The organism is Sphingomonas sp. PvP018, assembly GCF_017876865.1.
In the GTDB taxonomy this organism is placed as follows: Bacteria; Pseudomonadota; Alphaproteobacteria; order Sphingomonadales; family Sphingomonadaceae; genus Sphingomonas; species Sphingomonas aerolata.
On sequence record NZ_JAGIOU010000001.1, the window covers coordinates 3,692,415 to 3,805,188 of the forward strand.

The window sequence follows — 112,774 nt, forward strand, 5'->3', positions numbered from 1 at the left end:
CCGGATGCTGCCGGGGCTGGACGGCCTCGCCATGGTCAGCGCGGTCCGCGCGGCCGGCATCGTCACCCCGGTTCTCATCCTCTCCGCGCTCGCGGCGGTCGACCACCGCGTCGACGGGCTGAAGGCCGGGGCCGACGACTATCTGTGCAAACCCTTCTCGTTCGCGGAACTGTCGGCGCGCGTCGAGGCACTGGTGCGCCGGTCGGACCGCCTCGCGAGCGATCCGCAAAAAACCAAGCTGTCGGTCGGCGATCTCGAGATCGACCTGCTTTCACGCGTCGTGTCGCGCGGTGGGCACACGATCCCGCTGGGCGCGCGTGAATTCAACCTGCTCGAATTCCTCGCCCGGCATGCGGGGCAGGTCGTGACGCGGACGATGATGCTCGAGAAGATCTGGAACTATCACTTCGATCCGGGATCGAACGTCGTCGACGTCCATATCGGGCGGTTGCGGCGCAAGCTCGAGGACGGGTTCCCGACGCCGATCCTCCATACGGTACGCGGGGCAGGATACCGGCTCGCCGTGGAGGGCTGAACCGCGATGCGCCTGTCGGTCACCGCGCGGATCGCGCTGCTCGCGATCATGCTGTCGCTGGTGTCCAACCTCGCGCTGATCGGCTTCGTCTGGAAACAGACCAGCGCCGATGCAATCGATGCGATCCGGCGCGAGACCACCGAACAGTCCGATGCGCTGCGCACCGTCTGGCAAGTTGGCGGTATTCCCGAACTGCGCCAGGCGATCGGCGAGGCGGTGAGCCCCGGCGACGTCTCGCTGGTACTCGCGCTCGTCGACGCGGACGGACGAACCGTCCAGGGAGTCGCGCCTGCGAGGCTGACCGTGCCGCTGCGGATGACCCGCTTCAGGATCGCCCGGCTTGGCGACGACGCGTTGTGGAACGCGCGCGAGACGGGGTACGCCCTGTACCCGATCGGCCGGCAATGGCTGCTGACCGGCCGCAACCTCGATCTGATCGCGGCGGAGGAACGTGCGATGGAGCGCGCGCTGGCCTTCGCCATCACCCTCTCGCTCGCGCTCGGCATCGTCGGGGGACTCGTTCTCGCGCGTTATGTCGGTCGGCGTCTCGACGGGATAGCGAGCGTCGTCGAGGCTGCGGGCGAGGGTGACCTGTCACGCCGTGTGGCCGTGGTCGCGGGTGGCGGTGACGCGTTCGACCGGCTGGCCGCGCGGCTGAACGTCATGCTCAGCAAGCTCGAGGGGGTGATGGCCGAGCTGCGCGTCGTGACCGACAGCCTGGCGCACGACCTGCGCTCGCCGTTGGCGCGCCTGCGGACCAAGACCGAGCAGGCGGTGCTGATCGCGGACCCCGACGCGCGTGAAGTGGCATTGGGCGGGCTGCTGACCGAGACCGATCTCGTCATGCGGATGTTGACGATGGTGATCGAGATCAGCCGGTCGGGCTCGGTATCGCGCGACCGGTTCATCCAGGTGTCGCCTGCGAACCTGCTCGAGGAGATCGGTGAGCTCTATGCCCCGGTCGCCGAGGATGCCGGCCTGAGCTTCGTCGTGGCGATCGACGATCGGCCACCGGCCATGGCGTTGCACCGCGAACTGCTAAGCCAGGCGATCACCAACATGATCGACAACGCGCTGCGGCACGGGGCCAGCGGCGGCACGGTGACGCTTCGCCTGCTCGAGCGCGGTGACGGCGTCGCGATCCAGGTCGAGGATCGCGGGCCCGGAATCGCGGTGGCGGACCGCGCGCAGGCGCTCAAGCGGTTCGGGCGGCTCGACAGCGCACGCACGACCCCGGGGGCGGGGCTGGGCATGGCGCTGGTCGAGGCGGTCGCGCGGCTGCATGACGGGCGGTTCGAACTGGGGGACAATGCACCCGGCCTCGTTGCGCGGATCGTCCTGCCAGTCTGACTGCGAGCGGGGATGGCTTTGTGCGGCCGGACGCGCCAAGGGATTGGCGATGGACGCACTTTCGCTTTTCGGGCTTGCCGCGGTTTCCTTCACGCTGCTGTGCTATGCCAGGGAATCGGGATCGCACTGGTGGACGTTCGGCTTCGCCGTTGGATGCCTGTTCGGATCGGCCTATGGCTTCCTGCAGGGGGCATGGCCGTTCGGGCTGGTCGAGCTGATCTGGTTCGTCGTCGCCCTGAGGCGCTGGATCGTGATGCGACGGGTGGCCGAGCCCCGGCGATGACGGGGTCGCACTTCACGCATCGCAGGGGCGCATCACGCGGGCGGCGGAACCCGCGGCTTGACAGTTCGTTAGCGCGCGCCTAATTCGGCCTCCCCGATACGACGGTTCCCGGCGGCGCTCTTTTGCGTTCGCCGTTATCGTGCGTTTCGGATCATCGCTAGGAGATGAGGGCCGTGCAGCCATGCCGGACCTCGTGGAGCAGGAGAACCAAGTTCATGGCACGTATCGCGGGTGTTAATATCCCGACCAACAAGCGCGTGGTGATCGCGCTGACCTATATTCACGGCATCGGTTCGACCAAGGCCAAGGAAATCGTCGCGAAGCTCGGCATCGCCGACACCGCACGTGTCCAGGACCTGACCGACCAGGAAGTGCTGCACATCCGTGAGGCGATCGACGCCGACTACACCGTCGAAGGCGATCTGCGTCGCCAGGTGTCGATGAACATCAAGCGCCTGATGGATCTCGCCTGCTATCGTGGTCTTCGTCACCGCAAGGGCCTGCCGGTCCGCGGCCAGCGCACGCACACCAATGCGCGCACCCGCAAGGGCAAGGCTAAGCCGATCGCCGGCAAGAAGAAGTAATCCGGCTCAACACCGGATTACTCCGCCGGCGCTGGTCCCGAGGGACCGCCCGGCGTCACGCAGATACAGGTCAGGAAATACACCATGGCACGCGAACCTCAGCGCATTAAGCGGCGCGAGCGCAAGAACATCACCTCTGGCGTCGCACACGTGAATGCCAGCTTCAACAACACCATGATCACGATCACCGATGCCCAGGGCAACGCGATCTCGTGGTCGTCGGCCGGCGCAATGGGCTTCAAGGGCTCGCGCAAGTCGACCCCGTACGCGGCGCAGGTCGCAGCGGAAGACGCGGGCAAGAAGGCCGCCGAGCACGGCGTCCGGACGATCGAAGTCGAAGTGAAGGGCCCCGGTTCGGGCCGCGAGTCGGCACTGCGCGCGCTGCAGGCAGTCGGTTTCCAGATCACGTCGATCCGCGACGTGACCTCGATCCCGCACAACGGCGTTCGTCCTTCGAAGCGTCGTCGCGTCTGATTTCTCCGACGTTGCCCGTGCGCGGTTGATCGCGCGGCACGGGTGCATATTCATGGCCGGTGGACGTCCTGTCCGCCGGCCCCCAAATTAGGGGAAGCAAGTGTCTGTCAACGCAAAGAACTGGCAGGAACTCAAGAAGCCCAGCGGCCTGGAGAAAAAGGCCGGTGGCGACACCAAGCGCAAGGCGACCTTCATCGCCGAGCCGCTCGAGCGTGGCTTCGGCCTGACGCTCGGCAACGCGCTGCGTCGCGTGTTGCTTTCGTCGCTGCAGGGCGCGGCCGTGACCTCGATCAAGATCGAGAACGTGCTGCATGAGTTCTCGTCTCTGGCCGGCGTCCGCGAGGACGTGACCGACATCGTCCTCAACGTGAAGCAGATCGCGATCCGCATGCAGGGCGAGGGGCCCAAGCGCCTCCAGCTCTCGGCAACGGGTCCGGGTGAAGTCAAGGCCGGCGACATCGCCGTCTCGGGCGACATCGAGATCATGAACAAGGATCTCGTGATCTGCCACCTCGATGAGGGTGCGACGCTCAACATGGAGCTGACCGCCGACATCGGTAAGGGTTACGTGCCCGCGACCGCAAACCGCCCGGCCGACGCGCCGATCGGTCTGATCCCGGTCGATGCGCTCTACTCGCCGGTACGTCAGGTGTCGTACAAGGTCGACCCGACCCGCGTCGGTCAGGACCTGGATTACGACAAGCTGACGCTGACGATCGAAACCGACGGCACGATCACTCCGGAAGACGCAGTCGGCTATGCCGGTCGCATTCTCCAGGACCAGCTCGCGCTGTTCGTGCACTTCGACGATTCGTCGGTCACGCGTTCGTCGGCCCCGATCGGCCAGGCAGCACCCGCTGCCGGTGGTGCGGAGCCCGCAGGCGACACGCAGCAGATCAACCGTTACCTTCTCAAGAAGGTCGACGAGCTCGAGCTGTCGGTGCGTTCGGCGAACTGCCTCAAGAACGACAACATCATCTATATCGGCGATCTGGTCGGCAAGACCGAAGCCGAGATGCTGCGCACGCCTAACTTCGGCCGCAAGTCCTTGAACGAGATCAAGGAAGTGCTGTCGTCGATGGGTCTTCGCCTGGGCATGGAAATCCCAGGCTGGCCGCCTGAGAACATCGAAGAGATGGCCAAGAAGCTCGAGCAGGAAATCATGGGCTGAATGCGAAGCCGTCCGTTATCCTAACTCAAGGCAGGATAACGAACGGCACCGTATTTTACCCTGGATCCCAGCCTTCGCCGGGATGACGGATAATCGGGTGGGCCGCCGTCCCCACCAGCTCCCGGGTACCTCATACGGCCCCTGAACGAACGAAAAGGTATTAAACATGCGCCATCGCGTAGGCGGCCGTAAGCTTCAGCGGACCTCGGCCCACCGTCTTGCTCTGTTCCGCAACATGAGCGCCGCGCTCATCAAGCACGAGCAGATCACCACCACCGTCGCCAAGGCGAAGGAACTGCGTCCTTACATCGAGAAGCTGATCACGCTCGCGAAGAAGGGTGGCCTGTCCAACCGTCGCCTCGCGCACGGCAAGCTGCTCGACGACGCCCAGCTGGTGAAGCTGTTCGACGTTCTGGCGACCCGCTATGCGGATCGCAACGGCGGCTACACTCGCGTCATCAAGGCTGGCATCCGCATGTCGGACGCCTCGCCGATGGCCGTCATCGAGTTCGTCGACCGCGACGTCTCGGCGAAGGGCCAGGATTCGGGTCCGGTGATGTCGGACGAGGATTACAACGAAGCGGCATAATCCCCGCCTCTCGTTAGTCGAATTGCAGGCCGCGTTTCCCATCCGGGAGGCGCGGCCTCTTTCGTTACGGGTCCCATCCGGCTATGCGCCCGACATGGAGCACCCAGACAGCATTCTCATCGTCGATTTCGGCAGCCAGGTAACCCAGCTGATCGCCCGCCGCGTGCGCGAGGCGGGCGTCTATAGCGAGATCGCCCCCTTCCAGTCCGCCGCGGCCGCGTTCGAACGGATGCAGCCAAAGGGGATCATCCTGTCGGGTGGCCCCGCCTCGGTCACGACCGAGAACAGCCCCCGCGTGCCGCAGCATTTCTTCGAGGCGGGGATCCCGATCCTCGGCATCTGCTACGGCCAGCAGGTCATGTCCGCGCAGCTCGGCGGCAACGTGATCGTCTCGGGTGATGGTGGCGAATTCGGCAGCGCATTCGTCGAGGTAAAGTCGCCTTGCGCGCTGTTCGACGGGCTGTGGGCCGAGGGCGAGCGGCACCAGGTCTGGATGAGCCATGGCGACAAGGTCGACGCGATCCCGCCGGGCTTCACCCCCGTCGCGGTGTCGACCGGCGCCCCCTATGCGATCGTCGCCGACGAGGCGCGGCGCTTCTATGGCGTGCAGTTCCACCCCGAAGTCGTCCACACGCCTGATGGCGGGAAGCTGATCGCCAATTTCGCGCGGCACGTCTGCGGTCTCAGCGGCGACTGGACGATGGCCGAGTTCCGCGAGACCAAGATCGCCGAGATCCGCGCGCAGGTCGGTAGCGGCCGGGTTATCTGCGGCCTGTCGGGCGGCGTCGATTCGGCGGTGGCGGCAGTTCTGATCCATGAGGCGATCGGCGAGCAGCTCACCTGCGTCTATGTCGACCACGGGCTGATGCGCGCAGGCGAGAGCGAGCAGGTCGTCAGCCTGTTCCGCGGCGCGTACAACATCCCGCTGATCCATGTGAACGTCGAGGAGCTGTTCCTCAGCGGTCTCGCGGGCATCACCGACCCCGAGCTGAAGCGCAAGTTCATCGGCAAGACCTTCATCGACGTGTTCGATGCCGAGGCGAAGAAACTGGGCGGGGCGGAGTTCCTGGCTCAGGGTACGCTCTATCCCGACGTGATCGAGAGCGTCAGCTTCACCGGCGGTCCGTCGGTGACGATCAAGAGCCACCACAATGTCGGCGGTCTGCCCGAGCGGATGAACATGAAGCTCGTCGAGCCCTTGCGCGAACTGTTCAAGGACGAGGTCCGCGCGCTTGGTCGCGAATTGGGTCTGCCCGAGATCTTCGTCGGGCGTCACCCGTTCCCCGGACCCGGCCTCGCGATCCGCATCCCCGGCGAAGTCACCAAGGAACGCTGCGACATCCTGCGCAAGGCGGATGCGATCTATCTCGAGGAGATCCGCGCGGCGGGGCTCTACGACACGATCTGGCAGGCGTTCGCGGTGCTGCTGCCCGTGCGCAGTGTCGGCGTGATGGGCGACGGCCGCACCTACGACAACGTCCTCGCCCTGCGCGCGGTGACGTCGACCGACGGGATGACCGCGCAGGCGTTCCAGTTCCCCGGCGACTTCCTGCCGCGCGTGGCGACCCGGATCATCAACGAGGTCAAGGGCATCAACCGCGTCACCTACGACTATACGTCGAAGCCGCCCGGCACGATCGAGTGGGAGTGAGCCCCATGGGCGGCGTGCGCCTCTTCGCCTGAGCGGTTTCCCCGATTGCGGGATGGGCGCGGGTGTTCCATTCCTTCGTAGACAAGCAGGACCGGGGGAGAGCGGTGATGAGCATGCAGAGGGCGTCGAAGGCGCTGGCGATCGCGATGATGTGTGTTGCCGCGATGGTCCCGGGCACAGGCGCGGCGCAGGGCGTGACGCCCCCGGTCAAGGTCGAGGGGGGGTCGGTGACCGGCACGACGGGCGCAGGCGTTGCGGTCTTCAAGGGCATACCCTTTGCAGCGCCGCCGGTCGGCCCCTTGCGCTGGCGGGCGCCGCAGCCGGTGCAGAAATGGTCGGGCGTGCGCGCCGCGGACCGTTTCGGGCATGACTGCATGCAACTGCCCTTTCCGAGCGATGCGGCGCCGCTCGGCACGACGCCGGCGGAGGATTGTCTCGTTCTCAACGTCTGGCGTCCGGTGGCGTCACCGGCGCCGAAACCCGTGCTGGTCTGGATCTATGGCGGCGGGTTCGTGAATGGCGGATCGTCACCTGCGGTATATGACGGGTCGGCGTTCGCACGGCAGGACGTCGTGTTCGTCAGCTTCAACTACCGGCTCGGACGGTTCGGCTTTTTCGCGCACCCCGCGCTGAGCGCGGCGAACGAGGGACCGCTCGGCAACTATGCACTGCTCGACCAGATCGCGGCGTTGCAATGGGTGCGGGCGAACATCGCGAAATTTGGGGGCGATCCGGCGCAGGTCACGCTGATGGGTGAATCGGCAGGGGGCGCTTCGGTGTTGAACCTGATGGCATCGCCGAGGGCAAAAGGCTTGTTCGCGCGGGCGATCGTGATGTCGGGCGGCGGGCGCACGCTGATCGGTGGCGTGCCGCTTCGCGGTGAGGCGGGCGGCAGGCCTTCGGCCGAGACGATCGGCGTCAACTTTGCGACAACCCAGGGCATTGCGGGACAGTCTGCGGCGGAAACGCTCGCGGCGCTTCGCGCCTTGCCCGCCGATCAGGTGCGCGGCGAGTTGAACCTTGCCTATCGGGGCCCGGTGGATGTGCCGACCTATGCCGGCGGACCGATCGTCGATGGCCGCGTCGTGGTCGGCACGACCGACGGGGCGATGCGGCGGGGGACCGCGATGGCGGTACCGATGATGGTCGGGACCACCGATGCGGATATCGCGGGCTTTGGCGAGACGTCCAAGGAGGGGCTGTTCGCCAGCTTCGGTGCGCAGGCCGACGCCGCCCGCGCCGCCTATGATCCCGCGGGCACGCAGGAGCTTGCCGCGATCGGTCCCGAGGTGGGACGCGACCGCCTGATGCACGAACCCGCGCGGCTCGTCGCGCAGCAGACGCAGCGCGTGGGCCAGCCCGCCTATCTCTATCGCTTCGGCTATGTCGCGCAGTCGATGCGCAAGGACTGGTCGGGCGCACCGCATGCCACGGACATCCCGTATTTCTTCGACACGGTTGCCGCGAAATACGGCGCGGCGCTGACCCCGCAGGATGCCCGCGCCGCGCAGCTCGCCAACCGCTATGTCGTCAATTTCGTGCGGAAGGGCGATCCCAACGCGCCCGGACTACCGCGCTGGCCGGCCTTCGACGCCCGCCGGGGCGCACTGCAGCTGCTGCAGGCCGATGCGAGTGCGATCAACGGCGTGGATCCGCTCAAGGCCCGGCTGGACGCGGTACAGGGGGCCGCCGACGCCGTGGCAGCAGGCCCCGAACGGCGCTGAGGCACGCCGCGCAGCCGCTTGCGCACATAGTTCGAGCGTCTGGCGTCCGCGTCTTCTGTCGATTTCAGTAGGAATCGGCCCGCTCGAGAAAAGGGGATAACTCGTGCGGGCCGCAGTCCAGCGCCGACGCTGCTGTCTTGGGGAAGCGCGTCGGACTGATCGGATATGGGCGGAATGCCGCGATGTATCAAGACTTTTGAAAGGAAGTTGTGCTGACCGATCGCGGGGCCGACCTGGAGATCGAGATGCGAGTCGGCGATCCCGATTGCGCTGTGTGTGGTCTGCACCGAACGATGCCGACAAAGCGGGGAGGGATGGTGCTGCGCGCCCCGCCGGCCCGTGTGACTGAAAACTGGCGGGGCGCTGAAGGTTACGCGATACTCGGCAACGCCTCTGCCCATGGCTTATGCCAAGCAGTCGTGAATTGAAAATGAACGGGGCGCCCCGCCCGTCCGTGCGACACTCTCGTATCCGGGCGGGGCGCCGAGGACGCGATGCCGTATCGGCACTGCGTCGCTGACAACAAGCTAGCACCGGCGGCAAAAAGTGACAGCACCGCTCGTCACGCCGCTGCCTCGTTTCGCCCGAAAATCTGCGCTAGGCGGGGGACGCGGCCGTTCGGACGGGCCGGTGGTATCGGAGCGAAGGCATGCGGAGGATCGGGGTGACACTTGGGCTGATGCTCGTCGGCGCATGCCAGCAGACGGGCGATGGCCGGGATGCCGCCGCCGTGGAACGCCGCGTGGCGGTCGGGACGCTGACGGGTGACCCCGTGGCTGGTGCGCGCGTGTTCGTTCAGTGCAAGGCCTGCCACACGATCGGTGCGGACGCTCCCGATACCGACGGTCCTAATCTCTACGACGTGGTCGACGGCCCGGTCGCGCAACGCCGGCCGCGATTTGCCTATACCGCGGCGTTGCAGGCGATGGGCGGGCGCTGGGATGCAGCGCGGCTCGATGCGTGGCTTCGGGCACCGCAGGGCCTGGTGCCGGGGACGACGATGCGCTTTGCCGGTCTGTCCGATGCGCAGCAGCGCGCCGACGTGATCGCCTATCTCGCGACCTATCGCCGAGACCGTTAGGAAAGTTGGCGCGCCCGGAGGGAGTCGAACCCCCGACCGAGGAGGTAGAAGCTCCTTGCTCTATCCAACTGAGCTACGGGCGCGCACGCGTTCCGATTAGCGTGCATTGCACGAGCTTGGAACCGTCATCATAACGACGCGATGAATATCGTGGATCCCGACGCGCCCGAGCCGGTGGCGGCCACTGCCATGCGCAGCGAACAGTTCCGCTATTTCGATTTCGTGATGGCGGCATTCGTCACGATCCTGCTGCTGTCCAACGTCATCGGCGCGGGCAAGCGGGCGGTGATCGACCTGCCGTTCATCGGTGCCTGGCCGTTCGGCGCGGGGATCCTGTTCTTCCCGGTCAGCTATGTGATCGGCGACGTGCTGACCGAAGTCTACGGCTATGCGCGCGCGCGCCGCTGTATCTGGGCCGGGTTTGGCGCGATGCTCTTCATGGTGTTCATGTCGAGCGTCGTCGTCGCGCTGCCGCCGGATGCGGGATGGACGGGGCAGGCGGCGTATGAGTCGGTGTTCGGACAGGTGCCGCGTATCGTGCTCGCCTCGATCTGCGCGTTCTGGGTGGGCGAGTTCGCCAACAGCTTCGTGCTCGCGCGGATGAAGATCTGGACCAAGGGGCGCATGCTGTGGACGCGGACGATCGGCAGCACGGTGGTGGGGCAGGCGTTCGACAGCCTGATCTTCTATCCACTGGCCTTTTACGGCGCGCCCGACTGGCCGGTCGAGGCGATGCTGATGGTGATGGTCAGCCAGTTCGCGCTGAAGGTGTCGTGGGAGGTGCTGCTGACGCCGCTAACCTATGTCGCGGTGGGGTGGCTCAAGCGGCGCGAGGGGGTGGATGTGTATGACGAGGGGACGGACTTCTCGCCGTTCCGGACACACGTGTGACACACATCGTCCCCCGTTCGTGCTGAGCGAAGTCGAAGCACCTGGGTCTCAGGCCCTTCGACTTCGCTCAGGGCGAACGGATGGGGTGGGGTGGGTGACGAACCCGATTAAGCGCTGACGGCTTCCATCAGGCCTTCGAACAGGCGCCGGCCATCCGTGCCGCCATGCGCCGCTTCGATCCGGCGTTCGGGGTGTGGCATCATGCCAAGTACGTTGCCCTTGTCGTTGAGCAGACCCGCGATGTTGCGCGCCGATCCGTTAACGCTCTCGGCATAGCGGAACGCGACGCGGCCTTCGCCTTCGAGGCGGTCGAGCGTCTCGGTGTCGGCGAAGTAATTGCCGTCGTGATGCGCGACCGGGAAGGAGACGCGTTCGCCAGCGCTATAGCCAGACGTGAAGCGGCTCGAGGACGTCTCGACGGTCAGCGCGACGTCACGGCAGACGAAGTTCAGCCCCTGGTTGCGCATCAGTGCGCCGGGCAGGAGCCCTGCCTCGGTCAGGACCTGGAAGCCGTTGCAGATGCCGAGCACGGGCAGGCCCTTGCCAGCCTGCTCGACGACCGCGCGCATGATCGGCGAGCGTGCGGCGATCGCGCCCGAGCGCAGGTAATCGCCGTAGGAGAAGCCGCCGGGCACCGCGACCAGCCCGACATCGCCCGGCAGGTCGGCGTCGCCGTGCCAGACCATGGTCGGCTTGACGCCGGTCACCGTTTCCAGCGCGACGGCGATGTCGCGGTCGCAGTTGGAGCCGGGAAAGACGATGACCGCAGTCTTCATGATTTTACCACCTTCATGCCTTCTCGACCCGGTAATTCTCGATCACCGTATTGGCGAGCAGCTTGCGGCACATGCCGTCGATCGTCGCGTCGTCGGTATCGTCGGCGACCTCCAGTTCGATCAGCTTGCCTTGGCGAACGTCCTGCACGCCGTCGAAGCCGAGGCTGCCGAGCGCGTGGTGGATGGCGCGGCCCTGCGGGTCGAGCACGCCGGGCTTGAGTGTCACGAAAACCTTGAGTTTCATTTACTTGCCCCGGTTCTTGCGATGCTTTTCGAGGTCGAGGACCGAATTGTCGCCGCCTTCGGGCAACAGGCCAAGACGGCGTGCAACCTCCTGATAGGCCTCGACTTCGCCGCCGAGATCGCGGCGGAAGCGGTCCTTGTCCATCTTCTCGTTGGTTTCCATGTCCCACAGACGGCAGCCATCGGGGCTGATCTCGTCCGCGAGGATGATGCGGCCATAGTCGTTGTCGAAGATGCGGCCGAATTCGAGCTTGAAGTCGACGAGGCGGATGCCGACGCCGGCGAACAGCCCACACAGGAAATCGTTCACGCGGATCGCGAGGTCGGCGATGTCATGCATCTCCTCCTGGCTCGCCCAGCCGAACGCGGCGATATGCTCGTCGGAGATCATCGGATCGCCGAGCGCATCGTCCTTGTAGTAATATTCGATGATCGTGCGGGGCAGCTTGGTGCCCTCCTCGATCCCGAGACGCTTCGAGATCGAACCCGCGGCGACGTTGCGCACGACGACTTCGATCGGGACGATCTCGACCTGGCGGATCAGCTGCTCGCGCATGTTGAGCCGGCGGATGAAGTGCGTCGGCACGCCGATATGATCGAGCAGCGTGAAGATGTGCTCGGAAATCCGGTTGTTCAGCACGCCCTTGCCGTTGATCGTGCCCTTTTTCTGGGCATTGAACGCGGTCGCGTCGTCCTTGAAATACTGGATCAGCGTGCCGGGTTCGGGACCCTCGTAGAGGATCTTGGCCTTGCCTTCGTAGATCTGGCGGCGGCGAGCCATGCGCGGTCCCCTGAAAATTGAGCGGCCCCGACCCCAACGATAATCTTCGCGGAGCCGAGGCCGGAATAGGCCGCGCCTATAGGCGAAGGGCGCGGGCGGTGCAATCGGATCGGCGTGCCGGTGTGAACGGAATGCAGGGCTGTCGATGCTATCCGGCGACTTCAGGAAGCGGCTGGTCCACCGGCGCCGCCCGGGCGGGACGGGCCGGGGTCAGTCGGCGAACGAGACCGAGCAGCGGTTTCTCTACCAGCAGATGGGCGAGCAGGCCGATGATAATCGCGATGATGACGATCAGGACCACGACGGGTTGCTGCGGCAGTCGGCTGACCGCGGGAATTTTCACCAGCCATCCATAGCCCATCATCACGAAGGCATGGGTGAGATACAGCGCATAGGAGGCATCACCGAGCAGGACGAGGAACCGCGCAACCGCGGTGCGTGGTGCACCGATCGTCAAGACGCTGGCGACGACGACGACTGCGGGAAGGCCCCAGGCCGCGATGCGCGGCAGTTCGGGCAGGCTGGTGGTGGCGTCGTGCGCGACGAACAGCGGCACGACGGCCATGACCGCCATCGCGACAAGTGCCATGACGGGCGGCACGGGCCAGGCCCGGTCGCGGCGCATCCACGCGGCATAGCCATATCCCAGGACGAGGCCGAAGCAGAATTCGAGCGATAGCGGGCTCGCCAGAAACCTGGCGGTGGCGGTCGCAGGCATCAGCGAGCCCGCGACCTGCAGGCACAGGATCGCCGCGATCGTCGCGATCACTGATAGCGTTGCCGAGCGCGCCCAGAGCGTGGCCGCGAAGAGAAGGTAGAAATACATTTCAAAGACGAGCGTCCACGCGGTTCCGAGCAGCGCATTGCCCGGCAGCAGGATCAGCGCGCCGGCGATCGTCCGTGCGGGATAATGGTTGGAAGCAAGGAATCCCATCGCCGAGATCGTCAGGACGGCGAGGCAGCACAACCAGTAGAAGGGGTAGATGCGGGTTGCGCGGCGGAACAGGAAGGTCCCGGGTGTCGGCCGGCCGCGGCGATCCCTGAACGTGACGTGGAACATGATGAAGCCGCTGATGACGAAGAATATGTCGACGCCGGACGCGCCCGATGTCGTCAGCCAATCGGGACTGAACTTCCCGATCGCACCCCCCGATTCCTCCAGCGTGTGATGGACGACGACGGCCAGCGCCGCGATCGCACGCAGCATCTGTATGCCGTATAATTCGACATGATCCGACTGTTTGATTGTCACTGTTACGCCCCCGCGGCGCGACGCTCCCCATGCGTCGCGCCTATCGGCTAACAGATCGTACAGTGAAAGTCAGGGTTGGTTCGTCGGATGCAAAGTGGCGCTATTTTACAACTCTTGGCCGTCAGCGAAGGCTACTATTCTCAGGTAACGGCAAGTCGTTCCGAATACTGTGGATTCTGCCACTCTCCGGTTTCGACGATCTTTTTCAGCATCTCGCCCGCGCACCAGACGTCTTCATGACTGAGATAGAGCGGGGTCAGGCCGAGGCGGAGGATGTCGGGGTCGCGGAAGTCGCCGATGACGCCGTGCGCGATGAGCGCCTGCGTGATCGCATGCGCGTGGGGGTGGCGGAAGCTGATATGGCTGCCGCGCTGGGCGGGATCGCGCGGAGTGACGCAGTCGAGGCCGAGCGCGTCGCCGGCGGCGGCGAGGATGTCGAACAGACGCGCGCTTTTGGCGGCGACAGCGTGCTGGTCGATGTCGGCCCAGAGATCGAGCGCGGTTTCGAGCGCGGTGGTCGACAGCATCGCGGGGGTGCCTGCGAGCCAGCGCTTCATCCCCGGCGCGGGGCGATAAGCGTCCTCGAACGCGAAGGGAGCGGCGTGGCCCATCCAGCCGGAAAGCGGGCTGGCGAGCCTGTCCTGCCAGCGCTTGGCGACGTAGATAAAGGCGGGCGCGCCGGGGCCGCCGTTGAGATATTTATACGTGCAGCCGACCGCCAGATCGGCGTCGGCGCAGTTCAGGTCGATCGGCACCGCGCCGACGCTGTGGCTGAGGTCCCAGAGCATCAGCGCGCCGGCATCGTGGGCGCGGGCGGTCCACGCGGTCATGTCGAAGCGCTCGCCGGTCTTGTAGTGGACATGGGTGAGCAGCAGCACCGCGGTGCCCTCGTCCAGCGCCTCTGCGAGATCCGCACGCGCGACCACCTTCAGCCGGGCGCCGGGGACGCAGGCGACCGCGCCCTCGGCGATGTGGAGGTCGGTCGGGAAATTGCCGGCCTCGCTCAGCACCGTGTGGCGGTCGGGGTTGGCGCGCAACGCCGCGACCAGCGCCTTGAACAGATGCGTCGAGGTCGTGTCGCCGATGATGACCTCGTCCGCGGCGGCGCCGATCAGCGGGGCGATCTTCGCGCCGATCCGCTGCGGTGCGTCGATCCAGCCCTCGTTCCAGCTGCGGATCAGCCGGTCGCCCCATTGCCGGGTCGCGACGTCGGCGAGCGCGGCGGGCGTCGCCTTGGGAAGCGCGCCGAGCGAATTGCCGTCGAGATAGATCACGCCTTCCGGCAGCGCGAACTGCTCCCGGTACGCCGCCAGAGGATCGGCGGCGTCAAGCGCGCGGACTTCGTCGAGGGTCATGGTCGGGCCTTTGTAGATACGGGCGGGTTCAGGGTCATTTCAGGGCAGCCGCGATCAGCCGTTTCGCTTCCGCCCAAGCGGGAGTCTCGGGTGCGACGAGTTCGACATGGCCGGTTGCCGGGATGGTGTGGAGGACGGCGGTGTCGCCTGCGGTTTTTGCCCTGGCGACATAATCGGTGGCGAAGGGGAAGGGGATGATCCGGTCCTCGCGGCCGTTGACGAGGTCCTGCGCTATGCCGAGAGGAAGAAGGCGCAGCACCGAGGTGTCGGCGTACACATCCGCGCGGGCCGCGCTGGGTGTACCGACGAGCTTGGCAACGACCTCCGTGCCGCAGCCATTGGCGGGGGTGGCCGCCGTCGCCTCAAGATCGGGCAGGCCGCCGAGGCTGATGACATGGTCGATGCGGAGCGGCGCGCTGCTGTGGAGCGGGCTGGCAGCAGGAATCTTTGCGCGGGCGGCGAGCCAGAGCGCGAGATGGCCACCGGCGGAATGGCCGATCGCGACGATGCGGCGCGTGTCGAGACTGAAGGTCGCCGCGTTCGCAGTGAGCGCGTCGGTCGCCTTCGCCGCGTCCTCGAAGGTCCCCGGATAACCCCCGCCGGCGCGGTCGACGCCGCGATAATCGATGTTCCAGACGGCGATGCCGTCCTTGCGCAGATCGTCCGCGACCCAGTTCATCAGGCTGCGATCGGCGATGCTCGTCGTCCAGCAGCCGCCATGGACCATCACCACGACCGGGAAGGGGCCTTTGCCCTTCGGGCGCCAGACATCGACCTTCTGCATCTGGTCGGGACCATAGGCGATGGTCGCGTCGGGGCTCGGCTTCGGCCGTTTGACGAGGTCGGGCCAGGTCAGGAGCTTGGATGCGGGCGGTTCGGCGATCACTGGTGTGGAGATGGCGGCGAGTGCGAGAAAGGCAAGGCGGATCATGGGGTTGCGTGGCCTTTCGGGGAGCAGGTGACGAACGCAGCAGCGGTCATGCTCTGACGGTGGCGGACGTTGCGGGTGGACGCAATATCGGTGGGAGGCTTGGCTCGTGGGTCCTGATGTTCGTCAGGGTGACGGGCAGGGGATGAGGACAGGGCGGCCTGGTCGGGGTGTTGAGAACAACAGTGGAACCTTTGGGCCGCGCTTGCTATCCACAAGGCAACTATGGTCACCGATTTCAAAGATCCCTTCGATTCCATCGTCGACGCTCCGTTCGACAGCGCGCTGAGCGAGCGGTACCTCGTCTATGCGCTCTCGACGATCACCGCGCGGTCGTTGCCCGATGTGCGCGACGGGATGAAGCCGGTGCACCGGCGGCTGCTCTGGGCGATGCGGCTGCTGAAGCTCGATCCGAGCCAGGGCTACAAAAAATGCGCGCGCGTCGTCGGCGACGTGATCGGCAAATATCATCCGCATGGCGACCAGTCGGTCTATGACGCGATGGTCCGGCTCGCGCAGACCTTCTCGCTGCGCTATCCCCTCGTCGACGGGCAGGGCAATTTCGGCAATATCGACGGGGATAACGCCGCTGCCTACCGCTATACCGAGGCGCGGCTGACGCAGGTTGCGGTCGACCTGATGGACGGTCTCGACGAGGATGCGGCCAATCTTCGCCCGACCTACAATGGCGAGGACGAGGAGCCCGAGCTGTTCCCCGGCATGTTTCCCAACCTACTCGCCAATGGCGCGAGCGGGATCGCGGTCGGGATGGCTACCAGCATCCCGCCGCACAACGCCGCCGAGCTGATCGAGGCGGCGATCCTGCTGGTCGATCAGCCCGATGCCGACAATGACGCGATCCTGGCGCATGTGACGGGGCCGGACTTTCCGACCGGCGGGCTGGTCGTCGATCCGCCCGCGGTGATCCGCGAATCCTATGCCACCGGGCGCGGCGGGTTCCGGGTGCGCGCGCGCTGGGAGATCGAGCGCGAAAAGGGCGGGATGTGGACGCTGATCGTGTCCGAGATCCCGTATGGCGTCCAGAAGGGCAAGCTGATCGAACAGATCGCCGACCTGATCAACGCCAAGCGGCTGCCGATCCTGGCGGACGTGCGCGACGAATCGGATGCCGAGATCCGCATCGTGCTGGAGCCGCGGAGCCGGACGGTCGATCCGCAGGTGCTGATGGACGGGCTGTTCCGGCTGACCGATCTCGAGACGCGGGTGAGCCTCAACCTCAACGTGCTCGACAAGGACCGCACGCCGCGCGTGATGTCGCTGCGCGAGGCGCTGGCGGCCTGGGTCGAACATCAGTTCGTCGTGCTGACCCGGCGGACGCAGCACCGGCTGGAGAAGATCGCGGACCGGATCGAGCTGCTCGACGGCTATCTGATCGCCTATCTCAACCTCGACCGCGTGATCGAGATCATCCGCACCGAGGACGAGCCGAAAAAGGTGATGATCGCCGAGTTCAACCTGACCGATCGTCAGGCGGAGGCGATCCTGAACATGCGGCTGCGGTCGCTTCGCCGGCTCGAAGAGTTCGAGATCAAGACCGAGCGCGACAAGCTCGACAAGGAACAGGCGACGCTGACCGCGTTGCTCGCCGATCCCAAGCTGCAGAAGAAGCGGATGAAGGCGGACCTGCGCAAGATCCGCGACCGCTATGGCGCCGAGACGCTGCTCGGCAAACGGCGCACGACGATCGAGGAGGCCGCGCCGACCCGCGACATTCCGCTCGAGGCGATGATCGAGCGTGAGCCGATCACCGTCATCCTGTCGCAGCGCGGCTGGATCCGCGCGATGCGCGGGCACAACGACCTCGCGAGCCCCGAGGCGTTGAAGTTCAAGGAGGGCGACGGCCCGGCCTTCGCCTTCCATGCGCAGACGACCGACAAGCTGCTGCTCGCGGCCGAGAATGGGCGGTTCTTCACGCTGGCGGCGGACAAGCTGCCGGGCGGGCGCGGCTTTGGCGAGCCGGTGCGCGCGATGATCGACCTGGACGGCAGCGTCGGGATCGTCGCGCTCTTGCCCGCGGCGCGGCAAGCCAAGCTGATGGTCGCGGCGACCGATGGCCGCGCGTTCATCGCGACCGCGGCGGACGTGATCGCGGAGACGCGCAAGGGCAAGACGGTGATGACGCCGCGGATCGGCGAGAAGGTGAAGCTGGTCCGTCCGGTCGACCCCGCGGATGATTATGTCGCGGCGATCGGCGACAACCGCAAGCTGCTGGTGTTCCCGATCAACGAGCTGGTCGAGATGAATCGCGGGCAGGGGGTGCAGCTCCAGCGTTACCGCGACGGCGGGCTGGCGGATGCAATCACCTTCGTCTTCGCCAACGGCTTGAGCTGGGCGATGGGCGGCGAAACCAAACGCACGCGGACCGAGGCGGATCTGGGGCCGTGGCGTACGGCGCGCGGCGCGGCCGGGCGGATGCCCCCCACAGGTTTTCCCCGCGACAACCGATTCGGCTGAAATTCGTCTATGCTAAGGCGATGCGTGCTGACCATCGCGATCTGACTCCAAGGTAAATCGGGGGCCAGCGGCCGGGTCGTTGCGGACTGGGGCCGGGCTGTCTGAACCGGCGTTGAAATAATCGTACTCGTTTTGGGTCTTTTGTAAATTTCACGCGGTCTTAACGAAGCCGGGTTAGGCAGGACTATGGAATGGGTTCTTCACGAGGCCGAACAACCGGCAACCGTCTCGGCTGAACTCGTCGCGCGCGGCCTCGAGCTGAGCCCGATTCCGATGGTCCACCTGACGCTCGAGAACGGTGGGCTCGAGCTGTTCGCGATGAACCGGGCCTATCGCCTGGCCGGGCTGGGCGTCGTCGCGACGCGGTCGCCCATGATCGCCGATCTGGGCGATCGGATCATCGCCTTTCTGCTGACGTCGCAGACCCGACTCGACTTCGACTGGGCCTTTGGTGACACGATCGATTGCCGGCATTACCGCGTGACGATCGCGCGGAGCAGCGCAGCGATCCACGACCGGTGCACGCTAAGCTTCGTCGACCGGACCTCGCAGATCCATACCGAACGCAGCATGCGACGCGAGATGACGACCGACAGCCTGACCGGGCTGCTCAACCGCGAAGGGTTCGAGGATCTGGTCGAGGCGGTCGAGGATCACGCCGCGCGCGCGGTCCTGGCGATCGATATCGACCGGTTCGGGCGGCTGAACGCGTGCCTGGGATCGCTGGTCGGCGACGAGATGCTGATCACCGTCGCGCGGCGGATCAAGGGCGCGCTGCGGGTGCGCGATACGCTGGCGCGGGTCGGCGGCGGGCAGTTTGCAGTGCTGATGACGATCGACGAGGATCCCGCAGAGGCACTGCGTCTCGCCGACCGGATCCAGCGCGCGCTGATCGCGCCGTTCCGCCTGACCGATTACGAGATCCGGGTCGAATGCTCGATCGGCATCGCCTATGGCCGGGACGAGACCGGCGACACCGCCGAGATGATCCGCCACGCGCAGTTCGCGGTAAAGCGCGGCAAGGCGACGGGGCGGACCGAATGCTATCAGCGCCAGGAATTCGTGATCGCGCGCGAACAGTTCGGCATGGAGACCGCGCTGCGTCGCGCGATCGAGAATGACCGGCTGCGGCTCGCCTATCAGCCGATCTGCGATCTTGCGACCGGGCGTATCGTCGCGTTCGAGGCGCTGGCGCGGTGGACCGACGAGGATGGTCGCGAGATCCCGCCGACACAGTTCATTCCGGTTGCCGAGGAATCGGGGCTGATCGTTCCACTGGGGCGCTGGGCGATCGATGCGGCGGCGCGGACGCTGGCGGCGTGGGACGTACGTGCCGGCGGGCATTGCGGCGTTCGCGTCGCGGTGAACCTGTCCGCGATCCAGCTGCAGCGCGACGCGATCGCGCCGGTGGTCGAGTCGGCGCTGTCTCGCTCGCGGCTCGGCGGCGATCGGTTCACACTCGAATTGACCGAAAGCGCGATCGTGTCCGACCCGGACCGGATCGCGCAGGCGATGCATGCGCTGAAGGATCTCGGCACGACACTCGCCATGGACGATTTCGGGACCGGCTATTCCAATCTCGCCTATCTCCAGAAACTGCCGATCGATGTGCTGAAGATCGACCGGAGCTTCGTGACGGGGATGCTGGCGGACCGCGACAAGGTGTCGATCGTCCGCGCGATCCTCAGTCTCGCACAGGCGCTCAACATGCAGACGACCGCGGAGGGGATCGAGACGGGCGACTTGGCCCAGACGCTCGCGGCGCTCGGATGCACCTATGGCCAGGGCTATGTCTTCGCTCGGCCGCTCGAGGCGGCTCAGGCGTTCGAGTCGATCTTCAACCGGGTCCCGATCCTGGCCTGAAGGCTTAGGCGAGCGTTTCGGTGACCGCCTTGTCCGCGATCGCATCGACCCGGGCCTGATCTGGGAAACCCTCCGCGATCCACTGAGTCTCGATCCGCCGGCGCATCGCCGCGACGTCGGGTCCCTTGCGCAGGCCGCGTTCGACCAGCGCGCCGCCGCTGATCGGTAAGGCGGGCGGCGACCAGTCGGCAATCGGCGCGACGTCCGCACCTGCGATCAGCAACCGGTCGATCGCGCCAGCAAGGCCGTGGCGATAGGCGAGTGCGCGCGGGCCTTCGTCGCCAATCCCCTGCGTCGCCGCGACGACGCGTTTGCGATTGGTGTTCGACAGTTTCAGCCGTGCAGCGACCACATCGCCGTCGCGGGCGGGGATCAGTGCGGCCAGACGCCGGATCGGATCGGGCGCAATGCCGGCGGCATGTTCGTGATCGACCAGCGCGGCCAGCCGCGCGACCCCGTCGGCGTCGATCTCGGGCAGCACCGCACGCCAGATGCCGCGCTCGACCATCAGTGCGATCACCGCAACGGCGCGCGCCGCGACGAGCAGCTTGAGCAGTTCGGCGGCGATCCGTTCGCGGGACAGCGCCATCAGGTCGTTCGCGCGGGCGGCGCACGCCTCCAGCCCGGCGGCGTCGATCTGGGTCCCGAACCGCGCGTGAAAGCGGAAGAAGCGCAGGATCCGCAGATGATCCTCCGCAATCCGCTGCAGGGGATCACCGATGAAGCGCACGCGCCCTGCGGACAGATCGTCAAGGCCACCGAAATAGTCGAAGATCTCGCCGCTGACGGGATCGGCATAGAGCGCGTTGATCGTGAAATCGCGGCGCGCCGCATCCTCGCGCCAGTCATCGGTATAGGCGATCGTCGCATGCCGCCCGTCGGTCGCGACGTCGCGGCGCAGCGTCGTAATCTCGACGGTTCCCCCCTCGGTCACCGCGGTGATCGTGCCATGCGCGAGCCCGGTCGGCACCGCGCGGATCCGCGCATCCTCGAGCCGTTCCAGGACCTCCTGCGGGGGCAGGCTCGTCGCGATGTCGATGTCGATCGCGCCGGTATCGGCCGGTGCCAGGCCGAGCAGCGTGTCGCGCACCGCCCCGCCGACGAAGCGCGACTGCGCCGACGCCCCGCCCAGCACGGCGGTCAGCGCAGCGAGGCCGGGGCGCGTCCGCCAGGCGGCATCGGGAAGGCTCATGCCCATTGCAGTCGTCGCCTCAGATTGACGATCATCGCCGCGGTCGCGCCCCAGATGCGGCGGTCGTTCCAGATGATCTCGTAATAATGCCGCTCATGACCCTGCCACTCGACGCTGGCTTCGACATGATTGCCCGAATCGAGCAGGAATTCGAGCGGAACCTCGAACACGTTTGCAACCTCGGCCTCGCTCGGGTGAAGCACGAGGTCCGGGGGGATGACGCCGATCACCGGCGTCACCTGGAAGCCGGTGACGGTGCGATAGGTATCGGCCTGGCCGATGACGGTCACGCGGTCGCGCGGCAACGCGATCTCTTCCTCGGCCTCGCGCAGCGCGGCGGTGACGATATCCTCGCCGGGATCGATCCGGCCGCCGGGAAACGCGATCTGGCCCGCATGCTTGCGCATCGTCTCGGTACGCTGGGTCAGGATCACCCCGGGTTCGGCACGATCGGTCACCGCGATCAGCACTGCCGCGGGCAGCAGCGTATCGCCGGGCGGCAGATCGATATCGTCACGGTCGCCCGTCAGCAGGATCATGCCCGGCTCGACACCCCGCGACAGCGCGCTGCGCAGCCGATCGGCGAGCGTCACGCGGCGATGTCTTCGGGCGACGGCATGGCAGGTTCGAGCGGGAAGAACTGGCCGTCGCTCCATAGTCCGACCGGCGATTCGCCGCCGGCAATCGCGCGGTCGGCGAGCTCGTAATAGACCGGGCGTGCCACCACCGCCTCCATCCCGCCACGGACCATCAGATAGGGTCGCGGGCCGTCTTCATCCTCAACGAAGCGGATCGGGTGCGCGGCACCCGCGGTGACGAGGTCACCGGTGTTGAGCCGGAAGGTCAGCCTGGTCGCTGGACCCTCGCCATCGATCTTCACCTCGACCGCGACGAACGGCACGTCCTCGACGACGATGTCGAGCTTCTCGACCGGGGTAACCAGGACATAGCCGCCCGATGGCTCGCGCCTGAGGATCGTCGAGAAGAGCCGGACCATCGCCTCGCGACCGATCGGCGTGCCCTGATGATACCAGGTCCCGTCGCGCGCGATCCGCATTTCGCTGTCGCCACAATGCGACGGATTCCATTTGTCGACCGGCGGCAGTTTCTGCTCGTCGGCGAGCCGGGCGATTTCGGCGAGGCTCAGCGAGGCAAGATCGGGGAGGGGGTCCATAGGCATGAGCGCGAGGTAGGGTGCGCATGGCCTCTCGTAAAGTCTCGCGGCAGGCGAAGCGCCAGGCCGCGCTGCGGCGTCGTCAGCCGGCTGCGCCTGGGCGCGGGCCGAGCATTCCAGCGTCGTCGGGTACGGCCCCCCCTAGTGCAAGAAGCCGGTGACGTTCGACCGGACCCGGTGCCTCCCACGCGGCTGTGCGCTCGGCGGAAAAGCCGAAGAACCGGCCATAATAGTCCGGATCGCCGATCAGCATCAGCGCGTCGCCCAGATCGCTCGCCGCAGCGACCTCGAGTGCGCGCGCCACCAACGCCCGGCCGATGCCGTCGCCCTGATGGCCCGGCGCGACCGCGACCGGGCCGACCATCACCAGCGGCAACGCCGCATTTGCGGTCATGAGCGCGATCGGCCAGCACTGGATCGAGCCCAGCAGCATGTCGCCCGACACTGCGGCAAAGCTGAGCGTCGGGATCGCGGTTCCATCGCCGCGGATCATATAGGCGGTCCGGCCATGACGATCCTGCCCGAACGCGCGGTCGAGCAGCGCCTCGACCTCGGCATCCGGGACGGCGTTCAAGGGGACGAGTTCGAACACCGGCTTCTCCAGCGCCGGCGCAGGAACGTCCGGGGCCGCGCGCTTTACGCAGCACGTCGCCGAACGCAAGCGGAACCGGCGTAGCGCCGCGTCCGCCCCGGGCCTTCCCTACGGTCGCGGCTCTGCTAGAGCGCGGCGATGCAAGACAGTCTTCAGCTCGAAGTGCACGACATGGAAGTGCAGGTGCTCACCGGAATCTATTCGGAGGAGACGCATCTGCCCCAGCCGCTGCGGATTTCGCTCACCGTCGATCTCACCTGCCCGAGCCGGTTCGATCCCGACACGCCCTTGTCGGCGTCGAAAAACTATCTCGATCTGAAACATGCCGCGACCACGGCCCTGCCGGCGGGCGTGCATTTCACGCTGATCGAGGCCGTTGCCGACCATATCTGCGAGACGCTGTTCCTGCAGGACGCGCGTGTTCAGCGGGTTGCGGTGAAGATCGTCAAGCTGGCGATCGCCGAAGCGGGCGAGGCGATCGGCGTGACGCTCGTGCGACATCGGCGGTGAGATCATGCGGCTGATCGTGGGCGAGCGTGACGACATCGCGGCGTGCGTGCGCGACGCGCGCGCGCGACTGGGCACCGACGACAGCCTGGTCGTGGTGATTCGCGAAAGCAGCGATTCGCTTTTTGCCGCCCAGGCCCGCGCCGCGATCGCGCCGCTCGCGATCGAGGCGGCGCCGGTGACGCGAATCAACGCCGTCCTGTCCCATAATGGGGCGCGGGCCATCGATGTCGAAGCGGCGATCAGCTACCTCGAGACCGCCCTGTCGACGACCGGGCAGATCATTGAGATCCGCTGAGCGGACCCTCGCTCGGCGGTCCGGTCAGCGCCGCGGGCTGCGTCCACATGGGCCGAGCGCACGAAGAACGAACTGATAATCCTCACGCGCGATCACCGCGTCGGTGGCTGCCATTGACGCGACGCTGCGATCCGGCATCGCGGCGGGAAGCGCGCAGGCTAGCCGGTACCACAACAGCGAACCACGCGGCGGAGGGGCCGCGGCCTCGTCGACGATCTCGCTCAGCGCGACCGCCCAGCGGGGTTGCTCGCCGGGCCGCCGCAGGATCGACAGCGAGACGGGACGCTGATCCGAAGTGGTCAGGAAGATCTGCGTTTCGCCTTCGCCGGGCAGGGCGCCCGGCACGTGAAAGGCGTTGCCGATCCCGGTGATGACGGGCGGCGCGTCGGCGGCGAGCACCTCGCGGGCGATGCGGCGGACCTGCGCGTCGAGGGCCGGCGTCCAGTCGCGTTGCGCGTCGCGCGCGACGAGTTGGATCTGGGCGGTCGATGTTCCGGCGGTACGTGCAAACAGCAGCACGCGCGCCTTTTTCAGCTTTGGCAGTCGACCGTTGGAATCCGGTGCAACATCAAGCAGATAGCCGAGTCTTGGGGCCACGCCACCACTGCCGCGAATCAGCGCGGTCACGTCGGCCTCGACATAGAACCGGACGAGCCCGGGTGCGACATCCGCCGCCTCTGCGCCCTTGATCCGCGCGGTCGAGCGAATCGTCGCGTCGGCGATCACCGGCGCGGCGAGAACGAGATCCGCGAGGTCCGCATAGCCCGCGCCCTGGTCGGGCGCCGCGGGCTGCGCCGGACCCGTGCCAGCCGCTCCAGCGGGCTCTGCATCGCGCGCGCCTTCCCATTGCCGATCAAGCTGTTCGGGGGTCAGCGTCGTCGAGTCGCCGGCGCTGTTTTGCTGCGGCGCGGTCGGCACGGATTGCGGCGGGGGGGCCGTCTGCGCAACGATCGGGGCTGCCGCGATGACGGCGAACAGGGTCATGAGCGGTGGGATGGAACGTGGGGATATCATCGCCATGGGCTACGCGATGGCGCATGAACGTTACAGAAATAAAATTGCCATCATACGCTTGTACGTTTGTTGCGTCCGACAAAGCGTTTGCGTGTCGCATGGCGTGGCGATAGACATTGCGCACTGCCGCGTGGAATTTTTGCTTCACGGCACACGTTTGCGTTGCGCCTGCCCCCATGCGCGACTGCGTGAAGGCAGACAGAATAAGGGAGTGTCGTTGCTGAATGGCCTATGTTGACCAGAAGATGTCCTCAGGCAAAATCGTCGCGATCGTCATCGTCGCGCTGATTCATGCTGCCTTGGGCTATGCTTTCGTCACCGGCCTCGCGTTTCAATACGTGAAAAAGGCCACCGAAAAGTTAAACACGTTCGACGTGGAGCCGCCGCCACCGCCGCCTCCGCCCGACGAGCCCCCGCCGCCGCCGCCTGACCAGCCCAACCTGCCGCCGCCGCCGACCACCGTCGTCGTGCCGCCGCCGGTCGTTGTTACGCCGTCGCCCGCTCCGGCGATCACGACGTCGAACATCATCCCGCTGAGCCAGCCAACGGCACCGCCGGCGCCTCCCGCGCCGCCAGCGCCGCCGGCCCCGCCAGCAGCACCGACGGTCAGCAAGGCCGCGGGCGCCAAGGGTAATCCGGCGACGTGGGTGAGCCAGGACGACTATCCGCCGAGCGCGATCCGTGCCGGCGAACAGGGTGCGGTCGCGATGCGCTGGGACATTAATGCCCAGGGTCGTGTCGAGAACTGCACCGTGACGTCGTCGAGCGGTTCGCCTGCTCTCGATCGGGCAGCCTGTGCTGCGATGACGCGACGTGGTCGCTACTCGCCAGCGCTCGATCAGGCCGGGAACCCGATGCGTTCGAGTGCGACGCAGCGTATCCGGTGGACGTTGCCGGAAAATTAATCTGCGTCTCGGCGCACTTAGACCAACGAATCTTAAGAGGATCATCCGACCATGTTCACCACTATCCTTGCCGCGGCGGCGCCCGCAGCAGCCGAAGCCAACCCGTACGGCCTCGAAGCGGCACTTCGCGAAGGCGGTCTCATCTCCCAGACCGTGTTCGGCATTCTGGTGCTGATGTCGGTGGTTTCGTTCTACATCCTGTTCTCCAAGCTGTTCGAGCAGCAGAAGATCATCGGCCAGGGCAAGCGCGTCCGTCAGGCCTTCTGGTCGTCGAACAGCCTTCGCGAAGGTTCGGCCAAGCTCGAGAAGAACTCGGCCTACAAGCAGATCGTCGACGACGGCCTGGCCGCTCAGGAGCAGCATTCGAAGCTGACCGATCCGGTCGAGGCGCATGACTGGCTGCACGGTTCGCTCGCGCGTTCGGAAGCTGCGATCAACTCGAAGCTGGGTGGCGGTCTCGCCTTCCTCGCAACGGTCGGTTCGGTTTCGCCGTTCATCGGTCTGTTCGGTACGGTTATCGGCATCTACCGCGCACTCGTGAAGATCGGTGCATCGGGTCAGGCATCGATCGACAAGGTCGCAGGGCCGGTCGGTGAAGCACTGATCATGACCGCACTGGGTCTCGTCGTCGCAGTTCCCGCCGTGCTGTCGTACAACTGGCTGCAGCGTCGCAACAAGTCGATCGCAGAGGACCTGTCGGCCTTCTCGAACGACGTGCTCGGCTTCCTGGCATCGAACGGTGCCGTGCGTCCGATCACCGCTTCGGGCGTCAAGCCGGTTGTGGCCAAGCCTGCCACGGCGACCACGACTGCCGGTCAGACCGGTGGCGTGCCGCGCGCTAACTAAGACGCGAGAAAGGCGGGGCTGGTGTTCGCAGCAGCCCCGCTTCCTTCCCGCCGGCGGTGCCGGTGGCGATAAAAGAATAGGATAGTTCGCACATGGCGATGAGTGTTGGTGGCGATTCCACCGAGAAATCGATATCGGACATCAATACGACGCCGCTGGTCGACGTCATGCTCGTGCTCCTGATCATCTTTCTGGTGACGACGACCGTCGCGGTCCAGGCGGTGCAGCTGAAGCTCCCCGAGGTCAAATTTGATCCGACCACGACCAAGCCCGAAAATGTCTCGCTGTCGGTGACGACAAATGGCGATGGCAGCTGTGCTGTGTATTGGAACATGACCCCGGTCACCTCGACCGAGCTGCTCGATCGCGCGGTCGCCAAGCTGAAGACCGAGATCGACCGTCAGGGTGGCGTGAATGCCGCAGGTCTTGAGCTGCCCGAGGCGCATATTCGCGGCGACGTGAACACGCCGTACAAGTGCATCGGCGGCACGATCTACACGATGCAGCGCGCCGGCTTCGCCCGCGTCGGCTTCATCTCCGAGCCGCCCCCCGGCGGCACCACCGAACGCTGACGATCGCTCGGACGTATTTAGGAGTAGTATAGAATGGCAATGGGCGGCGGCAAAGAAGATGACGGGCCGATGATGGAAATGAACATGACGCCGTTGATCGACGTCCTGCTCGTTCTCCTCATCATGTTCATCATCACGATCCCGATCCAGACGCACGCGGTCAAGGTCGACCTTCCGGTCAACAGCAAGAACCCGCCGCAGAACCCGATCGACCCCGAGAAGAACAAGATCTCGATCGACGCATCGGGCACGGTGGCCTGGAACGGGTCGCCGGTCGACGAGGTGACGCTGCGCCAGTATCTGGACCAGACCGCGGGCATGAACCCCGAGCCGGAACTTCACTTCCAGCCGGACCCGCAGGCGCGGTACGAAGTCGTCGATCGCACGCTGGCCGTCGTGAAGCGGTCTTCGATCACGAAGCTCGGCTTCATTGGTAACGAGCAGTATCGCAACGACTTCTAAGTCACGCGACACGATCGATACGATGCCAGGGGCGGTCCGCAAGGGCCGCCCCTTTTGCATGTCCGACGTCCATGACACCGGGGGCGGAAAGAGCGCCGGCATGCCGCGCGCGCACCTCACGGCCTTACCAGGGCGATATCCGTAAAAATGCCATATTGCGCTCCAGTCATCGAAGTGACACAACAGTGTCACAAAAGTGAAACCTTTCGACTCAGAAGGGCGATGGAGACGGGATGATGCGCAAATTCGGCTTTGTAGTTCTTGCCCTTGTCGGCGCGGCAGCACCGGCGCTCGCGGCGGATCAGAATGGCTATCAGGCGATCGTGTCGGGTGATCTGGCCGCGGCCGAACGCCATATCCTGGCGGAACAGGCGGTCTATCCGGGTCGCCCCGAACTGATGCTCAACCTTGCCGCGGTTTACCGGCGGACCGGCCGCGAGGCGGACGCACGGGCGCTGTACAAGCGCGTGCTTGAACGCCGCGACATCGCGATGGACCTGCCGTCGGGTGCGGTGGCCTCGTCGCATGATCTGGCACGGCGCGCGCTCGGCGTGGCCCCGGTGCAGATCGCCACGCGCTAAGCTAAGGCCGTCGCGCTCGCCCGGCGCCGGTCCTGTGGTTCCGGTAGTGAGGCAGAGGCGTCGACCTCGCGCGGTCGACGCCTGAGGCGGTCAGAGCCGGGGCAGGGTGACCCCGCGCTGGCCCATATATTTGCCCGCGCGGTCGGCATAGCTGATCTCGCACGGCTCGTTGCCGCGCAGGAACAGGAACTGGCAGGCGCCCTCGTTCGCGTAGATCTTCGCGGGCAGCGGCGTGGTGTTGGAGAATTCGAGCGTCACATGGCCCTCCCATTCGGGTTCGAGCGGGGTGACGTTGACGATGATTCCGCAGCGCGCATAGGTCGATTTGCCCAGACAGATCACCAGCGTGTCGCGCGGGATGCGGAAATATTCGACCGTCCGCGCCAGCGCAAAGCTGTTCGGCGGGATGATGCACACATCGGTCTTGCGGTCGACGAAGCTGTTCGCATCGAAATTCTTCGGATCGACGATCGCACTGTCGACATTGGTGAAGATCTTGAACTCGTCGGCGACGCGCGCGTCATAGCCATAGGAGGACAGCCCGTAGCTGATACAGCCATCGCGGCGCTGCGCCTCGTGAAATGGCTCGATCATCGCATCGCCCAGCGCGCGTTCGCGGATCCAGCGGTCGGACATGACGGACATGAGACATTCCCCTTTTCGCCGCTGCTTTCGCGCGGATGGTCGATGGCGGCAAGAGCGCGTGCACGCGGAGAGCGTTTTTGCCGTTGCAGCCGGCGTGTCGGGCGGTCATGGGGCGCGGCATGAACCAGATTCGGCAGCCTTTTCCGCGCGGTACGTCCGTCGAGCCACAGCTTCCGGACCATGATGACGAGCGGGACCGCGCCGCGATCCGCGCGCGCCGCGCCAGCCGCCATGCGCGGATTGCGCTGGTAGGATCGATCGCGCTGTCGGGTACGGCGGCGCAGGCGCAGTCGGTGCAGGACCTGCAACGCCAGATCGACGAACTGAAGGCGACGATCGCCGAGCTCAAAGCCGCGCAGAACGGACCGATTGCCCAAACGGCGCCAGTCCCTGCGCCCGTTACCGCGCCGGTCGCGGTTGCAGCAACGCCCGCGCCCGCTCCGAAGCCGGCAACCGCGGTCGCGCCATCGACGCAATTGGCCGCGGCAACGCCCGAGCCGAAGCGCGCCTGGTATGATCGCATCGCGATCCGCGGCTATACGCAGATGCGGTTCAACGAGATCGTGTCGGGCGATCGCACCGCGCCCGACGGCCAGTCGCGGTTGCGGTCGGTGCATGACGGCAGCATCGGCGACAATACCGGCTTTTCGCTCCGCCGCGTCCGGCTGGTCCTGCAGGGCGATCTGACCGACCGGGTGTCCTTCTATCTCCAGCCCGACTTCGCGGTGAACGTCAGCAACCAGTCGGGCGGCGAGCGACGCGAGGGCTTTGCCCAGCTGCGCGACGCCTATGTCGACACGTTCCTCGACGCGGATCGCCGCTTCCGGCTGCGGTTCGGGCAGTCGAAGGTGCCATTCGGCTGGGAGAATATGCAGTCCTCGTCGAATCGCATCACGATCGATCGCAGCGACGGGATCAACAGCGCGGTCCCCGGTGAGCGCGATCTGGGCATCGTCGCCTATTACACGCCCACCGGCGTGCAACGGATCTGGGATCGCCTCGAGGAGGACGGCCAGAAACTGTTCGGCAATTACGGTGCGTTCGCTCTTGGCGTCTATAACGGCCAGGGGATCAGCCGTGCCGAGACCAATGACGGCATGATGACCGTGGCGATGGCGACGTGGCCGTTCGCGCTCGACGGGCTTGGCGGGGCGTTCAGCGGACAGGTGTTGGAGGTCGGCGCGGCGGCCATCCGTAATCGCGTCCAGCCCGAACTGCGCAGCGGCGGGGTCAGCGACACGAGCTTTGCCGATGAGCGGTTCGGGGTCCACGCGATCCTTTATCCGCAGCCCTTCGGGTTTCAGGCGGAGTGGAACTGGGGGCGCGGCCCCGAATATGACGACGTGTCGCAGTCGATTACGACCAAGCGGCTCAACGGCGGCTATGTCCAGGCGATGGCGCGCGTGCGGTCGTCGCCGCTCGGCCCGTTCATGCCCTATGCGCGCCGGCAATATTATCGCGGCGGGTGGAAGGCGCTGCCCAACGCGCCGCGGCTCGAGACCGACGAGTTCGAGCTGGGGATCGAATTCCAGCCGACCCCGCCGATCGAGCTGACCGTCGCCTATGCGCGGATGACGCGGCGCGAGGCCGACGAACGCCGCGAGGGCCGGGCGGAAGGCGATCTGATCCGCACGCAGTTGCAGTTCAACTACTGACCGGGGATCAGCTGATCCCGAGGTCCGCCGGGCCGAACGCATCGGGGAGAAGGTCCGACAGGCGGTAGCTGCGGACCGCGTCGCCCTGCGCCGCGCCGCAATGCACGGGGAGATCGCGCCCGCCCATCTGCGCCGCCTCGTTGATCACCTGGCGGCAGCGGCCGCACGGGCTCACGGGAGCGTTGCCGGTCGCGCGACCTTCTGAGTCCATAGCGCCGCCGATCACGCCGATCGCAACGACGTCACGCAGGCGGCCCCGCGCGCTTGCGGTCGCCAGCGCGACGGTTTCCGCACAGAGCGACAGGCCATAGCTCGCATTCTCGAAATTGGCGCCGGTGATCACGCTGCCGTCGTCGAGCAGCACCGCGGCGCCGACCGCGAATCGCGAATAGGGCGCATGCGCGTGACGCGCGGCGTCGCGCGCCGCGGCGATCAGGCGGGTTGCCTGATCGGTATCGAAACCATCGCTCATCCTGCCACCACGTCCCAATTCACCGGTCCCTCGATTCCCTCGACGCGCCGAAAATTGCTCGCGCGCCACATTCGCCAAGGCCGTGCCGCATAATCGGGCTTGAGCAGATTGGCCATCGCCCAGACCGGCCGCGGCAGCGCCGCCGACAACGCATAGCTGCCCTCGACCGACTTGCCGATCCGCAGCAGGACGGGCTTGCCGGTATGCGTCTCGACCATCGTCACGAAGCGCGTCAGATCGGCGACCAGCGCGGCCTTTTCGGGGCGGGCGACGCAATCATCACGGAACTGCACATCGACGGCGACGGGCAGCGCATCGGCGGCGGCGGGTACGAAGGTATTGAACGCATTGGCCTGTTCGACCGCGGGCTGGCACAACGAATAGATATGCACCGCGCCGCGCCGCAGCCCGGCTTCGGGAAGCGCCGCCCAGTTCGCCTCGAACGCGGGATCGCGGCGATCCTTGCCAGAGGTCGCGACGATATAGGCGAAGTCGACGCCGCGCGCGCGCACCGTTCCCCATTCGACCGGCGCGGGATTTTCGCCAAGGTCGACGCCTTGCAGCGGATAGGTCTCGATCGCGGGATGCCACTGCGTCGCATAGGCCCAGCCGCCAATCGCGATGCCGCCCGTGCCGAACAGCACGGTCGCAAGCTTCAGCAATGTCGTGGCCATCAGCGCTGCTCAGCCACGCAGATGCAGGACGCAGATGAGCGTGAACAAGCGGCGGGCGGTGTCGAAATCGACCTCGATCTTGCCCGACAGTCGGTCCTTGAGCAGCTCGGCGGCCTCGTTGTGGACGCCGCGCCGGGCCATGTCGACGGTTTCGATCTGCGCAGGCGAGGACTGGCGAATCGCCTGGTAATAGCTGTCGCAGATCGCGAAATAGTCCTTGATCGGTCGGCGGAAACGGCCGAGCGCGAGCACCAGTGTCTCAAGATGCGTGTCGTCCTCACGATGGATGTGAATGCCGAGCCGGCCTTCCTCCGTCTCGAGCCTGATGCGGTACGGGCCGGCATAGCCATCGGCATGCTGGCGCTGCGGCGCGAAATAATTGCCCTCGATCAGGTCGAAGATCGCGATCCGGCGTTCCTGCTCGATATCCGCGGAACGCCACGCAATCGTGCGCTCGTCGAGCTGTATGTCGATGATCCGCGGGTCGGCCATGCCATGTGCGATAGCGATGGTCGTAACGCGTGTCACTTGTCGCCTGCACCGGCGGCCGCCGATCGCGGCGGGCTGGTCGACTTATCCCCATCATTCTGGCGCAGTTGGCTTGGAGCGATCGCGTGCAGTGCGTAGAACGCAGTATGGCAACCCTCGCATTCCCCGTCCCCGCCGTGGCCGAACCACAGCAGCTTCCCCGCAACGTCGAGGCCGAAGCCGCGATGCTCGGCGCGATGATGATCGACAACCGGCTCGCCGACGATCTGGTCGACAAGCTCGAACCCACGCATTTCTTCGAACCCGTGCACGGGCGCATCTTCGCCGCGATCAAGACGCTGCGCGGCAACGACATGCTGGTGACGCCGGTCACGCTGCGGCCGATGTTCGACGCGGACGAGGGCATGCGCGAGCTGGGCGGCCCCGCCTATCTGGCCGGCCTCACGGGCAGCGGCGCAGGGCTGATCGGTGCGCGCCAGTTCGCGCAGCAGATCTATGACCTGGCGATGCTGCGTGCGCTCGTCTCGGTCGGCCGCACCCTGGTCGACCGCGCGATGGATACGTCCGAGGAGGTCAATCCGCGCGCGCAGATCGAGCTGGCCGAGGAGGAATTGTTCAAGGTCGCCGCTGATGGCGGCGCGGAGAATTCGGTAAAGACGTTCGCGCAGGCGACGACCGCGGCAGTCAAGATGGCCGAGCGGGCGCTCAACTCGGGCGGCAACCTGTCGGGCGTGACGACGGGGATCGATTCGATCAACGCCAAGATCGGCGGCATGCATCACAGCGATCTCATGATCCTCGCCGGGCGTCCGGGCATGGGCAAGACGTCGCTTGCCACCAACATCGCGTTCAACGCCGCGCGGCGCTGGATGCGCGACATGGCCGACGGGATCGCGCCGAAGGATTCGGTCGGCGCGAAGGTCGCGTTTTTCAGCCTCGAAATGTCCGCGGATCAGCTGGCGACGCGTATTCTCGCCGAGCAGTCGCAGATTTCATCCGAATCGCTCCGCATGGGCAAGATCAGCCGGACCGAGTTCGCGCAGCTCGCGGCCGCGGCAGCCGAGCTCGAGAATCTGCCGCTGTTCATCGACGATACCGGCGGTCTGTCGATCGGCGCGCTGCACACGCGTGTCCGCCGGTTGCAGCGCCGCCACAATAACGAGATCGGGCTGGTGGTGGTCGACTATCTCCAGCTTCTCTCGGGGTCGGGCAAGAGCAAGGATGGCAACCGCGTCCAGGAAATCTCGGAGATTTCGCGCGGGCTGAAAACGCTGGCGAAGGATCTGAACGTGCCGGTGCTGGCACTGTCGCAGCTGAGCCGCGCGGTCGAAAGCCGCGAGGACAAGACGCCGATGCTGTCAGATCTTCGCGAATCGGGGTCGATCGAGCAGGACGCGGACATGGTCTGGTTCGTATACCGCGAGGACTATTACGTCGCGTCGAAGGAGCCCAAGCGCCCGGCCGAAGGCGACAGCGCGAAGATCTTCGAGGATCACGCGTCCTGGGCGGCCGAGATGGAGCGGGTCTACGGTCTTGCCGAGCTGATCATCGCCAAGCAGCGCCACGGTGCGACCGGCAAGGTGCGGATGAAGTTCGACCCGACGATCACGAAGTTCTCGGATCTGGCCGAGTATTGAAACTCTGGTGTCCCTCTCCCCCACGGGGAGAGGGACACGGATCAGATGATCGGGTCGTAACCCCCGGGGGCGTGGATGCCGCATTCGACCTTGTCGAAGCTACGCCACCGGCCCGCGCGCGGATCCTCGCCGGGGGCGACCTTGGTCGTGCAGGGCGCGCAGCCGATCGAGAGATAGCCCTGCGCTTCGAGCGGATGCCGCGGCAGGTCATGCGCGGCGAAATAGGCGTCGAGCCGCGCCTTGTCCCAGTCGGCGAGCGGGTTGATCTTCAACCGGCCCTCATCCTCCTCGAACCGCGGCAGCGCGGTGCGCGTGCCCGACTGGAAGCCCTTGCGCCCCGAGATCCACGCGTCGAACGGCGCGAGCGCGCGGCGGAGCGGCTCGACCTTGCGCAGGTCGCAGCAGCCATCGGGATCATAGGACCAGCGTTCGCCCGCACGATCCTTGATCGCGAGCAGCCGCGGATCGGGTCTGAACACGCGCAGATCGGTGAGCCCGAGCCGTTCGGCCAGCGCATCACGATAGGCGAGGGTCTCGCCGAACATCTTCTGCGTGTTGGTGAAGACCACCGGCACATCGACATCGACCTGCGCGACCATGTGCAGCAGCACCGCAGATTCGGCACCGAAGGACGAAACCGACGCGATCCGCCCAGCGAGTTCGCCGGTCAGCAGCTCGCGCAGCATCTGCGCCGCAGGAACGCCGGCGAACCGGTCCTGCATCGCCTGTGCGTCCGCCCTGGTGAAGGCGGGGGTGACGTCGATCGTGTCGATCCGGCGGAGCGCTTCACCCATGGCGCAGCTTCCAGACCGGCACGGCGCCGTCGGCCGCCTTCTGATAGGGCGTGTCGTAGCGCGCGAGGCTGGCGCGGAGCACGTCGATATCGATCGGGGCCTCGGGTGCGAAGCTGTCGAAGCCGCAGCGGCGCATCAGCGGAATCTGGTCGACGAGCACGTCGCCCGCCGCACGCAGTTCGCCGGTATAACCCGCCTCGCGCAGGATCCGCGCCGCGGAATAGCCGCGGCCGTCGCGATAGCCTGGAAAGCTCACCTCGATCAGCGCGAGCTGGTCGATCTGCGGCAGCAGCGCGCGCGCATCGTCGCCCGCCTCCAGCCGCACCGCGGCGGCGTTGCTCTGGCCGATGAACGAATCGAGCGTCACCGCAGGCTCGTCATGCGGCTCGTCGTCGCGGAAGCGGAGCAGCGTCTGGTCCGGATACTCAACCATAGATCGCCTCCTTGAACGTCTCGAAGCCGACGCGGCGGTAGGTGTCGAGGAAGCGCTCGCCGGGGTCGCGGACCTGGAGATAGCGGTCGGTGACGCGTTCGATCGCGTCGACCACGCCGTCCTCCGAGAAGCCCGGGCCGGTGATCTTGGCGAGGCTCACATCCTCCGCGCCCGATCCGCCGAGCGAGAGCTGGTAATTCTCGGTACCCTTCTTGTCGACGCCGAGGATGCCGATGTGGCCGGCATGATGATGCCCGCAGGCGTTGATGCAGCCGCTGATCTTGAGCTTGAGCTCACCCAGCTCGCGCTGGCGATCGAGACTGCCGAAGCGGGTCGCGATCTTCTGCGCGAGCGGGATCGAGCGCGCATTGGCGAGGCTGCAATAATCGAGGCCGGGGCAGGCGATGATGTCGCTGATCAGGTCAAGATTGGCCTCGGCCAGACCCGCCTCGTTCAGCGTCGACCACACGGCGTGCAGATCGGCCATGCGGACGTGCGGGAGGACGATGTTCTGCGCATGCGTGACGCGCAGTTCGTCGAAGCTGTAGCGCGTGCCGAGATCGGCCATCACGTCGATCTGGTCCGCCGACGCGTCGCCGGGGATGCCGCCGACGGGCTTCAGGCTGATGTTGACGATCGCATAGCCCGGCTGCTTGTGCGCCTTGACGTTCTGGTCGAGCCAGACCGCGAAGTCGGGATCGCTGCGGTCGATCTCGGTGGACGCGTTTTCCTCGAATGCGGGCGCGCCGAAATGGCTCGTGATCCGCTCGAGTTCGGCGCGCGGCGGATCGAGGCCGAGGCCCTTCACCGCGGCGAATTCCTCCTCGACCTGGCGACGATATTCGTCGGGGCCGATCTCGTGCAGCAGGATCTTGATCCGGGCCTTGTAGATATTGTCGCGGCGGCCGTAGCGATTATAGACGCGCAGGCACGCCTCGAGATAGCTCATCAGGTCGTCGGCGGGGACGAAATCGCGGATCTCGTGGCTGATCATCGGCGTGCGGCCCATGCCGCCACCGACATAGATCTTCGCGCCGAGTTCACCGTCGCGGACGTGCAGACCGATGCCGATATCGTGCAGCCGCATCGCCGCGCGATCCTCGTCCGCCGCGATCACGCAGATCTTGAACTTGCGCGGGAGGTAGGTGAATTCGGGGTGGAACGTCGACCACTGGCGGATCAGTTCGGCCCAGGGGCGCGGATCGGCGACCTCGTCCGCGGCGGCGCCGGCGAACTGGTCGGAACTGATGTTGCGGATGCAGTTGCCCGACGTCTGGATGGCATGCATCTCGACCGTCGACAGCTCCTGGAGGATGTCCGGGGTCTGGTCGAGCTGGATCCAGTTGAACTGGATGTTCTGCCGCGTCGTGAAATGCCCGTAGCCGCGATCATATTTGCGCGCGATGTGGCCGAGCATCCGCATCTGCCGTCCGTCGAGCGTGCCATAGGGCACGGCGACGCGCAGCATATAGGCATGCAGCTGGAGATACAGGCCGTTCATCAGGCGCAGCGGCTTGAACTGGTCCTCGGTCAGCTCGCCCGAGAGGCGGCGGCGGACCTGGTCGCGGAACTCGTCGACGCGCTGGTCGACGATGGCCTGGTCGTATTCGTCGTACTTATACATGGGGGGTTCCCGGTAGAATTTGGTTCACGCGGAGCCTGTCCTGAGCGAAGCCGAAGGGAGGCGATGGCGCGAAGAAGATTGGGTTCACGCGGAGGCGCGGAGGCGCGGAGGAGAAAGACGAGGAAGGAACTCCCGCGCCAGCGGGCATCGAATCTGCCTCAATCAGCGAGTGTGAGGGCCGCTGCGCGGCAAGGGAGACACCTCCGCGCCTCCGCGCCTCCGCGCGAACCACCTTCTCACTGCTCTCTTCGCGCCATCGCGCCTTCGCGAGACTCATATCACCCAACTCCCCGCAGCCGGATCGGCCGGTTTGAGCGTAAGGTCGGGCCGCATAGTCGGACCCAAGGCGCGAATGCGGTCCTTGATGTGCGCGGGGCGGGGGCCGTCTGCGGTCGCGGTCGCCTCGATCAGATAGGGGACGTTGACGCGGCGTGCGCCTTCCTCCGCCTGGAGGATCGATTCACCCGCGACGCCGACATCGGCCGCATCCTCGATATGGCGCGACCAGCCATCGCCGGTCCACCAGATCACGTCGCCGGTGGGAAGGTCGTTTCCGGTCAGGAGCTTCATGCGGCGGCCTCTGCAATTCGTGCCCAGCGGGCGAGCTTGTCCTGCGCGTCGGACAGTTCGACGACCTCGCCGACGACGATGATCGCGGGGCTCTTTACCGCCTCGCGCTGCACCATCGGGCCGAGATCGGCGAGCAGGGTCCGCATCGCACGGCTGCCCGATAGCGTGCCGCGCTCGAGCACCGCAACCGGCATGTCGGGCGCGACGCCATCGGCCATCAGCTTGTCGGCGATATCGGTCGCGGTCGCGATCCCCATGTAGATGACGAGCGTACGGCCCTGGCCGGCGAGCCCCGACCAGTCCTGTTCGGTCAGACCCTTGCACTGGCCCGCGACGAAGCTGACCGCGCTCGAATGATCGCGGTGAGTGAGCGGGAGCATCGCCTCGGCCGCGCAACCCAGTGCTGCGGAGACGCCGGGGATCACCTCGACCGGCAGGCCCGCCGCACGTACCGCCTCGACCTCCTCGCCGCCGCGACCGAACACGAACGGATCGCCGCCCTTCAGCCGGACGACGATCGCGCCGGTCTTCACATGCGCGATGATCAGCGCGTTGATCGCCTCCTGCGGCAGCGTGTGGCGCGCGCGCTGCTTGGCGACCGAGATGCGCTGGGCGGCAGGCGGCGCGATGTCGAGCACGCGCGGATCGATCAGCCCGTCATGGACGACGACGTCGGCGATCTTTAGCGCGGCGACCGCACGTACGGTCAGCAGTCCGGGATCGCCGGGCCCCGCCCCGACGAGGATGACGCGCCCGCGGGCACCGGGGTCTAGCAAGCTTACCATGTCAGGAAGATGGGCGCTGGGCGGGCGATTGGCGAGCCCAGCATTATTTGCCCCGGGGCTAGTCCTGCTTTCCCACGCGGCGCGGGTGCCAACGCCGGAAACGTTCGCAGGCCTTGGTCACGGGCTGGTGGCGGCGGAATCCGCGCGATAGGAAGGCGCGACGAACCGGGTAACCCGGACGCGATGGGGAACTTCGATAATGCGCCTGACCTGCCTTGCCGCCATGTTGCTGGCGACCACCTTCATCGGCGCGGTGCCGGTGTCGAGCCAGGCGCTGCCGCCGCCCGCGCCGATCGCCGGCGACGGCCCAGAGGATGCAAAGCTCAAGCAGCTTTTCTATGCAAGCGACGAGCGCGATCTGAAGAACGATCCGCTGCAGGCCATCTTCCGCGGCGACATGCGCTATGCCGATCGCTTCGGCGAATATCTGACCGATGCGCGCACCGCGCAGGACAAGCGCAACGTCGAGCAGGACCTGTCTGCGATCGCCGCGATCGACCGGGCGAAGCTGACGCGGGTCGACCAGATCGCCTATGACGTGTTCCGCAACGGCCGCGAGGTCGCGCTGCGCGGGTTCGCGCCGAACCTGGTCGCGATCGACCGGTTGCTGCCGCTCAGCCATTTCGGCGGGTTCCAGACCTTTTATCCCGATTTCGCGTCGGGCAAGGGCGGCGCGCCGTTCAAGTCGGTCGCGGATTACGAGAATAACCTGCGGCGCAATGCGGGCTATGCCGCGGTCTATGACCGGGCGATCGCGCGGTTCCGCGAGGGGATGGCGAAGGGCGTGACCCAGCCCAAGCTGGTCGTGCGCAACATGATCGGCCAGTTCGACAATCTGATCGCCGAGGGTGTCGAGAAATCGACCTTCTACGCGCCGGTGACGATGTTCCCCGCGTCGATCCCGGCGGCCGACCGCACACGGCTGACCGCGGCCTATGCCAGGCAGGTGCGCGAGGTGATCAATCCCGCGCATGTCCGGATGCGTGACTTCCTCGCGAATGAATATCTCGCCAAGGCGCGCGACACGGTCGGGCTGTCGGCGCTGCCGGGCGGCGCCGCGCTCTATGCGCAGCGGATCGAGGACAGCACGACGCTGCCGCTCGAGCCCGAGGCGGTGCATCAGCTCGGCCTGTCCGAGGTCGCGCGGATCACGCAGGCGATGGAGGCGCAGAAGGCCGCGGTCGGGTTCAAGGGCACGCTCGCCGCCTTCTTCGACCATCTGCGCACCGATCCTCGCTTCCAGCCCAAGTCGGCGGCGGCGGTGCGCGAGGGCTATGAGGAGATCGGCAAACGGGTCAACGCGCGCATCGCGACGCAATTCTCGCTGGTGCCCAAAAGTCCGCTCGAGATCCGCGCGGTGCCCGATTTCCGGGCGAAGACCGATGCGGCGGGGTCGTATCAGCAGGGGACCCCCGACGGCACGCGGCCGGGGATCTTCTACTACAACACCTATGACCTGCCGACGCGGTATCTGTGGGGGATGGAGACGCTCTACCTGCACGAGGCGGTGCCGGGCCATCATTACCAGATCAGCCTCGCGCAGGAGAATGTCGCGCTCCCCGCGTTCATCCGGTTCGGCGGCAACACCGCCTATGTCGAGGGGTGGGCGCTCTATGCCGAGACCTTGTGGAAGGAACTGGGCGTCGAAAGCGATCCCTATCAGCGGATGGGCGGCCTGAACGACGAGATGCTGCGCGCGATGCGGCTGGTCGTCGATACCGGCATCCACGCCAAGGGATGGAGCCGCGACCAGGCGATCGCATACATGCTCGCCAATTCGCCGATGGGGCGGACCGACGCGACCGCCGAGGTCGAGCGGTACATCTCGATTCCCGGGCAGGCGCTGGCGTACAAGATCGGCCAGCTGACGATCCTCAGGATGAAGGCCAAGGCGCAGGCGGCGCAGGGTGCCGCGTTCGATCCGCGCGCGTTCCATGCGCAGGTGCTCGATACGGGCGCACTGCCGATGCCGGTGCTGGAGAAGAAGATCGACGACTGGTTGGGCGGGGCGAAGTAAACCCCATGATCCTCCCCCTGGCGGGGGAGGATTTCAGTTCAGCTTTGGGGGCCGCTACCTGCCTCAGCCGTCGCGAAGGCCGATGCCGATGCTCGCCCTCGCGCTTTCGGATTCGCTGCTGACGACCGGATAGGCGCAATAGTCGGCGGCGTAATAGGCGCTGGGGCGGTGGTTGCCCGACCAGCCGACGCCGCCGAACGGCGCGCCCGACGAGGCGCCGTTGGTGGGCTTGTTCCAGTTGACGATCCCGGCGCGGATATTGGCCCAGAACCGGTCGTAGAGCGCGGGCGTCTGGCTGATCAGCGCGGCGGACAGGCCATAGCGGGTGTTGTTAGCCTCGGCGATCGCGGCGTCGAAATCATCGGTGCGGAAGACCTGCAGGATCGGGCCGAACAGCTCGAGATCGGGGCGCTCCGCCATGTCGGTGACGTCGATCATCGCCGGGCGGAGGAAGGGCAGCGTATCGACCGGGCGTTCGAGATGCCGGATCGGCCGGCCGCCGCGCATCAGCAGCTCGAGAAAGCTCTCGGTCAGCTGGTCCGCCGCCTGATTGTCGATCACCGGGCCCATGAACGGCGCCGGGTTCGCATGCGGCTCGTCGACGATGATCCGCGCGATCATCCGCTCGATCGTGTCGAGCAGCGGCTGGGCGAGCCTTTCCTGGACGATCAGCCGGCGCGCAGCGGTGCAGCGCTGGCCGGCGGTGGTGAAGGCGGACTGGACGACGAGCACCGCCGCGGTGTGCAGGTCGGGCGTGTCCCAGACCATGATCGGGTTGTTGCCACCCATTTCGAGCGCGAGGATCTTCTCGGGCTTCTCGGCAAAGGCGCGGTTGAGCGCGAGGCCGGTCTGGGCCGAACCGGTGAAGAGCAGGCCGTCGATATCGGGATGCGCGGCCAGCGCCTTGCCCTCCGCGGGGCCGCCGACGAGCAACCGGATGCAATCCTCGGGCACACCCGCGGCGCGGTAGCATTCGACGAGGAACGCGCCCGATGCGGGGGTCTTTTCGGACGGTTTGAAGACGACCGCATTGCCGGCGATCAGCGCGGGGACGATGTGGCCATTGGGGAGGTGTGCCGGAAAGTTGTAGGGGCCGAGCACCGCGAGCACGCCGTGCGGCTTGTGGCGCAGCGCGACGCGGCTGTTCATCGGAGCCTCCATCCGGCGCTGCGCGGTGCGTTCGGCATAGGCGCTGACCGAGATGTCGACCTTGGCGATCACCGTCTCGACCTCGCCGCGCGCTTCCCAGATCGGCTTGCCCGTCTCGCGCGCGATCAGGTCGGTGAACGCGTCGTTGCGCTGGCGGACGACATTGGCGAACCGGCGCATCGTCTCGATCCGGAACGCGAGCGGCTTGGAGGCCCAGCCGGCCCAGCCCGAGCGCGCGGTCGCCACTTCGGTATCGACATCCCCGATCGGGTGACGCCACAACAGCGTACCGGTTGCGGGTTCGTAGGAGAGGATCTCATCGGCCATATCGGGCTCTTGCCCCAATTTTAGAAGAGTTTCCACCATCCGCCGCACCGTCGGCCGCGGCACCCGCGATCAGGCGAGCGCCTCGCCCATCGCCCGGATCGCGGCGACCTTCGCGGTAAGACGGCTCCAGTCGTCGGCGTCGGCGATCGGCGCCCAGATCGATTCCACCTCGTCGATCAGCAGGCTGCACGGCGTGCCCGACCAATAGGGATGGCTGCGATCCTTGCGCGCGGCATAGCCGCCGAGCGCGGCGCGGACCTCGTCCCATTCGGGACCGTAGCTTGCGGGCAGCTCGCCGCCGAACGCATCGAAGAAGAACCGGTCGATACCCGTCCCGCTGGTCCGCAGCGCGCGTTCGGTCGCCTGGACGAGCGCGCGGTCACTGTCCGGATCGCGCGGGCGGACGCCCAGCCGCCACAGGATCGCCGCGCCAACCTCCGCCTGATAGCCGGGGCCGAAGCCGTCGAGCGCGGCGATCAGCGGATCGCTCTCGGCGATCGTGCGCAGCGATACCGCGAGTTGCATCACGTCCCAGTGGATCGCTTCGGGCTGGCGACCAAAGGCGTACAGCCCCTGATGATCGAAATAGGCGGCAGTGAAACCCGGGTCCCAGGTCGGCGCGAACCGCCACGGGCCATAGTCGAAGCTTTCGCCGGTGACGTTGATGTTGTCCGAATTGAGCACGCCGTGGACGAAGCCCGCGGCCATGTAGCGCGCCGCGAGCCGCGCGGTCCGTGCGACGACGAGCGCGAGGAGGCGGACCGGATCGTCGCCATTTTCGTCGAACAGGTTGCGCAGCGTATATGCAACAAGCCGGCGCAGGGCATCCTCGTCGCGATGATAGGCAAGGCGCTGGAACGTGCCGATCCGGACATGGCTGTGGCTGAGCCGGACCATGACCGCGGAGCGGGTCGGGCTCGGCTCGTCGCCGCGCTGCAGGTCTTCGCCCGTCTCGATAAGCGAGAGCGTGCGCGAGGTCGGGACGTTCAGCGCCTCGAGCATCTCGGTCGCAAGGATCTCGCGCACGCCGCCTTTCAGCGTGAGCCGGCCATCGCCCGCGCGGCTCCACGGCGTCTGCCCCGACCCCTTGGTGCCGAGATCCATCAGGCGGCCGCGATCGTCGCGCATCTGGGCAAAGGTGAAGCCGCGCCCGTCACCCAGATCGGGATTGTAATTGCGGAACTGATGACCGTGATAGCGCAAGGCGAGCGGCCCGGGCAGCGTGTCCGGCAACGGCGCGAACCGGCCGAAATGGCGGGTCCATTCGTCGTCGTCGAGCGTCGCCAGACCGACCTGCGCGGCGGCGCGATCGTTGCGGAAGCGGAGCTGGGTGCGAGGAAAATCGGCTGCCGCGACCGGATCGAAGAACGGGTCGCCCAGGTCGAGCAACGTGGTTTCGGGGCGATAGGCGGGGAAGGCTTGCGGGTCGATGGGCATGCGGCGATATGGTGGCCGCTACCCGAAGGACGCAACCATGGCCGCTTACGAAAACCTCTATTGGTGGTCCAGGGACGGGCTGCGGCTGCATGCACGCGACTATCCGGGCGGCGGCGATGGCCGTCCGCCGATCCTGTGCCTGCCCGGGCTGACGCGGAACGCGCGCGATTTCGATGCGCTGGCGGCGCGGCTGGCGGGACGCTGGCGGCTGATCGCGATCGATTTCCGCGGGCGCGGCGAGAGCGCCTATGCCAAGGATCCGATGTCCTATGTCCCGCTGACCTATGTGCAGGATGTCGAGGCGTTACTGGCCGAGCACGGCATCGACCGGTTCGTCGCGTTCGGAACGTCGCTCGGCGGGATCGTCACGATGCTGATGGCGGGGCCGGCGCGCGGGCGAATCGCGGCCGCGCTGCTCAACGATGTCGGACCCGAGATCGACGCGCAGGGCCTGTCGCGGATCCGCGGCTATGTCGGCAAGGCGAGCGTCTTTCCGACCTGGATGCATGCCGCGCGCTGCGTGTCGGAGAGCAATGCCGACGTCTATCCCGACTGGACGATCGAGGACTGGCTGGCGATGGCCAAGCGCATCTACCGGCTGAACAGCTCGGGCCGGATCGTACTCGATTACGACTTGAAGATCGCCGAACCGTTCCGCGTGCCGGGCAGCGAGGCTGGGCCGGACATGTGGCAGGCGCTGGCGGGCCTGCGCGAAATCCCGACGCTGATCGTGCGCGGTGGTCGGTCCGACCTGTTGTCCGCCGCGATCGCGGATCGAATGGTCGCATCGCTCGACCGCGCGACGCTCGTCACCGTGCCCGGGGTCGGCCATGCCCCGACGCTGAGCGAGCCGATCGTCCAGGCGCCGATCGACGACCTGCTGGCGCAGGTGCTTGAGGGGGATGCTGTCCGCGCCTAGGGGACGGGGACGAGGCGTCGCACCTGTGCCTCGTCCCGCCTGCTCGATGACCGGAACCGCTTATGACCGCACCTGCCGACCTTCATGTTAATCATCGCTCCCTCGAGGGTCGACGCGCGATCATCACGGGGGGGACGACAGGGATCGGCCGGGCGATCGCGGTGCTGCTCGCGGCGGGGGGCGCCAAAGTCTATATCTGCGGTCACGATGCGGGTCATCTCGAGGACGCGCTCGCCTGCATCCGCGAGGTCGGCGACGGCGACGGGATGGTCACCGAGCTTGCCGATCCCGACAAGGTCCGTGCCTTTTTCGATGCGGGCGAGGCGTATCTGGGCGGGTTCGACATCACCGTCGTCAACGCCTCGATCGCCGCGGGCGGGCTGACGCAGATGGACGAGGACGCGCTGCGCTACGCGATCGCGGTCAATTTTACCGCCTATCTGCTCAGCGCGCATCACGCCGCGCACCGGATGACGCCGATCGGCGACCTGATCCTCATCGGTTCGCTCAGCGCGCATATCCTCGGGCCGAGCTCGACCGTCTATGCGGGCATCAAATCGGGTATCGCCGGTTTCGCCGAGGCGCTGCGTCGCGAGCTGGGCCCCAAGGGGATCCGGGTGTCGCTGATCGAGCCGGGCAAGGTCGGCTCGAACATGCAATATCCCGACGTGCCCGACGAGAAGCAGCGGCAGATGATCGCAGCGGAGCAGATGCTGCGCGGCGAGGACATCGCCGCGGGGGTCGAGTTCCTGCTGACGCAGCCGACGCGCAGTGTGATCCAGCAGCTCGTGATCGTGCCCCGCGCGCTGGAGGGGGAATAGCGACACCGCTCACCCGTCCCGTTCGAGCTGAGCGAAGTCGAAGCACCTGCGCTCGGGGCATGCCCTTCGACTTCGCTCAGGGCGAACGGGAGGGGGCGGGCGTGGCGGCGGGGCGTCCAAACAACCAGAATTTTAGGAGAATAGCATGTTCGATCAGCTCGTCTTCACCCCTGCGGACATCGACCTGTCGCGCTCGCCGCTGGCGGGCAAGGTCGGGGCCGAGACCTATGTGCTCGGCGCCTTCAATCCGGGGATGACGCGGCTGGCGAACGGCAACCTTCTGCTGATGGTGCGCGTGGCCGAGGCGTTGCGCGAGCCGGTCAAGGGCGGCAACGTCCATGCGATCCGCTGGCAGGACGGCGCCTATCTGCGTGATGCGTGGCCGTTGCAGATGGTCGACACCAAGGATCCGCGCAAATTCCTGATCCCCGGCGGCGGGTGGAAGGTGATGGCGCTCACCTCGCTGTCCTGGCTCCTGCCGGTCGAGCTCGACGCGGAGGGCCGTTCGGTCGTCGCGGTCCATTACGACAATGCGATCGCGCCGCGCACGCCCTACCAATGCTATGGCGTCGAGGATGCCCGCATCTCGAAGGTCGGCGACCGCTATCTGATGACCACCTGTTCGGTCAGCCCGGAACGGCATTCGACCACGCTTTATTCCTCCGCCGACGCGCTCGACTGGCAGCTCGAGGGGATCGTGCTCGATCACCAGAACAAGGACATGCTGATCTTCGAAGGGCTGATCGGCGGGCAATATTGGGCGCAGACGCGGCCGCTCGGTGACCTGTATTTCGCCTATCCGCCGGGCAGCGAATGGCGCGCCGGGCCGTCGATCAACCTGTCGCGCTCACCCGACGCGCTCCACTGGAAGCCGCATGACAAGCCCGGCATCCGCCCGCACGCCGCCACGGTCTCGACCGCGCGGATGGGCGGGGGGACGCCACCGATCCTGACCGATCGCGGCTGGCTGAGCCTGTGGCACGGCGTCGAGCCGTCGGGCGTGGTCGGCATCTACCGCACCTATTGGTCGATCCTCGACAAGGACGACCCGTCGATCACGATCGCGACCCAGCACGCGCCGCTGCTCGAGGCGAACCCCGCGCTGACCGAGCCGCTGAAGGACCAGATGTACGTCGACAATGTCGTCTTCACGACGGGCATCGCGAACGCGGGCGACTTCTACGTGGTCGCGAGCGGCGAGGCGGATCTGGCGTGCCGGATCACCCACATCGCGAAGACTGCGTTCGACCCGCCCGTTTGATGCGGTTTGCGGCGTATTTTGGTGGGGAGCGGACGTTACCTCTTCAAGGCTGACACAAGACTGGTGAAAGCATCTACGTTCGCTTTCTGATGCGAAAGCACCCCGGCAGTAATATCCTGCGTAGTGCCATCCGGCATGACAAGCTGTGCCTTCACTCCGCCGTTACTGAAGAGATCGACCTGTCGCAGAGATTCTTCGCGCTGCTCGTTCGCCCATTCGATCAAGTCATCCAGTGTTTTCACCGTCCGCCCCCCTCCGTTGTCGGCATCATAGCACGGCATGAAATTATGCTTCTAGTGTCCGCAAGTGGGCGCAACCGGACAGCGATCTGGCGTGCCTGCTCCCTTGAAACCCCGGCGAGAAATCGGCATCGCGTCGGGCATGGCCGCACCCGTCAACATCCTGCATCTCCATTCCTCGTTCGACCTTGGCGGGAAGGAGGCGCGGGCGGTGCGGTTGATGAATGCGTTCGGCGATCGCGCCAAGCACACCATCGTGTCGGGCGTGGCCGATGCGCTGGGCGCGCAGGCGTCGATCGCCAAGGGGATCCGCTACGAGATCGCGCAGAACCCGCCGCCGCTGACGGGCAAGCCGTCGGTCGCGCGCTACGAGGCGATCGCGCAGTATATGCGGCGGTTCGATCTGGTGCTGAGCTATAACTGGGGGGCGATCGACGGGGCGATGGCGCGCCGCGCGTTCGGCAAGGGCGCGCCGCCGCTGGTCCATCACGAGGACGGTTTCAACGCCGACGAGGCGGGCGGGCTGAAGATCGAGCGCAACATCTATCGTCGGCTCGCGCTGGGTGCGGCACATGCGCTGGCGGTACCGTCCGAAGTGCTCGAGGCGATCGCGCTGAAGACCTGGAAGCAGCCGCGCGAGCGGGTGCACCGGATCGTGAATGGAATCGGCACCGCCTATTACGCGCAGAAGCCCGAACCCAAGGCGATCCCGGGGTTCGTGCCGAAGGCGAAGGAGGTCGTCATCGGCGCGCTGGCGGGTCTGCGCGAGGTGAAGGACCTGACCGCACTGGTGCGTGCGGTCGGCGGCGTGTCGGGGCGGGTGCGGCTTGTGATCGTCGGCGAGGGGCCCGAGCGCGCGCGGATCGCCCAGGCGGCGGCCGCGATGGGGATGGCCGACACGCTGGTTCTGCCGGGATTTCTCGACCGGCCCTATCGCTATATCGGGCATTTCGACATCCTCGCTCTGTCGTCGCGCAGCGAGCAGTTTCCGATCTCGGTGGTCGAGGCGATGGCCGCCGGCCTGCCGATCGCGAGCTATCCGGTCGGCGACGTCGCGCGGATGGTCGCGCCCGAAAACCTGCCGTTCATCACCGAAGCGCCGAGCGAGGTGCGGCTGCGCGATGCGTTGCAGGCGCTGGTCGCGGATCCCGCGCTGCGCGCGTCGATCGGGGCGGCGAATCAGCGGCGGGCGCGGGCTGAATTTGACGAATCGGTGATGATCGCGCGCTACAGCGCGCTGTACGAAGAGGCGCTCGGCAGACCCGGCTCGCTAACCTAGGTCTTAATTTGCTCGCACGCTGCGTCCTTGCGATATAGGGGGCCGTATTTTCCGGGAGAGGTGACGTCGTGTTCAAGGGCCTGAAGCCTATCGTCTATAACGGTCGCGAAGTGTGGCCGCTGGTGGAAGGCGGCAAGGGAGTCGCGGCGACCAACCATGCGTCGGCCGGAGCCTGGGCCGCCGCGGGTGGCATCGGCACGGTTTCCGCCGTGAATGCCGATAGTTACGATCCAGAGGGCAAGATCATCCCGCAGGTCTATGCCGCACTGACGCGGCGTGACCGGCACGAGGAGCTGGTCCAGTATGCGATCGACGGTGCGGTCCAGCAGGTCGAGCGCGCCTATGAGATCGCCGACGGCAAGGGTGCGATCAACATCAACGTGCTGTGGGAAATGGGCGGCGCGCAGCGGATCCTGCACGGCGTGCTCGAGCGGACGCGCGGCAAGGTGGCGGGCGTCACCTGTGGCGCGGGCATGCCGTACAAGCTCAGCGAGATCACCGCGTCTTACGGCGTCAGCTACCTGCCGATCGTCAGTTCGGGCCGCGCCTTCCGTGCGCTGTGGAAGCGCGCCTATTCGAAGGCGGCACAGTGGCTGGCGGCAGTCGTGTACGAGGATCCCTGGCTCGCGGGCGGGCATAACGGCCTGTCGAATGCCGAGGATCCGCTGAAGCCGCAGGATCCCTATCCGCGCGTCAAGGAACTGCGCGACGTGATGCGCGAGGGCGGGATTTCGGACGACGTGCCGATCGTGATGGCGGGCGGCGTCTGGTACCTTCGCGACTGGAACGACTGGATCGACAATCCCGAGCTCGGCACGATCGCGTTCCAGTTCGGTACCCGCCCGCTGCTGACGCGCGAAAGCCCGATCCCGCAGGGGTGGAAGGACGCGCTGACGAAGATCGAGGAAGGCGACGTGCTGCTGCACAAATTCTCCCCGACCGGTTTCTATTCCTCGGCGGTGCGCAACCCGTTCCTGCGCAGCCTCGAGGCGCGGTCCGAGCGCCAGATCGCGTTCTCGACGCAGGAGGCCGGCGACCACATCTTCCAGCTCGACGTCGGCGTGAAGGGCAAGAATTTCTGGGTGACGCGCAACGACCTGCTGCGCGCACGCCAGTGGTTCGGCGAAGGCTTCACCGACGCGCTCAAGACCCCGGACAACACGCTCGTCTTCGTCGGCCCTGAGGAAAAGGGCATGATCCGCAAGGACCAGGCGGACTGCATGGGCTGCCTGTCGCAATGCTCCTTCTCGAGCTGGGCGGATACCGAGACCAACTCGACGGGGCGGCTCGCCGACCCGCGCAGCTTCTGCATCCAGAAGACGCTGCAGGATATCGCGCATGGCGGCGACATCGACCAGAACCTGATGTTCGCCGGCCATGCGGCGTATAACTTCAAGAAGGACCCGTTCTATTCCAACGGGTTCGTGCCGAGCGTCGGGCAGCTGGTCGATCGGATCCTGACCGGCGACTGAGTCGGTCAGGGTAGGGGGCAAAGGCATGACGCTGCATGCGTGGACGGTGTTCCTGGTCGCGGTGATCCTGTTGTGCGGGACGCCGGGGCCGAACATGCTGCACGTCATGACGCGAAGCATGACCTTCGGCGCGCGGCGCAGCCTGGCGGCGATGGCGGGGTGCCTGACCGCGCTGGTCTTCGTCCTCGCCGCGTCGGCGGCGGGGGTCGCGGCGCTGCTGACCGCCTGGCCGCGGGTGTTCGATGCGCTGCGTTATGCCGGTGTCGCCTATCTGATCGTGCTGGGGATCAAGGCGTGGCGCGGTGCCGGCGGGCCGGTCGATCTGGGTGCCGACACGCTGCCGCGCACGATGTCGGCCGCACGGCTGTTCCGCGGTGGGTTCGTGATCGGCATCAGCAATCCCAAGCTGCTGCTGTTCGCCGCCGCCTTCCTGCCGCAGTTCGTCAACCGCGCCGCGCCGCAGGGGCCGCAGTTCGCGATCCTCGTCGTCACCTTCGCGGTGGTCGAAAGCCTCTGGTATGCGGTCTATGCGATGAGCGGGCGGACGCTCGCGCGGCATCTGACGCGACCGGCACTGCGGCGCGCGTTCGACCGGGCGACGGGGGCGGTGTTCGTCGGCTTCGGGCTCGCACTGCTCGGAACGCGCGTCTGACGCGGCGGCCGAGGTTGCCGATCGGCGGGATAGCGCGCATACCGGGCGCATTGCGGCGCTTCATTCGGGCAAGCCACGACTGAGAGACGTATCGCGCTCCCGCTCCCTGCCGGGATTATCAGATGACCACCACGCCCAGCGCCGATGTTGCGCCCATTTCGCGTGCGATGAATGTACGCGTCACCGAGGCTCAGGCCGTCGCGATGTGCGCCAAGCACAAGGCCGAGATCAGCGCGATCGAATCGCTGCCGTCGGGCGGAACACGGATCGTCCTGATGAACATTGCGGATGCCGCGACCGTCGCCAAGGCGTTCGGGTCGAAGGTCCTGACGGGCACGGTCCAGCGGACCGGCTGGATCCGCGCACGGTGATCTAAGGGGCGACGCGCGGACCGTCAGGCCCGCGCGCGCCAGACGTTTCAGTCGGCGACCGTGCCGACCACCGCGCCGCCGGCACCACCGACCGCTGCGCCCTTTTCGACACTACCGCCCGTCGCCGCGGCGACACCCGCACCGCCGGCTGCACCAATGCCTGCGCCCTTGAGCGTCGAGCAGGCGCTCATCGAGACGGCGGACGCGATCAGCAGCGCGGAAACAGCAATCTTCTTCATGGGATACTCCTCTTTCTCTCCGGGGGTATCCAACAAATGCCGCACTGCGGAATCGGTTCCGGGCACAGGCGCGGGGACGGGTGAGGGGCCGTCAGGCCCAGCCTTCGAGCACCTGATCGGGCGGACGATGGCCATCCGCCCACATCCGGATGTTCTGGATCACCTTCTCGCCCGTCGCGATCCGCCCCTCGAATGTCGCCGATCCCATGTGTGGGAGCATCACGACGTTATCGAGCGCGAGCAGCCGCGGATCGATCTGCGGCTCGTGACGCCAGACGTCGAGCCCGGCGCCGGCGAGCCGGCCCGCCTCAAGCGCGTCGACCAGCGCGGTCTCGTCGACCACCCCGCCGCGCGAGGCGTTGATGAGGAACACATGCGGGCGCATCAGCGCGATCCGGCGCGCGTCGATCATGTCCCGGCTGTCGGCGTTGAGCGGGGTGTGGATCGTCACGATGTCGACCGCGCCAAGCAGCTCGTCGAGCGAGGCGTGCCACGTCGCCCCGAGCGCCTGTTCGAGCGCGACGGGAAGGCGGCGGCGATTGTGATAGTGGATCGAGAGGCCGAACGCGGCGGCGCGGCGCGCGACCGCCTGTCCGATCCGGCCCATCCCGACGATGCCGAGTGCCTTGCCGCCGATCCGGTGGCCGAGCATCCCGCCGGGGCTCCAGCCGGTCCATGCGCCCGAACGAACGAGCTTCTCGCCCTCCGCCAGCCGCCGCGGCACCGACAGGATCAGCGCCATCGTCATGTCCGCAGTGTCTTCGGTCAGCACCCCCGGCGTGTTGGTGACGATGATCCCGCGCGCACGCGCCGCTTTCAGGTCGATATGGTTCACGCCCGCGCCGTAATTGGCGATCAGGCGAAGGCGATCGCCCGCGCCGGCGATCAGCGCGGCGTCGATATCGTCGGTCACGGTCGGGACCAGCACGTCGCAATCGGCCATCGCCGCGGCCAGCTGATCGCGGCTGAGCTTGGCATCGCCGTGGTTGTTGGTCGTGTCGAACAGCGCCGCCATACGGTCCATGACCGCATCGGCGAGTTCGCGCGTGACGACCACCTTGGGGTTGGGGCAGCGCCGGGTGTCGGGCCAGCTATCGGGGCGTGGATCGGGCATGACGGTGGCTTGGCGAACGTCATCCACGGCGTCAACGATGGAGCGGCAAAACCGCGCTGCGATCCGTGGAACGGCGGCGGGCGCGCTTAGCAGTTGAAACCGCCGCCGCGGTGGCGATAGAGCTTGGCCGGACACGAACCGCGTCGGCAACAGGACATCAGCATGCGCATTCTCGCCTTCGGGCTCGCCGCCCTCGTCACGGCGGCGCTGGGCACCGAGCCTGCCGCCGCCGCGGATCCGGTGCGCAAGCTTCCTTATTATGCCTCGATCTCGGCGGGGCGCGCGCGGTTGCGGACCGGCCCGGCCCGCGCCTATCCCGCCAGCTGGCTGTATCAGCGTGCCGACCTGCCGGTGCGCGTGATCGCGATCCACAAGGAATGGCGCAAGATCGCCGATCCGGACGGCACCGAAGGCTGGATGCAGGCCAATCTGATGAGCAGCACGCGCACCGCGATCGTACGCGGCACGACCCCGATCGCGATCCTCGACCGCCCGAGCGAAAGCGGACGCCTGCAATGGCGCGCGGCCCCGGGCGTGGTCGGTCGGCTGAGCCAGTGCGGCAATGGCTGGTGCAAGATGGACATCAAGGGGCAGGCCGGTTTCGTGCGCGTCGACGCGCTGTGGGGAATCGATGCGGACGAAGCGCTGCCCTGAACGATGACGGGCCATCGCACCCGGATCGCGTCATGCGGATAGAGCGCGACGATCTGACGCGCCAGGCGGTCGTCGATCTGGTCGCGCTGCACCAGCGCGCCGCGCATGCCAACTCGCCGCCGGACTGTGTCTTTGCCCTCGACCTCGCCGGCCTGCGCGATCCGTCGGTGGTGGTGTGGTCGGCCTGGGACGAGGCGGGGGGCGATTCGACGCTGCTCGGGATCGTCGCGGTGAAGCGGCTCGACGCGGGGCATTGCGAGCTGAAATCGATGCGGACGCATCCCGATCATGTACGCCGCGGCGTTGGCGCGGCGCTGCTCGATCATGCGACCCGCCATGCCAGAGACATGGGCGCGACCCGGATCAGCCTCGAGACCGGAAGCAACGCCGCCTATGCCGCGGCGCGCGCGCTCTACGAACGCGCGGGCTTTGTCCGCTGTAAGCGGTTCGGATCTTATCCGCCCTCGCGGTTCAGCCGATATTACACGCTGGATCTCTGACGGTGGCAGCGCTCGCCGGGATCGGCTTGACGGCGCGGGACGTGCCCGGCACGCGCGGCGGATGATCGACGCCATGCCCGTGCCGAGCCCGATGATCGCCGCGGCGGCGCTGGGCGTGCTCGGGGCGATCGTCGGCAGCTTCATCGCCGCGCTGGTGATTCGCTGGCCGCAGGACCGGTCGGTCGTTCACGGGCGGTCGGCGTGCGATGCGTGCGGGCGGACGCTGACCGTGATCGATCTCGTCCCGCTCGTCAGTGCACTGCTGCTGCGCGGCCGGTGTCGGTCTTGCGGTGCGCAGATCGATCCGTTGCACTGGCGGATCGAGGCGTGCGGGCTGGCGATCGGTATCGCTGCGGGGCTCGTCGCGCCGGGGCAGGCGGCCTTGTGGGGCGCGGTCTTTGGCTGGCTGTTGCTGGCGCTCGCCGCGCTCGACCTCGTCGCCTTCTGGCTGCCCGACCGCCTGACCCTCTTGCTCGCGCTCGGCGGTGCGGCGGGCGGTGTCGCCGGACTGGCGCCCGACGGAGTCGACCGGCTTATCGGCGGGGTCGCGGGGTTCGCCCTCCTTTGGGCGATCGCGGCGGGCTATCGCCGGATCCGCGGACATGACGGGATGGGCGGCGGCGATCCCAAGCTGTTCGGTGCGATCGGGCTGTGGCTCGGCTGGCAGATGCTGCCCGCCGTGTTGCTGATCGCCAGCATGGTCGGGCTCGGCGCGGTGCTGACGATGCGCGTCGGCGGCAAACCCGTGACCGGGCAGACCGCGATGCCGTTCGGCGCATTGCTGGCGATCGCGGCTTATCCGGCCTGGCTCTTCATGATAGCGTCGGGCGGATGATGCTATTGCTTATCGCCGCGGCCGTGCAGGCCGCCACGCCCGCCAAGACGGTGCCCGGCGACACCACCAAGGCTCCCGCGACGCTCGGTCCGATCGGCAAGCAGGCGATGCCCGCACGGGGATGCGCAGCGTATCTCTGGTCGACGGGCGACCGCGCGCTGGTGGCGATGGCGACCGCCGACTCGGCTCGGCTGCGTCTCGCGGTCGACGGCAAGCCGGTCGATTATGCGCGAGTCGACGAGGCCGGGCCGGGTGGCTACGGCTTTGCCGGGGTGACGACCTATCGCGGGGGCGACCTGACCGTCGCGCTCGACATGACGATCGTCACGCGCGAGGATCTGGCGTCCGGCGCGATGGTACCCAATGCGACGCTACGGCTTGAGCGGCCGGGCCGCGACACCATCGTCCTTCCGGTGGCCGGCATGATCGGCTGCGTGTGAATCGCCGGATGACGGAAACCAACCCAAGTTTCGTGCGTTGCGAGGGATTAACGGGGATGAATCGAACGCGGTCGCCCTTCGAAAGGGGATCGTGTTTCCTGTGACGAGTTCGACAAGACGGCACTATTGGCTCGCGATCGCTCTGGCGGCGAGTGTGGCTGCTCCCGGCGAAGCCCAGCTGGCAAAGCCCGGTACCGCGCCAGCGAAGGGGCCCGACGCGCCCACCGCCGAGCAGCGATCCGACACAGGCGTCGCCGATCCCAAGGGCAATGCGCCGATCGTTCCCGACGCGGAATTCAACCAGGCGCTGCCGCCGCTTTCGAATGACATCAACGCACCGCTCGAACCGATGGCGAGCGAGACCGCGCCCGTGACACCCGCGACGGATGTGACCCCCGCGACGACCGCGTCGGGCGCCGTCTTGCCCCCCACCGGTCCCGAAGATCCGCAGCTGGTCGTGCCGCTTCCCGCGCTCGCGAGCTACGACACGGCGCCGCTGGCGACCGCTGCGGACATCAAGGACAAGGATGCGCCCGAGATTCGCTATGATGCGGAGATCAAGGGTCTGGCCGATGCGGGCGACGGGCTCGAGGCGCGCTACAAGGCCCTGTCCGCGCTGAAGGGTGGCGGCAAGGCGGCCAACACGACGCAGGTTTCGGCGCGCGCGAAGGAAGACGAGGCGCTGGTCGTCCGGCTGCTGAAGTCGCTCGGCTATTATGACGCGACCGCAGTCTCGACGATCGAAACCGTGCCCGAAAAGCCCGGCCGGCTGAAGGCAATCGTCAGCGCGCAGCCGGGGCGGCTCTACACGCTCGGCTCGATCGACGTGAAGACCGCGCAGACCATTCCGCCGGATCTGGTGCGCAGCCAGTTGCCGCTGAAGGTCGGCGATCCGATCCAGGCGGACCGGATCCAGGGGGCGGAGGCCAATGTCTCGCTGATGCTGCCGCAGATGGGCTATCCCTTCGTCAAGGTCGGCGAGCGCGACATCCTGCTCGACGACGAGGCGCAGGTCCCGACCGGTGCCTATACGCTGCCCGTCGATACTGGGCCGCGCGCCTCGTTCGGGCAGTTGCGCACCGAAGGCGACGCAGTGTTCGATATCGAGCATCTGAACGTCTTTCCGCGGTTCGAGGAAGGGCAGCTCTACGACAACCGGATGACCGACGACCTGCGCGACGCGCTCGTCGCGACCAGCCTGTTCCAGAGCGTTTCGGTGGTCCCGCAGCGGACTGGCCGCACCAACCCCGACGGCACCGAGCAGGTCGACCTGCTGGTCCGGCAGGAAAAGGGCCCGGCGCGCACGCTGGGCGGCAATGTCGGCTTCTCGACCGGGCAGGGCTTCCGCGCCGAGGGCACCTGGCAGCATCGCAACCTGTTCCCCTATGAGGGTGGCCTGCTCGCGTCGGTGATCGCGGGGACGCAGGAACAAGGGCTTGCGGGCACGTTCCGCCGCGCCAATGCCGGGCGTCGCGACCGCACCTTCAGCCTGACGGCGGGGGCCAATCATTCGAACTACGACGCCTACGAGGCGTTCACGACGAGCGTCGGCATCCGCTGGAGCTATGATTCGACACCGATCTGGCAGAAGCCGATCACCTATTATTATGGCGGCGAACTCGTCGGCACCAACGAGAGCGTGTATGACTTCGCGCAGGGGCGAAACGTCCGGCGCACCTACGGCATCGTCGCGCTGCCCGGACAGCTGCTGTTCGATCGCTCCGACAGCCTGCTCAACCCGACCAAGGGCTTCCGCCTGCGTTTGAACGCCAGCCCCGAAACATCGGTGCAGGGCTCGGTCAAACCCTATGTCCGCGCGATGGTCGAAGGGACCTTCTACTATCCCGTGTCGAGCAGCATCGTGATCGCCGGCCGTGCCAAGGCGGGGACGATTCAGGGCGTCGCGCGCGACGACCTGGCGCCCTCGCGGCGTTATTATGGCGGCGGCGGCGGATCGGTCCGCGGCTATGGCTATCAGCGGCTCGGGCCGTTCGATCCCAATGGCGATCCGGTCGGCGGTCGTTCGCTCAACGAGTTTGCGCTCGAGGCGCGCTACCGGTTCGGCGATTTCGGCATCGTGCCGTTCATCGATGCCGGCAACAGCTATGAGAGCAGCACGCCGAACCTGTCGAGCCTGCGCTACGGCGCGGGTATCGGCGGTCGCTTCTACACCAGCTTCGGTCCGATGCGCATCGACGTCGCGACGCCGCTGAACCCACGCGAGGGCGACGGCAAGGTCGCGCTCTACATCTCGATCGGGCAGGCATTCTGATGGCCGAAAACGGCGCACCCCCTGCCGACCAGGGTCCTATCGATCAGGCTGACGACAGCGTCGTAGCCCGGCGGCCGCTCTGGCAGCGGATCCTCAAGGGGATCGTGATTCTGGTCGTCGCGCTGATCGCACTCGTGCTGATCGTGCTGTTCGGAATCAACACCGATCCTGGTCGCCGCCTCGTCGCGGATCAGATCGGTGGCTACACGACCGCGTCGGGCCTCAACATCAAGGTCGGCCGGATTGACGGATCGATCTATGGCGCGATGACGCTCAGCGACGTCCGCGTGTCGGACCCGACCGGTGTGTTCCTCACCAGCCCGAAGCTGCGCGTCGACTGGCGCCCGTTCGCCTTTGCCAGCAACCATGTCGACGTCCGGTCGCTGACCACGCCGCTCGTCACGCTGCAACGCCGTCCGCTGCTTAAGGCAACCCCGACCGATCCCAACGCGCCGCTGCTGCCCGATCTCGATATCGACGTGAACCGGCTGGTGATCGACCGGTTCGTGATCGGCAAGCCGGTGACGGGCCAGACGCATATCCTCAAGATCGACGGCGCGGTCCATATCGCCGACAAACGTGCACAGCTGACGACCAACGCCGCCGCGCTGACGGGCCCCGGCATTGCCGGCGGCGACCGGCTGATCCTCAAGCTCGACGCGGTGCCTGAACAGAACAAGCTCGACGTCAACCTCAAGCTGACCGCGCCCGTCGGCGGCGTGGTCGCGACGATGGGGTCGCTCAAGGCACCGTTGACCGCGACGGTGGACGGACGCGGAAGCTGGGCCGCCTGGCGCGGCCGTGCGGTCGCGACGCTGGGCGGCGGCGAGCTTGCCAATCTCGGCCTGACCGCGAAGAACGGCCATATCGAGGTGCGCGGCGCAACCCGCCCCGGCCTGTATCTCGAAGGACCGGTCGAGCGCCTGACCGCGCCACAGCTCGACGTGTCGATCGACACGACGCTCAACGACCGCAAGGCCGACACGCGCATGACGCTGAAGTCGGATGCGCTCGCGGTCGATGCCGGTGGCCTGATCGATCTCGCCAACAGCCGGTTCGCCAACTTTGCGGTCGATGCCAAGCTTCTGACCCCGGGAGCGATCCTGCCCAATCTGCGCGGTCGCGATGTCACCGCGCGCGTCGTCCTCGACGGGGCGTTCGCGACCCCGACGGTCGACTATAAGGTGCGGGCGGCAACGATCGCCTTTGGCGACATGGGTGTCGAGAACCTCTATGCCGAGGGTCTCGCCCGCGTGAATGCCGACCGCATCCTCCTGCCGATCAAGGCGCGCGCACGTCGCGTGACCGGGCTCAATGCGGCGGTTGGCGGCCTCGCGACCAACGTCGCGATCGACGGGGACTTCGCGATCTCCGGCGTCAACGTCCTGTCGGACAATCTGAAGATTCGTTCGGACAAGATCGACGCGACCGCGGTCGTCGTCGCGAACATGTCGACCGGACGCTATACCGGTGCGCTCAAGGGGCGGGTCAACAACTACCGCGTCGACGGGATCGGCATCGTCAACCTGACGACCGATGCCAAGCTGGTGCCGGGCCCTAATGGCGGGTTCGGCATAACCGGTCGCGTCGTCGCGCAGACCGCACAGATCTTCAACGAGGGCGCGCGCAGCTTCCTCGGCGGCAACGCGATCGTCCGGTCGGACATCGGGTACAGCCCCGAGGGGATCGTGACCTTCCGCAACCTCCGCATGAACGCGCCGCAATTCCGCGTGACGCGCGGCGAGGGGCGGTTCGATCCGGCCACCGGCGCGGTCCTCGTCAACGCGGATGCCTATTCGACCGTCTACGGGCCGCTGTCGGCGCGGGTCACGGGCAGTGCGACGGCGCCGGTCGTCGTCCTGCGCGCACCGCGTCCGGGCGTCGGCGTCGGGCTGGTTAACCTCCAGGCGAGGGTCGTCGGGCGTAACGGGGCCTATGCCGTCGTCGCGAGCGGCGGCACCGATTACGGCCCCTTCACCGCCGATGTGCTGGTTACCCCGGGCACGCAGCTTGCGGTCGACGTGCGCCGTGCGGTCTTCGCGGGCATCGTTGCACGCGGCCGGATCGTGCAGAGTGCGGTGGGGCCGTTCGCCGGTGCGCTGCAGTTCGCGGGGCAGGGACTGACGGGCAATGTCCGTCTCGCCAACCAGGGCGGGTATCAGCGCGCCGATGTCGCTGCGCGGGCCTATGGCGCAAAGATTCCGGGCATGGTCGATTTCACGATCGGCCGCGCGATCGTCGATGCCAGCGCCGTGCTGTATCCCAAGGCGCCCGAGGTGATCGCCGACGTCCAGATCGCCGACATGCGCTACGGCGAGGTCGTGTTGTCCGCCGCGCGCGCAAAGGTGAATTACGTCGGTGGCAAGGGCACCGCTCAGGCGCTGGCGACGGGGTCGAGCGGCGTGCCGTTCCGCCTCGCGATGAACGCCAAGCTGAGCCCCGAGAACTATCTCGTTGCGCTGAAGGGGCAGGCGAACGGCATCGACTTCCGCACGGCCAATCCTGCGCGGATCCAGGCGACGCAGGGCGTCTATCGCCTTTCGCCGACCCGGATCGACTTCGGTCAGGGGACGGCGGCCGGTGCAGCGCGTCTTGCGGGCAGCTATGGCCGCGGGTTGAACGCACAGGCGCGGCTCGACAAGCTCGACCTGTCGGTGCTGAGCGCGCTGATGCCGAATCTCGGGATCGGCGGCACCGCGACCGGCAGCCTCGACTTCGCCCAGGCCAACAGCACTGCGGTGCCGACGGCGAACGTCCGTGCGACGGTGAGCAACTTCACCCGCACGGGAATCGCGGCGGTGTCTGATGCGGTCGACATCGTGTTCGCCGGCACGCTGAATGCCGATGGCGGGACCGGCCGCGCGCTGGTTCGGCGCGGGCCGACGGTGGTGGGGCGCATGGTCGCCAATCTCCGGCCGCTGGGCGCTGGCGCGTCCTGGTCCGAACGGCTCATGGCGGCACCGCTGTCGGGAGGCATCCGGTATAACGGGCCATCGGCAGTGCTGTTCAGCCTGGCCGCGCTGCCCAACCAGCAGCTGTCCGGGCCGATCGCGATCGCGGCGGACTTCTCCGGGCGTGTCCAGGCGCCGCGTCTGAACGGCATCGTGCGGGCCGATTCGCTGACCTATGACAATGAGGTCTACGGCACGCGGCTGTCGCAGATGGCGATCAACGCGCGGTTCAACAACGACCGGCTTGAACTGACGCAGCTGCGGGCCCGGGCCGGCAATGGCAGCGTCCAGGCCCAGGGCAGTGTCGGGCTTGCCGCGGACAGCGGCTTCCCGATCGATCTGCGCGCGACGCTCGACAATGCACAGCTCGCCAAGAGCGACGCGCTGAGTGCGACGACGACCGGGTCGGTGCGGTTCACCTATGGCCGCGATGGCGGACTGCTCAAGGGTGACCTGCAGATCCCGGAGGCGCGCTACGAGATCATCCGCCAGGGTCAGGCGGAGGTGGCCGAACTGACCGGTATCCGCCGCAAGAGCGAGATCCGGCCCGCGCTGCCGACCGATCGTCCGGCACGGCCCGCGCCGCCGAGCCTGATCAAGCTCGACCTGCGGGTGCGGGCGCCGAACCAGCTGTTCGTGTCTGGCATGGGTCTCGAATCGGAATGGGAGATGGACATGCGGATCACCGGCACGTCGACCGCGCCGGTCGTCACCGGTGGGCTCGACATCGTCCGCGGGACCTATTCGTTCGCGGGCAAGCGGTTCGAGGTCAATCGCGGCACGATCCGCTTCCGTGGCGGGGCACTGACCGATCCGGATATCAACATCCAGGCGACGACGACCACGAACAACATCACCGTCGTGATCAACGTCACGGGCACCGGCCAGCGCCCGCAGATCGCCTTCACCTCGACCCCGGCGCTGCCGCAGGACGAGGTGCTGAGCCGGCTGTTGTTCGGGACCAACCCCGAGAATCTCTCGGCAACCGAGGCGATCCAGCTGGCGTCCGCGCTCAATTCGCTGCGCGGATCGGGTGGCGGGCTGAACCCGCTCGGCAAGCTGCGTTCGGCGACCGGCTTCGATCGTCTGCGCGTCCTTGGCGCCGACGAGGCCAGCGGGCGTGGCACCAGCCTTGCGGCAGGCAAGTACCTGACCGACAACATCTATGTGGAGATCGTGACCGACGCGAAGGGCTTCACCTCGACCCAGCTCGAAATTGCCCTGACCAAGGCGCTCAGCCTGCTCTCGTCGGCCGGCGCGCAGGGTGGGACCAACGCCAGCGTGAAATACTCCAAGGACTATTGATCGCCTCATCCCGTGGCGGCGCGGATCGCGCCCGCTACGGGATATTCCCACACGCGAGGCGCGGCACGTAAAGCTCGCCGGGCGATCCTCGCAGCCAGACACAGGTCTGCCCGATGCGGACGCGGGCGCGCTACGCCGATCCATATACTGTGTTGCTGATTTTGCAGGCGGGCTGCTCGCCCTGCGCCCTGGTGCGGATGCGCCGCCCATCTTGTCGGCATGGTGAAGCAGGGCCGCGCCACGCACGCTGCAGCGGTAGCGACCGGTCACATATCCGGACGGCCATGGGGATGGCCCGTCGGCGGCTACCCGTCGGCTTCAGGCCAGAACGGGTCTTAAAACACTATAGTTGAATGGCATTCAAAGTGGCCCGGCGCCAATGGAAGCTTGCCCGCGATACGCGGGTTTTTCCAAAAACGCCGGGCCGGCACCTGTTTACCAGGGGCGCATGTGGTCGCCGTAGATGAGCGAAAGAATGAGCTTCAGCACTTTTTTCTCCCTTGTTCACGCCCGTTAGGACGCAAGGGGAAGTTAACCGGGCGTTAACTTGAATTCAACATGGTTTATTAATCGTTAACCACGTTTACGTGCCAGCATGGGAGGCTTAACGCTATCTTCAGTATCGGCAGCTAGCGTTTAGGGATGATCGACCTCTCGCATATTCCTTTCGGCTGCACGTGCGACTCGCATCGCGGCGGTTATGCGTCTGCGAGGCTGTCGCATGACTGACGTGTCGGATCCCGCGACTATGTCGTGCCTGCCCGTGGCCTTTCATGGCTGGCAATTCGTCATCCTCGCCGAGGTCGCGAATTTCGCAATGCTTCGCCGCCATGTCGGACGCGCGCGCGCGGACACGCTGGTCGGCGATATCGCGCTGCGGATCGCGGCGGTTCTGCCGCAATCGCGTACAGAAATAGCAGCGCGTGATCTGATCGACATCGCGCTTCTGGCGGATCAGCAGAACGAGCTCGACCTCGCGCTCGAGCTGATCGCACATGCCTTCACCACGCCGTTCGACATCGACGGCGAACTTTATCACGTCGAGCTGACGCTGGGCGGCGCATCGGTCCGCGCACCGCAGCACGACGAGGTCCGCCTGATCGAGGAAGCCGAGCTCGCGCTTGCCGATGCCCGGGTCGAGCGCGGACCGATCGCGCGCGACGTATCGGCGGCCAGCGCGTCGCTCGACCGGCTGATGTTGGCGCGCGAGCTGCACAAGGCGATCGGCGGCGACCAGCTGTTCCTCCAATATCAACCCAAGGTCCATCTGCGCCGGCAGGAGATCGTCAGTGTCGAGGCGCTGGTCCGCTGGCGCCATCCGCAGCGCGGCCTCGTACTGCCGAGCGACTTCATCCCGATCGCGGAGGAGAGCCGCGACATCGTTGCGCTCACGCTGTGGACGATCGAGCAGGTGATCGGCGACCAGCGGATCCTGGCGGCGCATGGTCATGAACTGCCGATCTTCATCAATATCGCCGGCGTCTTGCTCGCCGATGCGCGATTCGTACGGCAGGCGTGCGAGATGATTACGTCTAGCGGCGCGCGTCTGGGCTTCGAGATCACCGAGACGTCGGTGATTCGCGATCCGGAAAGCGCGATCCGGAATTTGCAGATCTTCGCGGATATTGGCATCGTGATCGCAATCGACGATTATGGTGCCGGCCTGTCGTCGCTCGCTTATCTCAAGCAGCTTCCCGCCAGCGAGCTCAAAATCGACAAGCTCTTCGTCACGCAACTCACCAGTTCGAACCGCGATCCGCTGATCGTCCGGTCGACGATCGACCTCGCGCACGCACTTGAAATGGAAGTCGTTGCAGAAGGGGTCGAAACGCCCTCGGCGATGGCGCTATTGTCGGTCATGGGGTGCGACATGATTCAGGGATTTCTGGTGAGTCGGCCGATCGGTATCGACGCTCTGCTGCCGTTCCTCGCGGAAGAGCGTCATCTGGCAATCGCCCGCGACGTGCGGTCACCGCTCACGCGGATCGCGGCTGTCCGGAAGACCGGCTGAGTGAACCAGCTGGGTCGGCGGCGGCTAAGCCTTTGGCATGGGCTGCCAGCGATCCTTCTCGCCGTCAGCGCAGTGCCCGCGGCAGCCGGGGCAGAGCCGCTGCCGCAGGTCCGGTTCGATATCGCCATCGGGAATGCCAAGTCGCTGGTGCAGACCGATCCAGGCGAGGCCATCCGCAGGGCATCGACCGCCGAACAGGCCGCCGCCGCCATAGCGGATCCCGAAAGGCGGCAGCTGGCCGTCGCGACCGCGCGCTGGCTGCAGGGGGAAGCGGCGCTGCGGATCGATCGCGACGATCGCGCCGCCGTGCTGATCCACGACGCTCTGGCAACGGTGGTTAGGCTGGATCCCGGTTCGGCGCTGAATGCCGAGATCCTTCTATCCCGCGGGGGCGTTCATGCGACTCGCGCGGAGTTGGCGTCCGCGCTGGCGGACTATCAGGCCGCGCACAATATCTTCCGCACGCTTGGGGACATGCGCAACCGTGCCAAGGCGCTCATGCTGATCGCCACGCTGTACGGCGATGGCAATGACAGCGAGTCCGCCCTCAAATATCTCAGCCAGGCGCTCGACGTCTACCATGGCGACCCGGGCCTGCTCGTGGCGATCTACAATAACCGGGGCTCCTGCTATCAGGATCTTGGCCGTTACGACCAGTCTGTCGCACAGTATCGCAAGGCACTGGCGCTCGCCGAGCAGATGAAGAGCCCGCTGCTGCAGTCCCGCATCCAGGGGAATATCGCGCATGTATTGCTAAAGGCGGGCAAAACCGCAGCCGCGGCAAAGGCGATCGCTGCCAGCCAGCGCCTTGCCATGCAGTCGGAGGCCGCAGTCTGGCGGGTTCAGCTGCTGCCGATCGCCGCCGAAGTCGCCCTCCAACAGGGGAATTTGCCGCGCGCGCTCGCGCTCATCACGCAGCGTTTTGCGGGCGTCGATCTGACGAAGACCAACCTGTCGTATCGGGAGGGGCATCAGGTTGCCTATGCGATCTATAAGGCCCTCGACCGGCCCCTCGACGCGCTCGTCCATCTCGAGGCGCAGAAGCGTCTGGATGATCAGGCGACAACACTCGCCACGAATATGAGCACGGCCTTGCTGGCGGCGCGATTCGACTTCGCGAACCAGGAACTCAAAATTTCCAAACTGCGCGCCGATGAGCTCGAGCGCAGCGTGCGGTACGAGAAGGACCGGGCAAAGACGCAGCGGCTGATGTTCATCGGCGCGATCGCGGCGGTTTCGATCATCATCGGCCTGCTCGCGCTGGGACTCGTGACGATTCGCCGCAGTCGCGATAAGGTGCGCGCCGCGAATGACGACCTCGCGATCACCAACGCGGCGCTCGGCAAGGCGCTTGCGGCAAAGACCGAGTTCCTGGCCACGACCAGCCACGAGATCCGCACGCCGCTGAACGGGATATTGGGCATGACCGAGGTCATGCTCGCTGACTCGCGCCTGACCCCCGACCTGCGCGATCGCCTCGGCATCGTGCGCGGCGCGGGGGCGACGATGCGCGCGCTGGTCGACGACATTCTCGACATCGCCAAGATGGAAACCGGCAATCTGACGATCGAGTTCGCGCCGTTCGATCTGTGCGCCACGGTGACCGATGCTGCGCAGATGTGGGAGGAGCAGGCCCGGTCGAAGGGGCTGTCATTCACGCTCGACATGGCCGACTGCCCCGCCCGGATCATGGGCGACGCCGCGCGGGTGCGGCAGATCGTGTTCAACCTGTTGTCGAATGCGCTGAAATTCACCCGCGTGGGCGCGGTGACGGTGGCGTTGCGGACCGGTGAAGACCGGCTGTGGCTCGACGTATCCGATTCGGGCATCGGCATTCCCGCGAACAAGCTCGACGAGATTTTCGAATCCTTCCGCCAGGCGGATGCCGGAACGACGCGGCAGTTCGGCGGCACCGGGCTCGGCCTGTCGATCTGTCGCAACCTCGCGCGCGCGATGAACGGCGACGTCACGGTCACCAGCCGCGAAGGGCAGGGCGCCACGTTCACGCTCAGCCTGCCGCTGGTCCATGCGGAGGCGATCGCGCTCGGCGACCTGGGGGCCGATCAGGGAACCGGCGCGGCGACGCTGATCGTCGACCGCAATCCGATCATGCGCAGCATGTTCCGGACACTGGTGACGCCGCATTGCGACATCGTCCTGACCGCCGCCTCGATCGACGAGGCTGTTACACTGCTGGCGCAGACGGTCGTCGCGAACATCGTGATCGACGATGCGACGTTGCGCGCCGGTGGCGATCCGGGGCCGGCGCTGGAGCAGCTGACGCGGGCGGCAGGTGATGCCGCGACGACGCTGTTGTGGCCCGCCGATCGGCTCGACGATCCGGCGCTGCTCACGACTGCCATTACACGCATCGTTGCGAAGCCGGTATCGGGTGCGGATCTGGTCGAAGCGATCTTCGCGTCGCCGGTAGTTAAAAACAACGCAATTCCCGATCTTGTCTCGCGGGCGGCTTGATGCGTAAACGCCTATCAATGACGGACAGCGCGCCTCTCCCGGTCGACCCGTCACGGAGGATATGTTGAACATATTGTTCATCGAGGACGATCGGATGAACCGCCGCGTGGTGGGCGACATGCTCGACGTGGCCGGCGCGACGATGGTCGAGGCGGAAAGCGCCGAGCGTGGCCTCGAGATCCTCGACGAGCAGGATTTCGAGATGGTGCTGGTCGACCTGCGCATGCCGGGCATGGACGGGATCACCGCGATCCGTCACATTCGCGCGCGGTCCGACGCCAAGGGCATGGTCCCGATCATCGTCGTGACCGCGGACGTCGCCCCCGACCTTCGCCAGCGCTGCCTTTCCGCGGGCGCCGACGACGTGATCTTCAAGCCGGTCGCGATGGATTCGCTGTTCGACGCGATCGGCCGGATCCTCGCGCGTGAGGCACAGGGCGACGGGCTGATCGGCTGATCACAGGCCGGTCATACGCCCGCTAGAGCGTCTTTTCGTAGACCTGATAGACCTTGTTCATGCGGCTCTCGATCGTCTCGGCGATCGAGCGCATCCCCTGATTGTCGTCGAGGATCCAGCCGATCTCGGCGCGGGTCGCGCCGTAATCCTGCGAGGCGGAACGCCGGATATATTCGATCATCATGAAGGCGAGCTGGCTTGCCATGCGTGACGACTGCAGCTCCCGGACGACTCCCATCAGCGGCACGCGGACCGTCTTCACCTTTGGTTTGCGCAGCCACAGCAACAGCTTGGCCCAGCCAAACGGCAGGAGCGACCCGCGCAGCGGTTTGATCGCCTCGTTCAGGTCGGGCAGCGTGATCATGAACGCGACGGGCTTGCCGTCGACCTCGGCGATCCGGATCAGGTCGTTGAAGACGATCGGCTTGAGCTTGACCCCGACATCCTTGATCTCGGGCGGCGTCAGGGGCACGAACCCCCAGTTGCTCGACCAGGCATCGTTGAGGATGGCTAGGATGATCGCGGCCTCGTCCTCGAACCGCGACTTGTCGACCTCGCGGATGACGATCCGCGGATTCTTCTCGCCCGACTTGATGATCCGCTGGACGATCGGCGGGAATTGCCGCGTGACGTCGACCTCATAGGTCATCAGCCGCTTGACCGGGACCTGGCCCGACCGCTCGACCCAGTCACGATATTCGGGGCGTGCATGCCCCATCATGATCGTCGGCGCGTGATCATAGCCCTCGACGAGGAGACCGGGCTCCTCCCAGATCGACATGCTGATCGGGCCGAGCATCCGCGCCATGCCCTGTGCGCGCAGCCAATCCTCGGCGGCGGCGAGCAAAGCCTGGAACACCGGCTCGCTCTCCGCCTCCATCAGCCCCCATTGGCCGACGCCGGGGCCAAAGCCCTGTTCGGCGGGCATGGTGAGCGCGAGCGTGTCGATATGCGCGGAGATGCGACCGACGACCCGGCCATTCTCCTCGGCGAGGAACAGTTGCGCCTTGGCATGGCTGAACCAGCCATTCTTCTCGGGCGTGATCAGCCCGAGCGCTTCGGTCTTGAGCGGCGGGACCCAGTGCGGATCGTCGCGATAGAGGCCGAAGGGCACATCGACAAAGACCTTGCGATCACGCTTCGTCTCGACCTTGCGGATCGTTATCGTACCGGCCATTGGCTCGCCCCTCAGCGCTTCGTCGTCAGCCGCTGCGGATATCGACGATCACGCGGTTCGTACAGCGGCTATTCCTCGGTCCGGAACAGCACCGCCTCGCCGATCAGGAAGAACAGGAGGAAGGGCGCCCAGGCGGCGAGGAACGGCGGATAGGCGCCGAGATTGCCCATCGCGAGCGCGAAATTGTCCGCGACGAAATAGGCGAAGCCCAGCCCCATGCCGATCACCGCGCGGACGAAGAGCTTGCCCGAGCGAGCGATGCCGAACGCCGCGACCGCGCCGAGCAGCGGCATCAGCACCGAGGACAGCGGTCCCGACAGCTTGTGCCAGAGCGATCCCTCGAGTGCCTTGGTCGGGCGCCCCGCGTCGGCCAGATCGCCGATCGCCGCCTTCAGCGCGCCGAAGGACAGGCTGTCGGCGTCGACGCTCGCGAGCGTGAACTGGTCGGGCCGGACATCGCGCCCGACGACCACCGACCCGAGCGTGGTCAGCGTGCCGCTGGCGACGTCGAACCGCGTCGCGGGGCCGATCTCCCAGCCCCCGGCGACGCGCTTGCCATTGGGGGCGCGGATGATCGAGACGAGGCTTCCACCAGCACGATCATAGAGCGTCACCCCGCCGAGCCGCGTGCCCGCGCCCTTGCCGCGCGTCTGGTTCACCTGGATCAGGTCGTCGCCGTCGCGGACCCAGACATTGGCACGGTCGCCACGGTCGATCGGCATCGCGCCGTAATTGACCTTCTGCCACTGCGACAGGGTGGCGGTGGCGCGCGACACGACGCGGTCGTTGAAGCTGAAGCTGACGATCGCGACGACGAGGCTGGCGATGAGCAGCGGGGCGAGCACCTGATGCGCGGAGAGGCCCGACGCCTTGAGCGCGATGATCTCGCTGTTCTGGTTCATCGTGATCAGCGTCAGGATGGTGCCGAGCAGGACCGAGAAGGGCAGGGCGAAGGCGATGATTTGCGGTGCGCGCAGGCTGACATATTGCCAGACCTGCGCGTCGCCATTCCCCGCCTGCGCCAGGATGTTGCCCGACTCGCTCAGCAGATCGAGCGCCTGGAGCACGAGCACCAGCGCCGCGAGGATGCTGAACGTCCGCGTCATGAACAGCCGGCCCATATAGACCGCGACCGTGCGCGACGGAAAGATCGTGATCCTGCTCATGCCGTCTTCTCTTTGCGGCGCCCGGGCAGCCGGCTGGTGATCGCCTTGCCGATCCGGCCGACGCCGCGCTCGAGCGCACCGATCGGCTCGCCGCCGGGCACATAGGCGATGGTATAGTACATCCACAGGATCAGCCCTGCGAACACCGTGAACGGCACCCAGAGCGCGATCAGCGGGTCGATCCGGCCAAGCTCGCCGACGTCCGCCGCATATTGGTTCACCTTGTGATAGGTGACGATCATCACGATCGACAGGAAGACGCCGAGACCGGACGTCGACCGTTTCGCCGGCACGCCGAGCGCCACCGCCAGCATCGGCAGCAGGAACATCATCGCCACCTCCGCCAGGCGGAAGTGGAATTCGGACCGGCTTGCATCGCGCAGCTCGGGCGTCGCCGCCTCATGCCCCGCACGCGCAAGTTCGGGCAGCGTGAATTCCAGGTTGCGCCCGCCGCGGACGCGGAAGCTCTCGAACTTGGGCAGGTTGATCGGCAGGTCATGGCTGCTGAAGGTCAGCACGCGCGGCGTCTTGAATTCGGGCCGTTCGTGGATCAGCGTCCCGTTGGCGAGACGGAAGATGATGACGTTGGGATCGTCGGTCGCGAGGAAGCGTCCCTTCTCCGCGGTGACGCCGATCCAGTCGTTCTTCGGCGTCTGCGCATGGACGAAGATGCCCGACAGCTCGCGCCCCTTGTCGCGGCTCTGCTCGATCCGCAGCGTCATCCGGTCGCCCAGATGCGTGAATTCACCGACCTTGATCGACGCGCCGAGCGCGCCGGTGCGCAGCTCGAAGCGGAGCCCCTCGTAATAATAGCGGGCGATCGGCTGGAGATAGCCGACAATCAGCAGGTTCGCGATCGCCAGCACGATGGCGAACATATAGGGCACCCGCAGCAGCCGGGTATAGCTCATCCCGACGCTGCGCAGGACGTCGAGTTCCGACGTCGTCGCGAGCTTGCGGAACGCGAGCAGGATACCGAGCAGCAGCCCGATCGGAATCCCGAGGCCGAGATATTCGGGCAGCAGATTGGCGAGCATCCGCCAGACGACGCTGATCGGCCCGCCCTCGGTCGCGACGAAATCGAACAGCCGGCGCATCCGGTCGAGCACGAGCAGCATCGCCGCGATGATCAGCGTCGAAAAGAGCGGGACCGCGATCAGCCGGGCCATGTAGCGATCGATGGATTTCATGAAGCGGGGGCTCTGCGAGCGCCTCGAACGCGAGGCGTGGGGCGGGTCTATATCAGCTTTTCGCGCGGGATATAGGGTCAGGGATATAGGGCGGACGGGGCGGGCCTGTCACGGTCTATTCGGCCGCCATCTGGCGGGGCGGGGTAGGGCGGTCGGTGCCCATCGCCGCCGCGACCGCGCGTTCCAGGCCGCTCAGCGTGAAGGGTTTGCGCAACACCTCATGCTCGCCGAACTCGCTCGTCGCGGCCTCGCCCGCAAAGCCGGTGACGAACAGGATCGCGATGTCGGGGAACAGCGGCCGCAATGCCGCGATCATCTCGGGCCCCGTCTGGCGCGGCATCAGGACGTCGGAAATGATCAGGTCGATCGCGCCGTGACGCGCGAGCATCGCCGCCGCATGGGTCGGGTCGTCACAGGCGACCGGATGATGGCCAAGCTCCTCGAGTGCACCGATCGTCGCGGCGAGCACGCGCGGATCATCCTCGACCACCAGCACGTTCAGCCCTGTCGGCGCGACGGGCTGCACCGGCTCTGGCAGGTCCGCAAACGGCAGAACGGGTTGCGGCTCGATCGCGGGATCGCTGGTGTCGCGCGGCAGATAGAGCGTCACCGTCGTCCCTTCGCCGACCACGCTGGCGATCGCGATCTCGCCGCCCAGCTGCCGGACCAGGCCGAAGATCTGGCTGAGGCCAAGGCCCGTGCCCTTGCCGGTTTCCTTGGTGGTAAAGAACGGCTCGAACACGCGCTCGGCGACGTCCGGCGACATGCCGCTGCCATCGTCTGCGACCGTGATGGTGGCAAAGTCGCCGGCCGGGCAGTCGCCGATCGCGCCCGCGGTCAGCACCGCGGCGCCGGTGGTCACGATCATCGTGCCGCGGCCGTTCATCGCGTCGCGCGCGTTGACCGCAAGGTTGAGCACCGCATTTTCGAGCTGGACGCGATCCGCGCGGACCCGCCAGCCTTCGGAGGCGTCGACCACGTGCAGCGTGATCGCATCGCCGAGCGTGCGGTCGAGCAGGTCGGACATGCCCTCGACCAGCCCCGCAACCCCCATCGTCTCGGGTTTCAGCGAATCCTCACGGCTGAACGCCAGCAGCCGGCGGGTCAGCGCGGCGGCGCGGGTGGCGCCGTCGGTCGCGCTCTCGATGTGCCGCCGTGCGGTCGCCGGATCGCGCGCGATGTTGCGCAGCGCCAGTTCCAGCCCGCCCAGAATGACGGCAAGCATGTTGTTGAAATCATGCGCAATGCCACCGGTCAGCCTGCCGACCGCGTCCATCTTCTGGACCTGGCGCAGCTTGGCGTCCTGTACGCGCAACTCGGCCGTCGCCTGTTCGACCGCGGCGGACAGTTCCTCGGCGCGGCTGCGCTCCATGTCCGCGTCCGCCTGCGCGACCGCCCGGTCGCTGACCGCGCGGATCGTGAACCAGCCAAGCCCGATCGCGCCGAGTACGATCAGCATCCCGAACACCGCCAGCACGCCCGCGATCGAGCTCGAGCGTTCGACCGATGCCATCGCCCGCGACGTCCGGTTGTCGAGCAGCGCCCGCTCGCGCGCGATGAGCCGGTCGAGCGTCCGGTTGATCGCGATCAGCGTCGGGGCGTTGCGGCCCTGGTAATAGCGAGCGAACGCCTGCGAATTCTTGCCGTAATTGGTGCTGAGCGCGGTCATCGACAGCTCGCGGCCGCGGTCTTCATAGGCCTGGCGCAGTTCGGCGATGTGCCCGCGCTGTTCGCCATTGTCGTAGGTCAGCCGCTCGAGCCGGTTGAGCTGCGTCCCGGCCAGGACCCATTCCTCGAAATAGAGCCGGCCCAGCTGTCGGTCGCCGCTGATCACATAGCGGCCGAGCGACGCTTCGGACCGGGCGATCGTGCTCGACAGCGTGCGCGCGAGGATCATCACGTCATAGCTGTGCGCCTGCAGCCGCAACGCACTGTCGCGCTGCCGGTTCGCGCTGCTCAGCGTGGCGATGAGCCCGACCAGAACGGCGGCGCCCAGCAGCGCCATCACGATGAGCGTGATGGTCCGCCAGGTCGCACCGCCCCCAAGGGCTGCCGCGTCGGCCTCGTCCTGCGTCACCCCGCGACGATAGCGTGCGTATTGCTCCCGACGCAATGACAGCGGCCGGCTGCTAGCCGATCACGCCGACGGCGCGACCCGCGTCGCGGAACATGGAGAGGATCGTCTCGACCTGCGCGTCGGTATGTTCGGCGCACAGCGAACAACGCAGCAGGAACGTGCCCGCAGGCGTCGCCGGCGGGCGCGCCATGTTCACGTACAGCCCGCCCTCGAGCAGCGACTGCCAGATTGCGATCGCCTGTTCCTGGTCGGTCAGGATGATCGCGATGATCGCCGAATCCGACGTCTCGGTGCCGAGCTTGAAGCCCATCGCCTTGAGCCCCGCATGCATCGCCCGTGCATTCTTCCAGAGCTGCGCGCGCTTGTCATGCGCGGTCATGAGCTTGCGGATCGACGTCGCGGCAGTCGCGACGACCGAGGGGGGAAGCGATGCGGTGAAGATGTACGGGCGGCAGGCGAAGCGGACCATCTCGAACTTCGGATGGTTCGACACGACGAACCCGCCGACGGTGCCGACCGATTTCGAGAAGGTGCCGACGACGAAATCGACCTGGTCGGTCAGCCCCATCTCCTCGTACACGCCGCGGCCATTGGGGCCGAAAAAGCCCATCGAATGCGCCTCGTCGACCAGCACCATGCAACCATGCTTCTTGGCGACCGCAACCATCTCCTTCAGCGGGGCGATGTCGCCGAGCATCGAATAGACGCCTTCGAGCACCACCAGCTTGCCGGCCTCCTTCGGCAGGCGACCGAGCCGCTTGTCCAGATCGGCCACGTCGTTGTGGCGGAAGCGGACGATCTCGGCATTGCCCTGCTTGCAGCCGTCATAGATCGACGCATGGCTGTCCGCGTCGAGGATGACGTACTCGCCCTTGCCGGCGAGCGTCGAGATGATCCCGAGATTGGCCATGTAGCCGGTCGAGAACACGATCGCGCCGCTCATGTCGTAAAAGTCGCGCAGTGCCTGCTCGACGTCGATATGATCGTGGAACGTGCCGTTGAGCATCCGGCTGCCATTGGTGCCCGACCCGAATTTCTCGAGCGCGTCCTTGCCCGCCTGGATGACGTCGGGGTCGAACGTCATCCCCATATAGTTGTAGGTGCCGAGCAGGATCGTGTCCTTACCGCGGATCACCGCCTGGGTCGGCGACTTGACCTCGTCCATCACGATCGTGAACGGATTGCGCACGCCGGACTTCACCAGCGCCTCGCGTTCGGCGATCAGCCCGTCGAACTTGCTCATCAGATCGCGTTCGGGCGCGACCTCGGGGGGATCGACGGGGAGGGCGTGGGCGGTAGTGGCGGCTTCGGTCATGTTCGGTTCCAGATCAGGACGGTATCGCCCCTTGCCGTTCGCCCTGAGCGAAGTCGAAGGGCCTGTGTCTCATGTGCTTCGACTACGCTCAGCACGAACGGGGGTTATGGGCGAGGGGCAGGGGCGGGCATTGACTCAGGCGGCCTTCAGCTTCGCGACCGCATCGACCAGCTGGCCGACGGTCTCGATCTCGGCCTGCATGTTCATCGTGATGATGATGTCGAATTCATCCTCGATCGCGGCGACGAAATCCATGACGGTCAGGCTGTCCCATTCGAGATCGCCCTGGAAGGTCGTCGCATCGCTCAGCGCGACGCCCTTCTTGTTGAACGGCTCGATCTGCGCGGTGACGGTGTCGTAGATCTGCTGACGGTCGCTCATGCTCTTCCTTCCGGGTGTCGACGCAATCCTGACAGCGAATTGCGGCGGCTTTTCGGCGCTATAGCAGCCCCGCCGCGCGATACCACGCCGCGGTTTGCGCCAGCGCCTGCGGGGTCGGGACCGAGGGCGTCCAGAGCGTGGCCGGCGGCGGCGTGTGCGAGACCCAGTCGGGATGGCAGAAATAGCGGACCCGGTCGCGCGTCAGCTTGGCCTTGCCGCGCCGGACGAGACGGTCGGCGGCCGACGCCAGCGACAGGACGACACGCGGCATCGACAGCGGCCTCACCGATTTGCCGACCGCGACGCCGATCGCGCGCGCGAAGTCGCGATTGTCCCAGCCCTTGGGCGTACCGTCGTCGGGTTCCATGATCGCCGGTGCGACCGGGATCTCGGCCAGCGCGAGCAGCAGTGCGGTCAGGTCCTCGACATAGAGCAGCGAGACGCGCGTGCCGGCAGGGGGCATCGGCACATATCCCGATCGCGCCGCCTTGAACACGTCGAGCAGGTCGTGATCGCGCGGGCCGAAGATCGCGGGCGGGCGGACGATCGTCCAGTCGAGCCCCGACGCGGCAACGCACGTCTCCGCCTCGGCCTTCGACCAGCCATAGTTGGAAAGCGCCGGCGCGCGCGCGGCGAGCGACGAGACCTGGACGAAGCGGCGGATCCCCGCCGACCGCGTCGCGTCGACGATCGCCTGGGTGCCCGCGATATTGCCCTCGGCAAAGCCCGCGCGATCGGCGGCATTGACCACGCCGGCGACGTGGATGACCACGTCCGCGCCCTCGACCAGCGTCGCCAGGCTCTTCGGCCGATCGAGCGCGCCTTCGATCCAGGTCACGCCGATGCGCTTGGCCTGTGGCTTGCGGGCAAGCGCGCGGATCGTGTGACCCGTCTCCAGCGCATGGTCGATCAGGTGGCTGCCGACGAACCCGGTGCCGCCGGTGATGGCCAGGATCATGACGGCTCGCTCCAGATCGACGTATGCGCGGCAGTCATACGAGCGCCAGATGATTGCGATGGACGAGCGCCGAGCGCGGCGCATAGCCGAGGATCGCAGCGTGATCGTCGCTGTGGCGGCCGAGCAGACGCGCGGTGTCCGCCGCGTCATATTCGGCGAGCCCGCGCGCAACGATTCCGGCCGGCCCCTCGATCGTCACCAGATCGCCACGCACGAAGCCCCCGTCGAGCCCCGTCGCGCCCGCGGCCAGCAGGCTGCGCCCCTGGCCGAGCGCGGCGGCGGCCCCCGCGTCGACACGGATCGTGCCCTTCGCGGTCAGCCCCCCCGCCAGCCAGGCTTTCCGCGCGGACGCGGTGCGTTCGGCGCTGAAGATCGTGTGGCGGGCAGGGGTGGAGAGCGGATGGTCGATCCGGCCCGAGGCGATCACGAGTGGAATGCCTGCCGCCGTGGCGATTCGCGCGGCGGCGATCTTCGATGCCATGCCGCCCGATCCCATGCCGGACCCCGACCCGTCGTCCGCCATCGCGGCGACCGTGTCGATCCGCGGGACATCGGCGATATGGGTGGCCGAAGGGTCGACATGCGGATTGGCGGTATAGAGCCCGTCGACGTCGGAGAGCAGGATCACCCCCTGCGCGCCCGCGGCCTGCGCGACCCGCGCCGCGAGCCGGTCATTGTCGCCGAAGCGGATTTCGGCGGTCGCGACGCTGTCATTCTCGTTGATCACCGGCACGACGCCGAGCGACAGGAGCCGGTTGAGCGTCGCGGCGGCGTTGAGATAGCGGCGGCGGTCCTCGAGATCGTCGAGCGTCACCAGCATCTGCGCCGCGTTCAGCCCCTGCGCGGCGAGCAGTTCGGCCCAGACCTGGCTCAGCGCGATCTGCCCGGTGGCGGCGGCGGCCTGCGCATCCTCGAGACTCGCGCGGCCGCCCTTGGCGAGGCCAAGTCGCCGCGCGCCGAGCGCGATCGCCCCGGACGACACGATCGCGACCTGCTGCCCGGCACTGGTGCGCGCGGCGATGTCGGCGACGAGCCCGGCGAGCCAGTCGCGCCGGACGCTGCCGTCGGGATCGACGAGCAGTGCCGAACCGATCTTTACGATCAGGCGGGGACAGGAGGACGGCAGAAACATCATTGGTCGACCCCGTAGGTCCTCCCCGTAGGTCGTCATAGCCTGCAACACCCTATCGTCATTCCCGCGAAGGCGGGAACCCATATTGGCTGGCCTCACCACCGAATCGCATACCCCTGAGGCTATGGATCCCCGCCTGCGCGGGGATGACGATGGCGTACATGATCGGGCTACGGCGCGGTTTTGAACGCTACAGCGGCGACCATGCGACCGGCTCTTCGCCCTCCGCCAGCTCCTTCGGCGCACCCGGTGCCGGGCCGATCTCGCCGATCAGCTTGTCGAGGACTGCCTCTACGCCGGCGCCACTCGCGCCGGACATCGCCATCACCTCGGCGCCGCTGGCCTCGGCCAGTTCGGCCGACAGCGCTGCGATCAGCTCGGCGTCGAGCATGTCGGTCTTGTTCAGCGCGACGATCACCTTCTTGTCGGTGAGGCCCTCGCCGTAATTGGCCAGCTCGTCGCGGACGATCCGGTAGGATTCGCCGACATCCGCGTCGTTCGCATCGACCAGATGCAGCAGCACGCGGCACCGTTCGATATGCCCGAGGAACCGGTCGCCGATGCCTGCGCCCTCGGCCGCACCCTGGATCAGCCCGGGAATGTCCGCGACCACGAATTCGCGCTGCTTGTGGCGAACCACGCCCAGCTGCGGCCGGGTGGTGGTAAAGGCATATTCGCCGACCTTGGCCTGCGCGTTCGTGACCTGGTTGATGAAGGTCGACTTGCCCGCATTCGGCAGGCCGACGAGACCCGCATCGGCGAGCAGCTTCAGTCGCAGCCAGACCCAGGCCTCGCCGAACGGCCAGCCGGTGCCGTGCTGGCGCGGGGCGCGGTTGGTCGATGTCTTGTAGCTGGCGTTACCACGCCCGCCATCGCCGCCGCGGAACAGCACTTCGCGCTGGCCGACCTGCGTGAAGTCGATCAGCACCTCTTCCTTGTCCTCCGACAGCACCTGCGTGCCGAGCGGGACGCGGATCACGAGGTCCTCGCCGCCCGCGCCGGTGCGGTTCGAGCCCGACCCGCCCGAGCCGCGCGGGGCACGGAAATGCTGTGTGTAGCGAAAGTCGATCAGCGTGTTCAGGCCGGCGATGCATTCGAACACGATGTCGCCGCCCTTGCCGCCATTGCCGCCATCGGGGCCGCCATATTCGATGAATTTCTCGCGGCGGAAGCTGACGGCACCGGGGCCGCCCTCACCCGAACGTACGTAGATCTTGGCTTGGTCTAGAAAATGCATCGCCGCCCCATAGCGAAATTGGCGAAAATCGCCAGCCTCTGCGACTCGGGCCCTGGTCGGCGTTGCTCAGGCCGACGGGCAGGCGGCGGCGTCCTTGCTCGCGAGCAGCGCGTCGAGCGCGAGTTCGCGCGCCCTGGTCGCGGGCAGGCCGAGCGCGCGGGCCATCGGCGCGCCCATCAACGCGTCGCCCAGCGCCATCAGGACCAGCGTCAGCGTCTGGTCCTGGATCGGCTGGTCGCCGGGCATGTCGCCCTCGGCAAGTTCGTCGACCAGATCGTGGATCGCGGTGAGAATCGGGTCGAGCGCGTCGGTGTTGCCCGACAGGATCATCCAGCTCGCCAGCGCGCCCGCGCCACCCTTGCCGAATGCGTCGAACGTCATCTCGACTACTTCGCGCGGATCCAGCTCGCCCGCGCGCACGCGCAGCACTGCGGCGCCGATCGTGCCGACGATGTCCGCCGCCATCCGCGTGATCAGCGCCGTCTGCAGCGCCTCGGCCGAACCGAAATGGTGGAGCAGATTGGCGTGCGTCCGCCCGATCCGGCCCGCAACCGCCTTCAACGTGACCGCGCCGGGACCGCTTTCGACCAGGAGCGCGCGCGCGGCCTCGACTGCGGCATCACGCGATTCGGTCGGGGAGAGGCGTTTGCGGGGTGTTGACGTCACGAAATGAAAAACCTACTTACAACTGTGTCAGTAATGACGATCTGTCTCTGTTTGGAGGTTTCCGTGGCGAAAGCAACCACACCCGTCGATCTGACGATCACCCCGCGCGATCGCCGTTTTGGCCGGGGCTCGCCGATTCGCCGGTGGTGGCTGAACGACGATCCGATCGCGACGGCCTTTTACAACGCCTTGTCGGTCACCTTCCCCAAGGGCGAGGGCTATTTCGTCGACAGCGTTCGCCGGTTTCGCGACGGTACGCCGCCCAAGCTGACCGCCGAGATCAACGCGTTCATCAAGCAGGAGGTGATCCACACCCGCGAGCATGTCGCGTTCAACCGGCACGTCACCGACCAGGGGTATGACGTCGCGCCGCTGATCGCCGATGTCGACGCCGCGCTCGCACTGACCAAGGGGCGCCCGCCGATCGCGAGTCTCGCCGCGACGACCGCGCTCGAGCATTTCACCGCGATGCTCGCGCATGAACTGATCGCGAACCCCCGGCACCTCGCCGGCGGCGACCAGCAGGCGGCGGCGCTGTGGCAATGGCACGCCGCCGAGGAGATCGAGCACAAGGGCGTCGCCTATGACACCTGGCTGCATGCAACGCGCGACTGGCCGCGGTTCACGCGCTGGCGGGTCAAGTCGCTGGTGATGCTGATCACCACGTGGCGCTTCTTCACGGGGCGGGCGCGGGGCATGACCGAATTGCTGCGGCAGGACGGGCTCACGGGCCCGCGGATCTGGGCGCGGATGGCATGGTATGCGTTCGGCAATCCGGGGATGGCGCGCAAGATCGCGGGTGTCTGGGCTGCCTATTTCCTGCCCGGTTTCCATCCCTGGAAACACGACGACCGCGCGCTGATCGCGCTGGCCGAGAGTGATTATGAGGCGGCGGTGCTGCCGGTCGAGAGGCGGGCGGCGGTGGCCTGAGCTACGGTTGCGGCCACTCTTCTGCCGCGTTCTCCCGCGAAGGCGGGAGCCCAGAGTCCCAAACGGCACCGCCCGCGACTCCTTGACCCCCGCCTTTGCGGGGAAACGGGGAGTAGGGCGAATCGTCGCCCAACATTTCACCCCGGCGGAGGCCGGGGCCCAGTTGGAAAGGTCGTAGTAACGACGCGATGACCGCAGTCAGCGACGTCCCCCAACTGGGCCCCGACCTTCGCCGGGGTGGTGCAATTTCAAGGTCGGGATGCGCGAATCACGCCGCCATCGGCATCGGCGCACATCGGTCCTCATCGAGCACCAGCTCGAACAGCACGGCCTGAGCCTCGCCGCCACGCCCGCGCGACGTTCGCGGCTCGACCCGCCCGGTTGGCCGGAAGCCAAGCTTGGCCAGCACGCGGCCGGAGGCGGGATTGTCGACGAAATGGAACGCCTCGAGCCGCCGGAGCCCGAGCGCATGGCGGGCGATCGCGATCACCGCCTCGCCAGCCTCGGTCGCATAGCCGCGTCCCCAGGCATCGGGCGTCACCCAATAGCCGAGTTCGTGGCCGTACCCGTCCGGCGATGCATGGATATCGATGCCGCCAACCAGCCGCGGCGCGCCGGGGTCGAGCGCATCGATCAGGAAGCGCGGCTGATGCTCGCCGCGCGGTTGCGCCAGAAAGGCCGCCGCGTCGCCAAGTGAATAGGGCCAGGGTGCCCGCGTCAGCTTGGCGATCACGGCTTCGTGCCCGATCGCCTGCGTCAGCGCAGGCGCATCCTCGGGCCAGCCAGGCCGCAAGGTCAGTCTCTTCGTGCGCGCGAACATTGCTCTTTTCCTCTCGCGTCGTCGGCTGCGCGCATGCCACGTCAGGATGACGGGACGGCGACAGCCAAGGGGAGGGAGCAATAAAAAAGGGAGCCGGGGTGACCCGTCTCCCTTGTTCAGGTTCGCTTTCGCGACCCGGGTCACCCTGGTGGGCAACCCGGATGGTTACCCGATATTATTCGGCTGCAACTGCCATGTCGGCGGCATCATTCGCTGCCAGCTCGACCGAGCAGAACTTGCGACCAAGTTTGCCCTGGCTGAACACGACGCGGCCATCGACCAGCGCGAACAGCGTGTGGTCCGTGCCGATGCCGACATTGGTGCCCGGATAGAACTTCGTCCCGCGCTGGCGCACGAGGATGTTGCCGGCAACGCATGCCTGGCCACCGAACTTCTTCACGCCGAGACGACGACCGGCTGAATCGCGACCGTTGCGCGAAGAGCCGCCTGCTTTCTTATGTGCCATCTGAAGCTACTCCTTATGCCTGAGCGGCCGGGGCGTCAGCCTCGGTCTGCTTGGCGGTCTGGCCGCCGACGGACACGATCTTCAGGATCGTGTGCTGCTGGCGATGGCCGTTCTTGCGACGATAGTTGTGACGACGACGCTTCTTGAAGACGATGACCTTGTCCGCCTTCGCCTGAGCGATGATCTCTGCAGCGACGGTGAAACCCTCGACCGAGCGCAGTTCCGAGCCTTCGCCCGCCAACAGCACATCACCCAGCGTCACCGACGCACCTGCATCGCCCTCGATCTTTTCGACGACGATCTTATCTCCGGCGGCGACGCGATACTGCTTGCCGCCCGTGCGCACGACTGCGAACATGGCCCTTGTCACTTTCCAAATACATGTGCCCCACGAACGCAGGGTCCGCCGGGAGAAGCCGGGGAGCTAAGCGAGGGGCGTGACGATGTCAACCAAGAAGGGCCATTGCGGGGGGCTAAAACATCGCAGGCCCTGGCCGGAGCCGCGTCAGGGCGCCGCGCCCGGCAGGCGATCAGTGCCGGTGGACGGCGCGCAGCGTGTAGCGACCATCGGCAAAGTCGGTGAACAATCCGGCGATGCCCGGATGATCGACCGGCTCGTCGCCCGTGTCGGACACCAGATTCTGCTGACTGACATAGGCGACGTAGCTCGACTCGCGATTCTCGGCGAGCAGATGGTAGAAGGGCTGGTCCTTCTTCGGCCGCATCTGTTCGGGAATCGCCTCATACCATTCATCGGTATTGGCAAAGACAGGATCCACGTCGAACACGACCCCGCGGAAATCGAACAGGCGGTGCCGGACGATATCGCCGATCGAGAAATTCGCATGGACGATCGGCGGGGCGACGACCTCGACCGCCGCCGCCGGTGCCGGCTCGGACGAGAGGGCATCGGACGCGGCGATGTCAGGGGTGGCGGGGTCGATGGGGATGTCGTGGCGGGGCATGGCGACAATTTAAGCGCTGTTTCGCGACGCACAAGCCGGGCCGCTCGTGATTGCAAAAACCCTCTTGCACTGCGGCAAGGTCTGATTTAGAGGCCCGCCCTCGACCGATCGGAGGCGCTGCTCGCAGCACTTCGGATGACCTTGCGGAGAGGTGGCAGAGTGGTCGAACGTACCGCACTCGAAATGCGGCGTACCCGCGAGGGTACCGTGGGTTCGAATCCCACCCTCTCCGCCATTTACCTTGCGCCATGTGGGTCACAGAGACCCCTGGCCCCCGCGCCGGGGCCGCGCACTTCTCTATAGCTATCGTCCGATGATCCGCTGCTGTGGACAGCGCATTCATGTGCTCAGAGTAGCAGGCGCGGGACGAGAGTCGGGGAGGGGTGCGTTGTCTCCCATGCCCGTCCCGGCCAAGGCCCCCTCCAGATCGAGACCGCGATGCGTACGTTCCTTCTGAACATCCTGCTGGCGGTCGGGCTGGTGGCCCTGGCCATCCTTTCGCGGTTCATGCTGCTCGACACCTATTCCCGCTGGCAGATCGCGGCGTTCTGGCTGCTGGCGGCACTGCTCGAATGGGGCGTCAAACCGCGGATCGGTCTGAAAGCACGCTGGCTGACCGCGCTCGCCACCGCGATCGCGACGACGCTGGCGATCCTCGCCGTGCGCTGGCACGTCGAAGGCCTGTGCCCGCACACCTGGCCGCAATGCGCGTCCTATCCGTTCTGGCGTGTCGTCCTGCACCTGATCCAGCGCGCGTAGACCGGACGTGCGGCCCGGTATCGCCAAAGCAACGCCGGAAGCGTGGCCCGACGGCAACAAGTCCCGATAAAGTACAGGGATCGCCGATAGACCCGCAATTTTTCGTGGAGAAATTCTTCTGTATCCGCCTAGGCGTTAAATTGCTTGAACTCGCCTATGTGCTGGCTCGGCGTGAACCGCATCGACGGCGCTCGTAAGCAATGCTGCATTGCCCAGTGGCGTCGCCAGTCCGGTTACATCATTCGTTGAATATACCGGGCGGCACGTCATGAAGATTGCTTTCTTTCTTTCGAACTATCCCGTTCTTTCGGAAACGTTCGTCGTTCGTCAGATTAGGGGTATGATCGACCTCGGGCATCAGGTTACGATCATTACCGGCCAGCATGATCTTTCTGTCGATGATCCACTATCCGGTGCCGCGCGCATCCTCTCCGTACGCGCGAATACAGGGGACTCATCGCCGATTGCGCAATTGCTGAAAAAGTCGGCTCGACTTCTGCTTGGCGCGCAATCCGGCAAGAGTCGGCGGCGAATTCGCGCAGGACTTACTGGCTTGCGCGATGGAATCGTCGCGCCGATCGTCGATATTCTCAGTGTCGGCGAACAGGGACTTGGTCATTTCGATGCCATCATCGCGCATTTCGGTCCCGCGGGCGTGCGGGCGATGTATCTGCGCGACGCCGGTCTGATCTCGGGCCCGATCGCCACAGTCTTTCATGGTCTTGACGTGACCGAGCATAGTCTCGTCAAAAAATTCCTGCCGCATTACCGCCGCCTCTTCACTCAGACCGAATCACTGCTTCCGATCAGTGAATTGTGGAAGAAGAAGCTGATCGGCTGGGGGGCTGACCCGGCGATGATCACGGTTCACCGGATGGGGGTCGACGTCAGCGACTTTCCGATGCCGCAGCCACGTCGCGGCGCTGCCGGGCCATTGCGGCTGCTGACGACGGCGCGCTTCGTCCAGAAAAAGGGGCTGATCTACGCGATCAATGCCATGTGCGCGGCGCCGGGCGACTCGCATCTGTCGATCATCGGCTACGGGCCACTGGAGAAGGAACTGCGCGAGGCCGCTGCGGCCTGTCCTGCGCGCGTGACGTTCCTCGGCAAGATCCCGCACCGCGAGGTGCTTGCGGAACTCAAGCGGTCCGACGTGTTCCTGCTGCCGTCCGTCGTCGCCGACAATGGCGACATGGAAGGGATTCCCGTGTCGCTGATGGAGGCCATGGCGCTCGGCGTCATCACCGTCTCCACCTGGCATAGCGGCATCCCGGAACTCATCGACGACGGCGTCGAGGGCTTTCTGGTCGAAGAGCGCAATGCCGGACAGATCGCCGACATCATAACGACAATCGAATCGGGGGAGGTGGATCTGGCGAGCATGCGGGTGGCGGCACGCGCCAAGATTGAGCGCGAATTCGACAATAGGGAGCTCGATACCAGACTCGAGCAGATTGCGTTCACGCTAGCGGGCATCGTTCCGGCGACGGAGCCGGTACGCGTGGCGGAAGCGGTGTCCTGATGCTCATCTGCTGGCATCGCCTCGGCGAATGGCGCGTTGTTTCAGTGGATGAGGCCGGTGGCGAGACTTGGGTGCGGCAATGCAAGAAGTGCGCATACTCCCAATCGCGCTTTTCCTTCGGGAGACGGCCGCACCAGCGTTGATGCTGCCGTCCCGAAATTGGGTATCGTAAGTCCGACCTTATCCCGCCCGGCCTCAACCGCGCGGGGTCAGCGGCCGAGCAGGCGGTCGAGATAGGCGTCCTTGTGCTTGGGGCCGAAACTGCCCTTTTTCGGCTCGATCTTGAACAGATACCGCTCGTTCCAGGCCGCGCCACCGCCCCACCAGGTCACGCCGACGACCGTATCGGCATTGCTCTTGAGATAGGCGATCGCCGCTGCGCCTGCCGCCTCGCAGCTCGGCGGTATCGCCCCAGCGCGTCCGAACGCCGATTCGGTGATGATCCCCTTCAACCCGCGCGCCCGCAGCTCGGACGCGAAATTGTCATAGCCCGGCGTCCCCGTGCAGCTCGGCTGGGTTCCGCTCGACCCCTTGTCGAAATAGCGGTGCCCGTTGATGATGGTCAGGCCGAGCGGATCCTTCAGCCCGCCCGCGCGGTCGAGTGCGACCAGCGCGCTTTCGGACGGCTTGGCGGCGTCCTCGCGCTTGCGCAGCCGGAAGGTGGCGGAGGACCCGGGATATTCCGGCGCGATGACATTGCGGATTCCCGCGGCGCGCAGGCCCGCGATGATCTGGTTGGTATCGCGCGCCCATTGATCCCAGTCGTTGGTCAGCACCGGGTCGTCGAAATGCTTGGGCTCGTTCATCGGGTCGATGATGATCCGGTCGGACCGCGGCATGCTCGCCATCAGCGATGTCCAGAACGCGACCTGTTCGGATACCGATGGCCAGCTATAGTCGTGACGATCGAGCACGACATAGGCGCCGCGGTCGAGCGCGGCGCGCGTCGCTGCCACCAACTTCCTGCGGATCGCAGGGTCCGCCATCTGCGGTCCCTTGAACGGCAGGCGGACCATCGTGAATCCCTTGTCGAGATAGGCGCGGACCGACGCGGGCGTCGGGCAGAGCGTACCGTCGGCGACAAAGCTGCACCCGGCAATGTTCACGCCGAAGACGGGGCCCCTGATACGAACGTTGGCGCTCGCGCTGGACCTGACGGGCGCGTTTGCTTTTTGAGGTGCGGGGGGTGGGGGCATGCGCTGCGGGGAGGGCGCGGCCGAGGCCGGACAGCCCAGTCCGGCGGCGGCGATGGCAAGGCCGACAAGGCCGGCGGCGATCGATGGTCGGGTCATGACATGTACCTGGCGAATAAGGGTGAAAGCGAATCGGTCGCGCTTCGGATCCGCCTCCCTATCATCGAATGTCGGGATGCCTGACGTCGATCAGGGACCGCGGTCTAGGGCCCGTCGTCGCGGGGACTTGTCTCAAGACCGCGCTCATGCCTGGGAAAGCGCGGTCCGCGCATCAAGTCACTGCGCTCGATCGCCGCAGTGCGTCGCGCCATGTGGCAACGATAGGATATGAGATTGGAGGCCCGACCGGGAATCGAACCCGGGTGCGAGGATTTGCAGTCCTCTACGTCACCACTCCGCCATCGGGCCTCGATGCGGAGCGCGCAAATGCGGGCTTTTGTGCGGCGGGTCAACCGGGCGATCGCGTTTGAGGGCTAAAATAGTCGTGGGGTGTGCCACGGCGGTGCGGTGCCGGGTTGGGGGACGGCTTGCACGCCGGCGATGGATTGGGCACGATACGGTCCAATCCCTGGCTTCATATGGAGTTTCTTTTGGACGTGATGCAGGTGTCCGGGGGAACGAACCGCGCAGGGCTGGCGCCCGATATCTTCGCGATGCCCGCGGGCATGGCGATCCGATATGACCAGCCCTGCGACGCGCTCACCGACCTCATCACCGGCTACCATGTCTATCGCGCGACCGGTCCGGCCAGCATCGGCCAGGTCAACCGCTTCCTGCCGGGGACGGCCAATGTCCGGTTCGCGTTCGAGGCGGGACCGATCAGCGTGGCGATCGGCCGGCGGACGTTCGGGCCCCTGCCGGCGGCGACGCTGTACGGCCCGACGGGGACCGCGCTGAAGGCGACGACCAATGGCGGCGTCATGATCGGGTTCGGGGTCAGCGCGCTGGCCTGGAGCCGGCTGTTCACTCGGTCGGCGGCAGATTATCGCGACCGGATCGTGCCGCTTGCCGAGGCGCTCGGGCCGGTCGCGACCCAGCGGCTGACGACTGCACTACGGGCGGCCGAGCGCGACGACCAGGTCGCGCCGATCCTCGATGCCATCCTGTGCGACCTGCTCGGGCCGCCGCACCGCGAATCCGCGACGATCCGGCAGCTCACCCGGCTGATCGGGCAGGACGGCGGCGATGACGTCGCTGCGGTCGCGGCCAAGCTGGCGATCAGCCCCGACACGCTGCGGCGGCTGGCGGTGCGGCATTTCGGCTTCACCCCCAAGATGCTGTTGCGGCGCGCACGGTTCCTGCGCTCGTTCCTGCGCGTGTTCCGGAAGCCCGGCGGCACCGACTATTCGGCGATCGACCCGAGCTATTTCGACGTGTCGCATTTCCTGCGCGACGCCGGCACGTTTCTCGGGATGACGCCGCGGCGGTTCATGGCGATGAGCACGCCGTTTCTCGACGCGAGCGTCCGCGCGCGCGCCGCCGTGCTCGGCGCGCCGACGCAGGCGTTGCAGGTTCCCGCCGAGACCAGTGAGCGGATCATCAGCGCGGTGCCGGCCCGCCGGGCGCCGAAGATCGATACCGCCCCCGATCCCACGCCCACCCCCGTCATCGACCCGGCGGAAATTCCGATGCCCGATCAGGGCGCGCCCGTGCTAGGCGCCTGAGCGAGGTGTTGCCGCATTCTGCGTGCGCCCTCGGCGTCCCGCCCGCGGCATTTCGGTGTCACACGGGCGGGCGGGGCGCCCTAGTCCCGGCATCCGGCCCCTGTGCCATTCCGACCTCTGTGCCGTTCCGAGCCGCGCCGTCTGGCGCGATTCGCGACAGGTCGCTTGGCGCGACGCTGGCGGCACGGTAGAGATTGACGCAAGCGAACAAGTGTATTGCGCAACTAAAACAGCTGTGCGACAGGATGGACCATGACGACGATCAGCCTCGATACGAACTCCACTACCCGCACGCGTGCGGCTGTCGGCACGTCCGACGGCGGTCCCGATTTCGCGGTCATGCGTCACGCCATGGTGGCCAGCCAGCTGCGCACCAACGCGGTCAGTGACCAGCGCGTCGTCGCGGCGATGGCGCGGGTGCCGCGCGAGGCGTTCGTGCCTGACGATGTCCGGTCGATCGCCTATCGCGACGCACCGATCCCGCTCGGCGGCGGTCGTTACGCCAACCTGCCGATGGCGACCGGCCGGTTGCTGACCGAGGCCTATCTGACCGCCACCGACCGTGTCCTGCTGATCGGTGCCGCGACGGGCTACACCGCTGCGGTTCTCGCCGAGATCGTCGGTACGGTGGTCGCGGTCGACAGCGATGCGGCCTTGCTCGGCACCGCACGCGATGCGCTGGACGCCACGCCGACGGTCGAACTGGTCGAGGGGCCGATGGCACAGGGCCATGCCGCGGGCGCGCCCTATGACGTGCTCGTCATCGACGGCGCGGTCGAGGCGATCCCCGACACGCTGGTGGCGCAGATCCGGTCGGGCGGCCGCATCGTCGCCGGGATCGCGGATCGCGGCGTGACCCGGCTCGCATCGGGACGAAAGACCGATGGCGGCTTTGCACTGGCGGCGTTCGTCGATGTCGAGTGCGTGACGCTGCCGGGTTTCGAAACACCCAAACCCTTCAAGTTCTGAGGCACATCATGCCGCGCGCCGCTCAAGTTCGCCGTCTGCTCTCGGGTGTTGCGCTGCTATACAGCGCTGCACCGGTCCATGCGGAGACGCTCCGCGAGGCGCTGGTCAAGGCCTATACGACCAACCCGACGATCACCGCGCAGCGTGCGACGCTGCGCGCGACCGACGAGAATGTCCCGATCGCGCGTGCCTCAGGGTTGCCCTCGGCGAATGCCACCGGCGATTACACCGAGTTCGTCGTGACCGCCGCGAACAGCTTCATCGCCTTGCCACGTCAGGTCGTGGCACGCGCGAACGTCTCCGTGCCGCTCTATCAGGGCGGGCAGGTGCGCAACTCGGTCGCCGCGGCGAAGACTCGGGTCGAGGCGGGCCGCGCGACGCTGCGCGGTACCGAGGCCGATCTCTTCACCAACGTCGTCGGCGCCTATATGGACGTGATCCGCGACGAGGCGATCGTCGGCCTGAACACGCAGAATGTTCGCGTACTCGACATCAATCTCCAGGCCAGCCGCGACCGGTTCCAGGTCGGCGACCTGACCCGCACCGACGTCGCCCAGTCCGAGGCACGGCTCGCGCTCGCGCGGGCGCAGCTCCAGTCGGCCGAGGCGCAGCTGATCACCAGCCGGGAAAACTATATCCGCTTTGTCGGGACGCCCGCCGGCACGCTCGAAACGCCGCCGACCCTCCCGCATCTGCCCGACAGCCCCGCCCTGGCGGTGACGGTGGCGATCGACAATAATCCCGTGCTGATCGCGGCGGCGAAGGAACGCGACGCGACGCGGTACGATGTCGGTGTCGCGCGGGCGAGCCGCCTGCCGCAGATCAGTGCTACCGGCGGCGCCAGCTACACCAACTATCTCGGATCGGCGTCGACGACCGACGGCAGCATCAACACCTTTCCCAATGCGAACAAGGCGGTGCAGGCGGGCCTGTCGCTGACGATGCCGCTGTTCCAGGGCGGTCGTCCCGCCGCGCAGGTCCGCCAGGCCGAGGCGTTTCAAAGCCGCGCGATCGAGAATGTGACCGCCGCCGAGCGCAATGTGATCGCGCAGGCGCGTTCGGCCTATGCCGTCTGGCGTTCGTCGGAACAGGTGATCCAGTCGTCCGAGACCGCGGTCAACGCGAACAAGCTCAGCCTCGAGGGTGTCCGGGCGGAGAACAGCGTCGGCACACGCACGATCCTCGACATCCTCAACGCCGAGCAGGAACTGCTCAACAGTCAGGTCACGCTCGTGACGGCGCGGCGCGACGCCTATGTCGCGGGTTTCGCGCTGCTCGCGGCGATGGGGCAGGCGGAGGCGCGCGACCTCGGCCTCGACGGCGGCGTGCTGTACGATCCGGTCGCCAATTACGACCGCGTCCACAAGAAGATCTGGGACTGGGGCGGCGATGGCGAGCCGGTGCCGGTCGCGACGCGTACCGTCCAGTCGCCCACGCAGGACGCCGCCGTGCGCCGTGAACTTGACCCGTTGCTCGACAGCCCGGTTGACAGGAACCCGGCATTGACGACAGGTAAGGATGCGCCGAGCCGCCAATAGGGGCGCGTGGGGCGACGGGGTTTGGAATGGTCCGTATGGGGGATATCAGCGCGGAGCCGTCGATGGAGGAAATCCTCTCGTCGATCAAACGCATCATTGCCGAAGAAGGCGACGGCATGCCGAGCCGCCAGCGGCGCCACCAGCGGGCGATGCCCGCATCGGCGGCCACAGATTACGCGGCCGATTACGACGACGACGCGATCGACGACGATGAAATCCTCGAACTGAGCGACCCGATGCCGATGGTTGACCGCACCCCCCGCCCGCCGAAATCGCCGGTGCTGACCTCGGTCGACGCCGCGCCGGAACCACGCCAGGCGCCGCCGCGCAGCCAGCCCCAGCCTCATGTCGCACCGCATGTCGCGCCCACAGCCTCGCATGCGCCCCAGCAGCATGCTCCGCAGCCTGCAGAAGAGCCGGCCCAGCCGATCATGTCGCGCGAAACCGCGGCAGCGACGCGTGCGCCTCTCGAGGCGCTGACGCGGATGATGGTCAAGCCTGAGGGAAGCAGCGACGGCACGCTCGAGGGTCTGGTCCGCGAGATGCTGCGCCCGATGCTGCGCGAATGGATCGACGCGAACCTGCCCGACATGGTCGAGGACATGGTCGCGCGCGAGATCGCCAAGATCATGAACCAGCAGCCCTGACCGGGCAGGCCGCAGCGTTTCGCGCTGGGGACTGTATCGGGACCTGGCCGGCCGGCGACGATCGGACACTGCTCGCCGGGTTCTGGTCCAAACGACTGTAATGTCACGACGAGCGGAACCGTGACGGTTCCGCTATGGTTGTTGGCAAATGTCCGATCACAGTGTGTCCGCGCCTGAAATCCCCGCCCGTCTCGCCGCTCAAGGCGTCTGGGGCGATATCGCGCCGGCCGATGCCAGCAGCGACATCTTCTTCGCGGCGGTGCGGACCACGCGGATGCCGATGGTGGTGACCGACCCGCATCGGCCCGACAACCCGATCATCTTCTGCAACGACGCCTTCTCGTTCATGACCGGTTACTCGCAGGACGAGATCCTCGGCTACAACTGCCGCTTCCTGCAGGGCCCCGAGACCGACCGCACGGTCGTCGGCGAATTACGCGCCGCGATCGCCAAGCGTGAAGAAGTCTCGGTCGAGATGCTCAACTACCGCAAGAACGGCTCGACCTTCTGGAATGCGCTCTACGTCTCGCCCGTGTTCGGCGACGACGGCGAGCTCCGCTATTTCTTCGCGAGCCAGCTGGACATCTCGCGCCGCCGCGAGGCGGAGGAGGCGCTGCACGAGGCGCAGCGGATGGAGGCGGTCGGCAAGCTGACCGGGGGCATCGCGCACGACTTCAACAATCTGCTGCAGGTCATCCAGGGCTATGCCGACATCCTCGACGCGCGGATCGACGCGAGCGATCGATCGGCGCGGCGGGCGGTCGATGCGATCTCGACCTCGGCCTCGCGCGCGGCGACACTCACGCAACAGCTGCTCGCCTTTGCGCGCAAGCAGGAATTGCGCGACCGGTTGATGAATCTCAACCAGCTGCTGGGCGATTTTCGGCCAATTCTCGACCGCAGCATCGGCAGTGGAATCACGCTGAAGCGCGACCTGGCGACCGATCTGTGGAATTGCCGCGTCGATCCGGTGCAGGCCGAGATGGCGCTGCTCAACATCATCGCCAATGCCCGCGACGCGCTCGACGGCACGGGCGAGATTACGATCACGACGCGCAACGCCGTCCTTCCCGAGGATGGCGGTGTCGCGAGGCTGGAGCCCGGCGAATATGTCGTCCTGAGCATTCGCGACAACGGGCCGGGGATCGATCCCGGGACCGTCGATAAGATCTTCGAACCCTTTTTCACGACGAAGGAGATGGGCAAGGGCGCCGGGCTGGGTCTCGCGATGGTCTACGGATTCGTGCGCCAGTCGGGCGGCCTTGCGACGGTGCGCAACCTCAGCGGGGGCGGTGCCGAATTCTCGCTCTACTTCCCGCGTGCGAGCGGTGCGGTCGAGCGCAAGACCGCGGGGCCGATCGCACCGCATGCGGGCGGTGCCGAGCGCGTGCTTATGGTCGAGGATCAGCGCGAAGTGGGCGAGCTGGGGCGGACGATCCTCGAGGATCTCGGCTATGACGTCGTCCTGGTCAACAGCGCGCGCGCCGCGCTGGACACGCTCCGTCAGGACTCCGAATTCCGCCTGCTGTTCACCGATATCCTGATGCCCGGCGGCATGAACGGCGTCACCCTGGCCCAGTCGGTGCGGCGCGACTATCCGCACACCGCGGTGCTGCTGACGACGGGCTTTGCCGACGAGGCGATCGACGAGGGCAGCCGGTCGTTCGAACTGATCCGCAAACCCTATCGGCGGAATGAGTTGAACGACCGCATCCGGGCGGTGCTCGACAAGCCGGGGGCGCGGACGTGAGGCTGGTCTAGCCCGGACACGCTCGCTAAGGCACGGGGTATGAGCGAGCTTCCCAAAACCTTCGACCCCGCCTCCATCGAATCGCGCTGGTATGCGCATTGGGAGGCCAGCGGCCAGTTCCGCCCCGACCGCCCGAACGCGGAACCCTGGACGATCGTCAACCCGCCGCCCAACGTCACGGGCAGCCTGCATATCGGCCATGCGCTCGACAACACGCTGCAGGACATCCTGACGCGCCACGCCCGCCTCAAGGGCAAGGACGCGCTCTGGGTGGTCGGCACCGATCACGCGGGCATCGCGACGCAGATGGTGGTCGAGCGCCAGATGGGCGCAATGTCCCCGCCGCAGAAGCGCACCGACCTCTCGCGCGAGGACTTCATCGCCAAGGTCTGGGCGTGGAAGGAAGAGAGCGGCGGCGAGATCACGCAGCAGCTCCGCCGCTTGGGCTGTTCGATGGACTGGGCGAACGAACGCTTCACGATGGACGAGGGCTTTTCGAAGGCCGTCCTGAAAGTGTTCGTCGACCTGCACAAACAGGGGCTGCTCTACCGCGACAAGCGGCTGGTGAACTGGGATCCGGGCCTCGGCACCGCGATCAGCGACCTCGAGGTCGAGACGCGCGAGATCAAGGGCAGCTTCTGGCACTTGCGCTATCCGCTCGCCGACGGATCCGGCTTCATCGAGGTCGCGACGACGCGGCCCGAGACGATGCTCGCCGACATGGCGGTCGCGGTGAACGGCGCGGACGCGCGCTACACCGCGCTGATCGGCAAGCAGGTGAAGCTGCCGATCACCGGGCGGCTGATCCCGATCATCGCCGACGACCATGCCGATCCCGAGCTCGGATCGGGCGCGGTGAAGATCACGCCGGGGCATGACTTCAACGATTTCGAGGTCGGCAAGCGGGCAGGGATGGCCGCGGGCGCGATGCTCAACATGCTCGATGCCAAGGCGCGCGTCGTGCAGGTGTCCGACGGGCTGATCCCCGCCGAGCTGCTCGGGCTGACGACCGCGGAGGCGCGGAAAGCCGTCGTCGCGCAGCTGAAGGCCGAGGGCTTCCTGATCGCGCATGTCGACAAGGACGGCGTCGAGCACGACGCCGAGCCGCGCACGATCCAGACGCCGTACGGCGATCGCTCGGGCGTGGTGATCGAGCCGTGGCTGACCGACCAATGGTATGTCGACGCCAAGACGCTCGCGCAGCCCGCGATCGAGGCGGTCCGCGTCGGCGCGATCGATATCGTGCCCAAGACCTGGGAGAAGACGTTCTTCAACTGGATGGAGAACATCCAGCCCTGGTGCGTGTCGCGCCAGCTGTGGTGGGGGCATCAGATCCCGGCCTGGTTCGGGCCGGACGGTACGCCGTACGTGGCTGAAACCGAGGCCGAAGCGCAGGCGCTCGCCGGCGCGGGCGTGACGCTGGTGCGCGATCCGGACGTGCTCGACACGTGGTTCTCCTCCGCACTCTGGCCCTTCGCAACGCTAGGCTGGGACGGCACTTCTTACCCCTCCCCTTCAGGGGAGGGGCAAGGGGTGGGGCCGTCCCATCTCATCGAGACCGACGCGCGCGGGGCGGCTCCCCACCCCAACCCCTCCCCTGAAGGGGAGGGGCTTGCCTCCGGATCGCAACTCGGCGGCCGCTATCCCAACGACGTGCTCATCTCCGGCTTCGACATCCTGTTCTTCTGGAACGCTCGGATGATGATGCAGGGGCTGCACTTCATGAAGGACGTGCCGTTCCGCACGCTCTACCTGCACGGCCTCGTCCGCGCGGCGGACGGCGCGAAGATGTCGAAGTCGAAGGGCAATGTCGTCAACCCGCTCGGGCTGATCGACCAGTATGGCGCCGATGCGCTGCGCTTCTTCATGGCGGCGATGGAAAGCCAGGGCCGCGACATCAAGATGGATGAGAAGCGCGTCGAGGGCTATCGCAACTTCGCGACCAAGCTGTGGAACGCCGCCCGCTTCGCGCAGGCCAACGGCATCGTCGCGAGCACCACGCTGGAGGCGCCGCGCGCGGAGCTCGCGGTCAACAAGTGGATCATCGCCGAGACGATCGCGACCGTGCAGCAGGTCGACCTCGCGCTCGCCGACTACCGCTTCGACGGCGCCGCCAACGCGATCTACCAGTTCGCGTGGAGCCGCTTCTGCGACTGGTATCTCGAACTCATCAAGCCGCAGATGGTCGATGACGTCCGCGGCCAGATCGACGAGGAATCCAAGGCGGTCGCGGGCTGGGTGCTCGACCAGATCCTGGTGCTGCTCCACCCGTTCATGCCGTTCATCACCGAGGAGCTGTGGCACGCGATGGGCGCGCGTGAGCACGACCTGATCGTCGCGCAGTGGCCGATGGCGGATGCGCGCTCGCTCGATCCCGAGGCGAGCAGGGAGGTCGACTGGCTGATCCGGCTCGTCGGCGAGATCCGCACCGCGCGCAACGAGCTGAACGTGCCGCCGGGCGCGCGTCTGCCGCTGCACGTTCGTGACGCGAGTGCGGCGACGCTCGCACGGCTCGAACGCCAGGCGCCCGCGCTCGCACGCCTCGCGCGCGTCACGCATGCCGAGGGCGAAGCCACCGGCGGCGCGGCGCAGGTCGTGGTCGACGAGGCGACCTTCGTCCTGCCGCTCGAGGGCGTCATCGATCTCGACGCCGAGCGCACCCGCCTGACCAAGGCGATCGCGGCGGCGGAGAAGGAGCGCGACGCGCTCGCAGGGAGGCTCGGCAATGCGAGCTTCGTCGAGCGCGCCAAGCCCGAAGCGGTCGAGAAGGCCAAGGCGGACCACGCCGACAAGGCCGCCGAAGCTGCGCGATTGCAGGCGGCACTGGGACGGCTGGGCTGACCTGACCCCGTCCGATGTGCGGCACGGGGCCGGGGTGTGCGTACGCGTGCTGCGAGCATGCGGGGTCGGGGATGGTCCTGACCCCGCCTGCAAAGGGGAGGGAACCCGACTGCGATGCCTGATGCGACGGACACGCCTGCACCAAGGGCCGGCCAGCGCGACCTGACCGCCGGGCCAATCGGCAAGACGCTGCTCGCCTTCGCACTGCCGACGCTCGGATCGTCGATCCTGCAATCGCTCAACGGCTCGATCAACGCGGTGTGGATCGGCCAGTTTCTCGGCGAGCGCGCGCTGGCGGCGACGACCAACGCGAACATCATCATGTTCCTGCTGGTCGCCGCGGTGTTCGGCTTCGGCATGGCGTCGACCATCCTGATCGGCCAGAATATGGGGCGGCGCGACATCGATGCGGTGCGCCGCGTGCTCGGCACGTCGTTCGGGCTGTTCACGATCATCTCGGTGCTGACGGTGGCGATCGGCTGGCTGGTCGCACCGGCGATCCTGCGCCTGCTGGCGACGCCTGTCGAGGTCTATCCGCTCGCGCTCGCCTATCTGCGCGTGATCTTCGTCGCGATGCCCGCGGGGTTCCTGACCGTGCTGCTGACGATGGCGCTGCGCGGCACCGGCGATTCGCTGACGCCGCTGAAGTTCATGGCGCTCGGCTCGGTCGTCGACGTCGCGCTCAACCCGCTGCTGATCCGCGGCTGGGGACCGATCCCCGCGCTCGGGATCGAGGGATCCGCGCTCGCGACACTGATCGCCAACACGGTCTCGTTCGTCGCACTGCTCGCCTATATCTATGCGAAGGACCTGCCGATCCGGCTGCGCGGTGCGGAGCTGCGCTATATCCTGCCCGATCGTACGCTGCTGAAGACCATCGTCGTGAAGGGCGTGCCGATGGGACTGCAGATGCTCGTCGTCTCGACCTCCGCGCTGGCGATGATCGGGCTGGTCAACCGGCACGGCACCACCACGACCGCCGCCTATGGCGCCGCCAACCAGCTATGGACCTATGTGCAGATGCCCGCGATGGCGGTCGGTGCGGCGGTCAGCGCGATGGCGGCGCAGAATATCGGTGCGGGGCGCTGGGACCGGGTCGACCGGATCACGCGCGCCGGGCTGATGATGAACCTCGCGCTGACCGGCGGGCTCGTGGCGCTGCTGACGCTGCTCGACCGGCACGTGCTGTGGCTGTTCCTCGGGCAGGATACCGGCGCGATCGGCATCGCCACGCGGATCAACCTGATCGCGGGGTGGAGCTTCATCCTGTTCGGCGTGTCGATGGTCCTGTCGGCGACGGTCCGCGCGAACGGCGCGGTGGTCGGTCCCTTGCTGATCCTAGCGGTCGCGATGGGGCCGGTACGGTTCGGGCTCGCCTATGCGCTAGAGCCGATGATCGGCGCGGATGCGATCTGGTGGAGCTTTCCCGCGGGCTCGCTCGCCTCGATGCTGCTGACGATCGGCTATTATCTGCATGGCGGCTGGCGCAAGGGCCGGATCGTCACCGAGCCCGCCGCACACGACGCGGGCGAGGCAGCCAAGGCGGATTGCGAGCCCGCCAGCCGGTCCATGCCGGTCGGCTGAGCGCCGCCCTAGGTTTGGGGCGGCGTCACCGGGGCCATGACCTGGATGATCCCGGCGGCGATCCTGGCGGTCACCGGGGTCTTGGCGAGCACCTCGCCATCGATCGAGATCGGCAGCTTGGGGATCGTGTCGACGCGCATGCTCTTGCCGCGGAAGTCGCGGACCTCCTCGTGCCGCGATTCGTGACGGAAGACGCTGGCAACCCAGTTCTGCACCAGCCGCCGCTTCATCTTGCCCATCACCGCCTGCACGACGATCTCGCCCGAATCGACCGCCGCCGCGTCGACCAGCTCGGTCCCGCCATGATAGGGACCGTTCGAGATACGCACCTCGACGACGCGCATCCGCACCGCGTCCGGGCCCTCGCCGACGATCAGCGTGAACGGGCGGAAGCGCATGAACTGATACGCCGCCCAGCCGAGATAGCCGACCCGGCCGAGTATCTTCTTGAGGCCGTGCGGCACCGTCTCGGCGATCTTCGGACTGATCCCCATCGCCGCGCAATTGGCGAAATAATCGCCGTCGATCATGCCGAGATCGATCCGCCGCGGCGCACCCGTCCGGATGACCTCGACCGCGCCCTCGATCGTCAGCGGAATGCCCAGCGTCCGCGCAAAGCTGTTCGCGGTCCCGAGCGGGAGCACGCCGAGGATGACGTCGTGCCCGACCATCAGGTCGACCAGCCCGCTGATCGTGCCGTCGCCGCCGCCCAGGATCAGCAGATCGGGCTTGGCGGCGAGCGCACGGCGGACGGTGGGTTCCAGATCCTCGGGGTTCTCGACCGCATGCGCGTCGACCTCATAGGGAAGCCCCGACATCGCCGCACAGGCGCGCTTGAACAGCGCCTGTCCTTTGCGCGATTTCGCGTTCACCACGAGCGCGGCGGAGCGGATCGGCCGGTCGCGCGCCGGCCCGGTATCGGGCGCCTGGGTCGTGTCTGTGGTGGTGGCGGTCATGCGAGGCCCAACGCGCGAAAGGGAAATGCGTCCCCGAGGCCGAATCGGCAGCGATCGGTTTCGTTCGCGCCGACCGTAACGCTTGCCTGCGCGGCGTCCATCCCGCAAAAGCCGCGCCATGTCCGCAAGCTATCCCGCGCTGCGCCTGCGCCGCACCCGCTCGTCCGACTGGAGCCGCCGGCTCCATGCCGAGACCGTCCTCACGCCGGCCGATCTGATCTGGCCGCTGTTCGTCGTCGAGGGGGAGGGCGTCGAGCAACCGATCGCCAGCCTGCCGGGCGTTTCGCGCTGGTCGGTCGACCAGATCGTCGCCCGCGGCCGCGAGGCGCGTGACCTCGGCATCCCGTGCATCGCGCTGTTCCCCTACACCCAGCCCGAGCGTCGCACCGAGGATGGCCGCGAGGCGCTCAACCCCGACAATTTGATGTGCCAGGCGATCCGTGCGCTCAAGGATGCGGTGCCCGAGGTCGGCGTGCTGACCGACGTCGCGCTCGACCCCTATACCAGCCACGGCCATGACGGGCTGGTCGACGCGGCGGGCTATGTCGTCAACGACACCACCGCGGAGATGCTCGTCGCGCAGGCGCTGAACCAGGCGGCGGCGGGCGCGGACATCATCGCACCCAGCGACATGATGGACGGCCGGATCGGCATGATCCGCACCGCGCTCGAGGCGGAGTCGCATCACAATGTCCAGATCATGTCCTATGCCGCCAAATATGCGAGCGCCTTTTACGGCCCGTTCCGCGATGCGGTCGGCAGCCGCGGGCTGCTGAAGGGCGACAAGAAGACGTACCAGATGGACAACGCCAATGCCGAGGAGGCGCTGCGCGAGGTCGCGATGGATCTCGCCGAGGGCGCGGACACGGTGATGGTCAAGCCGGGCCTGCCCTATCTCGACATCATCGTTCGCGTCCGTCAGGCGTTCGAGGTGCCGGTCTTCGCCTATCAGGTGTCGGGCGAATATGCGATGATTGAGGCGTCGGCCGCAGCGGGCGCGGGCGACCGCGATGCGCTGGTGCTCGAGACGCTGATGGCGTTCAAGCGCGCCGGCTGTTCGGGCGTGCTGACCTATCATGCGGCGCACGCGGCCCGGCTCCTGAATGGATGAGTTCAGGCTCGAGACCGAGCGTCTCATCCTGCGCGCGTGGCGGGACGCCGACGTCGAGCCCTTTGCGGCGATGGGGCGTGACCCCGATGTGATGCGCTTTCTCAGGCCGCCGGCGACGCTCGCCGAGACGCAGGCGGCGGTCGGCCGGATGGTCGAGCGGCAGCGCACGTCGGGGCATTGCTTCTGGGCGATCGAACGCAGGGCGGATGCCGCATTTCTCGGCTTTTGCGGTCTGGTACCGGGCAAGCCGCCGATCGACGGCGCGATCGAGATCGGCTGGCGTCTCGCGCGTCATGCCTGGGGGCAGGGCTATGCGTCCGAAGCCGCGGCGGCGAGCCTCGCCTGGGGCTGGGCCAATCTGCCCGTCGCGCATATCGTCGCCATCACGGTCCCCGCCAACATGCGGAGCCGCGCGCTGATGGAGCGGCTGGGTATGACCCATGTCGAGAACGGCGATTTCGACCATCCCGATCTCGCCGCCACCGACCCGCTGCGCCGGCACGTCCTCTATCGGATCCATCGCCCCACCAATGTCTGATCCTTCCCCGATGGCACGGTGGTGCCGCGTCCTGTTCGTCGCGACGATCCTGGCAGGGTCGTTCCTCCTGTTCCTCGTCCAGCCGATGGTCGCGCGCATGGCGCTGCCGCGGCTCGGCGGCGCGCCCGCGGTGTGGAACTCGGCGATGCTCGTCTATCAGGCGCTGCTGCTCGGCGGCTATGCCTATGCGCACTGGCTCGGACGGGTGAAGCCGCGCGCGCAGGCGGTCATCCATCTCGGCGTACTCGCGGTCGCGGCTTTGTGGCTGCCGATCGGGCTGTTCGCGCTCGATCTGCCCGCCGATGCGCAGCCTGCGGTGTGGGTGCCCTGGCTGCTCGGCCTGTCGATCGGGCCGCTGTTCTTCGCGGTCTCGGCACAGGCGCCGCTGATCCAGCGCTGGTTCAGCGCGTCGAGCGGCGGCGCGGATCCCTATGCGCTCTATGCTGCGTCCAATCTCGGCAGCTTCGCCGGGCTGATCGCCTATCCGCTGGTCGTCGAGCCGCTGCTGGCGATCCACGGGCAGAGCCTGTTGTGGACCGCAGGGTACGCGGTGCTCGTCCTGCTGGTGGCGCTCTGCGCGACGCGGCTGCCGCGCACCGCGTCGGCCGAGCATGTCGCCGTGACCAGCCCGGCGCCGGGCGCGGCGCGGATCCTCCACTGGATCGCGCTCGCGCTGGTGCCGTCGGGGCTGATGCTCGCCACCTCGACCTATATCACCACCGATATCGTCGCGATGCCGCTGCTCTGGGTGCTGCCGCTCGGGCTCTATCTGCTCAGCTTCACCATCGCCTTCGCGCAGGACCGCACGCTCGCCGATCTGCTGACCCGGATCGCGCCGGTGACGATCCTGCTGTTCGGCGGGGTGATCATGGGCGGGTTCAACGACAAGCCGGTGTTCAGCGCGACGATCGCGCTGACCTTGTTGTTCATGGTCTCGGTCGCGCTCCACACCGCCATGTATCGCCGGCGCCCGGCGCCCGACCGGCTGACGGGCTTCTATCTGGCGATGTCGGTCGGCGGCGTGCTGGGCGGGGTGTTCGCGGCGTTGCTCGCCCCCGTGATCTTCGACTGGACCTATGAATATCCGCTGCTGATCCTCGCCGCGGGCGTGCTGGTGCCGCAGATGTACCTGATGGCGACGTTCCGCGCGGTCTGGTCGGGGCCGGCGGTACGGCGCCATCTCGGGCTCGCGGTCATCATCCTCGTCATGGCGGTGGCGGCCGGGCTCAGGATCACCAACCCCGACGGCATATTGGGCGACCAGCATCAGGGCGCGGCCTTCCTGATCGTCGCCGCGATCGGCCTCGCCACGCTCGGCGCACGGCTGCCCTATGTCGTCGTGCTCGCCAGCACGCTGGTGATGTTCGGAGGCTATCGCGCGCTGGAACTCAGCGCCGAGCGGGGTGCACGCGAGCGCAGCTATTTCGGCGTCTACACCGTCCGCGACGGCGAGGGGGTCCGCGAGCTCGATCACGGCACCACCGTCCACGGCATCCAGCTACGCGGTTCGCCCGCGCGCGAGCGGACGCCGACCACCTATTATGTCGCCGGATCGGGTGTGGGGCAGGCGATGCTGGCGCTCGGCCCGCTCTATGGCCCGGCAGCGCGGGTCGGTGTCGTAGGGCTGGGGACGGGCACCCTGTCCTGCTACGCGCGTCCGGGCGAGCAGTGGCGTTTCTACGAGATCGACCCGGCGGTCGTGCGGATCGCGCGCGATACCGGCCAGTTCAGCTATCTGTCGCGCTGCCTGCCTGATCCGGTGATCCGGATCGGCGACGCGCGGATCGCGCTGGCGGGGGAGCGGACCGCAAGCCTCGACCTGCTCGCGCTCGATGCCTTCTCGTCGGATACGGTGCCGATGCACCTGATGACGCGCGAGGCGTTTGCGACCTATGGCCGCGTGGTGTCACGCAACGGGCTGCTGCTCGTGCATATCTCGAACCGCTATATCGACCTCGAACCCGTGGTCGCCGCTGCCGCGCGCGAGGCGGGGTGGCACGCCGTTCACCTGCTCTACCGTCCCTCGCCGCTCGACGCCGATCACCCCTCGCCATCGGACTGGATCGCGCTGTCGCGGGACCCGCGGGCGATCGCGCTGCTCCGGCAACGCAATTCGGGCTGGGAGCCGATCGTCGCACGCGAGGGCATGGCCGCCTGGACCGACGATTATTCGACGATCCTGCCGCTGCTCAAGGGGCTCTGGTAGGCTGCGGGGGGCGGCGTCAGGCGGCGGGCAGGCTCGCCTGGATCTGCGCGATGGTCGTTCCCTGCTTCTCGGCTTCGGCCTGCGCCGCGTCGCGTACCGCATCGAGCGCGGGATAGGCCGGCGCGAGCGTCGCCGCGCGATCGGTCGCGCGACGCTCGATATCGGTGACCAGCAGCGACGTCTGCGCCCGCCAGTCGTCGAGACCCGCCAGCGCGGTCTGGGCCGTCAGCCACGGCTCGCTGCCGACCGCACCGCCGCGTGCGGCACGGGCGGCGGCCTGGGTGCTCGCCGCATCCTTCGCAAAACCTGTCCTGATCCGGTCGAGCTGCGTCCGGAACGCCGCGATGTCGGTGTCGAGCGTCGGATCGGGCTGGACCACCACCGGCTTGCCCGCGGGTTCGCCAAAGCCGATCGATTCGGTCGGGCGGATCCCGAGCGAGGGATAGCCGGCGGTATCCTTGCTGCAGGCGCCGACCGCCAGGGCGGGTGCGAGAAGAAGGGCGATCAGCGCGGGGCGGGAAGGCTGTTTCATGCCCGCCGCTCTATGCCGCCGACGCGGCGTACACAACTTTATCGCGCAACACCCTTGCGCCGCGAAAAATGCCTGCTATCAGCGCCCCTCCAGTGCACCCATAGCTCAGCTGGATAGAGCATCAGACTACGAATCTGAGGGTCGGGCGTTCGAATCGCTCTGGGTGCACCAGGATTTCCTGCCTCGCGGCGGGGCCAGACGGCCAGACACGGGCCGGCCGTAAACGGCATGGCGATGCACCCATAGCTCAGCTGGATAGAGCATCAGACTACGAATCTGAGGGTCGGGCGTTCGAATCGCTCTGGGTGCACCATCGTCCACAACCTGCCACGGCTCGATGCCGCCAGCGACTACTTCCCATCATATCCGCACTGCATCGACGTCGCGACGCAACTGTCCCGTCGCATCACGCAATGCCCCCGTGCTTTTCGTCATCCTCCGAAAACTTCTTGCCGCGGCCGCTTGCACAGCCGCGAAGTGCTGGGTATAGGCGCCCCTCCAGTCACCGGTCGGTCCCCCAAGGGCGTAACGATCGGACTCCGTCGGGGAGTAGCTCAGCCTGGTAGAGCACTGTCTTCGGGAGGCAGGGGCCGGAGGTTCGAATCCTCTCTTCCCGACCATCATGCACCGCATGATCATGGCACGCCCAGGCGGCAGGCCGTTATTCAGCACCATCAAAGCCGTTAAGGCCAATAAGGTCCCGGTCGCGTCGTGTCCGTGCTCGAGCGGCATTCCGACTTGTCCGCCTCCGGGCCGATGGCCGCGCGCAGGCTTACAGCGCGCTGCCTAGTGCGTAGTTTCCGAGGCTGAGATCGCACGGGGCGATCCCGTACTCCTCGACTCCCTGACCGTCTCCGGCGCGGCGCGCGATCGGATGAGGGTCGGCGCAGGATGGAGTCGGCGCGATGATGGATGACGAGCCCGGTGCGGCCCAGCCTCGGCATGCCGTGATCCTGTGCCATCCGGATCCTGCGAGCTTCAACCACGCGATCGCGCACCGCTATGCCGATGCGGTGCGCGCGAACGGCCAGCACGTCGTACTGCGCGACCTCTATGCGCTGGGCTTCGATCCGGTGCTCAAACCGGCGGAATTGCCGACGCGGGACGCGGCGGTTCTCGCGCAGGACGTGCAGGACGAACGCGCGGCGATCGCGGGCTGCGACGTGTTCGTCCTCGTGTACCCGCTCTGGTTCGGATCCCCTCCGGCGATGATGAAGGGCTATATCGAGCGCGTGTTCGGCGCAGGGATCGAGCCTGTCGCGGTCCAGCAGCGTGCGCGCAGCCTGCTGCTCGGCGGCAAGCGGCTGCTGACCTTCACGACCGCGGCGGGCAGCCGGGTCTGGCTCGACGATCAGGGGCTCGGGGCGGGGCTGACGACCATGGTCGACCAGTATCTGGTCCACGCCTTCGGCATGCGGTCGCAGGAACAGCGCCGATTTGCCAACATCACCAGACATCTCGATCCGCAGGTCGCCGGCCAGCATCTGAACGCCGTCACCGCGCAGGCAAACCGCACCTGCGCACAACTGGCGTTCGGCGACGAAGCGCTGCTGCGCGACCCTTCGCTGACCAGCCGGCTCGCCGGCTGATGCGCCCCCATCAAAGGATTATCGACATGCGCCCCATACTGCCCGCGATCCCCGCCGCTCGTTCATGGGCGCCGCACTCTTGACCGGTCTGGCCCACAAGGCACCGCCGCATGTCGTGGCACCCGCCGATCCATTGTCGCCCGATGAACTGCACCGGATGGACGCCTATTGGCGCGCCGCCAATTATCTGTCGGTCGGTCAGATCTATCTGCGTGACAACGCGCTGCTCGAACGTCCGCTGACGATCGCCGACGTCAAGCCGCGGCTGCTCGGCCACTGGGGCACGACGCCGGGGCTCAACTTCCTCTACGTCCATCTCAACCGGCTGATCGTCGCGCACGACCTCGACATGATCAACATCATCGGGCCGGGGCATGGCGGGCCGGGGCTGGTGGCCCACACCTATCTCGAGGGCTCCTATACCGAGCGTTATCCCGCGATCGAGCGCAGCCGGTCGGGTATGCACCGGCTGTTCCGGCAATTCTCCTGGCCGGGCGGCATCCCCAGCCACGTCGCGCCCGAGACGCCGGGATCGATCCACGAGGGCGGCGAGCTCGGCTATTCGCTGGCGCATGCTTACGGCGCGGCGTTCGACAATCCGGACCTGCTGGTCGCGTGCGTGATCGGCGACGGCGAGGCGGAGACGGGGGCGCTGGCGGCGAGCTGGCATTCGAACAAGTTCCTCAACCCCGCGCGCGACGGCGCGGTCCTGCCGATCCTGCACCTCAACGGGTTCAAGATCGCCAACCCTACGATCCTCGCGCGGATCGACGAGGACGAGCTCGACGCGCTGCTCCGCGGCTATGGGCATGAGCCGCTCTATGTTGGCGGCAGCGACCCCGCGCTCGTCCACCAGCAGCTCGCCGCCGCGCTCGACACCGCGCTGGCGAAGATCCAGGCGATCCAGGCCGCGGCACGCATCCCCGGCGCGACGCCCGAACGCCCGCGCTGGCCGATGATCGTGTTCCGCACGCCCAAGGGGTGGACCGGCCCGAAGACCGTCGACGGCAAGCCGGTCGAAGGCACGTGGCGCGCGCATCAGGTCCCGATCGCGGAGTTCAAGGACCCCGAGCATCTGCGGCTGCTCGAAGAGTGGATGCGAAGCTACCGTCCCGAGGAGCTGTTCGACGCGACGGGCAAGTTCCTCGACATCTACGCCTCGCTCGCCCCGACCGGGCATCGGCGGATGGGGTCGAACCCGCACGCCAATGGCGGCGAGACGATGGTGCCGCTGTCGCTGCCCGACTTCCGCGGGCATGCCGTGCCCGTCGACGCGCCGGGCATGGTCATGGCCGAGGCGACGCGGGTGTTCGGTCGCTATCTGCGCGACGTGATGAAGCTCAACATGCCGAGCGTGAACTTCCGCCTGTTCGGGCCCGACGAGACCGCGTCGAACCGTCTCGCCGATGTCTATGACGTGTCGGGCAAGGTCTGGATGGCGCAGGTCGAGGCGGTCGACGAGCATCTGACGTCCGACGGCCGCGTGATGGAGGTGCTGAGCGAGCATCTGTGCCAGGGCTGGCTCGAGGGATATCTGCTCACCGGGCGCCACGGGTTGTTTTCCTGTTACGAGGCGTTCGTCCACATCGTCGATTCGATGGTCAACCAGCATGCCAAATGGCTGAAGGTGACGCGCGGCATCCCGTGGCGGCGGCCGATCGCGTCGCTCAACTATCTGCTGACGTCGCATGTCTGGCGGCAGGACCACAACGGCCTGTCGCATCAGGACCCGGGGTTCATCGATCACGTCGCCAACAAGACCGCGGAGGTCACGCGGATCTATCTGCCCCCCGACGCCAATTGCCTGTTGTCGGTCGGCGACCATTGCCTGCGCAGCCGCGGCTATGTGAACGTGATCGTCGCGGGCAAGCAGCCCGAATGGCAATGGCTGGGGATCGACGCGGCGGTGCGGCACTGCACCGCGGGCGCCGGGATCTGGGACTGGGCGGGTGACGATGCCGTGCCCGATGTCGTGATGGCGTGTGCGGGTGACGTGCCGACGCTCGAGACGCTGGCCGCGGTCACGCTGCTGCGCGCCTATGTCCCCGATATCCGGATCCGGGTGGTCAATGTCGTCGACCTGATGGTGCTGCAGCCGCGATCCGAACATACGCACGGCCTCGACGAGCGCGAGTTCGATGCGCTGTTCACGCGCGACACACCGGTGATCTTCGCGTTCCACGGCTATCCGGCGATGATCCACAAGCTGACCTACCGCCGCGCGAACCATGCCAACATCCATGTCCGCGGCTACAAGGAAATGGGCACAACGACGACGCCGTTCGACATGGTGGTGCTGAACGATCTCGACCGGTACCGGCTCGCGCTCGACGCGATCGAACGCATCCCGCGGCTTCGCGACCGCGTCCCGCGCGAAACCGCGCGCTACTGGACGACGATGGAACGGCACAAGCTCTACATCGCCGAACAGGGCGACGATCTGCCGGAGGTGCGCGACTGGCAATGGGCGCGCTGATTCTCGCGCTGAACAGCGGGTCGTCGACGGTGAAATACGGGCTCTACGCCGTCGACCCGGACCCCACGCTGCTGATCGGTGGGACGATCGAGACCGCCGACGGTCACGTTTCGGTCCTGGACGCGCTCGACGCCGCGTTGCGGGACAGCCCGGCGCCGACCGCGATCGGCCACCGGATCGTCCATGGCGGCCCGCACCGTACCGCGCATTGCCTGATCGACGATGCGGTGACCGCGGATCTGGTCGCGGCCTGTGCGTTCGCACCGCTGCATGGTCCGGCGGCGCTCGCGCTGATCGAGGCCGCGCGCGCGCGCTATCCCGGGCTGCCGCAGGTCGCCTGTTTCGACACCGCGTTCCATGCCGATCTGCCCGATGTCGCGCAGGTCCTGCCGATCCCGCGCCGATACCGTGCGAGCGGGGTGCGGCGGTACGGCTTTCACGGCCTGTCGTGCGAATCGATCCTGGCGCAGCTCGGCGACGGTGTCCCGTCGCGCCTCGTCATCGCGCATCTCGGCAACGGGGCGAGCGTCACCGCGGTGCGCGACGGGCGATCGGTCGATACCAGCATGGGGCTGACGCCGTCGGGCGGGGTGACGATGGCGACGCGGACGGGGGATATCGACCCTGGTATCCTGCTGTACCTGCTGCGCGAGACCGGGCTCGACGCCGCGGCGCTGGCGACGATGATCGATCACGATTCGGGAATGGCGGGGATCTCGGGACTGTCGGGGGACATGCGCGTGTTGCGCGCGGCGGCCGGGAGCAACCCCGACGCCGACCTCGCGATCCGGATGTTCGAGCGATCGGTCTGCAAGCAGATCGCGGCGATGGCCGCGACGCTCGGGGGGCTCGACCTGCTGGTGCTGACCGGCGGGATCGGCGAACATGACCGCGCGACCCAGCAGGCGATCGGTACCGGCCTGGCATGGCTGCCGGGCTTGGAGATCCAGATCGTCGCCTCGCGCGAGGACGACGAGATCGCCCGTCATGCCGCCCGGCTGAGCTAGGCGGGGGGCGTCCGACCCTCACGCTGACCGCTTCGGCCCGCGCGGCGTCCTTACCCGGCGAGCGTCAACATGGCGGCCGCGATCGCCGCGAGCAGCGCACCGTCGGTGGTCGCGCGGTCGAGGATCCGGTCACCCTGACGGGCCGCCGCGGCGAGCAGCTCCGGCGACGGTGCCCGCCCGTCGAGCAGGATCGCCCGCCCAGCCCAGCCCAGGCCCCGCATCGTCGCGAGCGCCGCCATCCCGTCGTCATCCTGCCCCGCCAGCCGGGGATCGGAGAGGTCGAGGATGATGCACGCAGGATCGCGCGATGCCGGATCGGACACCAGGGCCGCACAGCTTGCATAGGACCGTACCCGATAGCGTTCGGAGAGCAGCAGGATCTGCCGCGCACGGCGTCGCGCGGGATTGCTGTCGACCAGCGAGATGCCCGGGCTGGTAGGCAGAAACGGGGCCGGTGGGGTCATCGTCAATCCTTGTCGGACCTTCGATGACAGGACCCGCGGACCCGGTCTGTACGTAGATCACGGGGGGCCGCTCAGGCCGGGTCGGCCGTCTCGCCCACACCCGCGGCAAAGGCGATGCGCAGCACGTCCGACAGGCTGCGCGCCATCAGCTTTTCCATCAGATTGGCGCGGTGGACCTCGACCGTCCGCGTCGCGATGTCGAGATCGAACGCGATCAGCTTGTTCGGTCGACCCAGCACCATCCCGTCGAGCACGTCGCGCTCGCGCGGGGTCAGCGCTGCGAGCAGGACGCGGGCCTCGGCCGCGGCGAGCTGGTCGCGACCGATCCGCGCGGCCTTGGCGAGCGCGGTCTCGATCGCCGCGAGCAACGTCGCGCGTTCGAACGGCTTTTCCAGAAACTCGATCGCCCCCGCCTTGATCGCACGCACCGCGAGCGCGACGTCGCCGTGCCCGGTCAGCATGATCACGGGCAGGGCTATGCCCCGCTGCGCCAGCGTCGCCTGGACCTCAAGCCCGTCGATATCGGGCATCCGCAAGTCGAGCAGGACGCAGCCACGCGCCTCGCGCGTGACGTGTTTCAGGAACTGCGTGCCCGACACATGCGTCTCGACCGCATAGCCCGCCTTGCGCAGCAGGAAGCCGACCGACTGGCGGATCGCGGGATCGTCGTCGACGACGTGCACGACTCGGCTGGTCTCATCCATCGGCAACATCCTGTGTGGCGAGCGGTATCGTGAAGTGGAAGGCGGTACCGGCGGGGCATGTCGGTTCGACCCAGATTCGGCCGCCATGCGCCTCGACGATCGTCCGACAGATCGAAAGGCCAAGGCCCATGCCGTCGCTCTTGGTCGTCGCGAACGCGTCGAACAGGCGCTCGCGGATCGCCGGATCGATGCCCGCACCGGTATCGGCCACGCTGATCCGCACCCAGCCGTCGCGATCCGCCAGCGTCGCGATCGTCAGCCGCTTGTCGGGCGCGCAGGCCATCGACTGGATGGCGTTGCGGATCAGGTTGACCAGGACCTGCTGGATCTGGATGCGGTCGACCCGCACCAGATCGGCGCCTTGGCGGATATCGGTGGTGACCGTGATCCCCGCCTCGTGCGCGCCCAGCAGGCCCAGGCTGATTGCCTCCTCGACGAGTGCGGCGAGCGGCTCCACCCGCAGCGCGGTGTCGCCGCCCTCGACGAACGCGCGCAGCCGCCGGACGATCGTGCCGGCGCGCAGCGACTGCGCCGCCGCGAGCTCGAGCGCCTCGGCGATCTCCGCCAGCAGCGGGGACGGCGCGTCGCCGATCATGTCCCGCGTCGCCTCCAGATAGTTGGCGATCGCGGTCAGCGGCTGGTTGATCTCATGCGCGAGCGTCGATGCCATCGTGCCCATCGCGCTGACCCGCGAGACGTGGACCAGCTCGGCCTGCAGATCCTTCAGCCGGCGCTCGGTCGCCTGGCGCTGGCTGATGTCGCGGATGAAGCCGGTGAAGATCCGCTCGCCCGCGATCGACGCCTCGCCGACCGCGAGCTCGATCGGAAAGACCTCGCCATTCTTGCGCAGCGCGTGTTCGAGCCGGACATTGCCGATGACGTGCCGCACCCCGGTCCGCCGGTAGGTGTGCAGATGCGCGTCATGCGCAGCGGCATTCGCGGGCGGCATCAGCATCGCGACGTTGCGACCGATCACCTCGTCCGTCTCATAGCCGAAGACGAGCGCGGCGGCGGCGCTGAACGATACGATGACGCCGTATTCGTTCATCACGATCATCGCATCGGGGACGGTGTTCAGGATCGAGCGGAGATGATGTTCGCGGCGCAGGATCGCGGCCTCCGCCGCCTTCTCGTCGGTGATGTCGCGGATCACCTTGCCAAAGCCGCGCAGCGCGCCCGCGTCGTCATGCAGCGCGGTGATCGTCACGCTCGCGAGAAATTCCGATCCGTCCTTGCGGACCCGCCAGTTTTCCTCCTCGATCCGGCCACCGGCATGCGCGCGCTCGAGATCGGCGCGCGGCTTGCCCGCCGCGACGTCTTCGGCCGGGTAGAAGATCGCGGCATCGCGGCCGATGATCTCGGCCTCGGTCCATCCCTTGATCCGCTCGGCGCCCCGGTTCCAGATCGTCACCCGCCCCTGCGGGTCGAGCATGTAGATCGCATAAGTCGTCGCCGCATCGATCAGCAGGCCGAGTTCCTCCGCCAGCACGGCAGGACGTCCGGCAGCCGCGTCGCCCATGTCGGACGGATGCGCGATCATGCGGGCGAGGCGGCCGGTCGGGCTGGGCGCGTGCGGTTCATCGGGCTCTGGGCCTTGTCCGGCAGTCGGGTCCGATACGCCGGCGGCCAAGATCCTGGTCGCCGGTACGGAGCCGGCCTGCATGATAGACCAGAACCGCCGCACCGGCCACCGCCGGCCGATCGCATGCCGCTGTGACCAGAACGGGTCAGGCGGGCGGCGATGCCAGCGTCAGTCGCAGGATCATCGCGGAGGGATCGCCAGGGCAGGGGGCGGCCGTCCAGCCGCGCTCGCGTTCCATGTCGATCGCCTGGTGATTGTCGCGGCTCTCGATCGATTCGAGCGTGCGGAGGCCCTTGGCACGCGCGAACATCGCGACGTGATCGAGCAGGACCCAGCTGATCCCGCGTCGCTTGAAATCGCTGCGGATCGCGACCGCGACCTCCGCGCGCAGACCATCGTCATCGCCGACCAGCATCGCGGTCGCAAGGATTTTGCCGCTGCCGATCTCGCAGGCAAGGAAATGCTCGCTATGCTCGTGATCGACGCGCAGCAGCGCGAGCAGCTGCTCGTGCCCGACATGGTTGATCGCGCTGAGGAAGCGGAAGCGCAGATCCTCCTTGCCGACATGCGTGAAGAAGTCAGCCAGCGCCGCCTCGTCATCCGGCGTGATCGGGCGGACGTGAAAGGCATATCCGGTCCGGGTCGTCAGATCCGCGCTCCAGTCGGTGGCCGGGGCCGGGACGGTATCTGGCGAATCGGTGTTGCGGGCGGCATCGGCCATGCTGGCATCCTTCCACGGGGTGCACGCCTCGAAAATGAGGACGGCCCCGGGTAGCGCCCGCTCGCCCGTCGCTGCACCGTCGGGAAACACGTAGCGACACGGTTGCCGCGCACACGAATGCCGCAGCGTACTACGTCCCAGCGATGTCAGAATGGATAGACTTGGTGACCCCTACGAGAATCGAACTCGTGCTTACGCCGTGAGAGGGCGTCGTCCTAACCGCTAGACGAAGGGGCCGTGTAGTCGAGCCGCGCTCCTACGGAAGCGGGGCGCGGGCGTCAAGGCGGTGCGGCGGCAAAATCGCGCGATGTGCACGTTTTGCCGGCGGACCGCCTTGACGGTCGGTGTCGTCAGGCGGCGACCTTCTTGCGCTCGGCCATTTCGGCGTTGAGCATTTCGGCCAGAAGAAACGCCATCTCAAGGCTTTGGCTGGCGTTCAAGCGCGGATCGCAATGCGTGTGATACCGGTCCGCCAGGCTCTGCTCGGTGACGTCGACCGCGCCGCCGGTGCATTCGGTGACGTTCTGACCGGTCATCTCGATATGGATGCCGCCGGCATGCGTGCCCTCGGCGCGGTGCACTGCGAAGAAGCCGCGGACCTCGGCGAGGATGCGCTCGAACGGCCGTGTCTTGTAGCCATTGGCCGCCTTCACGACGTTCCCGTGCATCGGGTCGCACGACCAGACGACGGGATGCCCCGCGCGGGTCACCGCACGAACGAGCTTGGGCAGCGCCGCCTCGATCGAATCATAGCCATAGCGCGTGATCAGCGTCATCCGGCCGGGAATGCGCGCAGGATTGAGCGTGTCGAGCATCCGCAACAGTGCGTCCGGCTCGAGGCTCGGACCGCATTTGATGCCGATCGGATTGCCGATGCCGCGCAGATATTCGACATGGCTCGACCCCTCGAATCGCGTCCGGTCGCCGATCCACAGGAAATGTGCGCTCGTGTCGTACCAGTCGCCGGTCAGCGAATCCTGCCGGGTCAGCGCCTGCTCATATTGCAGCAGCAACGCTTCGTGGCTGGTGTAGAAATTGGTCTGGGCGAGCTGCGGCACGGTTTCCGGATCGATCCCGCAGGCCGCCATGAACTCGAGCGCCTCGCCGATCCGGTCCGCGGTCTCGGCATATTTCTTCGACCAGGGGCTGCGGCCCATGAAGTCGTGCGTCCAGCGATGCACCTGATGCAGATTCGCATAGCCACCCTGCGCGAAGGCGCGGAGCAGGTTGAGCGTCGCCGCCGACTGCGAATAGGCGCGGATCATCCGCTGCGGATCGGGGGCGCGCGACTCGGCCGTGAAGGCGATGTCGTTGACGTTGTCGCCGCGATAGCTCGGCAGCTCGACGCCGCCGATCGTCTCGGTATTGGCCGAGCGCGGCTTGGCGAACTGGCCCGCCATGCGGCCGAGCTTCACGACCGGCAGCTTGGACGCGAAGGTCAGCACGACCGCCATCTGCAGGATGACGCGGAAGGTATCGCGGATGTTGTTCGCGCTGTGCTCGGCAAAGCTCTCGGCGCAGTCGCCGCCCTGGAGCAGGAACGCCTTGCCCGCCGCAACCTCGGCGAGACTCGCGGTCAGGTTGCGCGCCTCGCCCGCGAAGACGAGCGGCGGAAACGTCGCAAGCTGTGCGGTCGCGGCGTCGAGCGCGCCGGCGTCGGGATACGAGGGGAGCTGGCGGGCTTCGTGCGTGGTCCAGCTGTCGGGGGCCCAGTTCGCGGCCATAATTGTTCGTCCGATTGGTGAATTCGAGGCGCGGCCATGCGCCGAATCGGCTTTTGGCGCAATCAAGTAAAGCTTGCAGGCGGACGAGTACCGGATCCAGGGCTTGGCTGATCGCAGCGATCCGGTCGGTCAGGGGTTGCCCGAGATTGTAGAGAAAGCGCTTCTCAATGTCGGGCAGGTTTGGCACAGGGCGACGATGGATCTTCCCTTGCGAATTATCATTGCATTTTCGATCGTTGGCGTCGGTGTCGCGATCGGCGTGCCCGTCCTGATCATGACGATGAAGCGCCGCCGTCGCGACAAGCGCCGCCGTCGCGGGATCAAGGACTATAACAGCCCGAACAACGGCACCGCGCGCAGCTGATCGTGCGACCGCCGGTGCCTGCCACCGACGGTCTCGTTCAATAGCCCGCGCCGAGATCGGCGACGTTTCGCATCGTAGACCCCGCGCGGAACGCCGCGAGATTGTCGAGGAACATCGCCGCGCCGCGTTGGAACATCCTGGTCTGGCTGCGACCCGACAGATGCATCGTCAGGATCGTGTTCGGCGCGGACCATAAGGGGTGATCGGCCGGCAACGGTTCGGGGTGCGTCGGATCAAGGAACGCCCCGCCAATCTGTCCCGAACGCAGGGCGGCGAGCAACGCCTCGTCATCGATCATGTCGCCGCGCGCGATGTTGATCAGCCATGCGCTGTCCTTCATCGCGGCCAGCTCGCCGCTGCCGATCAGCGTCTTGGTCGCATCGGTCGAGGGCGCGGCAAGCACCACCCAGTCGAACTCCCCGAGACGGGCGCGCCAGGCATCGGGCGTGAGCGTCCCGTCGCGCCCGGTCCGGGTCACGCCGGTCACGTCGACGCCAAAGGCCGCGAGCCGATCGCCGATCTTCGCGCCGATCGTGCCATAGCCAATGACCAGCGCGCGCGTGTCGGCAAGCTCGATCTTGCCCGGCGCGTCCTTCAGCCAGACATGTTCGGCCTGCGCGCGGAGGACGGTGTCGAGGCGCTTGGCGGCGACGAGTATCCCCATCACCGCATATTCCGCGACCGCGACGGCGTTGATGCCCGCACCGTTGGTCAGGATCACGCCCCGGTCGTGCAGCCATGCAAGCGGGAAGGCGTCGAGTCCCGCATAGATGGTCGACACCCATTTCAGCTGCGGCCCGGCGGCGCGAATCGCGTCCGCCACCAGGTGAGTCGGCTGCATGTCGACCCAGGCGATGTCCGCATCGGCGATCGCCGCATTCGCCTCGCCGGGCGTTGCAAACCATTCGACGTCGAGATCGGACGGCAGATGCGGTTCGAGCAGCGGGCGGGCGGCGGCGGGGAGGACGGCTTTCATCCCCGCCTCTGTACCGCGCTTCGGGTGCGACGCCAAAGCGCGGAGTCGTCTCCGCCGCTGATCAGCCGATCCGCCAGTCCCAGCCGAGCGGATCGCCGTCCATCACCTCGACCCCGGCGCTGGCGAGGTCGTCGCGGATCGCATCGGAGCGGGGGAAGTCCTTGGCGGCGCGCGCGGCGCGGCGCTCGGCAAGGCGTTCGTCGACGGCTGCGGCGTCGACCGTCGCCGAGGCCGGACGGACGCGCAGATCCTCGCGGCGCAGGGCTGCGAGATCGAGTCCCAGCACCGCATCGAAATCGGCCAGCGCGGCGAGTCGGTCGGCGGGCGACAGTTGCTTGTCCGCGAGCAGTTCGTCGAGGATCGGCAGGGCGCGCGGCGTTGCGAGGTCGTCGCAGACCGCGATGTCCAGTCGGTCGCGGTAGCCGGCGAGCAGCGCGCGGACGGCGTCGGTCGCGGGCTTGGCGGGATCGCTCGCCGAATTGCCTGGGGCCGCCCGGTCGCGCAACGCCTGCACGGTGAGTGCCAGCCGCTTCAGCCGCGTCGTCGCCGCCGCCAGATTGCCCCAGGAGAATTCCAGCTCGCTGCGATACTGCGCCTGCAGGCACATCAGCCGATAGGCGAGCGGGTGGAAACCGCGATCGATAAGCGTCTGGAGCGTCGTGAACTCCCCGCCGGATTTCGACATCTTTCCCGAGCGTTCGACCAGGAAGTTGTTGTGCATCCACAGGTTCGCGCCGGTATCCGCGCAGCCGCAACGCGCCTGATTCTGCGCAATCTCGTTCGGGTGGTGGATCTCGCGGTGGTCGATGCCGCCGGTGTGGATGTCGAACTGCGCCCCCAGATATTTCTGGCTCATCACCGAGCATTCGAGATGCCAGCCGGGTGCACCGCGTCCCCAGGGCGAGTCCCATTCCATCTGGCGCATCTCGCCCGGGGCAGATGTCCGCCAGATCGCGAAATCCTGCGGGTGGCGCTTGCCCGCGACCGGATCGATCCGGCTCTCGCCGGCATCGTCGTTCGACCGGGCAAGCCGGCCATAATCCGGGACCGTGCTGGTATCGAAATACAGGCCGTCCTCGAGCACGTAGCAATGCTGCTCGGCGATGGCCTCGGCGAAGGCGATCATCTCCGCGATATGGTCGGTCGCGAGCGGGAAGCGCGTCGGCGTGCGGATGTGCAGGTCTATCAGGTTGCGTTTGAAGGCTTCGGTGTAATGTCTTGCGATCGCCCAGATATCCTGCCCGCTGGCGCGCGCGGCGGCCTCCATCTTGTCGTCGCCCGCATCGGCATCTGACGTCAGGTGGCCGACATCGGTGATGTTGACGATATGCGTGAGGCCAAAGCCCTTCCACGTCAGCGTTCGCGACAGCGTGTCGGTAAAGACATAGGCGCGCAAATTGCCGATATGCGCATAGTTGTAGACGGTCGGTCCGCAGGAATAGAGCCCGACATTGGCGGGATCGATCGGCGCAAACGGCTCGAGCCGGCGCGTCAGGCTGTTATACAGGGTCAGGGCGTGCGTGGTCATGCGCGGCTCTTAGCGCTCGCTTGGCAGGCGCGTAAACCGGTGCCCGACGTCGATCCCGACACGGATAGGGCGGGTTTGGCTTGAAAGAGCGGGCACACGCTGTTAGGGGCTCCCGTTCATGCGGCGCGGACTTGTTCGCGACGGCACTATCCATTCGTATCTATTCGACCGGAGCTTAACGGGTTTATGCAAATCATCGTCCGCGACAACAACGTCGACCAGGCC

The 112,774-nt window shown here is 66.9% G+C and carries 106 protein-coding genes and 7 tRNA genes (2 of these 113 only partly in view); 61 read left to right on the top strand and 52 right to left on the bottom strand.

Annotation, left to right across the window (positions count from 1 at the left end):
* The 10 genes from J3A66_RS16585 to J3A66_RS16630 form a co-directional block, all read left to right on the top strand.
* Positions 1-535, top strand: partial view of a response regulator transcription factor gene (locus J3A66_RS16585; RefSeq protein ID WP_031395241.1) — the 3' portion only. It extends 158 nt beyond the left edge of the window; the window shows 535 of its 693 coding nt (coding positions 159-693); its start codon lies beyond the left edge, outside the window; the stop codon is at positions 533-535.
* Positions 536-541: 6 nt separating this feature from the next.
* Positions 542-1,885: a HAMP domain-containing sensor histidine kinase gene (locus tag J3A66_RS16590; RefSeq protein WP_209570045.1), complete on the top strand. Its 1,344-nt coding sequence runs from the start codon at positions 542-544 to the stop codon at positions 1,883-1,885.
* A 49-nt stretch (positions 1,886-1,934) separates the two neighbouring features.
* Complete coding sequence (locus J3A66_RS16595; RefSeq protein ID WP_209570047.1) at positions 1,935-2,168, top strand: hypothetical protein; 234 nt, start codon at positions 1,935-1,937, stop codon at positions 2,166-2,168.
* A 215-nt stretch (positions 2,169-2,383) separates the two neighbouring features.
* Entirely contained in the window at positions 2,384-2,752 is a 369-nt protein-coding gene (gene rpsM / locus J3A66_RS16600) for a 30S ribosomal protein S13 (RefSeq protein ID WP_031395238.1), read from the top strand.
* Positions 2,753-2,836: 84 nt separating this feature from the next.
* Entirely contained in the window at positions 2,837-3,226 is a 390-nt protein-coding gene (rpsK, locus tag J3A66_RS16605; RefSeq protein WP_031395237.1) for a 30S ribosomal protein S11, read from the top strand.
* A 100-nt stretch (positions 3,227-3,326) separates the two neighbouring features.
* The gene (locus J3A66_RS16610) at positions 3,327-4,397 is read left to right on the top strand and encodes a DNA-directed RNA polymerase subunit alpha (protein ID WP_031395236.1); all 1,071 of its coding nucleotides are present in this window, start codon (positions 3,327-3,329) and stop codon (positions 4,395-4,397) included.
* 166 nt (positions 4,398-4,563) lie between these two features.
* On the top strand, positions 4,564-4,986 hold the full coding sequence (gene rplQ, locus J3A66_RS16615; protein WP_031395235.1) for a 50S ribosomal protein L17: 423 nt from the start codon (positions 4,564-4,566) through the stop codon (positions 4,984-4,986).
* Positions 4,987-5,080: 94 nt separating this feature from the next.
* On the top strand, positions 5,081-6,637 hold the full coding sequence (gene guaA / locus J3A66_RS16620) for a glutamine-hydrolyzing GMP synthase (protein WP_056406242.1): 1,557 nt from the start codon (positions 5,081-5,083) through the stop codon (positions 6,635-6,637).
* Between the two features lie 107 nt (positions 6,638-6,744).
* Positions 6,745-8,361 (top strand): carboxylesterase family protein, encoded by a 1,617-nt coding sequence (locus J3A66_RS16625; RefSeq protein ID WP_209570049.1) that lies wholly within the window; start codon positions 6,745-6,747, stop codon positions 8,359-8,361.
* Positions 8,362-9,010: 649 nt separating this feature from the next.
* Positions 9,011-9,442, top strand: coding sequence for a c-type cytochrome (locus J3A66_RS16630; protein WP_209570051.1), 432 nt, complete (start codon positions 9,011-9,013; stop codon positions 9,440-9,442).
* A 6-nt stretch (positions 9,443-9,448) separates the two neighbouring features.
* Here the strand turns inward: J3A66_RS16630 and J3A66_RS16635 are convergent.
* A tRNA-Arg gene (locus tag J3A66_RS16635) sits at positions 9,449-9,525 on the bottom strand.
* Between the two features lie 106 nt (positions 9,526-9,631).
* On the opposite strand from J3A66_RS16635, the gene J3A66_RS16640 reads away from it, so the two are divergent.
* Positions 9,632-10,333 (top strand): queuosine precursor transporter, encoded by a 702-nt coding sequence (locus tag J3A66_RS16640; protein WP_245337117.1) that lies wholly within the window; start codon positions 9,632-9,634, stop codon positions 10,331-10,333.
* 107 nt (positions 10,334-10,440) lie between these two features.
* Here the strand turns inward: J3A66_RS16640 and purQ are convergent, their stop codons facing one another.
* From purQ to J3A66_RS16670, 6 genes are all read right to left on the bottom strand, one after another.
* Positions 10,441-11,109 (bottom strand): phosphoribosylformylglycinamidine synthase subunit PurQ, encoded by a 669-nt coding sequence (gene purQ / locus J3A66_RS16645; RefSeq protein ID WP_056406243.1) that lies wholly within the window; start codon positions 11,107-11,109, stop codon positions 10,441-10,443.
* A 13-nt stretch (positions 11,110-11,122) separates the two neighbouring features.
* A complete protein-coding gene (purS, locus tag J3A66_RS16650; RefSeq protein WP_031439802.1) occupies positions 11,123-11,353 on the bottom strand; it encodes a phosphoribosylformylglycinamidine synthase subunit PurS in 231 nt (76 codons plus the stop codon).
* The gene (purC, locus tag J3A66_RS16655) at positions 11,354-12,133 is read right to left on the bottom strand and encodes a phosphoribosylaminoimidazolesuccinocarboxamide synthase (RefSeq protein ID WP_031396310.1); all 780 of its coding nucleotides are present in this window, start codon (positions 12,131-12,133) and stop codon (positions 11,354-11,356) included.
* 148 nt (positions 12,134-12,281) lie between these two features.
* The gene (locus J3A66_RS16660) at positions 12,282-13,385 is read right to left on the bottom strand and encodes an acyltransferase (RefSeq protein WP_209570055.1); all 1,104 of its coding nucleotides are present in this window, start codon (positions 13,383-13,385) and stop codon (positions 12,282-12,284) included.
* A gap of 140 nt (positions 13,386-13,525) precedes the next feature.
* Positions 13,526-14,740, bottom strand: a complete 1,215-nt coding sequence (kynU, locus tag J3A66_RS16665; protein WP_209570057.1) for a kynureninase — start codon at positions 14,738-14,740, stop codon at positions 13,526-13,528.
* Between the two features lie 34 nt (positions 14,741-14,774).
* Positions 14,775-15,671, bottom strand: coding sequence for an alpha/beta hydrolase (locus tag J3A66_RS16670; protein WP_209570059.1), 897 nt, complete (start codon positions 15,669-15,671; stop codon positions 14,775-14,777).
* A gap of 222 nt (positions 15,672-15,893) precedes the next feature.
* Here J3A66_RS16670 and parC point away from each other — a divergent pair, with 222 nt between their 5' ends.
* Both parC and J3A66_RS16680 read left to right on the top strand, forming a co-directional pair.
* Entirely contained in the window at positions 15,894-18,143 is a 2,250-nt protein-coding gene (gene parC, locus J3A66_RS16675) for a DNA topoisomerase IV subunit A (RefSeq protein WP_037530076.1), read from the top strand.
* Between the two features lie 186 nt (positions 18,144-18,329).
* Positions 18,330-20,006, top strand: a complete 1,677-nt coding sequence (locus J3A66_RS16680) for a bifunctional diguanylate cyclase/phosphodiesterase (RefSeq protein WP_159512439.1) — start codon at positions 18,330-18,332, stop codon at positions 20,004-20,006.
* Between the two features lie 4 nt (positions 20,007-20,010).
* Here the strand turns inward: J3A66_RS16680 and J3A66_RS16685 are convergent, their stop codons facing one another.
* From J3A66_RS16685 to J3A66_RS16700, 4 genes are all read right to left on the bottom strand, one after another.
* Entirely contained in the window at positions 20,011-21,204 is a 1,194-nt protein-coding gene (locus J3A66_RS16685; protein WP_209570061.1) for a CCA tRNA nucleotidyltransferase, read from the bottom strand.
* Positions 21,195-21,791: a CoA pyrophosphatase gene (locus J3A66_RS16690; protein ID WP_031395196.1), complete on the bottom strand. Its 597-nt coding sequence runs from the start codon at positions 21,789-21,791 to the stop codon at positions 21,195-21,197. The genes J3A66_RS16685 and J3A66_RS16690 overlap by 10 nt, the downstream gene beginning before the upstream one ends.
* On the bottom strand, positions 21,788-22,378 hold the full coding sequence (locus J3A66_RS16695) for a DUF1285 domain-containing protein (protein ID WP_081877670.1): 591 nt from the start codon (positions 22,376-22,378) through the stop codon (positions 21,788-21,790). Before J3A66_RS16695 ends, J3A66_RS16690 begins: the two co-directional genes overlap by 4 nt.
* A 76-nt stretch (positions 22,379-22,454) precedes the next feature.
* A complete protein-coding gene (locus J3A66_RS16700) occupies positions 22,455-22,964 on the bottom strand; it encodes an N-acetyltransferase (protein ID WP_209570063.1) in 510 nt (169 codons plus the stop codon).
* Positions 22,965-23,102: 138 nt separating this feature from the next.
* On the opposite strand from J3A66_RS16700, the gene J3A66_RS16705 reads away from it, so the two are divergent.
* Both J3A66_RS16705 and J3A66_RS16710 read left to right on the top strand, forming a co-directional pair.
* Positions 23,103-23,474 carry a dihydroneopterin aldolase gene (locus J3A66_RS16705; protein ID WP_166745972.1) on the top strand — a complete coding sequence of 124 codons (372 nt, stop codon included), beginning with the start codon at positions 23,103-23,105 and terminating at the stop codon, positions 23,472-23,474.
* A gap of 4 nt (positions 23,475-23,478) precedes the next feature.
* Entirely contained in the window at positions 23,479-23,769 is a 291-nt protein-coding gene (locus tag J3A66_RS16710; protein ID WP_209570065.1) for a Rossmann fold domain-containing protein, read from the top strand.
* Between the two features lie 24 nt (positions 23,770-23,793).
* Here J3A66_RS16710 and J3A66_RS16715 read toward each other — a convergent pair whose 3' ends face one another.
* Positions 23,794-24,753: a hypothetical protein gene (locus J3A66_RS16715; RefSeq protein ID WP_245336851.1), complete on the bottom strand. Its 960-nt coding sequence runs from the start codon at positions 24,751-24,753 to the stop codon at positions 23,794-23,796.
* 254 nt (positions 24,754-25,007) lie between these two features.
* On the opposite strand from J3A66_RS16715, the gene J3A66_RS16720 reads away from it, so the two are divergent.
* The 5 genes from J3A66_RS16720 to J3A66_RS16740 all read left to right on the top strand — a co-directional run bounded on the left by J3A66_RS16720 (position 25,008) and on the right by J3A66_RS16740 (position 28,149).
* Positions 25,008-25,688: an energy transducer TonB gene (locus tag J3A66_RS16720; RefSeq protein WP_056406249.1), complete on the top strand. Its 681-nt coding sequence runs from the start codon at positions 25,008-25,010 to the stop codon at positions 25,686-25,688.
* A 51-nt stretch (positions 25,689-25,739) separates the two neighbouring features.
* Positions 25,740-26,534, top strand: coding sequence for a MotA/TolQ/ExbB proton channel family protein (locus J3A66_RS16725; RefSeq protein WP_031395815.1), 795 nt, complete (start codon positions 25,740-25,742; stop codon positions 26,532-26,534).
* Between the two features lie 92 nt (positions 26,535-26,626).
* On the top strand, positions 26,627-27,106 hold the full coding sequence (locus J3A66_RS16730; RefSeq protein WP_031395816.1) for a biopolymer transporter ExbD: 480 nt from the start codon (positions 26,627-26,629) through the stop codon (positions 27,104-27,106).
* A 39-nt stretch (positions 27,107-27,145) separates the two neighbouring features.
* Positions 27,146-27,568, top strand: a complete 423-nt coding sequence (locus tag J3A66_RS16735; RefSeq protein ID WP_081874365.1) for a biopolymer transporter ExbD — start codon at positions 27,146-27,148, stop codon at positions 27,566-27,568.
* A 233-nt stretch (positions 27,569-27,801) separates the two neighbouring features.
* Positions 27,802-28,149, top strand: coding sequence for a tetratricopeptide repeat protein (locus tag J3A66_RS16740; protein WP_235516361.1), 348 nt, complete (start codon positions 27,802-27,804; stop codon positions 28,147-28,149).
* A gap of 90 nt (positions 28,150-28,239) precedes the next feature.
* On the opposite strand, the gene dcd is transcribed toward J3A66_RS16740, so the two are convergent.
* Positions 28,240-28,794: a dCTP deaminase gene (gene dcd / locus J3A66_RS16745; protein ID WP_031395819.1), complete on the bottom strand. Its 555-nt coding sequence runs from the start codon at positions 28,792-28,794 to the stop codon at positions 28,240-28,242.
* A gap of 119 nt (positions 28,795-28,913) precedes the next feature.
* Between dcd and J3A66_RS16750 the strand changes: the two genes are divergently transcribed.
* The gene (locus J3A66_RS16750; protein ID WP_209570075.1) at positions 28,914-30,449 is read left to right on the top strand and encodes a porin; all 1,536 of its coding nucleotides are present in this window, start codon (positions 28,914-28,916) and stop codon (positions 30,447-30,449) included.
* Between the two features lie 7 nt (positions 30,450-30,456).
* On the opposite strand, the gene J3A66_RS16755 is transcribed toward J3A66_RS16750, so the two are convergent.
* The 3 genes from J3A66_RS16755 to J3A66_RS16765 are packed head-to-tail and all read right to left on the bottom strand — an operon-like array spanning position 30,457 to position 32,087.
* Entirely contained in the window at positions 30,457-30,921 is a 465-nt protein-coding gene (locus J3A66_RS16755) for a cytidine deaminase (RefSeq protein WP_209570077.1), read from the bottom strand.
* Positions 30,918-31,595, bottom strand: a complete 678-nt coding sequence (locus J3A66_RS16760; RefSeq protein WP_209570079.1) for a GH25 family lysozyme — start codon at positions 31,593-31,595, stop codon at positions 30,918-30,920. Before J3A66_RS16760 ends, J3A66_RS16755 begins: the two co-directional genes overlap by 4 nt.
* 9 nt (positions 31,596-31,604) lie before the next feature.
* Entirely contained in the window at positions 31,605-32,087 is a 483-nt protein-coding gene (locus J3A66_RS16765; protein WP_031395823.1) for a UPF0262 family protein, read from the bottom strand.
* Between the two features lie 143 nt (positions 32,088-32,230).
* Here J3A66_RS16765 and J3A66_RS16770 point away from each other — a divergent pair, with 143 nt between their 5' ends.
* Positions 32,231-33,721 carry a replicative DNA helicase gene (locus J3A66_RS16770; RefSeq protein WP_031395824.1) on the top strand — a complete coding sequence of 497 codons (1,491 nt, stop codon included), beginning with the start codon at positions 32,231-32,233 and terminating at the stop codon, positions 33,719-33,721.
* A 41-nt stretch (positions 33,722-33,762) separates the two neighbouring features.
* Here J3A66_RS16770 and J3A66_RS16775 read toward each other — a convergent pair whose 3' ends face one another.
* The 5 genes from J3A66_RS16775 to cobA all read right to left on the bottom strand — a co-directional run bounded on the left by J3A66_RS16775 (position 33,763) and on the right by cobA (position 37,927).
* Positions 33,763-34,515 (bottom strand): phosphoadenylyl-sulfate reductase, encoded by a 753-nt coding sequence (locus J3A66_RS16775; protein ID WP_209570081.1) that lies wholly within the window; start codon positions 34,513-34,515, stop codon positions 33,763-33,765.
* Positions 34,508-34,948: a DUF934 domain-containing protein gene (locus J3A66_RS16780; protein ID WP_031395826.1), complete on the bottom strand. Its 441-nt coding sequence runs from the start codon at positions 34,946-34,948 to the stop codon at positions 34,508-34,510. The genes J3A66_RS16775 and J3A66_RS16780 overlap by 8 nt, the downstream gene beginning before the upstream one ends.
* Positions 34,941-36,572 (bottom strand): nitrite/sulfite reductase, encoded by a 1,632-nt coding sequence (locus tag J3A66_RS16785; RefSeq protein WP_209570083.1) that lies wholly within the window; start codon positions 36,570-36,572, stop codon positions 34,941-34,943. The genes J3A66_RS16780 and J3A66_RS16785 overlap by 8 nt, the downstream gene beginning before the upstream one ends.
* A gap of 273 nt (positions 36,573-36,845) precedes the next feature.
* Positions 36,846-37,142 carry a DUF2849 domain-containing protein gene (locus J3A66_RS16790; RefSeq protein WP_031395828.1) on the bottom strand — a complete coding sequence of 99 codons (297 nt, stop codon included), beginning with the start codon at positions 37,140-37,142 and terminating at the stop codon, positions 36,846-36,848.
* The gene (gene cobA / locus J3A66_RS16795) at positions 37,139-37,927 is read right to left on the bottom strand and encodes a uroporphyrinogen-III C-methyltransferase (protein ID WP_166745967.1); all 789 of its coding nucleotides are present in this window, start codon (positions 37,925-37,927) and stop codon (positions 37,139-37,141) included. The genes J3A66_RS16790 and cobA overlap by 4 nt, the downstream gene beginning before the upstream one ends.
* Positions 37,928-38,126: 199 nt before the next feature.
* Between cobA and J3A66_RS16800 the strand changes: the two genes are divergently transcribed.
* Positions 38,127-39,944 (top strand): DUF885 domain-containing protein, encoded by a 1,818-nt coding sequence (locus J3A66_RS16800; protein ID WP_209570085.1) that lies wholly within the window; start codon positions 38,127-38,129, stop codon positions 39,942-39,944.
* A gap of 63 nt (positions 39,945-40,007) precedes the next feature.
* On the opposite strand, the gene astD is transcribed toward J3A66_RS16800, so the two are convergent.
* Positions 40,008-41,420 carry a succinylglutamate-semialdehyde dehydrogenase gene (astD, locus tag J3A66_RS16805; RefSeq protein ID WP_031441361.1) on the bottom strand — a complete coding sequence of 471 codons (1,413 nt, stop codon included), beginning with the start codon at positions 41,418-41,420 and terminating at the stop codon, positions 40,008-40,010.
* A gap of 69 nt (positions 41,421-41,489) precedes the next feature.
* Positions 41,490-42,857, bottom strand: a complete 1,368-nt coding sequence (locus tag J3A66_RS16810) for a protein adenylyltransferase SelO (RefSeq protein ID WP_209570087.1) — start codon at positions 42,855-42,857, stop codon at positions 41,490-41,492.
* Between the two features lie 37 nt (positions 42,858-42,894).
* On the opposite strand from J3A66_RS16810, the gene J3A66_RS16815 reads away from it, so the two are divergent.
* From J3A66_RS16815 to J3A66_RS16825, 3 genes are all read left to right on the top strand, one after another.
* Positions 42,895-43,776: an alpha/beta hydrolase gene (locus tag J3A66_RS16815; RefSeq protein ID WP_166745964.1), complete on the top strand. Its 882-nt coding sequence runs from the start codon at positions 42,895-42,897 to the stop codon at positions 43,774-43,776.
* A gap of 62 nt (positions 43,777-43,838) precedes the next feature.
* Positions 43,839-44,597, top strand: coding sequence for an SDR family oxidoreductase (locus tag J3A66_RS16820; RefSeq protein ID WP_209570089.1), 759 nt, complete (start codon positions 43,839-43,841; stop codon positions 44,595-44,597).
* 145 nt (positions 44,598-44,742) lie between these two features.
* The gene (locus J3A66_RS16825; RefSeq protein ID WP_209570091.1) at positions 44,743-45,858 is read left to right on the top strand and encodes a glycosidase; all 1,116 of its coding nucleotides are present in this window, start codon (positions 44,743-44,745) and stop codon (positions 45,856-45,858) included.
* Between the two features lie 35 nt (positions 45,859-45,893).
* On the opposite strand, the gene J3A66_RS16830 is transcribed toward J3A66_RS16825, so the two are convergent.
* Positions 45,894-46,139: a hypothetical protein gene (locus tag J3A66_RS16830; RefSeq protein WP_192071186.1), complete on the bottom strand. Its 246-nt coding sequence runs from the start codon at positions 46,137-46,139 to the stop codon at positions 45,894-45,896.
* Positions 46,140-46,239: 100 nt separating this feature from the next.
* Here J3A66_RS16830 and J3A66_RS16835 point away from each other — a divergent pair, with 100 nt between their 5' ends.
* From J3A66_RS16835 to J3A66_RS16850, 4 genes are all read left to right on the top strand, one after another.
* Positions 46,240-47,376 carry a glycosyltransferase family 4 protein gene (locus J3A66_RS16835; protein WP_209570093.1) on the top strand — a complete coding sequence of 379 codons (1,137 nt, stop codon included), beginning with the start codon at positions 46,240-46,242 and terminating at the stop codon, positions 47,374-47,376.
* A gap of 68 nt (positions 47,377-47,444) precedes the next feature.
* Positions 47,445-48,848 (top strand): nitronate monooxygenase, encoded by a 1,404-nt coding sequence (locus tag J3A66_RS16840; protein WP_031441354.1) that lies wholly within the window; start codon positions 47,445-47,447, stop codon positions 48,846-48,848.
* A gap of 25 nt (positions 48,849-48,873) precedes the next feature.
* Entirely contained in the window at positions 48,874-49,500 is a 627-nt protein-coding gene (locus tag J3A66_RS16845; protein WP_209570095.1) for a LysE family translocator, read from the top strand.
* A 122-nt stretch (positions 49,501-49,622) separates the two neighbouring features.
* Positions 49,623-49,871 carry a hypothetical protein gene (locus tag J3A66_RS16850; protein WP_197975206.1) on the top strand — a complete coding sequence of 83 codons (249 nt, stop codon included), beginning with the start codon at positions 49,623-49,625 and terminating at the stop codon, positions 49,869-49,871.
* 47 nt (positions 49,872-49,918) lie between these two features.
* Here J3A66_RS16850 and J3A66_RS16855 read toward each other — a convergent pair whose 3' ends face one another.
* Together J3A66_RS16855 and J3A66_RS16860 are read right to left on the bottom strand one after the other, a co-directional pair.
* Complete coding sequence (locus J3A66_RS16855) at positions 49,919-50,110, bottom strand: hypothetical protein (RefSeq protein ID WP_031395371.1); 192 nt, start codon at positions 50,108-50,110, stop codon at positions 49,919-49,921.
* A gap of 91 nt (positions 50,111-50,201) precedes the next feature.
* On the bottom strand, positions 50,202-51,224 hold the full coding sequence (locus tag J3A66_RS16860; protein ID WP_107929601.1) for a D-glycerate dehydrogenase: 1,023 nt from the start codon (positions 51,222-51,224) through the stop codon (positions 50,202-50,204).
* Positions 51,225-51,386: 162 nt separating this feature from the next.
* Between J3A66_RS16860 and J3A66_RS16865 the strand changes: the two genes are divergently transcribed.
* The 9 genes from J3A66_RS16865 (at position 51,387) to J3A66_RS16905 (ending at position 65,124) form a co-directional block, all read left to right on the top strand.
* Positions 51,387-51,878, top strand: a complete 492-nt coding sequence (locus J3A66_RS16865; RefSeq protein ID WP_183936260.1) for an SH3 domain-containing protein — start codon at positions 51,387-51,389, stop codon at positions 51,876-51,878.
* Positions 51,879-51,910: 32 nt separating this feature from the next.
* Positions 51,911-52,378 carry a GNAT family N-acetyltransferase gene (locus tag J3A66_RS16870; protein WP_209570097.1) on the top strand — a complete coding sequence of 156 codons (468 nt, stop codon included), beginning with the start codon at positions 51,911-51,913 and terminating at the stop codon, positions 52,376-52,378.
* Positions 52,379-52,439: 61 nt separating this feature from the next.
* Entirely contained in the window at positions 52,440-53,213 is a 774-nt protein-coding gene (locus J3A66_RS16875; RefSeq protein WP_245336852.1) for an A24 family peptidase, read from the top strand.
* Positions 53,210-53,653 (top strand): hypothetical protein, encoded by a 444-nt coding sequence (locus J3A66_RS16880; RefSeq protein ID WP_052380969.1) that lies wholly within the window; start codon positions 53,210-53,212, stop codon positions 53,651-53,653. The genes J3A66_RS16875 and J3A66_RS16880 overlap by 4 nt, the downstream gene beginning before the upstream one ends.
* 100 nt (positions 53,654-53,753) lie before the next feature.
* Entirely contained in the window at positions 53,754-55,925 is a 2,172-nt protein-coding gene (locus tag J3A66_RS16885) for a BamA/TamA family outer membrane protein (protein WP_348634070.1), read from the top strand.
* Positions 55,925-60,181, top strand: coding sequence for a translocation/assembly module TamB domain-containing protein (locus tag J3A66_RS16890; RefSeq protein ID WP_209570099.1), 4,257 nt, complete (start codon positions 55,925-55,927; stop codon positions 60,179-60,181). Before J3A66_RS16885 ends, J3A66_RS16890 begins: the two co-directional genes overlap by 1 nt.
* A gap of 721 nt (positions 60,182-60,902) precedes the next feature.
* Entirely contained in the window at positions 60,903-62,192 is a 1,290-nt protein-coding gene (locus tag J3A66_RS16895; protein ID WP_245336853.1) for an EAL domain-containing protein, read from the top strand.
* Positions 62,193-64,667, top strand: a complete 2,475-nt coding sequence (locus tag J3A66_RS16900; protein WP_209570101.1) for an ATP-binding protein — start codon at positions 62,193-62,195, stop codon at positions 64,665-64,667.
* 64 nt (positions 64,668-64,731) lie between these two features.
* Positions 64,732-65,124 carry a response regulator gene (locus tag J3A66_RS16905; protein WP_031394137.1) on the top strand — a complete coding sequence of 131 codons (393 nt, stop codon included), beginning with the start codon at positions 64,732-64,734 and terminating at the stop codon, positions 65,122-65,124.
* 22 nt (positions 65,125-65,146) lie between these two features.
* Here the strand turns inward: J3A66_RS16905 and J3A66_RS16910 are convergent, their stop codons facing one another.
* From J3A66_RS16910 to J3A66_RS16955, 10 genes are all read right to left on the bottom strand, one after another.
* Positions 65,147-66,301, bottom strand: a complete 1,155-nt coding sequence (locus J3A66_RS16910; RefSeq protein WP_031441344.1) for a hypothetical protein — start codon at positions 66,299-66,301, stop codon at positions 65,147-65,149.
* A gap of 68 nt (positions 66,302-66,369) precedes the next feature.
* A complete protein-coding gene (gene lptG, locus J3A66_RS16915; RefSeq protein ID WP_031394135.1) occupies positions 66,370-67,467 on the bottom strand; it encodes an LPS export ABC transporter permease LptG in 1,098 nt (365 codons plus the stop codon).
* Positions 67,464-68,657 (bottom strand): LPS export ABC transporter permease LptF, encoded by a 1,194-nt coding sequence (gene lptF / locus J3A66_RS16920; protein ID WP_031394134.1) that lies wholly within the window; start codon positions 68,655-68,657, stop codon positions 67,464-67,466. Before lptF ends, lptG begins: the two co-directional genes overlap by 4 nt.
* Before the next feature lie 115 nt (positions 68,658-68,772).
* Positions 68,773-70,662, bottom strand: coding sequence for an ATP-binding protein (locus J3A66_RS16925; RefSeq protein WP_192003107.1), 1,890 nt, complete (start codon positions 70,660-70,662; stop codon positions 68,773-68,775).
* A gap of 124 nt (positions 70,663-70,786) precedes the next feature.
* On the bottom strand, positions 70,787-72,049 hold the full coding sequence (locus J3A66_RS16930; protein WP_031394131.1) for an aminotransferase class I/II-fold pyridoxal phosphate-dependent enzyme: 1,263 nt from the start codon (positions 72,047-72,049) through the stop codon (positions 70,787-70,789).
* Positions 72,050-72,184: 135 nt separating this feature from the next.
* Complete coding sequence (locus tag J3A66_RS16935) at positions 72,185-72,430, bottom strand: acyl carrier protein (RefSeq protein WP_031394130.1); 246 nt, start codon at positions 72,428-72,430, stop codon at positions 72,185-72,187.
* A gap of 58 nt (positions 72,431-72,488) precedes the next feature.
* Positions 72,489-73,388, bottom strand: a complete 900-nt coding sequence (locus J3A66_RS16940; protein WP_037527652.1) for an NAD(P)H-binding protein — start codon at positions 73,386-73,388, stop codon at positions 72,489-72,491.
* Between the two features lie 34 nt (positions 73,389-73,422).
* Positions 73,423-74,523: a glutamate 5-kinase gene (gene proB / locus J3A66_RS16945; RefSeq protein WP_209570103.1), complete on the bottom strand. Its 1,101-nt coding sequence runs from the start codon at positions 74,521-74,523 to the stop codon at positions 73,423-73,425.
* A gap of 187 nt (positions 74,524-74,710) precedes the next feature.
* A complete protein-coding gene (gene obgE / locus J3A66_RS16950) occupies positions 74,711-75,757 on the bottom strand; it encodes a GTPase ObgE (protein WP_107929587.1) in 1,047 nt (348 codons plus the stop codon).
* 66 nt (positions 75,758-75,823) lie between these two features.
* Positions 75,824-76,423, bottom strand: a complete 600-nt coding sequence (locus tag J3A66_RS16955; RefSeq protein WP_031441339.1) for a TetR/AcrR family transcriptional regulator — start codon at positions 76,421-76,423, stop codon at positions 75,824-75,826.
* 33 nt (positions 76,424-76,456) lie between these two features.
* On the opposite strand from J3A66_RS16955, the gene J3A66_RS16960 reads away from it, so the two are divergent.
* Entirely contained in the window at positions 76,457-77,353 is an 897-nt protein-coding gene (locus J3A66_RS16960; RefSeq protein WP_056674939.1) for a metal-dependent hydrolase, read from the top strand.
* A gap of 268 nt (positions 77,354-77,621) precedes the next feature.
* Here the strand turns inward: J3A66_RS16960 and J3A66_RS16965 are convergent, their stop codons facing one another.
* The 4 genes from J3A66_RS16965 to hspQ form a co-directional block, all read right to left on the bottom strand.
* Positions 77,622-78,173 (bottom strand): GNAT family N-acetyltransferase, encoded by a 552-nt coding sequence (locus J3A66_RS16965; RefSeq protein WP_031441337.1) that lies wholly within the window; start codon positions 78,171-78,173, stop codon positions 77,622-77,624.
* A gap of 175 nt (positions 78,174-78,348) precedes the next feature.
* Entirely contained in the window at positions 78,349-78,639 is a 291-nt protein-coding gene (rpmA, locus tag J3A66_RS16970; protein ID WP_031393730.1) for a 50S ribosomal protein L27, read from the bottom strand.
* A 13-nt stretch (positions 78,640-78,652) separates the two neighbouring features.
* Positions 78,653-78,997: a 50S ribosomal protein L21 gene (rplU, locus tag J3A66_RS16975; protein WP_031393729.1), complete on the bottom strand. Its 345-nt coding sequence runs from the start codon at positions 78,995-78,997 to the stop codon at positions 78,653-78,655.
* A 172-nt stretch (positions 78,998-79,169) separates the two neighbouring features.
* Complete coding sequence (gene hspQ, locus J3A66_RS19485) at positions 79,170-79,604, bottom strand: heat shock protein HspQ (RefSeq protein ID WP_209570105.1); 435 nt, start codon at positions 79,602-79,604, stop codon at positions 79,170-79,172.
* A 145-nt stretch (positions 79,605-79,749) separates the two neighbouring features.
* Here hspQ and J3A66_RS16985 point away from each other — a divergent pair.
* From J3A66_RS16985 to J3A66_RS16995, 3 genes are all read left to right on the top strand, one after another.
* Positions 79,750-79,839: transfer RNA gene (locus J3A66_RS16985), tRNA-Ser, on the top strand.
* Positions 79,840-80,042: 203 nt separating this feature from the next.
* The gene (locus J3A66_RS16990; protein WP_209570107.1) at positions 80,043-80,363 is read left to right on the top strand and encodes a hypothetical protein; all 321 of its coding nucleotides are present in this window, start codon (positions 80,043-80,045) and stop codon (positions 80,361-80,363) included.
* A gap of 268 nt (positions 80,364-80,631) precedes the next feature.
* Complete coding sequence (locus J3A66_RS16995; RefSeq protein WP_209570109.1) at positions 80,632-81,885, top strand: glycosyltransferase; 1,254 nt, start codon at positions 80,632-80,634, stop codon at positions 81,883-81,885.
* Between the two features lie 209 nt (positions 81,886-82,094).
* On the opposite strand, the gene J3A66_RS17000 is transcribed toward J3A66_RS16995, so the two are convergent.
* On the bottom strand, positions 82,095-82,991 hold the full coding sequence (locus tag J3A66_RS17000) for a cellulase family glycosylhydrolase (protein WP_209570110.1): 897 nt from the start codon (positions 82,989-82,991) through the stop codon (positions 82,095-82,097).
* A gap of 421 nt (positions 82,992-83,412) precedes the next feature.
* Positions 83,413-83,486 (bottom strand) — tRNA-Cys (locus J3A66_RS17005).
* Between the two features lie 182 nt (positions 83,487-83,668).
* On the opposite strand from J3A66_RS17005, the gene J3A66_RS17010 reads away from it, so the two are divergent.
* The 7 genes from J3A66_RS17010 (at position 83,669) to J3A66_RS17040 (ending at position 94,071) form a co-directional block, all read left to right on the top strand.
* On the top strand, positions 83,669-84,742 hold the full coding sequence (locus tag J3A66_RS17010; protein WP_209570112.1) for a hypothetical protein: 1,074 nt from the start codon (positions 83,669-83,671) through the stop codon (positions 84,740-84,742).
* A 339-nt stretch (positions 84,743-85,081) separates the two neighbouring features.
* Positions 85,082-85,711 (top strand): protein-L-isoaspartate O-methyltransferase, encoded by a 630-nt coding sequence (locus J3A66_RS17015; protein WP_192071292.1) that lies wholly within the window; start codon positions 85,082-85,084, stop codon positions 85,709-85,711.
* An 8-nt stretch (positions 85,712-85,719) separates the two neighbouring features.
* Positions 85,720-87,249 (top strand): TolC family outer membrane protein, encoded by a 1,530-nt coding sequence (locus J3A66_RS17020; RefSeq protein WP_056674946.1) that lies wholly within the window; start codon positions 85,720-85,722, stop codon positions 87,247-87,249.
* Positions 87,250-87,284: 35 nt separating this feature from the next.
* Positions 87,285-87,896 carry a DUF2497 domain-containing protein gene (locus tag J3A66_RS17025; protein ID WP_236559263.1) on the top strand — a complete coding sequence of 204 codons (612 nt, stop codon included), beginning with the start codon at positions 87,285-87,287 and terminating at the stop codon, positions 87,894-87,896.
* A 148-nt stretch (positions 87,897-88,044) separates the two neighbouring features.
* Positions 88,045-89,646 (top strand): histidine kinase famiy protein, encoded by a 1,602-nt coding sequence (locus tag J3A66_RS17030; RefSeq protein WP_209570114.1) that lies wholly within the window; start codon positions 88,045-88,047, stop codon positions 89,644-89,646.
* Positions 89,647-89,685: 39 nt separating this feature from the next.
* Positions 89,686-92,487 carry a valine--tRNA ligase gene (locus J3A66_RS17035; RefSeq protein WP_209570123.1) on the top strand — a complete coding sequence of 934 codons (2,802 nt, stop codon included), beginning with the start codon at positions 89,686-89,688 and terminating at the stop codon, positions 92,485-92,487.
* A gap of 114 nt (positions 92,488-92,601) precedes the next feature.
* Positions 92,602-94,071 (top strand): MATE family efflux transporter, encoded by a 1,470-nt coding sequence (locus J3A66_RS17040; protein WP_209570125.1) that lies wholly within the window; start codon positions 92,602-92,604, stop codon positions 94,069-94,071.
* An 8-nt stretch (positions 94,072-94,079) separates the two neighbouring features.
* Here J3A66_RS17040 and J3A66_RS17045 read toward each other — a convergent pair whose 3' ends face one another.
* Positions 94,080-95,027: a diacylglycerol kinase family protein gene (locus J3A66_RS17045; protein ID WP_209570127.1), complete on the bottom strand. Its 948-nt coding sequence runs from the start codon at positions 95,025-95,027 to the stop codon at positions 94,080-94,082.
* Positions 95,028-95,145: 118 nt separating this feature from the next.
* Here J3A66_RS17045 and hemB point away from each other — a divergent pair, with 118 nt between their 5' ends.
* Genes hemB through J3A66_RS17060 form a run of 3 tightly spaced genes read left to right on the top strand, consistent with a single transcriptional unit; the run spans position 95,146 to position 98,882 of the window.
* On the top strand, positions 95,146-96,138 hold the full coding sequence (gene hemB, locus J3A66_RS17050) for a porphobilinogen synthase (protein ID WP_031396015.1): 993 nt from the start codon (positions 95,146-95,148) through the stop codon (positions 96,136-96,138).
* Positions 96,131-96,676, top strand: coding sequence for a GNAT family N-acetyltransferase (locus J3A66_RS17055; protein ID WP_209570129.1), 546 nt, complete (start codon positions 96,131-96,133; stop codon positions 96,674-96,676). Before hemB ends, J3A66_RS17055 begins: the two co-directional genes overlap by 8 nt.
* Positions 96,669-98,882: a hypothetical protein gene (locus J3A66_RS17060; protein WP_245336854.1), complete on the top strand. Its 2,214-nt coding sequence runs from the start codon at positions 96,669-96,671 to the stop codon at positions 98,880-98,882. Before J3A66_RS17055 ends, J3A66_RS17060 begins: the two co-directional genes overlap by 8 nt.
* 16 nt (positions 98,883-98,898) lie before the next feature.
* Here J3A66_RS17060 and J3A66_RS17065 read toward each other — a convergent pair whose 3' ends face one another.
* Positions 98,899-99,414, bottom strand: coding sequence for a hypothetical protein (locus J3A66_RS17065; protein ID WP_209570131.1), 516 nt, complete (start codon positions 99,412-99,414; stop codon positions 98,899-98,901).
* Between the two features lie 94 nt (positions 99,415-99,508).
* On the opposite strand from J3A66_RS17065, the gene J3A66_RS17070 reads away from it, so the two are divergent.
* The 6 genes from J3A66_RS17070 (at position 99,509) to J3A66_RS17095 (ending at position 104,486) form a co-directional block, all read left to right on the top strand.
* Positions 99,509-99,585 (top strand) — tRNA-Arg (locus J3A66_RS17070).
* A 65-nt stretch (positions 99,586-99,650) separates the two neighbouring features.
* Positions 99,651-99,727, top strand: a tRNA-Arg gene (locus tag J3A66_RS17075).
* A 230-nt stretch (positions 99,728-99,957) separates the two neighbouring features.
* Positions 99,958-100,034 (top strand) — tRNA-Pro (locus J3A66_RS17080).
* A gap of 285 nt (positions 100,035-100,319) precedes the next feature.
* Complete coding sequence (locus J3A66_RS17085) at positions 100,320-101,003, top strand: NAD(P)H-dependent oxidoreductase (protein WP_209570134.1); 684 nt, start codon at positions 100,320-100,322, stop codon at positions 101,001-101,003.
* A gap of 79 nt (positions 101,004-101,082) precedes the next feature.
* Positions 101,083-103,479, top strand: a complete 2,397-nt coding sequence (locus J3A66_RS17090; RefSeq protein WP_281064202.1) for a phosphoketolase family protein — start codon at positions 101,083-101,085, stop codon at positions 103,477-103,479.
* Positions 103,467-104,486, top strand: coding sequence for an acetate kinase (locus tag J3A66_RS17095; protein ID WP_209570137.1), 1,020 nt, complete (start codon positions 103,467-103,469; stop codon positions 104,484-104,486). Before J3A66_RS17090 ends, J3A66_RS17095 begins: the two co-directional genes overlap by 13 nt.
* A gap of 50 nt (positions 104,487-104,536) precedes the next feature.
* Here the strand turns inward: J3A66_RS17095 and J3A66_RS17100 are convergent, their stop codons facing one another.
* The 6 genes from J3A66_RS17100 to J3A66_RS17125 all read right to left on the bottom strand — a co-directional run bounded on the left by J3A66_RS17100 (position 104,537) and on the right by J3A66_RS17125 (position 109,681).
* Positions 104,537-104,950: a response regulator gene (locus J3A66_RS17100; protein WP_209570139.1), complete on the bottom strand. Its 414-nt coding sequence runs from the start codon at positions 104,948-104,950 to the stop codon at positions 104,537-104,539.
* Between the two features lie 71 nt (positions 104,951-105,021).
* Positions 105,022-105,654: a response regulator gene (locus J3A66_RS17105; RefSeq protein ID WP_209570141.1), complete on the bottom strand. Its 633-nt coding sequence runs from the start codon at positions 105,652-105,654 to the stop codon at positions 105,022-105,024.
* A complete protein-coding gene (locus J3A66_RS17110; protein ID WP_245336855.1) occupies positions 105,647-107,284 on the bottom strand; it encodes a PAS domain-containing sensor histidine kinase in 1,638 nt (545 codons plus the stop codon). The genes J3A66_RS17105 and J3A66_RS17110 overlap by 8 nt, the downstream gene beginning before the upstream one ends.
* A gap of 97 nt (positions 107,285-107,381) precedes the next feature.
* Complete coding sequence (locus J3A66_RS17115; RefSeq protein WP_209570142.1) at positions 107,382-107,957, bottom strand: GNAT family N-acetyltransferase; 576 nt, start codon at positions 107,955-107,957, stop codon at positions 107,382-107,384.
* Positions 107,958-108,119: 162 nt separating this feature from the next.
* Positions 108,120-108,194: transfer RNA gene (locus J3A66_RS17120), tRNA-Glu, on the bottom strand.
* Between the two features lie 113 nt (positions 108,195-108,307).
* Complete coding sequence (locus J3A66_RS17125) at positions 108,308-109,681, bottom strand: 3-deoxy-7-phosphoheptulonate synthase class II (protein ID WP_031441317.1); 1,374 nt, start codon at positions 109,679-109,681, stop codon at positions 108,308-108,310.
* Positions 109,682-109,754: 73 nt separating this feature from the next.
* Between J3A66_RS17125 and J3A66_RS17130 the strand changes: the two genes are divergently transcribed.
* Positions 109,755-110,045 carry a hypothetical protein gene (locus J3A66_RS17130; protein WP_209570581.1) on the top strand — a complete coding sequence of 97 codons (291 nt, stop codon included), beginning with the start codon at positions 109,755-109,757 and terminating at the stop codon, positions 110,043-110,045.
* Between the two features lie 37 nt (positions 110,046-110,082).
* On the opposite strand, the gene J3A66_RS17135 is transcribed toward J3A66_RS17130, so the two are convergent.
* Together J3A66_RS17135 and cysS are read right to left on the bottom strand one after the other, a co-directional pair.
* Positions 110,083-111,021: a D-2-hydroxyacid dehydrogenase gene (locus tag J3A66_RS17135; protein WP_209570144.1), complete on the bottom strand. Its 939-nt coding sequence runs from the start codon at positions 111,019-111,021 to the stop codon at positions 110,083-110,085.
* A 61-nt stretch (positions 111,022-111,082) separates the two neighbouring features.
* On the bottom strand, positions 111,083-112,549 hold the full coding sequence (gene cysS / locus J3A66_RS17140) for a cysteine--tRNA ligase (RefSeq protein WP_209570146.1): 1,467 nt from the start codon (positions 112,547-112,549) through the stop codon (positions 111,083-111,085).
* A gap of 186 nt (positions 112,550-112,735) precedes the next feature.
* Between cysS and rpsU the strand changes: the two genes are divergently transcribed.
* Positions 112,736-112,774, top strand: partial view of a 30S ribosomal protein S21 gene (gene rpsU, locus J3A66_RS17145; protein ID WP_031394635.1) — the 5' end (the start) only. It continues 168 nt past the right edge of the window; only the first 39 of its 207 coding nucleotides appear in the window; the start codon lies at positions 112,736-112,738; its stop codon lies beyond the right edge, outside the window.

What these genes read in the sequence shown, in the direction of transcription:
- J3A66_RS16860 (WP_107929601.1), bottom strand. Translation starts at nt 51,224, where the DNA reads ATGCCCGATCCACGCCCCGATAGCTGGCCCGACACCCGGCGCTGCCCC.
- J3A66_RS16865 (WP_183936260.1), top strand. Translation starts at nt 51,387, where the DNA reads ATGCGCATTCTCGCCTTCGGGCTCGCCGCCCTCGTCACGGCGGCGCTG.
- J3A66_RS16735 (WP_081874365.1), top strand. Translation starts at nt 27,146, where the DNA reads ATGGGCGGCGGCAAAGAAGATGACGGGCCGATGATGGAAATGAACATG.
- J3A66_RS16590 (WP_209570045.1), top strand. Translation starts at nt 542, where the DNA reads ATGCGCCTGTCGGTCACCGCGCGGATCGCGCTGCTCGCGATCATGCTG.
- J3A66_RS16825 (WP_209570091.1), top strand. Translation starts at nt 44,743, where the DNA reads ATGTTCGATCAGCTCGTCTTCACCCCTGCGGACATCGACCTGTCGCGC.
- cobA (WP_166745967.1), bottom strand. Translation starts at nt 37,927, where the DNA reads ATGGTAAGCTTGCTAGACCCCGGTGCCCGCGGGCGCGTCATCCTCGTC.
- J3A66_RS17115 (WP_209570142.1), bottom strand. Translation starts at nt 107,957, where the DNA reads ATGGCCGATGCCGCCCGCAACACCGATTCGCCAGATACCGTCCCGGCC.
- J3A66_RS16855 (WP_031395371.1), bottom strand. Translation starts at nt 50,110, where the DNA reads ATGAAGAAGATTGCTGTTTCCGCGCTGCTGATCGCGTCCGCCGTCTCG.
- cysS (WP_209570146.1), bottom strand. Translation starts at nt 112,549, where the DNA reads ATGACCACGCACGCCCTGACCCTGTATAACAGCCTGACGCGCCGGCTC.
- J3A66_RS16815 (WP_166745964.1), top strand. Translation starts at nt 42,895, where the DNA reads ATGGCCGCTTACGAAAACCTCTATTGGTGGTCCAGGGACGGGCTGCGG.
- J3A66_RS16710 (WP_209570065.1), top strand. Translation starts at nt 23,479, where the DNA reads ATGCGGCTGATCGTGGGCGAGCGTGACGACATCGCGGCGTGCGTGCGC.
- J3A66_RS16695 (WP_081877670.1), bottom strand. Translation starts at nt 22,378, where the DNA reads ATGCCTATGGACCCCCTCCCCGATCTTGCCTCGCTGAGCCTCGCCGAA.
- J3A66_RS16720 (WP_056406249.1), top strand. Translation starts at nt 25,008, where the DNA reads ATGGCCTATGTTGACCAGAAGATGTCCTCAGGCAAAATCGTCGCGATC.
- purQ (WP_056406243.1), bottom strand. Translation starts at nt 11,109, where the DNA reads ATGAAGACTGCGGTCATCGTCTTTCCCGGCTCCAACTGCGACCGCGAC.
- J3A66_RS16890 (WP_209570099.1), top strand. Translation starts at nt 55,925, where the DNA reads ATGGCCGAAAACGGCGCACCCCCTGCCGACCAGGGTCCTATCGATCAG.
- J3A66_RS17045 (WP_209570127.1), bottom strand. Translation starts at nt 95,027, where the DNA reads ATGACCGCCACCACCACAGACACGACCCAGGCGCCCGATACCGGGCCG.
- J3A66_RS16640 (WP_245337117.1), top strand. Translation starts at nt 9,632, where the DNA reads ATGCGCAGCGAACAGTTCCGCTATTTCGATTTCGTGATGGCGGCATTC.
- J3A66_RS16810 (WP_209570087.1), bottom strand. Translation starts at nt 42,857, where the DNA reads ATGCCCATCGACCCGCAAGCCTTCCCCGCCTATCGCCCCGAAACCACG.
- J3A66_RS17015 (WP_192071292.1), top strand. Translation starts at nt 85,082, where the DNA reads ATGCGTCACGCCATGGTGGCCAGCCAGCTGCGCACCAACGCGGTCAGT.
- J3A66_RS16625 (WP_209570049.1), top strand. Translation starts at nt 6,745, where the DNA reads ATGAGCATGCAGAGGGCGTCGAAGGCGCTGGCGATCGCGATGATGTGT.
- J3A66_RS16790 (WP_031395828.1), bottom strand. Translation starts at nt 37,142, where the DNA reads ATGAAGCTCCTGACCGGAAACGACCTTCCCACCGGCGACGTGATCTGG.
- J3A66_RS16820 (WP_209570089.1), top strand. Translation starts at nt 43,839, where the DNA reads ATGACCGCACCTGCCGACCTTCATGTTAATCATCGCTCCCTCGAGGGT.
- kynU (WP_209570057.1), bottom strand. Translation starts at nt 14,740, where the DNA reads ATGACCCTCGACGAAGTCCGCGCGCTTGACGCCGCCGATCCTCTGGCG.
- J3A66_RS17020 (WP_056674946.1), top strand. Translation starts at nt 85,720, where the DNA reads ATGCCGCGCGCCGCTCAAGTTCGCCGTCTGCTCTCGGGTGTTGCGCTG.
- rpmA (WP_031393730.1), bottom strand. Translation starts at nt 78,639, where the DNA reads ATGGCACATAAGAAAGCAGGCGGCTCTTCGCGCAACGGTCGCGATTCA.
- J3A66_RS16965 (WP_031441337.1), bottom strand. Translation starts at nt 78,173, where the DNA reads ATGTTCGCGCGCACGAAGAGACTGACCTTGCGGCCTGGCTGGCCCGAG.
- J3A66_RS16670 (WP_209570059.1), bottom strand. Translation starts at nt 15,671, where the DNA reads ATGATCCGCCTTGCCTTTCTCGCACTCGCCGCCATCTCCACACCAGTG.
- J3A66_RS16830 (WP_192071186.1), bottom strand. Translation starts at nt 46,139, where the DNA reads ATGCCGTGCTATGATGCCGACAACGGAGGGGGGCGGACGGTGAAAACA.
- J3A66_RS16925 (WP_192003107.1), bottom strand. Translation starts at nt 70,662, where the DNA reads ATGGCGCTGCTGGGCGCCGCCGTTCTGGTCGGGCTCATCGCCACGCTG.
- proB (WP_209570103.1), bottom strand. Translation starts at nt 74,523, where the DNA reads ATGATGTTTCTGCCGTCCTCCTGTCCCCGCCTGATCGTAAAGATCGGT.
- J3A66_RS16935 (WP_031394130.1), bottom strand. Translation starts at nt 72,430, where the DNA reads ATGAGCGACCGTCAGCAGATCTACGACACCGTCACCGCGCAGATCGAG.
- hemB (WP_031396015.1), top strand. Translation starts at nt 95,146, where the DNA reads ATGTCCGCAAGCTATCCCGCGCTGCGCCTGCGCCGCACCCGCTCGTCC.
- J3A66_RS16595 (WP_209570047.1), top strand. Translation starts at nt 1,935, where the DNA reads ATGGACGCACTTTCGCTTTTCGGGCTTGCCGCGGTTTCCTTCACGCTG.
- J3A66_RS16940 (WP_037527652.1), bottom strand. Translation starts at nt 73,388, where the DNA reads ATGATCCTGGCCATCACCGGCGGCACCGGGTTCGTCGGCAGCCACCTG.
- J3A66_RS17085 (WP_209570134.1), top strand. Translation starts at nt 100,320, where the DNA reads ATGATGGATGACGAGCCCGGTGCGGCCCAGCCTCGGCATGCCGTGATC.
- J3A66_RS16880 (WP_052380969.1), top strand. Translation starts at nt 53,210, where the DNA reads ATGATGCTATTGCTTATCGCCGCGGCCGTGCAGGCCGCCACGCCCGCC.
- J3A66_RS16725 (WP_031395815.1), top strand. Translation starts at nt 25,740, where the DNA reads ATGTTCACCACTATCCTTGCCGCGGCGGCGCCCGCAGCAGCCGAAGCC.
- J3A66_RS16705 (WP_166745972.1), top strand. Translation starts at nt 23,103, where the DNA reads ATGCAAGACAGTCTTCAGCTCGAAGTGCACGACATGGAAGTGCAGGTG.
- J3A66_RS16895 (WP_245336853.1), top strand. Translation starts at nt 60,903, where the DNA reads ATGACTGACGTGTCGGATCCCGCGACTATGTCGTGCCTGCCCGTGGCC.
- J3A66_RS17055 (WP_209570129.1), top strand. Translation starts at nt 96,131, where the DNA reads ATGGATGAGTTCAGGCTCGAGACCGAGCGTCTCATCCTGCGCGCGTGG.
- J3A66_RS16800 (WP_209570085.1), top strand. Translation starts at nt 38,127, where the DNA reads ATGCGCCTGACCTGCCTTGCCGCCATGTTGCTGGCGACCACCTTCATC.
- J3A66_RS16680 (WP_159512439.1), top strand. Translation starts at nt 18,330, where the DNA reads ATGGAATGGGTTCTTCACGAGGCCGAACAACCGGCAACCGTCTCGGCT.
- J3A66_RS17095 (WP_209570137.1), top strand. Translation starts at nt 103,467, where the DNA reads ATGGGCGCGCTGATTCTCGCGCTGAACAGCGGGTCGTCGACGGTGAAA.
- J3A66_RS16755 (WP_209570077.1), bottom strand. Translation starts at nt 30,921, where the DNA reads ATGAGCGATGGTTTCGATACCGATCAGGCAACCCGCCTGATCGCCGCG.
- J3A66_RS16750 (WP_209570075.1), top strand. Translation starts at nt 28,914, where the DNA reads ATGAACCAGATTCGGCAGCCTTTTCCGCGCGGTACGTCCGTCGAGCCA.
- J3A66_RS16715 (WP_245336851.1), bottom strand. Translation starts at nt 24,753, where the DNA reads ATGACCCTGTTCGCCGTCATCGCGGCAGCCCCGATCGTTGCGCAGACG.
- J3A66_RS17100 (WP_209570139.1), bottom strand. Translation starts at nt 104,950, where the DNA reads ATGACCCCACCGGCCCCGTTTCTGCCTACCAGCCCGGGCATCTCGCTG.
- J3A66_RS16785 (WP_209570083.1), bottom strand. Translation starts at nt 36,572, where the DNA reads ATGTATAAGTACGACGAATACGACCAGGCCATCGTCGACCAGCGCGTC.
- J3A66_RS17040 (WP_209570125.1), top strand. Translation starts at nt 92,602, where the DNA reads ATGCCTGATGCGACGGACACGCCTGCACCAAGGGCCGGCCAGCGCGAC.
- J3A66_RS16685 (WP_209570061.1), bottom strand. Translation starts at nt 21,204, where the DNA reads ATGGGCATGAGCCTTCCCGATGCCGCCTGGCGGACGCGCCCCGGCCTC.
- J3A66_RS16765 (WP_031395823.1), bottom strand. Translation starts at nt 32,087, where the DNA reads ATGGCCGACCCGCGGATCATCGACATACAGCTCGACGAGCGCACGATT.
- guaA (WP_056406242.1), top strand. Translation starts at nt 5,081, where the DNA reads ATGGAGCACCCAGACAGCATTCTCATCGTCGATTTCGGCAGCCAGGTA.
- J3A66_RS16910 (WP_031441344.1), bottom strand. Translation starts at nt 66,301, where the DNA reads ATGGCCGGTACGATAACGATCCGCAAGGTCGAGACGAAGCGTGATCGC.
- J3A66_RS16845 (WP_209570095.1), top strand. Translation starts at nt 48,874, where the DNA reads ATGACGCTGCATGCGTGGACGGTGTTCCTGGTCGCGGTGATCCTGTTG.
- J3A66_RS17065 (WP_209570131.1), bottom strand. Translation starts at nt 99,414, where the DNA reads ATGAAACAGCCTTCCCGCCCCGCGCTGATCGCCCTTCTTCTCGCACCC.
- J3A66_RS16990 (WP_209570107.1), top strand. Translation starts at nt 80,043, where the DNA reads ATGCGTACGTTCCTTCTGAACATCCTGCTGGCGGTCGGGCTGGTGGCC.
- J3A66_RS16780 (WP_031395826.1), bottom strand. Translation starts at nt 34,948, where the DNA reads ATGGTTGAGTATCCGGACCAGACGCTGCTCCGCTTCCGCGACGACGAG.
- purC (WP_031396310.1), bottom strand. Translation starts at nt 12,133, where the DNA reads ATGGCTCGCCGCCGCCAGATCTACGAAGGCAAGGCCAAGATCCTCTAC.
- rplQ (WP_031395235.1), top strand. Translation starts at nt 4,564, where the DNA reads ATGCGCCATCGCGTAGGCGGCCGTAAGCTTCAGCGGACCTCGGCCCAC.
- J3A66_RS16835 (WP_209570093.1), top strand. Translation starts at nt 46,240, where the DNA reads ATGGCCGCACCCGTCAACATCCTGCATCTCCATTCCTCGTTCGACCTT.
- J3A66_RS17060 (WP_245336854.1), top strand. Translation starts at nt 96,669, where the DNA reads ATGTCTGATCCTTCCCCGATGGCACGGTGGTGCCGCGTCCTGTTCGTC.
- J3A66_RS16775 (WP_209570081.1), bottom strand. Translation starts at nt 34,515, where the DNA reads ATGGGTGAAGCGCTCCGCCGGATCGACACGATCGACGTCACCCCCGCC.
- J3A66_RS17135 (WP_209570144.1), bottom strand. Translation starts at nt 111,021, where the DNA reads ATGAAAGCCGTCCTCCCCGCCGCCGCCCGCCCGCTGCTCGAACCGCAT.
- J3A66_RS17105 (WP_209570141.1), bottom strand. Translation starts at nt 105,654, where the DNA reads ATGGATGAGACCAGCCGAGTCGTGCACGTCGTCGACGACGATCCCGCG.
- astD (WP_031441361.1), bottom strand. Translation starts at nt 41,420, where the DNA reads ATGGCCGATGAGATCCTCTCCTACGAACCCGCAACCGGTACGCTGTTG.
- rpsM (WP_031395238.1), top strand. Translation starts at nt 2,384, where the DNA reads ATGGCACGTATCGCGGGTGTTAATATCCCGACCAACAAGCGCGTGGTG.
- lptG (WP_031394135.1), bottom strand. Translation starts at nt 67,467, where the DNA reads ATGAGCAGGATCACGATCTTTCCGTCGCGCACGGTCGCGGTCTATATG.
- J3A66_RS17030 (WP_209570114.1), top strand. Translation starts at nt 88,045, where the DNA reads ATGTCCGATCACAGTGTGTCCGCGCCTGAAATCCCCGCCCGTCTCGCC.
- parC (WP_037530076.1), top strand. Translation starts at nt 15,894, where the DNA reads ATGGTCACCGATTTCAAAGATCCCTTCGATTCCATCGTCGACGCTCCG.
- J3A66_RS16875 (WP_245336852.1), top strand. Translation starts at nt 52,440, where the DNA reads ATGATCGACGCCATGCCCGTGCCGAGCCCGATGATCGCCGCGGCGGCG.
- J3A66_RS16930 (WP_031394131.1), bottom strand. Translation starts at nt 72,049, where the DNA reads ATGACCGAAGCCGCCACTACCGCCCACGCCCTCCCCGTCGATCCCCCC.
- J3A66_RS16870 (WP_209570097.1), top strand. Translation starts at nt 51,911, where the DNA reads ATGCGGATAGAGCGCGACGATCTGACGCGCCAGGCGGTCGTCGATCTG.
- J3A66_RS16760 (WP_209570079.1), bottom strand. Translation starts at nt 31,595, where the DNA reads ATGGCCACGACATTGCTGAAGCTTGCGACCGTGCTGTTCGGCACGGGC.
- J3A66_RS17035 (WP_209570123.1), top strand. Translation starts at nt 89,686, where the DNA reads ATGAGCGAGCTTCCCAAAACCTTCGACCCCGCCTCCATCGAATCGCGC.
- J3A66_RS16740 (WP_235516361.1), top strand. Translation starts at nt 27,802, where the DNA reads ATGATGCGCAAATTCGGCTTTGTAGTTCTTGCCCTTGTCGGCGCGGCA.
- J3A66_RS16730 (WP_031395816.1), top strand. Translation starts at nt 26,627, where the DNA reads ATGGCGATGAGTGTTGGTGGCGATTCCACCGAGAAATCGATATCGGAC.
- rpsK (WP_031395237.1), top strand. Translation starts at nt 2,837, where the DNA reads ATGGCACGCGAACCTCAGCGCATTAAGCGGCGCGAGCGCAAGAACATC.
- J3A66_RS16770 (WP_031395824.1), top strand. Translation starts at nt 32,231, where the DNA reads ATGGCAACCCTCGCATTCCCCGTCCCCGCCGTGGCCGAACCACAGCAG.
- obgE (WP_107929587.1), bottom strand. Translation starts at nt 75,757, where the DNA reads ATGCATTTTCTAGACCAAGCCAAGATCTACGTACGTTCGGGTGAGGGC.
- dcd (WP_031395819.1), bottom strand. Translation starts at nt 28,794, where the DNA reads ATGTCCGTCATGTCCGACCGCTGGATCCGCGAACGCGCGCTGGGCGAT.
- purS (WP_031439802.1), bottom strand. Translation starts at nt 11,353, where the DNA reads ATGAAACTCAAGGTTTTCGTGACACTCAAGCCCGGCGTGCTCGACCCG.
- J3A66_RS16960 (WP_056674939.1), top strand. Translation starts at nt 76,457, where the DNA reads ATGACGATCTGTCTCTGTTTGGAGGTTTCCGTGGCGAAAGCAACCACA.
- J3A66_RS17025 (WP_236559263.1), top strand. Translation starts at nt 87,285, where the DNA reads ATGGGGGATATCAGCGCGGAGCCGTCGATGGAGGAAATCCTCTCGTCG.
- lptF (WP_031394134.1), bottom strand. Translation starts at nt 68,657, where the DNA reads ATGAAATCCATCGATCGCTACATGGCCCGGCTGATCGCGGTCCCGCTC.
- J3A66_RS17125 (WP_031441317.1), bottom strand. Translation starts at nt 109,681, where the DNA reads ATGGCCGCGAACTGGGCCCCCGACAGCTGGACCACGCACGAAGCCCGC.
- J3A66_RS16850 (WP_197975206.1), top strand. Translation starts at nt 49,623, where the DNA reads ATGACCACCACGCCCAGCGCCGATGTTGCGCCCATTTCGCGTGCGATG.
- rplU (WP_031393729.1), bottom strand. Translation starts at nt 78,997, where the DNA reads ATGTTCGCAGTCGTGCGCACGGGCGGCAAGCAGTATCGCGTCGCCGCC.
- hspQ (WP_209570105.1), bottom strand. Translation starts at nt 79,604, where the DNA reads ATGCCCCGCCACGACATCCCCATCGACCCCGCCACCCCTGACATCGCC.
- J3A66_RS16630 (WP_209570051.1), top strand. Translation starts at nt 9,011, where the DNA reads ATGCGGAGGATCGGGGTGACACTTGGGCTGATGCTCGTCGGCGCATGC.
- J3A66_RS16995 (WP_209570109.1), top strand. Translation starts at nt 80,632, where the DNA reads ATGAAGATTGCTTTCTTTCTTTCGAACTATCCCGTTCTTTCGGAAACG.